Source organism: Shouchella rhizosphaerae (assembly GCF_900142675.1).
Lineage (GTDB): Bacteria > Bacillota > Bacilli > Bacillales > Bacillaceae_D > Shouchella > Shouchella rhizosphaerae.
The window spans coordinates 56,103-141,836 of sequence record NZ_FRBS01000004.1 but is presented as its reverse complement, the minus strand read 5'-3'; the positions used below and the strand labels follow the sequence as shown (position 1 = coordinate 141,836).

Genomic DNA, 85,734 nt, shown 5'->3' with positions numbered 1-85,734 from the left:
CCGGCGTATTTCCCGTTATTTGCGCGCCTATCGACTTTGCCGGCAAACGCGACCGTCTCGCCGGCAATCCTGACACGGCAACTGAAACAGCTGGTGCCGATCCAATACCAATGGTACCAAGCCCAGCTCCGTACCCAAGCGATTCAAACGGACACGTCGCAAGTGGTCACCATACCAGGATATATGTTTACGGATCAAGAAGTCGCAGCTATCAACACGTATCTTGAGAACAACCCTCCGAACGAGGAGAGATTGAATGAAAATCCCATTGTTACTGGAGTGGTCGACTTTTTCTTCGGTGACTTCCTCACGCTGGCCGACCCAGAAGCTTCGCTTGGGGAGAAAGCCTTGGCAACGACGTTTATTTTAGTGAAGCCAGCGAAAGTGGGAGAAGTAGTATATGACTTGTCGAAAGCGAGGAAGGTGAAGACTGGGGGGAAGGGGAATGTTTTAGATAATGGTACAGCGTGGGGAAATATAAAAATTACTCAACCATTTTATGAAGGAACAAAAATACCAAAATCATTTGAATTAGCGGTAGGCGGTGAAAAATTTTGGGTACACCCAAATGGAACAAAACATATGGTTGAGTACATAACAAGAAATGCAACTACTCATGGTATGCCGATAAATAGTCAAACATTATTGTCAAGCTTCCAAAGTTCTGTGAAAAGTGCTGTTCAAAAAGGTATTAAGTATGAAGAGATTATGAATATAGGCAATTGGGAGCTTGTATTTAGTAAGCCACGTGGAGACGGGTTACTACCAGTAATAAAGCATGCTGTATATAAGCCTTAGAAGGAGACATGTTTATGTTAAAAGTTACAGAATACAAAGAATGTCAGTCTGCAAATATTGAATATGATGTTTATACACCGATTAATATAGAATTCGGTACTTGGGATATATCAAAGGAAGCAACAATATATTGGAGAACTGGGGATTTTAAGAAATCTTTAATTGAAATAGGTATAGGGAAACATACAGGGAATATTCGTTCCATTACACTAACTTTAAGTGAGAATGTATACAATACTGAATTGAACGTTGATTTTAGAAATATAACTTTGATTAAAGGAATGCCTGTTTTTCAGGTTGAAAAATATAATAATAAGACATACATTGATGAAAATGGAAAACTAAATGTCTATATAGGAGGTAATAATATATTAATATCATTCTCGGAAAATGCTATTGTGTCAATTGTACAAAATGATAATATAGGATTTGCTCTAGACAATAACAAAACGGTTTGTGGAATTTTAGTAAGTGGTATGTTGGAACATGAAAGGAATATACTAAAGGATGCACTAGGAATAATGTAAGGACCGTCAAAAACCATAAGTAGACGTAGACCAATTTCGTCCGTTTCCTCGTTCAAGCATGCTTACTAATCCAGCTTTTCAGGTTAGTATATAAATCATATAGAAGATAACGACCCTATAGAGCTGTTTTAAAAGCTACTTTAATAGAAAATGATGTAGATGTATTACGGATTTTTAAAACAAATACAGAATTAAAATTTAGAATAAGGCACTTGATTGTCAAACGGACAACAAGTGTTTTTTTATGAGAAATTATGTTTAACAACATAAAAAAGATTTTATGGAAATTTTAACTTCTAAAGGTTATATCAATAACTTTTTGGTGATTGGTTTAATAGAGAAATATCAACGGTTTGCAAATAGACGTTCAGGCCAATGGAAAGACGTATAAGAACAACATCAGGACCTTTCTAGAGATAGCCGACTTTTATTCGGTGACTTCATCACGCTCGCCGCCCCAGAAGCTTCGCTTGGGGAGAAAGCCTTGGCAACGACGTTTATTTTAGTGAAGCCAGCGAAAGTGGGAGAAGTCATCTATGACTTGTCGAAGGTGAGGAAGGTGAAGACTGGGGGGAAGGGGAACGGCAATCGTGTAGGTAATTTTACAGAAAAAATTAATGCCGATAATATTCCTAACATGACCAAAAATGATATATTAGAGGGGCTACCGAGTAACTGGAAACACACTGAATATAACGGTTTTGTTCATATTAGAGATGCTAATGGAAATATCTGGATGAGAATTGATCCTCCTGACAAAGTTACAAAGTATGACCATGTTCATATATTTGATGAAAGTGGTAATCCGCTTGATGTAAACCTAAATGTTGTGGATAGAAAAAGTCCGGATGCCCATATTCCATATAAAAAGTGAGGTAGGTTAACTTGAATGCACAAAAAATACTAAATGAAATTGAAGAACTGCATTATTGGGATGCTAGAGTTTTGCAAATGGAAGCAAGTTTTTTTGGGGACGAGATAAGAATTGTATTTGAAGACACAGAGTTTAATGTAATCTTACTTTTTACTGGATGTTTAAAATTCTCATTTGTAACAAGTGTTAATGATAGATTGAAACCCTTAAAAGAGTTAACCAAAACTCAAATTCCTTATTTTATTCAAGATATTGAGATTACAGATGTGCAGATTGAGGGGAAAAGTATGTTAAAATGTAACATTTTAATGCCTCCTTTAAATGTAGAAGTTGTTTGTAATACTATACTAATTGATAAAGAATAATAATAAAAGAAACCTTGATTAGCTATGAATGAACTGTCTCCTCGAAAAATGGACATTTTAAAAAAATCCATTTTTCGTTTTTTTTGTCTTCTTTTACAACGAACCCGTTATAACCAAATCAACTAAGAACAGGGAATGTAAAAATGAGTAACGAATGTTAACTGCTCTTGAGCAGAAACAGTTAGAATTTAACCAATACCTGTCAGTGCCATCCTAAGCAATGAACAGGCGCTGCAAGCGTGCCGAGCGCCAGCGATGGGAGCAACCCATGCCGTTACCCCGGCATATTTCCCGTTGTTTGCGCGCCTATCGACTTTGCCGGCAAACGCGACCGTCTCGCCAGCGATCCTGACACGGCAACTGAAAAAGCTGGTGCCGATCCAATACCAATGGTACCAAGCCCAGCTCCGTATCCAAGCGATTCAAACGGACACGTCGCAAGTGGTCGCTACAGGAGAGCATGATTTTACGGATGAAGAAGTTGCAGCCATCCAAGCGTACCTCGAAAACAAACCTCCGGGCGACGGTCCCCTCATAGCCGAGGTTGACGACGAGGTATACAACGAGGTATACAACGATGGGCATTACTCCGGGCCAACCATGGATGCACGTGTCGGCGCCGACGGGATCGCGTATAGAAACGACATCGGTCCCATTATTGCTGCAGCAGCCGACTTTTTCTTCGGTGACTTCCTCACGCTCGCCGACCCAGAATCTTCGCTCGGGGAGAAAGCCTTGGCAACGACGTTTATTTTAGTGAAGCCAGCGAAAGTGGGAGAAGTAGTATATGACTTGTCGAAGGCGAGGAAGGTGAAGACGAGGGGGAAGGGGAATGGCGCTCCTTCTATTGGCAAGAAATCAGTACCTAGCGGACCGTATAGAGAAGTTAATGGATTTCCAGTTAAAGTAAAGCCAGGTGCACAAGAGAAGCATATTCCTCATACTCCAAATTACAAACAAGAACTTGCAAATGAAAAACACAAGAATATCTTCTATGGGGATAATAAGCATAAGAATTACTTGATAAGTTTGCCGGGAAAGGAACCACTGTGACCAAAAATAAAGAGAGAGTTGACTTTGGTGAACCGATAGGTAAATACTATGAGACGGTGACTGGAAAATACGTTGAAACTAATAGGGGAATGATACACTATGGAAAAGATGGTGCTCATATAGTACCAGCAAAACCATCAGAGTAGAATAAATAAGAAAGAGGATATCTATGGAAGCAGATTCTTTATTTAAAACATTAGTAGAGTATGAAGGTGTAGAAATCATATTAGAATGGAACAGTGGATTAAAAATTGTAGGCAAAACAGACACATTTTTTGAGACAGACAATGGATTAGATGATGATGATCCCGATTACACAGAGTATTATGCAGTCGCATTTCAAGTAAATCATATTTTATCCCATCCTACTACTAATGAAGGCAGTGTATATAGTTGGTTGAAACAAGAAAAAAGTACATTGATTGAAATTTCTCTCTATGATGATCCCCCAAGTGCAGTATTTTTATCTGATGGAAAGAGGGTTTGGGGAAGAGAACCATCTAAATAATAGTTGCTATTTCAATTTTGACCTTGATTAGCTAAAAGCTTATCAAGGTCTCTTTTTGGTGGTGCTACTTAATGCCTAAACTTCAAACTGATTTAGATGATGGTCCAGGTGTTTATATAATCCTTTTCCCCATTGTTCAGGAGTCAGTTTACCAAAAAAGGGATGTGGGTGAGACGTGCATTTTTCCGGGCCATTGTTCTGGAATGTTCTAATTTTTTGTTTGAGTTTTCCTTTTTCTGTTTCAAATTCTTTTTCTTCTACAATCATAATTGTAGGAATAGTAGACATATTGTGAGCCATTGGCTTGTCATTATAAAAAATCGGTTTCACAAATGTTCCAATTAATATGCCTAACCAACCTCTTGGGGGAAAGGTTTCTCCCATTGCAATGTCATGGAACGAGGAACAATGAGCTAGCATTTGGGCAACATCCATCTTACCCCATTGAGGGCGTGAATTTGGGCTCAATTTGTCTATCCGGTTCAAGATCTCCGTGGTGTCCGCTTGATTAAAAATGTTTTTCATAAGCTTCTCCTTAAATGAATGACTGACAAGTGTAGAATGAGACAGTTACTAAGCTTAGTATACCTTATACTTGCATACTCGATTTCTTCGGGATTGCTATTCCATTGTAGATACTTTAGAGATCGCATTCATTACGCAATTGATAGATATACCATAACCCTTTTGTAACTCCCCGTGAAACCAACAAAGGCATAAGTCTGGATTTAGGCAGAAGGGGCATATGCTTGGATCTATAGCCGGGAAGAGCGCCATAATTTATATCTGTGTTTGTCTCTTCCTCCTCAAACAATCCCAACAAAAGAGCCGCAATGCCTGGCTCGTGTGCGGCTCCGTTTTTGCTCCACCATCAATCTAAAAAGCGCGTTTTTATTTCAGGGGAGGGGATCATGCATTGCTCTCGTTTGCCGAAGAAGCGGTAACGGTTTCGCGCAAACAAGCGGTAAGCGGGGTCGCGAATGAAGGGAGGGACAAGAATAAGTACATAGAGAATTTTCCATAGTCCCGTTAGTCTTTTGCAAATTCGTAGGACTGCGGTTGATTCGGTTACATACTGCTCTCCTTCAATCAACACGATTGAACGTAGGTTTTTGTCGGAAATGCCTAGTGTGGAGAAATAGGATTCCGCTACCGGCGACTGCAAAGAGGCAAACAAAAAATAACCGTTCTTGTCATGGTTGATAATAAACTGGACTGAATGGTTGCATACATTGCACACGCCATCAAATAGAATAACGGCATGTTTCTTCGGATCGTAAACAGTAGGACCCATTTAGACCACGCCTTTTTTATGTGTTGGTTTAACATTTGCAGATGAATTAAAAACTACTATAGATATTTTTTTATTTGCGATAGGTGGTGTTTGCTGTGGTTAACGTTTGTACGTCCATTTTACCACAAAATAGAAAAAAAGGGATCGTTGCTTGCCTCAAGCAGGAAAGTAGCTTTTTGTGACTATACTCGGTACGCTGACGAGAGGGAGGGATTGCTTTGCATTATCATTTACATAGACAAACAGAGATGGAGCCGCGCGTGAATATGCTCTTTTCGATGGTGGAGGAGAATTACGAGCGACTTCGGGGGCTTTTGGAAAAGGTGTCGGAAGAAGAGCTTTTCTATAAAGGGCCTGGCCAAGCATACAATAGTATTGGCCAGCTGTTGAAGCATTTGGCTTTTGTGGATTTGCAGTGGAATTACCGAATCAAGGAAGAACCTCTTCCTGTCGAGCTTGAAAAAGCATATGGGCCAGAACTTGATGCAACAGGGAAGCTGCCTGCCGTTGAGAGCGGCTCGACCATCGTCGATGTGCTTGATGCTTACGACGTCGTGTTCCAATCTTTTAAGGAAACGTGTCAAACGCTTAAGGATGAAGAGCTGGATAAGATCATCCCATACAACGATCATACAGCGACAATCGGTTGGGGCATTTGGCATATGGCTGACCATAGTCGTTACCATCAAGCCCATCTTGTTTTAATGCGAAAATGGTTTCGGCAGCGTCAGTGATTAAAGCGGCTCACACAGCAATGCCTCTTTTTGTTAGCACAACGTAAAGGGGTTTGGCTAATAGCATGTGCCCCCTAAGGCGAACAGTTGGTTTGCTTTAGGGGGCTTTTTATCTATTTACTGATGTCCCATCAAGTCGTCATCGCTTTGACTGCTTGCGCCAACAAATCGATTCCTTTCTCCAACTCTGGAAGTGAAGCGTAAGCAAACGAAAGCCGCAAATGGTGGTGGTTGTCTCGATCATACAAGTAGCCTGGATGAAGAAGGACTCCTTTTTGCAATAGTTTTAAAAAGAGTGCTTTCGTCACCAGCGGTTGATGGAAGCGGAGCCAGATGTAAAACCCTCCCTTAGGCTTTTGCCAAACGGCTATGTTGTGAAAATGTTTAACTAGCAATGCTTCCGTGAAGGTGGCCCGTTGCTGTAGGTTTTCCCGTAGTTGCTGCATGTGTGTTTCATGGTGTGGCGAAGCGAGCCAAGTGGCAGCGAGTAGCTGTGAAAAGCCGCTGGCCCCGTAATCAAACTGCATTTTTATGTCCGCTAGCCTATCGACGACTGGTTCAGGGGCAACCACCCAACCGATTCTTAATCCAGGGCTGACTGTTTTAGAAAGGCTGCCAAGATATAAGACATTTCCTGCTGTGTCAACCGATTTTATCGCCGGGGGGATGGCGGAAAAAGCGAGCTCATTATACACATCGTCTTCCACAATCGGAATTTGCAAATTTGTCCAATGCTGGTAGAGGTCATGTCTTTCTGCCTCCGTCAATATCGTCCCTGACGGATTGTTTAGCGTCGGGATTGTATAAAACAATCCGTGCTTTTGTGACTTGCTGTACGTTATGTTTTCGGCGCCAGAACGAAGGCGAGAAAGGCGCATGCCTGCTGATTGGAACAAATGCAACGACTCGATGTAAGAGGGCGCCTCGTAGTAAATGGTGGAATGCTGTGGCAACAATCCTAGTGAGATGAGCTGGAGTGCTTGGAGCGCGCCGGAGACGATAAGAATGCAGTCTGGCGATGTCTGGATGCCTCTTTTTTGTAAGTGGACCGCTACTGCATGTCTAAGCGCTTTGTGCCCTTTAGGCTCTGAATACCCGATTGTGCGCGGGTCAAGCGAAATTGATTGCAGCACTTCTTCCAATTGTTTCGTCGGGAGGAGGCTAGGCGATAATTCCCCTGTGCCCAGGCGGATGATCTCTTTTGTTTCATATTCATTAATAAGCTGGATCGTCTGCAAGTTAGGCTGGTGAATGCCTGCTCGTATCCGTTCTTTCCAGTGATATTGACGGGGGAAGAGTGTTTGCCAGCTATTGTGGGCTACATACGTGCCTGAGCCTGTTTTGCTTTCGAGCCATCCTTCTGCTTTTAACTCATCGAGGACATCGATAATCGTTGAGCGGTTGACCCCTAATTGCTCGGCTAATTTTCGTTGAGAAGGAAGCTTTGTTCCTGGTGGCCATTCGCCTTGGTACATGCGGTCAAGCATCCGTGTATAAATTTGTTCAAATAGAGTTGTTTGGCTGTGTCGGTCTAGTTGAATCTCCATGGTGTAATCCCTTCGAAATTGGTTGGGTCTTTTCCCAGCCAATTGGTGGTGTTGTTTTTATTAAACCACAGCTAAGGTAAGAGAGGAAGAGCAAAATCAATAAAAGGATGAAGGCAATGGGAATCGCTTTTTTACATGGCATGATTTTATCCATCGGGCTCATATTGCCCCTTGGTCCACAAAATTTGTTCATTTTTAATCAAGGAGCGACACATAAAAAGCTGTTAAACGCAATGCCAGCTGTCATAACGGCATCATTATGCGATACGGCTCTCATTTTGCTGGCTGTCATGGGTGTGTCGGCAGCGGTGCTTGCTATTCCTGGCCTGCAAGTGTTCTTGCTCGTTTGCGGGTTTGTCTTTTTGCTATGGATCGGCCAATCGATTTGGCGGGCAAAACCTGAACATGCCAGTGCCGTAGATGAAACGTTGTCAATGAAAAAGCAAGTTTTATTTGCTCTGTCCGTGTCAGTTTTAAATCCTCACGCGGTATTGGATACAATTGGCGTCATAGGCACGAGTTCGCTTCGCTATGAAAGTTTAAGTGAGAAAGCGATGTTTGCGCTAGCTTGCATTGCTGTTTCTTGGCTCGCTTTCTGTTTGCTTGCTGCTGCTGGGAAGACGGTGCGGGCGATTGATAAGAGAGGTACATGGCTTGTGCGCGTCAACAAAGTCTCGGCCATTTGCATTTGGGCAATGGCGCTGCTTATTGGCGCCCAACTCGTGCAAATCATTTTTTAAGGAAGAACGATATGTTAGGAGGCTAGCAGCTTTATAGTGGCTAGCCTTCCAGCGAGCAATCGACTTGCGAGAAAATAAAATGAGTTACAGTTGACGCGTACGGGCTTGCAGAATCAATAAATGCTTCGGCGTCGGCAAAGCTTGCAAATTGCAGTTTGAGCAAATAACAAGCTTTGCCTGCGACGCGGTAACAAAATTCGACGTTCGGCAACGTTTGGATATAGTGTTTGAACGCATCATAGCGTCCATGTTTAATCGATGCTTCGACAATGCATTGGATCGGCAAGCCTAATTTCTCATAATCGACTTCAATCGTATATTTTTTGATCAATCCAAAGGATTCCATTCGTTTTACCCGTTCTGCCACCGATGGTGAAGACAAATTGACGCGCCGCCCGAGTTCTGCCATCGACAAGCGGCTGTTTTGCTTTAAAAGCTTTAATAGACTTCTGTCGGTTTCGTCCATTTTCATTTTAATGTATTTCCTTTTTATGATTTCGATTTATAAAGTGAAAACAATAAATTCATTACGTTTCCTATGTTTATCCGAATGATCACTTTATATAATTGAATTGTACAAAGGAGGCAGACAAATGGCAAGAATTGAGAAATCACCTATCGGCCAAACGCCATTCCAACAGTTGCTTGGCCATAATCCGAATATTTTAGAAGCATGGGGAAATTTGGCCGCCCAATTAGAGCGGGAAGGAAGTCTTAGCGCGGAGCTAAAAGAGCAAGTTAGAAGGACACTGGCCCAAGGAAACGGCTGTGCTTATTGCAAGGCGAAAGGAAAGCCAGATCAGCACCACGTTGACGAGAAGACGGTGTTGGCAACTGGTTTTGCGGACGTTTTCCTTAAGAACAGAGACGCGATTGATGAAAAGCTGTTCCAACTGTTGAGTGAGCAGTTTTCTACAAAAGAAATAAGTGAGCTTTGTGCGTTTATTGCCTTTACTACTGCCCAGCAATATTATGGAGCGATGATGGGGTTGGAGGCCGAGTCGCCAAATAGCTAGGAAAGCATATCGGAAGAAAGTGAGCCAAAGGCAGTCCAGGCGTGATGCCAGGATCGGGAGTGCCTCGGTTCCTAAAAAGCACGGTTGCGCTACCGGTGGAAACGGTTATCCGTTCCCCCTCGGTAGCGGCTGTATCCTCCAAGAAAGACTATTCCATTTTCATCCCTTCGTTCCCGTTCTTGGCTGTAATCGGAATCGCTACATATACGGAACCCCCTCCTGAAGCGGCATTCTCAATCGAGAGGCTGCCATTATGAAGCTTGGCAACATTGGAAGCGAAAGTGAGGCCAATGCCGTAATGGTTGTTTGTATGTCTGCTTTTCTCTTCCATAAAAAAGAGCTCTGTCGCTCGCTTTAATGCTTCAGCAGAAAACCCCTTGCCTGTGTCCATCACAGTAAAGTGGAAAGTCGTTGGCGTGCAGGCAGCCTCAATGAAAATAGATCCTTGTTCAGGTGTGTAATCGATCGCATTGGTGACAATGTTTAGCAAAGCACGATGGAGCAGATGTTGGTCGATTTCAGCTGCCGTTAACTCGTTTTTTTGGCAGACGATTTTAACGTTTTTGCTTCCTTTATAGGCTGAAGCGTCTGCCAATAACATTTCAACGAATGGAGCTAAGTCGGTTTTACGTAATGTTAGCGGCAAAGATCCGTCTGTATGAGACAAGTGGATCAATTGGGAAATGTATTGCTCGATTTTATGGACCGCGTTTAAAATATAGTGCGTATACGCCGACTGTTCTTCTTGTTGTCCGCTCAAGCTTAATAATTCTGCATTCCCCTTAATGACCGTTACCGGGATTTTAAGGTCATGGGCGAGGGCACCAATTTGTTCACCTTTGGCTTTTTCCATATGCCACTGCGTGTTCAATGAATGCTGGAGGGACTGTTTCATTTCCAGCAGGGAGTCAATGATCTCATCAAATTCCTTGATTTTAGAAGACTCAGGAGTAAAATCGAGATTTTGCTCTTGAATCTGTTTCGTTATCGAATGGAGTTTTTTAAACTGTTTTTTCATCCTGTTGGCAAAGTGTGTCGTTACAGCAAAAGCGGTCGCAATAAGCAGGATGACGAGCAGGGCGATGCTCGTTAGTTCATAGTTCGGCAAATGCTGCCGCAAGAAAGGGGAACGGAATTCCGCTCGCAATGGGTATTCGATGACGCCTATTTCATCGGGCCGCTCAACAACCATATAGCCAGTTTGGCGAATATGGTTTGTATAGGGTTCATTGGTAAGCATGCTTTGCACAGTTTGTAAACTCTTGTCTGATAGCGTTCCTTTTGTTTTGACGTTTAATTCTTTATCAAAAATGGCGTAAGACATCATTTCAGGGATCATGTTATCCGTCACTTGTTCCACTGTTTCTAATGACGGCCTCAGGTTTTCAGCTTCACGTTCATAGTGATTAGCTGGGTAAACAAAACCTGCATTTAATGCAATGATATGAAGCAACAAGTAGAGGGCGGCCACCGTCGTTAGGCTAACGCCTAATGTTAACATATAAAAAATCAGTTCTCGCCGCAGTGTCTTGTTTGATTTGCCTATTCCCATTTGTATCCGATTCCCCAAACTGTTTTAATCGGGTCGACTTCGTGTTCTTTGCATTTTTTGCGGATGGTGCGGATAAATTCAGTAATCGTGCCATGCAAGGCATTTCCGTCTAACCCATAAATTTCATCGTAAATTTGGTCCCTTGAAAATGTGCGCCCTTTGTTTTGCGCCAAAAAGGCGCAAATTTTATATTCGTTTTTTGTCAAGTTTAGCTTTTGGTTGTTGATATGTACTTCTTTATTGTCAAAATCGAAGACAAACCCTGAGATCACCCGTTTAGTATGGTGTTTTTCCCGGTTTTCCCGGCGCAAATGGGCGTTTACTCGAGCGCTGAGTTCTCGTATGCTAAACGGTTTTGAAATATAGTCGTCCCCACCGCTTGTAAACCCTTCTACGACTGCCGCTTCCTCTGCCTTCGCTGTTAAAAACAGAATCGGGCAATCAACAATAGGACGGATTTTTTCGCATAAGTCAAACCCATTAAGATGAGGCATCATCACATCGAGCAAAATCAGGTCGTAACCCGCAAAAGCGTTAAGAGCGACTTTGTCTGGTTGAGCGATCGTATCGACTTTATGTCCATCACGCTGCAAGATATTTTGGATAAGCACAAGAATGTCTTGTTCGTCATCGACTGCAAGAATGTTTGCCATCTGTTAACCATTCCTTATTGAACGTTCTTTTTACTTGCGAAGGAGAAAAAGCGTCAAAACTCTTATTCTAACGCCTTTTTTCCTTCCCAACGATGAAACCAGATACTGCTTATAACGGTTACGAATAGTATAACAGATGCGACGATCATGAACCCAGTACGCAATTCTTGTTGAAGAAAGGACAAAAAAACAGGTTCCATTTGTTCAAACTCGACGATTCCCGCATACCCGGATAACCGTGTCCCCCAAGCCCATGGGTTGTATTTCCACCAAGCATCGCCTAGCCCTGTGCCCATAAGCGCTGTCATCAGCAAGCCAGCGACGCCAAACAAAGCAGACGCACCAATTCCAAACAAACAACTAACAAAAAAATAGAAAAAATAAAGAACAACGCTTGTGGCAACTAGCCATGCCCCGCCAATCAAAAAAGGCAGAAGCGGTAGTTCAGCATGTGATAAGAGGAAACCTAGCGACAATAACCCGATCGCCAAAAAGATGGATACGCCGTTTAACAAAATTAGAAAGATCATTTTGCTAAAATACGGAATGAGTTTCGGTAATGGGGCGCCGACAATGTTTTGGAAGTGCCCCGCTCGTTCTTCTTGAGAAACCGATAAACCGCACACAAGGGCAACGACAAAAGGCAAGGCAATCGCTAATGGCGTCATAAACAACTCATAGATATGAGCGCCATCGAGTTCCCGGACGTGGAAATAGAGCAGGCATACCGCTGAATACAGCAGTGGAGCAAGTAAGTGAACCCACATAAAAGCAGTGCGTTTCGTTTTAAGAACGTCGGCATATAAACATCGTAGCAGGTGCACGCCTTTATGCCACCTCCTGTTTCGACTTCTGTACAACAGCGAAAGCGAATGACTTTCCAGAGATCATAAGCAATACTGCGAACAACAATAAAGAAAGTATGATAGCAATCGGAATGACAGTCATGCTAAGCAATGGGTCGCCCTCTTCAAGGGGCAAGCCATTTGGGTGGATGCCAATCGTAGGGCTCATTGCTCGGATCGGCCAGCTCCACGGCCATGCCCACCAGTAAGCTTTTGTGGCGGCGATAATGCCGAATGCTAGGCAGCCAAAAAGATTGACGATCAAAGAAACCGCAAAGCCGAATTTTTTGGCAAGCAAGAGACAAAACGGAATTTGCCATAATGTCGTGGCCCACAGTAAGAAGCAAGCAGCGATAACAGGGAAAGGACCGACTGGAAATAGTGGGACAACCATTTCGATCAGAAACATGATTACAAGAAAAATGAGTTGTGAAGCAAGGGAATAAAGGGCAATAACGCTTGCTTTCGCTAGCCAAACGAGCCGCAAATCGACAGGCGCTGAATAGATGCCGTTGTAGTTGGAGGCCTGTTTTTCCCGGACGTGGGCCAAAGCGCAAAACAAAGCAATCATCATCGGCATAAACAAAATCGACCACCAATTGAAGGTGAGATACACAAAGTATTCCATGTTCATAATAAAAGAAAAAGCAACTGTTAAGAGTGGGACGATGCCAATCATTTTTCGCGCAAATGTTCTTTTTAGCTTTAAGTTTTCAGCTTTCATGTATGAGATGAACATTGTTTATTTCCTCCTGTTTGTTTTTACAACTTCCATAAACAGCCCTTCTAAGTCATCTTTGCCTTTGATGCTGTCTTGGTAGCCGAGGCGGCCTTCGCTTATGATGCCAATGTGGTCTGCCATTAATTGGACTTCCGACAAAATATGGCTTGATAAAATGACGGTCATGCCTTTTTGCGGAAAAGACGTAATCAGCTCTCTTAATTCTTGGATGCCAAGTGGGTCCAATCCGTTCGTCGGCTCGTCAAGGATGAGCAATTTCGGCTGATTCAAAAGGGCAATGGCAATGCCGAGCCTTTGTTTCATTCCCATCGAAAATTGGCTAGCTTTTTTCTTGCCAGTATGGGTTAAATCGACGGTATGGAGGACTTCCTCAATTCGTTGTGTAGGGAGCCCGCGCAATAAGGCATGTACTTTCACATTTTCAAATGCTGTTAAATTGCCATAAAGGGGCGGGGCTTCAATCAGAGAACCAATGTCTTTTAACATAGACCGGTTCCAGTGGCTCCCGTCAAATAAAATCTCCCCAGAACTGGGGCGTAAAATGCCCGTTAACATTTTTAGCGTTGTTGATTTTCCCGCTCCATTAGGACCAAGCAACCCATAGATGCTGTTTTTTGGTACGCGTAATGACACGCCTGCTACAGCAGCTTGTTTGCCAAAACGTTTGCTCAGTTGTTTCGTCTCTAACATGATTGTGCTCACAAAGACCTCTCCTTTTCCAAGTCATCATTAACTGAGATAAGGATAGCGGATAATTATCAATAATTAATCAAGAAATGGGGAAATGTAGGTTTCGTGATGCCGTCATTTGGCGAAAGGAAATTTGGGAATAGCGAAGGGTGTGTTGAAGTGGATCAGCGTGTAAGCAAACTTATCGAATTTTAGAGAAAGGAGAAAGGCCCGTTTTTGCCTACTCCTTTAAATTTGTTAAATGGATTCGGTAAAACGCTTTGCGGAATGCAGTCGGCGTCATGCCTTCTGTTTTTTTGAAAAGGCGCATAAAATATTTTTCGTCTTGGATGCCGACGTCAGCAGCAACTTCTTTGATCGTGCGTCTCGTCCGCGATAGGATGTCTTTTGCTTTTGTCATTTTGACAAGTGTAATGTATTTTTGCAAAGACATGCCGATATGTTGTTTAAACTGCCTCGTTAAATAATCTGGGTTGTAATTAAACTGGTCGGAGACGCGCTTAACGGTAAGAGGTTGGTTCGCGTATACCCGAATCCATTCCATAATGTGGGATAAATCGCGTTGAAGGCTTGTTTTCGCAAGAGGCGAAGCATAAGAGGCAATCAGTTGTTCTGACAATTCAATTAGCAATGACGTCATAATATAACTGGCGCCTAAATGAGTGCGGCCACCTCCTTGGGCAAGGTCTGTTAGTTGATTAAACAAAATGTTCAGCCTTTCGATTTCTGGTGGCTTGAAAAACGTCGGTATAAAAATGAATGAAGCAAGAATATGGCTGTACGGTTCTTGGCGAAACCGCATAATCTGTTCGTCCATTTGTTTTTTGTCTAGATACGTTGCACGGTGATTGTCTAAATTAAAGTGAAACCAATAGTAGGATAAGCCAGGCTTAGACGGTTTGATCCCCCTATGTTTAATGCCTTTTTTTAAAAGCAACGTGTGGCCAGGACCGACTTCGTATAGCTGGCCCTCTTGCTCAATGAACAAAGAGCCGCGGATGCCGATCAACAATACATAGCTGTCCAGCGTGCGGGTAGGATGGCAAAAGGGCTTCATTGTTTCGACTCGCCCGGCTGATGCATAACGAACAGGTTCTAGCGCATGAATCATTAAATAGTCGCTTTCCATGGATAAGTCCGCCTTCCCGTATTTTTTTCCATCGTACGAAAGAAGGGCGGAAAAGTCCACCTTTTCTTATTTCCTCGCTACCGACAGCAAAAACAAGGCTTGGTATGATCATTTTTGAAAGGGCTTACAACAAAAGGAGGATGACAATGCTTGAACAACGCACTCGCCATATACACGTAACCGATGATTTTTGGGGGCGTTACATTGACATAGTAAAGGAAAAGGTGATTCCTTACCAATGGGCAGCATTGCATGATGGCATAGAAGGGGCGGCGCCGAGCCATGCGATTGAAAACTTAAAAATCGCTGCTGGCGAAGCCGAGGGCGAATTTCACGGCTTTGTTTTCCAAGACAGCGATGTGGCTAAATGGATTGAAGCGGCCGCTTATACACTTGCCGAAAGGCCTGATCCTGAGCTGGAGCAACGCTGTGATGAACTCATCGCACTCATTAGCCGTGCCCAACAACCGGATGGCTACTTAAATACGCATTATACGATCAAAGCGCCGACAAAAAGGTGGACCAATTTGCGTGACAATCATGAACTTTATGTAGCTGGGCACTTGATCGAGGCGGCAGTTGCTTATTATGAAACGACAGGTAAACAGGCACTTTTGGATGTGGTGTGCAAGTTTGCTGATTTAATTGACCAAGTGTTTGGCCCTGAACCTGGGAAACTTAGAGGCTACGACGGCCATCAAGAAATCGAGCTTGCGTTATTAAAATTATATCGCGTTAAAGGAGATCGACGCTATTTGCGGTTGGCGCAATTTTTTATAGAAGAACGGGGAAAGGAGCCCCATTTTTTCGACGACGAAGCAAAAAAACGAGGCGAGGACGGAACGTTTTGGTACAGCGGTCGATACGAGTATTCACAATCACACCTACCTGTACGGCAGCAACAAGAAGCAACGGGCCACGCCGTTCGTGCCGTTTATATGTACACCGCTATGGCGGATTTAGCGAATGAAACAGATGATGAGCAGTTGGCAAAAGTGTGCCGAACGCTTTGGGACAATGTGACCAACCAGCAAATGTATATTACAGGCGGCATCGGCTCGGCAGAGTTTGGCGAAGCATTTACATTTGCTTATGACTTGCCAAATGATTTGGCTTATACAGAAACATGCGCTTCGATTGGGCTAGTTTTTTGGGCCAAAAACATGCTGGAACTTGAAGCAGACAGCCGCTATGGCGATGTCATGGAACGGGCGCTTTATAATGGCACCATCAGCGGCATCCAGCTTGATGGAACGAAGTTTTTCTATGTCAACCCCCTTGAAGTGTGGCCACAAGCTGCCAAGCACCGCCACGATTTAAAGCATGTCAAAACAGAGCGCCAGCCGTGGTTTGGCTGTGCCTGTTGCCCGCCCAATATAGCGAGGCTGCTGGCTTCTATTGGTCAATATATTTACACAACGAAAAATCAAACTGGATTTATCCACCTTTATATCGGAAACGAATCGACGCTCACAATCGGTTCAGGTGAAGTGGGACTAAAAATGAAGTCTTCCTTTCCATGGAAAGGAGAGGTGGGATTGGAAGTAAACCCGGACACGAGCAGGCCATTTACGCTTGCCTTCCGTATTCCGAGCTGGGCAAACGACTATCAACTCACGGTCAATGGCCACTTTGTCGATGTGGAAGTCCGCGACGGCTACGCTTACGTGGAACGGACTTGGCAAAAAGGCGACCATATTTCGATCCAGTTTCCGCTGGAAACGAAAGTGATCTATGCTCATCCCGAGGTGAGAGCCAACGCTGGCAAAATTGCGTTGCAACGGGGCCCGATTGTTTTTTGTGCGGAAGAAGCAGACAACGGCAGCAACTTGCAAAGTGTGGCAATCCGCTGCCAGGAAAACATCGACGCGTCCTTTGACACTGATCGCTTAAATGGCGTGATCGTGCTCGAAGGAAAAGGCGTTCGTACAGTCACAGCCAATGCAAACGGGTCTCTCTATTTAGCTAAAGAGGCGTTGCAAACAGAAGAAGTGACATTGCAGTTCATCCCTTATTATGCCTGGGCCAACCGCGGCGAAGGCGAGATGGCTGTTTGGCTGCGCCATAGATAGCTTTTAAAAAGGAGGAAAGGCCAATGAAAGGTCGGTTAAAGGACGCCTGTCATGTTGTCACGCTTCTAGCCGCCTTTAGTTGTTCCGGCTGCCTGTTTGCTTCTGTCGGCACCAATGACCCAGTAGAGCTGCGTTTTACCTACTGGGGTGGGCCGCTAGAGCGGGAAGCAGTTGAAACATTAATTTCCACATTTAATAACGAGCATCCAGGGATTCAAGTGAGGGCACAGCTTGTCCCGATTAATAGCTATGTGGAGAAAATGAATGTGATGGCTGCATCGAAAACACTTCCCGACGTTGGCTATTTTCCAGAAGGCAGCTTGTACCCGTGGGTGGAAAACGGCATGCTTCGGGATTTGACACCGTTGTTGACAGGAAACGAAGCAAACGAAAAGCTCGATTATACGCTATATCAGTTTCATGATGGGCCGATTGCTGGGGGCAGCGTTGCGAATGAAGTGATAAACATTTATTACAACAAACAATTGTTTGCAGAAGCGGGAGTAGAATTGCCGCCAACAAAGGCAGAAGAGGCATGGAGCTGGGATGAATTTGTTGAGGTTGCCAAAAGGCTCACTGTAGACCGGAACGGACGGAGGGCGAATGAGCCTGGCTTTGATGAGAACCGGATTGAAACATACGGCGTCAGCAATTTTACGGGGTGGATCGACTCGTTCTTATTCAGCAACGGCGGCGGTTTTGTTGATGAAACAGGCAAACAGTTGTTGATCGATCAATCTGAATCAATAGAAGTGCTGCAGCACGTTGCCGACTTAATGTATGTGCATCATGTTATGCCAAAGCCGTCGGATTTATCAACCGTTCCAGCGACAGACACGGCGCTTTTAACAAAGCGTGTCGCTATGGCCGTTGATGGCCAATGGGCGATGCAAGAACTTGGCCGGGCGAGTGTCGAAGACGGTTTGGATTTTGGCATCGGCGTGCTGCCGTATTTTGAACAACCAGCAACGACCAATTACGGCACGCCGATTGTGGCCTTTGAGACAGGGAAGGAAGGCGAGCATAGGCAAGCAGTCGATACGTTTTTAACATACATCATGGATCCGGAAAATGTGTTAATGCTTATTAATGAAGGGCTGTGGATGCCAAACGAAACAGCCTGGTATGAGGATCGTGAAAAAATAGAGCGTTGGATCGACACGCCGATTCATCCACCTGAATACGAAGAGGCAGTGATCGACTGGGCTAAAGACTATGTTGTCCAAAACCCGAATTATTTTTGGGATGATCGGCAAAAAGCAGGCGACATCATTTCACCTGCCCTAGACCAGCTATGGCTAAACAACAAAACAGCAGAGGAAGTCGTCCATGAAGACATTATGCCAAGGATGAAACGCCAGTTTGGCGATAAATATGAGTAGGGAGGGGGCAAATGTGGACATTGAACCGCTGAAACCGTCGATACGGGCAAGGAAAAAGGCGACCCGGTTTGCGAGAAAAGAGTATCTTGCTGGCTACCTGTTTACACTGCCGGCAATTTTGGGCTTGCTTGTGTGGACGATTGGCCCGATCATTGCCAGCTTGGTTTTGAGCTTCACCGATTACCAAGTGATCGCGGAAACCATCAATTGGATCGCTTTCGACAATTATATAACCATTTTCACGGAAGATCTTTATTTTAAACAAGCGCTTATCGTCACGCTGTACTTTGCGTTTGCCAGCACTGCTGCTACACTCGTCGCTGCCTTGTTGATCGCCTTGCTGATGAACATGAAGGTAAAAGGGCAAGGGCTGTGGCGGACGCTCTTTTATTTGCCTGTGCTTGTGCCGGCAGTGGCAGCGAATATTTTATGGATGTGGTTATTTAATCCAGAATTTGGCCTGCTCAATGGCATTCTCCGCTTCTTTGGGCTCCCTGCCTCTATGTGGATCTATGACGAGGCCTCGGTTATCCCATCGCTGATTTTGCTAAGCATATGGGGCTGCGGCGGCGCTGCCCTCATTTTTCTAGCTGGTCTCCAAGAAATCCCGAAAGACCAATTGGAAGCAGTCGAGTTGGATGGCGGAAATGCGTGGCATCAGTTCCGCTTTGTGACACTCCCTGCCATTTCGCCGATCATCTTTTTCAATTTGATTATGGGGCTCATCGGCGCATTTCAAACGTTTAACCAAGCCTACATTATGACAGAGGGAGGGCCCAATAATGCAAGTTTGTTTTATGTGTATCTAATCTATCGAGAAGCGTTTGTCCATAGCAATATGGGGTATGCAAGCGCGTTAGCGTGGATTTTGTTCCTTGTTGTCTCGTTGTTCACGGTGTTGATTTTTAAATGGGGCAAAGGCTGGGTTTTCTACGGAGGTGGCAAATAATGCGAAGTCGGGGCTGGAAAATCGCCGCTTATTGCTTGTTGCTTTTCGGAGCGGCTGTGTCGTTGCTGCCATTTTTCTGGATGGTACGAAGTGCGCTCATGACCTCTTCTGAAATTTTCCAATTTCCGCCGAAAATGTTGCCGGATCATTGGCTATGGAGCAATTTTATTGAAATTTTTGAAGTTGTCGAATTCGGTTTGTACGTGAAAAATACACTGTTTATCCTGATTCCTGTCCTAATCGGGACAGTGTTGACAAGTTGCATGTGCGGTTTTGGTTTTGCACGTCTTAAATTTCCAGGGAAAAATATTTGGTTTACACTTATTATTGCCACGATGATGCTTCCGCCTGCCGTCACATTAATTCCAACTTTTATGCTTTGGACGGAGCTTGGCGCCATTAATACGTATTGGCCTCTTGTGTTCCCAAGCTTTTTCGGCGGTGGCGGCTTCTTCATCTTTTTAATGAGGCAATTTTTTATGAGTATTCCCCGGGAATTAGACGAAGCGGCATTAATCGATGGCGCCAATTATGTGCAAATTTTTGTTTTCGTGCTCCTGCCCCTTGTCAAGCCTGCGCTACTAGTTGTTGCCTTTTTCACTTTCACGAATGTGTGGAATGACTTTTTCGGCCCATTGATTTACTTAAATGACGAATCATTGTTTACATTGGCACTCGGTCTTTTGCAGCTCCAAGGCACGTATACATCAGACTGGAATTTAATTATGGCTGCGGCTACTGCAATGACGTTGCCGGCAATTCTTGTTTTCTTTCTGGGGCAAAAATATTTTGTTGAAGGTGTTACGCTAACGGGCATCAAAGGATAGAAAAGGAAAATGATCAACGAATTAGAGGAGCCTTGGCAACTATGTCGAAGTCCGTAAACGGGCGTTTCACAAAAAAGTCCGCAAAGGGATGAAGCACAATGTTTCGGCATCATGTTTATTTTCTAAGCGCAGCGATTTGTCTGGCTGTTGCTGTTGGCTCACTTTTTCTGTTGGACAATCCGCTCTCATTCGCTGTCATTTTTGGCGGGTTGTGTATACTCAACATCGTTAGAGGCTGTTATCATTATCGAAGCGCAAGAAAACGAAAAAACAAAGAGTGGGCTTAAGCCCACTCTTCCTTTAATAAACTAAACAAATAAAGGTCAATATACCGGCCTTTTGCCTTTTCATACTGGCGCAAAAGCCCTTCATTTTGAAAGCCGATTTTCTCTAACAAGCCAATCGAGGCGCTGTTTTCCGGTTCGACTTTTGCTTCAATCCGATTTAATGCAAATGAAGCAAAGCCGACTTCCAACAATTTCATAAGCGCTTCCTTCATATAACCATGGCCCCAATAAGGTTCCCCTAATTCATAGCCAATTTCGCCTCTGTCATTGTCAGCATCAAGCTGGTTAAAGCCGCAAGTGCCGATCAGATCGCCTGTTTCAGCGAGGAAAATCGAATAGCGGTTTCCTTTCTTTTCTTTGCTTAGCTGTGCAAACATCTGAATGATGTCTTCTGCTTGTGTGACATCCGTTAACGGAATGATATTCATAAATTTTGTGACCGCCGGTGTTGACCAAATGGTGAACAGCTCGGGGGCATCTTTGTCTGCCAATTCCCGAAGGTAGAGGCGGTTTGTTTTCAATGAGTTCATTATGCCTAGCAGCTCCTTTATTAAAAAATAGTATTAGAAAAGGCAACTTAGGCTATCTGGCATCGTTCACCTCGCTTTTTGTCCTTTTAACAGTATAGCGTAGTCAGAAGGAGCGAGCAAACCCAATAGGAAGTTTGGAAAGTAGAAAAATAGCTCATAATAAATCGAAAACGATGTTTTGTGATCACACTGGGGTTGAACATAGCATAATTCGCTATGTAAAACGGCTGTAAACAGGTTTTTAACTGATCGTGGTCATTAATAAACGGCAAGTAGCGTACACGATGATGTTAGATTTGCTATCATAGGGGGTGAGGTGAGCAAACATGCATTCTTTTGGAAGTAAACTGAAACAGCTCCGTGAAGAACAAGGGTTTTCACAAGAACAATTGGCGAAAGAATTGAACGTTTCGAGGCAAGCCGTATGGAAATGGGAGACAGACAAAGGTTTGCCAGACATTCAAAATATTGTCCGCCTAAGTGAATTATTCGACGTTTCGACTGATTATTTATTAAAGGAGAGCGAGCTAATAGCGGAACCCACTCCGAGTAGGAAATGGGACAGCGAACAAGACATTGGTTTTTATTTAGGGATGATTCTAATTTTAATTGGCGCTTTGGCATTTGAAGGGAGCACTTCATGGATTTTGATATCGTTTGGGTTAGCCTTTCTCATATTTTTTGATGATCTGCTCATTTCAATAAAGCGTTTCTTTTCTAATCGTGACAATTAAATGAGAGTGAGTGCTTCTGAGAGGAATTGCTTCCTTTGATATGGTAAAGTTAAAGCAGCGGACTTTCTTGCCTTGTTGAAGGAGGAATACATATGGGCACAGTGCCTGCCAACCCATTTAAAATTATACAATTAGCTTTTAAGGAAACCGTGCCAAAAGCGCATGCCGAGCTGCAAAAATGGCATCAAGAAGCATTAAAAATCGACGATGTTGAGATTCGAGAGCAAGCCGCTTGGACGGTCAATGATAAAACGTTTCATTGTGAAGGTGGCAGCATTTTTGCATTGCTGGCAGGAGAAAATAAGGACAACCATATTCAATTTTTAGTTGCCTACCAAACGATTTGTGATTATCTTGATACACTTTGTGACAAAAATGATGCCCATGATCCAAATGATTTCCGTTCCATCCACCAAGCACTTTTAGACTGTTTGACGCCGGACAAACCCCATGGCGATTATTATCAGTATCGTGATCACTTTGAAGACAACGGGTATTTGCGGAAATTGGTCGATGCTTGCCGGGAAGCGACTGCTTCTTTTCCTGGATTTGCAGACATGCAAACGCATATGCAGGAAGTATCCCAGTTTTATATTGATTTTCAAGTATACAAGCATGTCGAGGAAGAAAAACGTGAGCCGTTATTAAAGGATTTTTATGAACGCAACAAACACTTTGCCCCGACGATGCGCTGGTATGAATTTGCTTGCGGAACAGCCTCGACCCTTGCATTATACTGTATGGCTGCTTATGCCGCTGCCCCTGTACAGACTGCTCAAGGCCAGCAAATAAAAGAGGCCTATTTTCCTTGGGTACAAGGCGTCCATATTCTGCTCGATTATTTTATTGATCAAGAAGAAGACCGCCAAGAAAACGAAATGAATTTTGTCGCTTATTATGGAGACAGCAAAGAGATGTTCGAGCGTTTTAAATACATTGATGAGAAGGCGACAGAAAAGCTGCAAATGCTTCCTGATAAAAAATTCCACTTGCTGTTGAAAACAGGACTGTACGCGCTCTATTTATCAGATAAAAAAGTTATGAGCCATCCTCGTTTGAAAGCAGAAGCAAAACAATTAATCAAACTAGGCGGTTTTCCAGCAAGCCTGTTTTATTACAACCGTTGGATTTTTAAACGTAAAATTTCATAATCAAGGGGCAAAAGTGTCGATATAGTCTACAAAATCCCAGACTGATAGAAAACGCTTGTCGGCCGAAGCGTGATCGTGCAGATTGAACGTGGGTTCATGAGCAGATGAACAGGTGGCAGCGAAGGATGCGAGCGTTTGTCTACAGTCTGGCCAGGGCGCTAACAGCACGTTGATATTGTTGGCGAGGCGAGAAATGATGGACTTCACCAAACCCTTTTATAAAAAGTCTAGTAATCTTATGGGAGATTAAGTATAATAGGGGAAACAACAAAAGAGGTGACATCATGTTTAAGAAAAACGCTTTATGGTTAGCGGTTGCAGCTTCTGCCATGCTTGTCGTGACTGCATGCTCAAACGACCCTGAACAAGCAGAAAATACAAGCGATGAGGCGGAAAACAGCGCAAGCGGGGCCGAGCTAACGATTGATTTGTCGTCTGATCCTGTTTCTCTCGACCCCCATGGGGCAAATGATGGGAATTCATTATATGTAATGGGAACTCTTTATAATAAGTTGGTTGAGTTTGATGAAAACAATGAGATTCAACCAAGCTTGGCGACAAGCCTTGAACAAATAGAAGATGATGTCTGGGAAGCAAAGTTGCGTGAAGACGTGACATTCCACGACGGCAGTGCATTTAATGCTGAAGTCGTTAAAGCCAACTTGGACCGTGTTCGCGACCCGGATCTAGGTTCCCCTGTTGCGTTTTTGTTTGATAAAATCACCGATGTTGAAGTCATCGATGAGTACACGGTTCATATCCATACAGACGGCCCATTTTCGCCGCTTCCGTCCCATTTAGCTCACCCAGCTGGTGGAATGATTAGCAAAGAAGCGATTGACGCTGATTATGAAGCAATCGAAAACGGCGAACCTGCTTTTTCATACGTAGATGCACATCCGATCGGCACTGGTTTTTTTGAATTGGACAGCCGTACATCAGGCGAATCGGTCTCTGTAACCCGGAATGAAGATTACTGGGACAAGGGCAATCTTGCTAAAGCAAGCGGGATTACCTTTAAAACGGTTCCAGAGGAAGCCACGCGAATTGCTGAGTTGCAAGGCGATGTAGCGGATATTATTTACCCAGTTAACCCGAGCAGCATTTCGGAAATTGAGTCTGCCGAAAACACGACTGTGAAACAGTCCCCGAGCTCGAACTTGACTTATCTAGGCTTTAACACTGAAGTTGAACCGTTTACGGATAAGCGAGTACGCCAAGCCATTAATATGGCGATTGACAAAGACAGCATTATTAACGGCTTATTGGACGGCGTTGCTGAACCGGCGATTGGGCCACTTGCTCCTACTGTTACAGGTTACAGCCAAAACATCGATACGTTCGAATACGACCAAGAAGAAGCGCGGCAGCTACTGGCAGAAGCAGGCTACGAAGACGGTTTTGATGCGACATTAACTGTCAACAGCAGCACTGCCTCATTAGTTGATTTGGCTACCTACTTGCAAGCCCAACTTGAAGAAATTGGCATTCATGTTTCCGTTAATCCGGTTGAGAGTGCTACGTATTTGGAAATGACCGGCGATGGCGAGACGGAAATGTTTATCGGCACATGGGGAACCGTAACTGTCGATGCCGATTATGGCTTGTACCCGATGTTCCATTCGTCCAACTTTGGCGCCCCTGGCAACAGAACGTTCTTTGCCAATGAGCAATTAGACGATTTGCTAGAGCAAGCGCGTAAAGAGACGGATGAACAAAAGCGTTTGGCCCTTTATGAAGAAGCGCAAAACGTGTTGGCCGAGGAAGCGCCAGTCGTCAATTTGTACCACTCTGTGTTATTGGCCGGCATGGGCGATGACATTGAAGGGTTCTGGCAATATCCAGCAAGTATTTTCTATTTACGTGATACGGAAAAAGTCGAGTAATTTAATTGGCTAGTAAATGGCTATAAAAGCGGCGCGCTGCGATTGACAGTGGCGCTGCTTTTTTTGTAATGAGCGCGATTTCCCTAGTAGGGATGGCTATATCAACCGGGATTTCGACTAACTCGCCTTGCTCAAGTTCCTTTTTGATCAGCTCTTTAGCAACAAAGCCAATTCCCATGCCAAGCTTGGCGCACTCAATTAGCAGTTCAATGCTCCCGACTTCCAACTCTGGAGAAAACGTTTGCCCCTGTTGTTGGAATAAACGCTCAAGAAAAGAGCGAGTGCTGCTCCCTGCTGAAAAAGAGACAAGCGGGTAGCGGGTAAGCTCCGTTAATGAATGGGTACCGTTATGAAGCGTTTTGTATGTTGGACTAGCACAAAAGAGGCAAGTAGTCGATGTAAAAGGGGTTATTTCCACGTCCTTCTCGTTAATAGGCAAGTGCACAATCCCTATGTCGATTCGCCCTTGCTCTAATTTTTTCATAATGTCTGGCGTCGAGCCATGCTGGAACTTAATATCAAGTTTTGGCCAACGTTTCAAGAAAGAGGGAACCCGTGGCAACAAATAATGTTTGCAAATCGAGTCGCTGCTAGCAATGGTAATTGATCCACTTTCAAGCGCTTTCAATGATTGGAGGTGCCGTTCGCCTGTTTCAATATGGGCAAATGCTTGCTTGATGTACGAGTAAAGCACATTGCCTTCAGTGGTTAAAAAGACCCCTTTTGAGTGCCGAATAAAGAGCGACACGCCTAGTTGAGTTTCCAATTGTTTAATGGCGTGGCTGACACTAGGCTGTGTAATAAATAGAGAGGAAGCGGCTTTGCTAAAGTTTTGTTCTTTGGCCGTTGTATAAAAAATGCGGTAATGCTCTAAATTTGTCATAAATATCACCTATGTCATCGATTAATAATATTGATTTCATTTATATCATTTCTGTCATTAAAATAAAAGGAAGAACGAAAACAAAGGAGATTGGACCATGGTTCAGTTTGATTCACAAGCACGTAGCCCTTGGACGCCTTTAGCAGGCGTCGAACGCCTCCGTTTAACGCCGAGCCAAAAAAGAATAAACGCTACGTTAGAAGTGCCTGGAAGCAAAAGTGCAACAAATCGCGCATTGCTGTTAGCAGCAGTTGCGTCAGGCACTTCTACATTAAGGAATGCGTTAAAAAGCGATGACACGTATTGGTGCATCGAGGCGCTAAAAAAAACGGGGGTAGAAATTGCGGTAGATGGAAGCAATGTGACTGTCTATGGGAGAGGAGGGGTGTTTCATTCTGGCTCCCTTTATATTGGTTCAGCTGGAACAGCAGGACGTTTTTTGCCTGGAATGTTGGCAGCAGCAACGGGAAACTGGCATGTGGAAGCGAGTCACAGCATGAACAAACGCCCGATTGCTCCTTTGGTAAAAACATTACAGGCATTAGGGGCAAACATTCAGTATGGAAGCCGTAGGGGCCATTATCCCCTTTCCATATCTGGTGAAGGGTTGAACGGGGGAAAAGTGAACATGAGCGGCCAGCTGTCCAGCCAATTTATTAGCGGCTGTTTATTGGCGGCCCCATTGGCGAAAAACCCTGTCTCGATCACTGTTAAAGATGGGATTGTCCAACAGGCGTATGTGCGAATCACAATCGACTTGATGGCAGCTTTTGGGGTCGAAGTGAAAGCAGCGCCTGATTGGAGCTTGCTTGAAGTGAACCCTTCCCCTTATGTCGCAAACGACATCGCGATTGAAGCGGATGCCTCAACAGCTTGTTACTTTCTTGCCCTTGCCGCAATCACAGCAGGGAAAATCCGTATACGCCATTTTTCGACGAAAACAAGCCAGCCAGATATTCTGTTTGTCTCTATCCTGAAACGAATGGGATGCAACTTTGAAATCGGACCATCGTTTGTTGAAGGAGAAGGACCTACTCGTTTAAGGGGTGGATTTACCGTTAACATGAATGAGTTATCCGATCAAGCCTTAACGCTTGCCGCAATCTCTCCTTTTGCTGACGGTCCAATTGCCATCGAAGGGGTTGGCCATATCCGACACCATGAATGTGATCGCATTCGCGCAATTTGCACAGAGTTAAGCCGCTTAGGTATCCGTGTCGAGGAAAGGCATGATGGATTAACGGTTTATCCAGGCCAGCCGAAGCCAACTGTTGTAAACACTTACGATGACCACCGTATGGCGATGGCACTTGCTCTGATTGGCGCAAAAGTAGATGGAATCGAACTAGACGACCCAGGCTGCGTTGCCAAAACATGCCCCTCTTATTTTTCCATGCTTGCCCAAACAGGAATAGGGGTAAAAGCCGTTTCTCCTTAAGCAGCCAACTCATGGAAAAACCCGCCGCAACATGCGGCGGGTTTTTCGTCAAGAAGCTCTTTTTTTATTTAGTGGTGATGTGGCCTCTGGTGGCAGTGGCCGTTTTGACCAGTATGTGGCAAGGATAGGTCCAGAAATGTTGTGCCAAGCAGCGGCGAGTACACTTGGTATGGCAGCCAATGGTGTAAAATGGGCAGTGGCCAAGGCGACGCCAAGACCGGAATTTTGCATGCCGACTTCAATCGAAATCGCACGACGCTGGCTGGCCGGCAAACGGAAAGCGAGAGCTGCTATAAAGCCTAGTGCGAGGCCGGCGGCATTATGGAGCATCACGGCAACAAAGCTAATCAAGCCTGCTTGGATCAAGCTGCCAGTGTTGGCGGCAACCACCGCTGATAAGATCGCGAGAATGGCAAGCACAGAGACAAGAGGCATCGCCACAGATGTTTTTGCTGCGACTTTTGGCAAGAAACGGTTAATCAATAATCCGGCGATAACGGGAATGACAATGACTTGAACAATCATCGTAAACATGTCGACGAAATTGACTGGCAGCCATTGGCCAGCTAACAAATAAAGCAAAGCCGGTGTAGCGATTGGCGCCAATAACGTTGACATTGACGTCATTGTAATTGAAAGGGGCAAATCGCCTTTAGCTAAATAAACCATGACATTAGATGCGGTGCCCCCAGGGACGGAGCCAAGCAGCACAAGGCCAGCCGCGAGTTCTGGCGGCAGTTGCAGCAAATAAGCAATCATGAAAGCCGTAAAGGGCATGATCGTGAATTGGGCCACAAGGCCAAGCAAAACAGGGAGTGGGCGTGTGGCAACAAGTTTAAAGTCAACTGGCTTTAACGTCATTCCCATTCCGAGCATGACGACGCCAAGCAAAATCGGTACATACGCGTTAATTGGGATAAATATTTCTGGAACAAGAAAAGCGGTGATAGCCGCTGCAATAACAAGCAATGCAAAATATTTTCCGGCAAAAGAACTAAGCCGTTCAATCCACTTCATACAACATCCTCCGTCTTTGTGTACAACAATTTATTAGGGTTCATTCGGTTTTCAGGGTCAAGGGCATGTTTGATCGATTGCATCACACCAAGCGCAGGCCCATGTTCTTGTACTTGGTACTTCAGTTTGCCTATGCCTACGCCATGCTCGCCTGTGCACGTGCCACCGCGCGCAAGTGCGTCATTGACAATCGCTTCATTTAAGCGGTTAGCCGCTTCGATCTCATCAGCATTAGCTGGGTCAATCATTATCAAAACGTGGTAATTGCCATCGCCAACATGGCCAATGATGCCTCCTTCAAAAGGAGAGCGAGTGACCGCGTTTCGAGCTGTGCGAATCGCGTCTGCCAGTTGTGAAATGGGGACACATACGTCTGTCACCATCAGCTTTCGTCCAGGGGCGCTGTGCACGTAAGCATATGCCAAGTTGTGCCGCGCTTCCCATAGCTTATTGCGGGCTGCTGTATCGGTTTCAAAAGCAAAGGCTTCGCAACCGTAGTCGGCCACCATTTCTTTTGTAAAGGCCACGTCTTGTTTGAGTCCTGCTTCATTGCCATGAAATTCAAGAAAAAGTGTAGGCTTTTGGCTATAAGCAGTATCGCTAAAGGCATTGACTTTAGCAATGGAAGGTTCATCTACTAACTCGACGCGGGCAATCGGAATGCCGGCTTGTAAAATCGCGACAACGGCGGCTACTGCATCGTCTAACGTCCGAAAGGCCGCGCGCCCAGCTACAATATGTTCAGGAATGCCGTGGACACGTAACGTCAATTCTGTAAAGCAGCCAAGAGTGCCCTCTGATCCTACAAACAATCCGTTTAAATGGTAGCCTGAGGATGACTTGGCTGCAAGATTGCCAGTTCGGATAATCGTACCGTCAGCTAAAACGACTTCCAAGTCACGGACTTGATCCCGCATAATGCCGTACCGCACAGAAGTTGTGCCGCTGGCATTGGTGGCAGCCATGCCGCCAAGTGTCGCGTTTGCGCCAGGATCGACTGGAAAAAACAGTCCATATTTCTTTAATTCCTGGTTGAGTTGAGAACGGGTTACCCCTGGCTGAACCGTTACAAGGAAATCTTTTTCTTTGACAGCGATGATGTTATTCATTTCTGAAAAATCGATTGAGACGCCGCCTTCGTACGGTATCGCATGGCCTTCTAAACTTGTGCCGAGGCCAAATGAATAGATAGGCGCGGAAAATGATTGAGCTATTTGTATAATGGCTTGCACATCTTCAGTGCATGTGGGATATGCGACCACTTCAGGTTTGCTTGGCGTATGGTAGGATTCGTCCTTGCTATGAAGCGCAAGGGCCGTTTCATTGATTGTCACTTTTTGAGTCCCTAAATGGGCTTGCAATGCCTCGGCCAACTCAGACATGCATCATCCCCCTTTTCTGTTCGAATGTTGCGACGTTTGAAAGCTAAAACGATTCGTCCAATAATGGCAGATTATATCACGTTACGGTGGCCCTGTATAGATAAAAAAACCTGCTGTTATCGGCAGGCCACTGAGTGATGCTGCTAGACGAAGAGCAGCTTTATGCGGTGTTTCCAATCTATGTTTTCTTCAGAATTGCTTTATTGTACTTTCGGCAAAGCAATGAAAACCGTTGTACCGGTTCCTAGCTCACTCTTATACTGAATCGCGCCATGGTGGGCCTCAACAATTTTATGGCTGATCGTTAGCCCAAGCCCTGTTCCTCGTTCTTTTTGCGAATAAAAAGGTTCGCCGAGTCTTTCAATCCGGTCGGCACTGATGCCGCAGCCATTGTCTTCCACAGCCACGCAGATTTGCGTGCCGCTAGGGAATGCTCTTACAACAATGGCGCTCGCTCCTGACTCTGCCGCATTTTTCACGACATTAATAAACAGCTGTTTTAACTGGTTAGGGTCGCACTCAAGAGATAGCCCTTCTTCTGCTTGAAGAGACAGAGTCGCCCCATTAAGCTGTGAATTTGTCCCCATTAACTGAATGACGTCCCCTAAGACTTGCCGGAGGTTGCATCTTTGAAAGGCGACTTCTTGGGGGCGCGACAAAACGAGCAATTCGCTCGCAATCGTATTAATGCGTTCTAATTCATCGAGCATAATCCGATGAAGGGGGTTATTTTCCTTGCTTTCATCCTGGAAAAGTTGGACAAATCCTCTAAGGGATGTTAGTGGGTTGCGGATTTCGTGTGCTATCCCAGCTGCTAATTCGCCAACGACTGCCAACTTTTCCGTCGTACGAAGCTTTTCTTCTGTTTCTATTATTTTTGTAATATTGGTGGCGTAACCTGTAATGCCAACCAATTCATTATCGATGATGATCGGAACCGATGCACAGTTGACAATGACACGGTCGCCATAGCGGTGGTTAATCCGGACTTGGTTGCATTGGTGTGCTTTCCGTGTCAATTTGACTTGCTCTAATTTCCAGCGCAACCGCTCGTGGTCATCTGGCTGGACGTAAGTGAGAATTGATTTGCCAAGTGCGTCCTCTTGATTGTAACCAGTTACTTGCATAAATTTATCATTTAAATCCACAATGTTCCCGTGCAAATCAATTCTGTACACTAGCTCAGGATTATGGTCGAATAAAGCTTTGTAACGCAGCTCGCTTTCTGCAAGTTGTTTCTCTGCTTTTTTCCGTTCTGTTATATCACGGCCAATGACAACAAGCCCTTTTCGTTTCCCGTTTTCATCATAAATGGGCGTTTTAATTGTATCAAACGTCTTTTTTGTTCCATCTTTCATCGGAAAAACTTCTTCGGTTCTTGTCGTTTCTCCTCTTTCCCACGTTAAGTTGTCCGTGTGCTCGCAATAAAGCAACGGCTCGCGGCTTGCCTTGCTATAAGCCGCAAGTTCTGAATCTTTCTTTCCACGGTAGTCCACATTTTCAAGCTGGTAAAGTTTAAGGCCATAGTCATTGGTTTGAATCCAACGTCCTTCGCCGTCCTTAAAGTTAACAAAGTCAACCATTGAGTTAATCAATGTATCGATTTTTTCCTTTTCCTCTTCCGACTCCTGTAGCTTTTCGGTTTTGCTGATTAAGAGATAAATAAATACACTAGAGACAAGGACAAACACGATGCCTTTCATTCCTTGGAAAAGCGGCATGACTTCTTGGTCGAAAGCAAGAAGCACGAGGTCAGACCCCACTACCCATACTAAGCTACAAAATAAATAGAGCAATAAAATTTTCGTTCTCTGTTTCATAAGAGCCTCCGGCCGTAGTAGTCTTCCCGCATCCCTGAAGGCAACGTAACATCTCAAGGCTGCTTTAAATCGCGATTCTAATCACAAGACAGAGTAGCTAGATTGTTAGATCTGCAAACTGAGCGTTGGCGGCTTCGACCAAATCACTTAACCGAAGTTCCATCTGCAAGCCAACTTTTCCGGCGTTTACGACAATGGCATCTAGCTGTGCTGCTTGGGAATCGATAAAAGTCGGGTATGGCTTCTTCATGCCGATTGGCGAACACCCGCCACGGACATAATTGGTCACATCATGGAGCTGTTTCGCCAAGAGCATGTTAACTTTTTTCTCCGCAGTCACTTTTTGCAGCTTTTTTAAATGAAGCTCTTCGTTCACAGGAATGAGCGCAACGTAAATAGCACCGCTTTTTCCTTGGGCAACAAGAGTTTTATAAACAACGTGTTCCGGTTTATTGATCTTTTGCGCGACCGATTGGCCATCAATCTTGCCATCTGAAACCGGATAGGAAAACAAGGTATAAGGTTTCTTATGTTGTTCTAACAAGCGAATCGCATTCGTTTTAGTTTGTTTCATCTCACACCTCAATAGTAGGGTTCATGCTTCTTTTTACATTTTACAGGAAACAGCTGTCCAGAAAAAGAGGGAACATCCCCAATGGTGGAAAAAAACGCAATCGTCAAAAGAGAAGCAGACTGTTCTTTCGACGTTAACGCCAGTTCAGCAAGGGGGGCATGGAACGAATTCAAGCTGTATACATTCCTAAAGAGCACTGTTGTTTGTCAAGAAAAGAACGAAAAACCTATTGACAGGTCGGAATAGTGAGAATAATATAGAGTCAGTTCTTTTAACGAATCCGTCTATAGCGGTTTCTTCTTTTCGCTCAAAAACCAAGTAATTATCTATTTTTAATGCATTAAATCGGATTAAAGGGGTGTATTCTATGAAAAAGGGATATGGTGTGTCTGTCGCGACTGTAGGAGTGCTGCTTGCGGCTTGTGCTCCTTCAGGTGAAGAAACATCAGGGGAGGGGAATTCAGTTGAGATTTTAAACGTATCTTACGACCCAACTAGAGAATTATATGCAGACGTAAACAAGGCATTTGCTGACCATTGGTTGGAAAAAACCGGTGAGCACGTAGCTATTAACACTTCCCACGGTGGTTCAGGCAGCCAAGCGCGCTCCGTTCTCGACGGCTTGGAGGCAGATGTCGTTACATTAGCCCTTGCTTATGATATTGATATTTTGCAAGAACGGGAGCTGCTTGATCCAAATTGGCAGCAGCAATTTGCCGATCAATCTTCTCCTTATACGTCGACGATTAATTTTCTTGTCCGCAAAGGGAACCCAAAACAAATTGAAGATTGGGATGACCTCATTCGCGATGATGTGGAAGTGGTGACGCCAAATCCGAAAACGTCAGGCGGGGCACGATGGAACTATTTAGCGGCTTGGGGTTACGCAGAAGAAACTTATGGTTCAGAGGAAGCAGCGCAACAATTTGTTGGAGACTTGTACCAAAATGTAACTGCATTAGATTCAGGCGCTAGGGGCGCTACGACTTCTTTTGTGGAACGGGGCATTGGCGATGTTTTGTTGGCATGGGAAAATGAAGCGATTCTTGCCGCAAATGAGCTTGGCGATTCTGAGTTTGATATTGTGACACCGTCGATGTCGATTTTAACGGAACCTCCTGTTGCCATTGTCGATAAAGTCGTCGACCAAAAAGGGACGAGAGAAGTAGCGGAAGCCTATTTGCAATTCCTTTACAGCGATGAAGGGCAGGAGTTGATCGCCGACCATTATTACCGGCCACGGAATGAAGCAGTTTTAGAGGAACATCGCGATGTGTTCCCGGAAGTAGAGCTATTTACAATTGACGATAAATTTGGCGGCTGGCAAGAGGCGCAGGACAAACATTTTGCTGACGGCGGTATATTTGACCAGATATACCAGCCCAATTAAGGTGAGCGTTGCCGCCTTGATGTTCCATAAGCAGCATGGAACAACTAGAAAAACAGACGATAGGAGTTTGCTATGAAACGGATATTGCCGGGATTTGGCTTAAGCTTTGGATTTACAATGCTCTATTTGAGCTTTGTGGTGCTCATTCCATTAGCTGCATTGCTGTTGTTTACTGTCCACAACGGCTGGGAAACGTTTTGGAATGCCGTAAATGACCCCCGCGTGTTCGCCGCATTTCGATTAAGCTTCTCGGCTGCCTTGATGGCGGCATTCATCAATGGCGTGTTTGGGCTATTAGTGGCATGGGTGATGGCACGCTACTCGTTTTTCGGGAAACGATTGATGGATGGCATGATCGATTTGCCGTTTGCTTTACCGACAGCCGTAGCGGGCATCGCCTTAACAAGCCTCTATACGGAAAATGGCTGGATTGGGTCATTGCTTGCGCCTTTAGGCATAGAGGTTGCCTTTACGCCGATTGGCGTCACGATCGCGTTAACTTTTATTGGCTTGCCATTTGTTGTCCGGATGGTTGAACCTGTGCTTAAAAACCTCGACAAGGAAGTAGAAGAAGCGTCCGCTCTTTTAGGAGCAACGCCAGTAAAAACATTTTTAACAGTCATTTTTCCGGTGTTGGCCCCGGCACTATTAGCCGGTATGGCGCTTGCCTTTGCCAGGGCGCTAGGTGAATACGGTTCAGTTGTGTTTATTGCTGGGAATATGCCGATGCAAACAGAAATAGTGCCGCTTTTGATTATGACGAAGCTTGAGCAATTTGACTACGGGGGCGCTACCGCGATTGCGGTCGTTATGCTAGTCGTGTCATTCTTGCTGTTGCTGCTTACCAATGGCTTGCAGTGGCTATTGTCAAAACGATTAGGGCAAAAGGGGGCGTAAAAAATAAACAGCCGCAAAACGTGGAGTCAATTCCTATTAATCATTGTCGCTTTTTTGTTTTTAGGTGCTTTTTTATTGCTCCCGCTTATCGTCATTTTTGCAGGGGCGTTTTCACAAGGGCTAACAGTGTTTTTGGCAGCGATTAATGAGCCTGCTGCACGTTCAGCGATTCAGCTTACGCTGCTTGTGACCGTAATTACCGTGCCGTTGCAACTGTTGTTTGGCTTGTCGGCAGCGTGGCTATTGACAAAATTCCGTTTTCGAGGAAGGCAGTTGCTCATCACCTTAATTGAAGTTCCTTTTGCTGTGTCACCCGTTATTGCGGGTCTAGTGTTTATTTTGTTATATGGTGTTCACGGCTTTTTTGGCGAATGGCTTCAAGCACAAGGTTTCCAAATCATTTTCGCCGTCCCAGGCATTGTGCTGGCCACGATGTTTGTGACATTGCCTTTTATTGCAAGGGAACTCATTCCGTTAATGGAAGCACAAGGTTCTGAAGCGGAAGAAGCTTCGCTCACACTTGGGGCAGGCGGATGGCGGACATTTTGGCATGTCACGCTTCCCGCGATTAAATGGGGGCTTTTATACGGCGTCATTCTATGCAGTGCCAGGGCGATAGGCGAATTTGGTGCTGTATCAGTTGTGTCTGGGCGCATTCGGGGACAAACAAATACAATGCCTTTACATATTGAAATTTTGTACAATGAATACCAATTTACTGCTTCTTTTGCAGTAGCGGCGCTCATGTCGCTATTTGCGCTCGTTACAATTGGCGTTAAACAATGGGTAGAGTGGCGGCAAAAAAGGAGGAGCTATGACGATCTTACTGAACAAAATTGACAAACGCTTTGGGAACACCCATGTTTTAAAGCAAGTAGATTTACGGGTAGAGCAAGGTGAGTTGCTTGCTTTGCTCGGACCCTCGGGATCGGGGAAAACAACGCTTTTGCGAATGATCGCTGGCCTTGAAGCAGTTGACTCTGGAGAAGTTTGGATCAATGGAAAACATGTCACAAACGTTAATCCAAGAAAACGAAAAGTGGGATTCGTGTTCCAACACTATGCATTATTTGCCCATATGACGGTTGAGCAGAACATTGCTTATGGCTTGAATGTTTTAAAACGATCGGAACGGCCAAGCAAAGCAGAGATTAAAAGCATTGTCGAACAGCTGCTGGCGCTTGTCAAGCTAGAAGGACTTGAAAAGCGCCGCCCATCAGAGCTTTCTGGCGGCCAACGCCAACGAGTCGCCCTTGCCCGGGCGCTGGCGATTAAGCCTGAAGTGCTGTTGCTTGATGAGCCATTTGGCGCCCTTGATGCCCAAGTGCGGAAAGAACTAAGGCGCTGGCTAAGGACGTTGCACAAAGAAACAGGGATTACGACTGTGTTTGTTACACACGACCAAGAAGAAGCGCTAGATGTTGCAGATAAAATTGTCGTGATGAATAAAGGCGAGATTGAACAGGCTGGCACGCCAACGGAAGTATATGAGGAGCCAAACAGCCCATTCGTTTACGAATTTCTAGGCAATGCCTATCCGTTTAAAGGCGTTAGCCAATCTGGGAAATTAGCCGTTGCCGGTGCCAAGTGGGAGCTTGCTGCAATCGATGCTACGACAAATGGACCAGTCGTTGGCTATGCTCGCCCCCATGAAATCGCTGTTTCCAAAACGTATGAAGGCGAAGGGGATTTGCAAGTTGATATTGTTTCCGTCCATCCTGTAGGGCCCATTGTATTTATTGAAGCAAAATGGGCTGGAGAAGGCGATACGATTGAGATTCAGCAACCTAAAAAAACTTTTGCGCAATTGGGGCTTTCTATCGGTGATAAAGCGTACATTCGACCAGAAAAACTAGGCGTCTTCCAAGTAAGCGATTATACCATTTAGTTCTCATTCAAAAAAGCAATCTGATGAATAGGATTGCTTTTTTGAATGTTAACGTTTATCAAATATCGATGGATGTAAAAATTGAGAAGAAATGGTACAATAAAGGCAAATGTAAAAATTGGAATAGAGGTGCTGCTAATGCCATATGGAACCGAGGCGTTCGGCAATGTAAATGGCGAAGAAATCTCCCTCCAGTTTATCGGCGCAACGGAAGACAAGCACTGGCTGTTCCCGTTTGTCAAACAACGCCTTTTTGGCAACGAGCCAGTAACAGAAACAGAATGCAAAATTGAAAAGGAAGGCGATTTGCGATTGGAAATTGTTGGCAAGGGCGAGGCCGAAAAAAGAGCGGTGCCAGATGGCGTATGGACTTTGCCATTCCGTATCCACCAAGCGGTTGACACAAGGCGACCGTTTTCTGAACTGGTCCAATCGATGGCCAAACAAGAAAGGAAACGGCGCCGCAAAAATGAAGGCAGGTTTGTGTATGAGGTAGCAGAAAAAGAAAGTGATTTTTTTGCGTTTTATTATAATATGCACAAGCCGACAATCGATAATCGCCATGGGGACAGCGCGATCAGTGAACCGGTGGATACTGCCTTTGAAAAATTATTTAAGAGCGGAAAGCTGTTTCTTGTTAAAGAAAACGGGCTTGCCGTTAGCGGTGGTTTGTGCGCAATAAACAAAGCACATCGCCGTTTAGACGCAAGGTTGATAGGGGTAGCTGGCGGAGAGGCACGGCATCGCCAAAGTGGCGCGCAAGCTGCCGTTTATGACTTTTTGCTGGAATGGGCATGTGGAGAGTCAGACATCGATGAGGTCGACTTCCAAGGCGGTGAACCGTTTTTGTCGAAAGGAACGGTCCAGTATAAAAAGCGCTTTGCTACAACGGTGAAATGGCCGCCTGCTGCTTTCGCGGACAAGCGGGTGTTGTTAAGTGCAAATATCGAATCCCCTGCTATAAAACATTTTTTGCTAAATAATCCAGTATTTCTAGCTAAAGGAGACGCCATTGGCTGTGGTTTTTTTACAGATGAAACAAAGAAGCCAAGGTATGACTTAGCCGTTCGTACTCCCGGGGTTGAGTTTGAAACAGAGTTGAACCTTGGAGTGACTTCTCCTAGCAGGCAACATCAGCCTGCATTCTAAACATGAAGGGCATTCACTTATGTTTGTTAGTGAATGCCCTTGGACTGTAACGTTTCCGATTAATGGAGCCACATAGCCGCCATTATCCAGACATAAAGCGTTGCCTCAACTTAAAACGGCCCGATCATCGGCAAATTGGCCGCCGCGAATTTTTTGGAATTCACTTAGCAGCTTTTCGACGGTCAGTTTCCGCTTTTCGGCTGCTGTTGCCTCAAAAATAACCTGTCCTTTGTCCATCATAATCAACCGATTGCCAAGATCCAATGCTTGCTGCATATTATGGGTGACCATCAGTGTTGTTAATTTGGTTTTGCTAACAATTTCCCGTGTTTTATCTGTAATCAGTTCGGCCCGGGATGGATCGAGTGCAGCTGTATGTTCATCTAGCAATAAAATTGACGGGTTTGTAAAAGTCGCCATCAAAAGCGACAACGCTTGCCGTTCCCCACCTGACAGAAATCCGACTTTAGCCGTTAAACGGTCTTCTAAGCCCATGCCTAGCGAGGCAAGTTGTTCCTTGAAAAGAGCGCGCCTGTTTTTGGTTACCCCGATCCGAAAAAACGATCGCCTTTTGGCGCGGCTGTACGCCATTGCCATGTTTTCCTCAATCGTCATCGAAGGAGCTGTGCCTGCTTGCGGGTCCTGGAACACACGGCCAATTAGTTTAGCCCGTTCGTGTTCAGGGAGATTGGTGACATTGTTTCCGTTAATGTCAATCGTGCCGACATCAGGCGCCAGGTGGCCAGCAATTAAATTCATCAATGTTGATTTGCCGGCGCCGTTGCTGCCGATCACAGTAACAAAGTCGCCTTCTTCCAGTGTGAGATTGATTGACTGGAGCGCCATTTTTTCATCAACAGAGCCTTCGTTAAAGACTTTATAAACATCATTTAGGCGAAGCAAGGCTGCTGGCCTCCTTTCTTTCTTGCTGAATCGCTTTAAGCCGTTTTGCTTTGCGGCTTTTGTTGCGTGACTGCTCGATCAGCATTGGTACAACAAGGGCGCAAATGACGATCACTGCTGTGATTAACCGCAAATCGCCTGCTTCTAAAAACTCAACGCGAAGCGCCAGTGCAATAATGATGCGGTAGACAACAGCGCCAATAATGACGGCAAATGTAATCTTAACGAGCGATCCTTTGCCAAACAGGGCTTCACCAATAATGACAGAAGCAAGCCCGATAATAATCATCCCAATGCCCATGTTGACGTCAGCAAATTTTGTATACTGGGCCGCGGTTGCACCGGCTAGTGCAACGAAGGCATTGGACATGCCGAGGCCGATGATTTTAAGGCGGTCTGTATTAGCTGATAAGCTGCGGATCATTTTCGGGTTGTCGCCAGTTGCACGCAAGGCAAGGCCTGACTCCGTTTTTAAAAAGAAGTCAATGACAAGCTTGACTGCTAAGACGAGGACAATGACGAACACAAGGATTGACCAGCTTGATGGAGTAAATCCGCCTAGCCCAATCGAAGTTAAGGCGCCATTGACCGCGTTGTCAATCGGCAATCCTGCCCACCAGTCTGTAAAAACAGTCAGCAATGAATCCTCACGCATCAGCGAGATGTTTGGGCTGTTGCCCATAATCCGCAAGTTAATCGAATATAAAGCAATCATCATTAAAATTCCGGATAAAAGGGGATTGATTTTTCCTTTTGTATGAAGCGTTCCTGTTAAGCAACCGGCGATAAAGCCGACAACAAGGGCGCAAAACGTAGCAAGCAATGGCGAGTAGCCGCTTGTGATCATAATCGCAGCAACGGCAGCACCTGTTACGTAGCTGCCGTCAACGGTCAAATCAGGAAAATCGAGAATCCGGAATGACAAGTAGACGCCGAGCGCCATGATTCCATAAATTAAGCCGAGCTCTACAGCTCCAAAAACAGCGGTAAACATCCGGTTTTCACTTCCTTCGTGTTACTCATCGATGACCTCATCAGCAAGCTCTTCCCAATTGTCTTGCCATTCAATTCCCATTCGTTCCGCCGCACCGCGGTTAAACACTAAATTGAGTTCTGGCGGCAGCTCAACGGACATCGTGCTTACATCGGCTCCATCATTTAAAATCTCAACGGCCATTTCTCCTGCCTTGTAGCCAATGTCGTAATAAGAAAAGCCAAAACCAGCAAGCCCTCCTGCTTCGACAGAGTCCATTTCACCTACAAATAATGGCAATTGCTCTCTTTCCGCGACGCCGATAACGGCATCCAATCCAGCAACAACATCATTATCTGTAATGATATAAAGGGCGTCGATGTCGCCAATTAAGCTTTCTGTCGCCGTTTGCACGTCAGCAGATGTTTGCACCGTTGCCTCAACAATGGACATTCCCCTAGCTTCAGCAGCTTCTTTGGCAAGGTTCACTTGGTGTTGCGAGTTTTGCTCGCCAGCGTTATAGACCATGCCAATCCGTTCGAGGTCGAACTCTTCATCCATTAATGCGATTGATTTTTCAATCGCTTCTGGATGGAAGTCAACCGTGCCTGATACATTTCCCCCTGGCTCTTCTAATGAATCGACAAGTTGAGCCCCTACTGGGTCCGTAACAGAGGTAAACAGAATAGGGACTTCCGTTATCGATGAGGCCATAATCTGTGCTGCTGGTGTAGCATTGGCAAATACTAGGTCAACTTCATTGCCAATAAGCTTGTCAGCGATCGTTTGCAACGTATTGGCATCTCCGTTCGCGTTGTTTTCGTCAAATGTTACGTTGAGCGCTGAGTCCTCAAGCGCTGCGCGGAACCCTTCTGTTGCTTGGTCCAATGAAGGATGGTCAGCGTACTGGACAATGCCAATTTCAACACGTTCTCTTTCCGCTTCGCCTGATTGCTCTGTGCTTCCGCAAGCAACAAGAAGGCCAGCTATAGATGTAAGTGCAACCGTAAATAAAAGATGTTTTCTCATGGGGTGTCCTCCTACTCTTTAAAATAAGAACGATTATGCCATTATATCGAATGAAAATTTCTATAATAAACACCATACAATAGTTTGGCGATTTAGTCCATTACAGCGCCAAACTTTTTTGTTTTTTTAGGAAAATTTTTTTCGCCCATCTGCCACTATGCTACAATAACCTCAATTGAAGGCGTCAGCGCACAAAAAAACCGGCTGGAGAAGATTCCCAAGCCGGTTCGGTTTAACAAAATGTGTCTTTCGGTTTTGGTACGGAAAGGCCAAAAAGAGGCCGTAAATAGAGAGCCAAAAAGGTACCGCCAAGTGCCATTACCCCCCAAATATAGCCATGGGCACTAAAGGAAGCAATGCCGCTAAAATAAGCGCCGACGTTACAGCCAAAAGCAAGGCGTGCGCCGTAGCCCATAAGCAATCCGCCAATCACGGATGCTGCGGCATTTTTGGCGGTAATGTTTGAGAATTTGAATAAGCCACCTGCGGCAGACGCAATAAAGGCTCCTAAAATGACGCCAAAGTTCAATACGGTTGTCGTATCGGCGAAAATGGACGCATGGAGCGCGTCAATGTTGCCTTGCCAGTAACCCCAACTTTCTACATTAAATCCAAGCGCGTCTGCTGCTTTTGAGCCCCAGAGCGTGAAAGCTGACGTTACACCCCATGGCGAACCGCGCGTAAGAAGAGTAAGCGCATTAAGCACTGCCAAGGCAACTGCAGCGGCCATAAGTGGCCACGAACCGCGGAAAATCCGTTTCCACCCACTTGCTGACGGCAAAGCAGCCATTTTCGGCGGGTTGCGTTTTTTCTCAATCCAGAGCGACAACAGGATGGCGGCCCCAAAAATCAACAACGATACGAGCCAAGCACCGCCGTAGCCAAGGTTCGTCGACGTAGCAAGGGAAAACGGTTCTGCGGCTGGCATATCGTTCATCCAAAAGCTAAAGTGTGCAGCGCCAATTGTTGAACCGATGATAAAGAATAATAGCGTAATAAACATAACAGAACGGCCGCCGCCAACGGCATACAAAGTCCCTGAGGCACAGCCGCCGCCAAGCTGCATGCCGATGCCGAACAAAAAGGCGCCGACAATCAAACTGACGCCAACAGGCGAGACGTTGCCTGTGGCTTCAGCGCCAAAAAATGTTGTGCCTATTGCGAGAATCGGCGCAAATAAAGAACAAGCAACAGCAAGCATGACCATATGGGCACGGATCGCTTGGCCGTTGCCGACAGAGGCTAGGCGTCGAAAAGCCGATGTAAAGCCGAAACGAGCATGGAATAATGTATACCCAAGCCCTAAACCGATGACAAGGAGCAGCGGTTGGACAATATCTTGTGTAAAAGCCAAAAATAGTGTTAACGCTGCCGCGACCACAAGGCCGCCAATGACAAGCCGGTTTTGCGGGCGGTTTAAAGCGGGTGCTTTGTTCTGTTGGATGTCTCGGTGTGGTTGCGATGATGCGATTACAGACAACAAAATCACCTTCTAATCTTATTAATTTAGTCCGAATTATATCGTAAAGGCTATTTGTATTTCTGTCAAGAAAACGAGGAAATAAGGATGAAAGGGAGGAAGACCATGGAGTTAGAAACGAACCGTCTATTCATAAGACCTTTTCAAGAAAGCGATTGGAGCCGATTGTATGACTATGCTAGGCAAACGGCGGTCATGCACTATATACCAGGTGGAGCATTAGACAAACAAGGAGCAAAAGCATTTGTGAGAACGAATAGCGGTAATAATGCAAAGGCTTTTGCTGTGATCGAAAAACACAGCGATTCTTTAATTGGGCATATTGATTTTTTTGATTACTTTGGCGGCCATACGTATGAGATTGGTTGGGTATTCGATCCAAAATGGCAAAGGAGAGGCTTTGCGACAGAAGCTGCACAAGCTTGTATAGAGGAGGGATTCTCTAACATCGGTCTCCATCGCATTGTAGCCACGTGCCAGCCGGAAAACATCGCCTCTTGGAAGTTAATGGAGACCATTGGTATGCGTAAAGAAGGATTTTGCCGGCAATGCATTCCTACTCGGTCAGGCGGTTGGTGGGATGAGTACTTGTATGCGATTTTACGAGAGGAATGGGCAGAAAAAAGACTCAAATAAGGGGGATACAATGGAAGAGCTAACGAAGTTGTTGAAAAGCCAAGAAGAAGCGTTGCTTACTGCAGAAGTGCGGACATCGCTCGACCGCCTTAGTGAGCTTTTGGATGATGATTTTTTTGAATTTGGCAGTTCCGGTACAGTGATCCACAAAGAGGATGTATTTGCAGAAAATCAAAAAACAGTTCCTCATTGGAAATTGTCCCATTTTCAAGTTCGGATGCTTGCGGTGGATACGGCACTTGCCACTTATTTCATCATTAACAAAAATAGCGGCAGGAGGACGCTTCGCAGTTCGATATGGCAAAATAAGCAAGGAAAGTGGAAGATGGTGTTTCATCAAGGGACGGTGACTAAGTGGGATCCAGAGCAATTAAACTCACTACTCACTTAAAGGGGCGGTATGAAACTTTTTAGCGCCAGCATGCGTATAAATGGAGAGAGAGGGGGAGAAAGATATGCTCAGTTGGATTTTGATTATGGCGTTCACATGTGTCAATTTAAATGTATTTACATGGGCCAGTCGCTTAAAAGAGAGACCGAAATCATGGTTGTATGCACAAGGAGCCCGTTATTTATTTGGACTTGTACTTAGCTTTCTATTTATTTATGTATGGTTAATTGACGTTAGTGTCACTGGCCTATTAAATACGTTTGGTTTTGTTGTCGCAATCAATTTAATTGTTTCCGGGCTCGTTCATTTCGTTCCGCAACCAAGCAAAAAATCAGGCAGTAAGGTGAAAAAGTTAAAGAAACCAAGTTTTTCTGTCGGAAAGGAAAGCGGCATTGGCGTTTTGCTTTTGCTTGGTTTGTTAGCGATGAATTATGTGTATCCATTGACCGTAACAAAAGAACTCGCACAGCTTGGTGAATTTGAGGTGAGTGAAGAGCAAATTGAATCGGTGACAGAAGACGGGGTTCGTTCCGTGCCTTATACATACGCGCGTTACAAATCGGAAATCGTCTTTGGCAACATTGACAATTACTCGTTTTATGAATTAGGGGAAACGAGCATCCAGAAAATCAATGACGAACTGTTCTGGGTATCGCCGATTGAATATTCGAGTATTTGGCGGTGGCTGCGAGCTGACCATGCACCAGGCTATGTCATGGTTAGTGCTGAAAATCCGAATGCGGAAGCACAGCTTGTTGATGACTATGAAATGAAATATGTGCCGAGTGCCTTTTTTGGTGAGAATCTTGACCGCCATGTCCGCAAAGCATATGGTGATATCATTTTACTTGGCTATTCGTTTGAACCAGACGATGATGGCAACCCGTATTACGCCTATTCATATGCTTATTACAAACACTACCGCACAGCACCGAAAGCAGACGGTGTGATACTAGTCGATGCAGTGACGGGGGAAATGGAGCAGTATCGATTAGGGGAACAGCCTGAGTTTGTCGACAATGCGATTGATTATAGCATCGCCCTCGATTATGCGAACTGGTTTGGTACTTACAGCAACGGCTTAATCAACGCCTTGTTTGCGAAGGAAGGCGTCCACCAGCCGACAAGTGACGAGGAAATGATCGGCGTATTAGGGGCCGATGGCGATATGTACTGGATGATTGACCATATGCGGCCCAATCAAGATTCAAATGCGATGGTTGGCTTTACAATGGTAAATGCGCAAACAGGGGAAGCAACCTATTATACAGGAAATTCAGGAATGACCAATGCCCGTGGCGCTCTGGATGCGGTCAACCGTTCCTACCAACGTGAACAATGGGAAGGAACACAACCTGTCCTTTACTCGGTTTATGACAATTACACGTGGGTCGTTCCAGTTGTCGACCAAAGTGGCTTAATGCGTGAAATCGCGATGGTACACGCCGATTCTTCCAGTGTGGCAAGAGGCGCATCCCGTGAAGAAGCCTTTCATAATTATCGGCAAATGCTGGCGACTGATTTGGCAGATGATGACTATATCCCGACCGATTTATACGAGCAAGAAACCGTTTCTGGTAAGGTATACCGGGTAAGCGATACATTTAATAGCCGCTTTTTGCAAGTGTTGCTAGAAGGGGAGAGCCGTGTGCTTGAATTTGACGTCACCACTAGCGCTAATGCGGTATTTATTGAGCCAGGCGATGAGATTGAAGCACTTGTGGTCGATACAGAAGAAAATGTATTGCAAGTGATTGAATTTACGAATGCAACTGTTGATGACGAATTTGGCGAAGTGGAAGAATTTGAACTCGATGAAACGCAAACAGGTGGAGAACCAGAAAACCAAAACAGCACTGAACAAGAGACAGACAGTGAAGCAGAAACCGAGTAAGAACAGAATAAAGATGTACAGGAAAAACAACGGGCTCGTTTTTAGCCCGTTGTTTTTTTGAACGAGAAAGGAAGGGAAATTCATAGAAGGAAAATCGAAACATGCAACTAATTAAGACAGGAAGGGTTTGTAAGTGAGAAAACGAACGCGCCTTGTTAGAAAACATAACATAGAGAATTAAAAATGAAGGAAAAATAATAATAAAAGTGTAAAAATTTATTGCTTTATTATAAAAACTTATGTATCTTAAAAGATATATTTCGATACTTTTGAAAAAGGAGGGTGCCGATGGAACAAGTGGTGTTAGAGCTTAAAAATTTGCAGACAACGTTCCAGTCTGGCAAAACAGCCGTTCCTGCAGTAGATGGCGTCAGCCTTCATGTCCGAAAAGGGGAAGTGTTAGGGATTGTCGGTGAATCTGGCTGCGGCAAAAGCGTAACGTCGCTGTCGATTATGCAGTTAATTCCAAGTCCGCCTGGAAAAATTGCCGGTGGCGAAATCCTCTATAAAGGCGAAGACATTGCAAAGGCAAAGGCCAAGCGAATGAAACGGTTAAGAGGAAAAGAAATCTCAATGATTTTCCAAGAGCCGATGACGTCCCTTAACCCTCTGTTTACAATCGGAAACCAACTGATTGAGGCAATTCGCAACCATAACAAAATCAGCAAAAAAGAAGCCCGGGCCAAAGCGATCCAACTAGTACGCGATGTCGGCATACCGCGAGCGGAGGAAATCATTCATGAGTATCCCCACCAGCTTTCAGGCGGGATGCGGCAGCGGATTATGATTGCAATGGCAATGTCTTGCGATCCAGAAGTGCTCATTGCAGATGAACCGACAACAGCGCTCGATGTCACGATACAAGCGCAAATTCTTGATTTAATGAAATCTCTTAATGAACAAAAGGGCATGGCGATTTTGCTCATTACCCATGACTTAGGCGTTGTTGCCGACATTTGCCACCGAGTCGTTGTCATGTATGCGGGACAAGTTGTGGAAGAAGGCACTGTGCGGACGATCTTAAAACAGCCGAAACATCCGTATACACAGGGACTTATCCGTTCGTTGCCAAAGCTTACAGAACGAAAACAGCAATTGTACTCGATTCCAGGCACTGTCCCACAGCCAGGAGCAATTGAACAAGGTTGCCGTTTTGCTGAACGCTGCGAATTTGCTTTTGAGGCCTGTTTTCAGAAAAATCCAGCGCTTCTTGAGCTAGAGGACGGCCATGCTTGCCGTTGTTTGCTATATGAAGGAGGCAACGAAGATGCCGGCTAAGCCGATTTTGGAAGTAAAGCAGTTAAAAACGTATTTTTCCATTAATGGCGGCGTATTTTCCAGAAAAATCGGAGAAGTGAAAGCAGTAGATGGTGTGACATTTTCGGTCAAGGAAGGCGAAATTTTAGGAATTGTTGGCGAATCAGGCTGCGGTAAGTCAACGACGGGAAAGTCGATTTTGCGCTTGATCGAGCCGACGGAAGGGGAAGTCGTTTTTAACGGTCAAAAAGTGACAGCTTTGTCCGCTGAAGAAGTACGAAAATTGCGCCGGGATATGCAAATGATTTTCCAAGATCCATATGCTTCCCTGAATCCACGGCACACAATTGAAAAAATCATTAGCGAGCCTTTAAACGTGCATGGCATTGGCACGAAGGAAGAACGAAAACAGAAAGTCGCAGAGCTATTAGAAACGGTAGGCTTGCGTCCAGAACATGCAAAGCGTTATCCTCATCAGTTTAGCGGCGGCCAGCGCCAACGGATTGGGATTGCTAGGGCACTGGCGGTAAACCCAAAACTTGTGATTTGCGATGAGCCGGTTTCCGCATTAGACGTTTCGGTGCAGTCACAAATTTTAAATTTAATGGAACGATTAAAAGACGAATTTAAGCTTACATATTTGTTTATTGCCCATGATTTAAGCGTGGTCAAGCATATCAGTGACCGTGTCGGTGTGATGTACCTTGGCCGGCTTGTCGAATTGGCGGACAAAGACACGTTATATGAGCGTCCGAAGCATCCGTATACAAAAGCATTATTGTCAGCCGTTCCCGTTCCTGACCCAGATATTACGAATGAACGGATTGTTCTTACTGGCGATGTGCCAAGCCCGTCAAATCCACCGAGTGGCTGTACGTTCCACACGCGCTGCCCCTCGTGTATGGACATATGCAAAATAAAAACGCCTGTTTGGCGTGACGTCGGCAATGGGCAGTTTACAGCGTGCCATTTGTATAATGAAACCACCGAAAAGGAGATGATCAAATGAAAAAAGCAAAAATGCCTCTTTTCTCTGCGGCGTTGTTAGCCGTCTTTGTCCTTGGTGCATGCGGAGGCGATGAAACAAGCACAGATGGAAATGGCGAACAAAACAACAACGGCGGTGAAGAAAGCAGCAGCGGAGGCACGCTTATTTTTGCCCGTGGCGGCGACTCGCAAAGCCTTGATTATGCTTCGGTTACAGACGGGGAATCGTCTCGTGTGACCAAACAAATTTATGAAACGTTGATTGAATTTGCCGATGATTCATTTGAATTGGAGCCAGGGCTTGCTAAAGATTGGGATGTTGATGACGAAGGGCTCCGTTATGTGTTTTATTTACAAGAAGGTGTTACATTTCACGATGGCACGCCATTTAATGCCGATGCAGTGAAAACAAATTTTGAGCGCTGGGCAGACCCGGATCATGAATATGCCTTTACCGATGAAGGGTACAGTTACAGTGTATATGGCACCCAGTTCGGCGGTTTTAAAGGCGATGATGGCCATGTGATTGAGGAAATTAATGTGATTGATGATTATGAAGTCGAGTTTGTCCTGTCCAAACCCCTTGGTTCATTTTTACAAAACATGGGGATGAGTTATTTTGCGATAACATCTCCAGCAGCCCTTGAAGAATATGGCGCTGATATTGATGAAAATCCAGTTGGTACAGGGCCGTTCAAATTTGTCAGTTGGACAAAAGACGCAAGCATTGTCCTCGAAAAAAATGAAGATTACTGGCAGGAGGGCTTGCCAAAACTAGATGGCGTCACTTTCCAAGTGATCCCTGATAACTCAGCGCGCTTAACGGCGCTCCAATCTGGTGAAATTGATTTAATGGATGGCCTTGCCCCTGATGATGCCGCCATGATTGAAGGGCAAGCAGGATTAACAACGTTTGAGCGGACGCCAAACAACGTTGGCTATCTAGGCTTCAACATAGAAAAGGAGCCATTTAATGATGTCCGCGTGCGCCAGGCTATTAACCACGCCATTGATAAAAACGAAATTATTAATAATATTTACGGTGGATTGGCGGAGCCGGCTGCCAATGCTGTACCAAAAGACTACCTTGGGCACAATGATGACGTTGTCGCCTATGAATACGATATGGATAAAGCAAAAGAATTGCTCGAAGAAGCTGGTTATGGCGATGGATTTGAATTTGACTTGTGGACGATGCCGGTGAGCCGCCCTTACATGCCTGATCCTGAACAAGCAGCGGTGGTGATCCAAGATGCCCTGAGTGAATTAAACATTACTGCTAATATCGTCACAAAAGAATGGGCAACGTACTTGGAGGAAATCGAGCTTGGCTATCAAGATATGTTCATGCTTGGCTGGTCTGGCGTCAATGGCGACCCTGATTACTTCCTTGGCAGCTTATTGTCTACAGACGGCATTCCTGGCAGCAACCAAATGTTTTTTAGCAACGAAGAAGTCGATGCCTTGTTAGCAGAAGCAAAGACGACGATTGATCCAGACGAACGGGCGGCATTGTACGAAGAAGCGCAATTGATCATTCATGAGGAAGCGCCAATGGTGCCTCTTGTCCATGCCATTCCTGCGCTCGCTGGCGTCGACACCATTTCCGGCTATGTTCCGCATCCGTCAACAAGCGAGAGCTTGAAACATGTAGAAATTTCAAACTAGCCTACTGCAGGCAGCAGACAATTTCCTGCTGCCTGTCTTTATTCAATAAAATGAGGTGAAGCCGATGTTGGCGTACGCGATTCGCCGGGTTCTTTTGCTTATACCGGTTCTCTTTGGCATGACGCTTGTGACATTTTCGATTATCCAGCTCATTCCTGGGAACCCAGCGCAAACGATTTTAGGGGAACAAGCAACGCCGCAAGCGATTGCAGCACTTGAAGAACAGCTTGGCTTAAATGAGCCGTTTTGGGTGCAGTATGGCGTTTACATATCCGATTTGCTATCAGGCGACTTAGGGGTTTCCCTTAGGACGAATAATGACATTGCTCAAGAAATGTGGCCGTATTTGGCCGGAACATTAGAGTTAACCGTTTTTGCGATGTTGTTTGCGATTTTTGTTGGCGTCAACGCCGGAATTATTAGCGCCTGGAAGCAAAACTCGATTTTTGACTATACAAGCATGGTTATCGCACTGATTGGCGTTTCCATGCCCGTCTTCTGGCTCGCATTAATGGAACAATGGTTTTTTGCCCAGGAGCTTGGCTGGTTTCCAGCTTTTGGCCGCAACAATCCTCGTGAACCAGTTGAAGCGATCACACATCTTTATATTTTAGATGCAGCATTGACTGGGAACTGGCAACAATTAGAGACGACGCTCAAACACTTAGTCTTGCCAATGGTTGCCCTTGGCACCATTCCGATGGCGATCATTGCCAGGATGACCCGTTCAAGCATGCTTGAAGTGCTCCGGTCTGATTATATTCGCACTGTCCAAGCAAAAGGGTCGAACCAGTCTGTTGTCATCTACAAGCATGCCTTGAAAAACGCTTTTATCCCTGTCATCACAGTCGTTGGTTTACAAGCGGGCACTCTTTTAGGTGGTGCGATTTTAACGGAGACGATATTCAGTTGGCCAGGGATTGGACGCTACATTTATGACGCCATTTCATACCGGGATTATCCGGTCATTCAATCAGGGATTCTTGTGATCGCCTTCATTTTTGTTTGTATCAATTTAGTGGTTGATTTGCTTTATGCCGCCATTGACCCGCGGATTAAATATGATTAGGGGGGACCGGATGTGGAAACGGAAACGCAGTTAGCAACAAACCCATCTCCCAAGCGTCCAGATAAAAAGGAGAACAAAGCAAAGTCTCCATGGGCGACTATGATTGTTCAGCTAATCGAAAATAAACTATCTTTAATTGGTTTAATCATTATTATCTGTTTTCTATTACTCGCATTGCTGGCCCCTTATTTAACGCCGTATTCATTTGCTGAAACCAATTCGTCGATTCGGTTATTGCCCCCTTCTGGCGATCATTGGTTTGGTACGGACGATCTCGGCCGCGACGTGTTTACAAGAGTCGCTTATGGAGCGCGGATTTCCCTTTTGATCGGCTTTTTCGCCGTCGTCGGTGCAATGGTTGTCGGTACGCTGCTCGGGCTGATTGCAGGCTTTTACGGAAAGTGGGTTGATATGCTTCTTTCCCGTGTCTTTGATGTGATGCTTGCTTTTCCGAGCATTTTGCTGGCGATTGCCATTGTCGCTATTCTTGGCCCGTCGCTTTCCAACGCGATGCTAGCCATTGCGATTATTAACGTGCCGATTTTTGCACGACTTGTACGGTCTAAAGTCATCAGCCTTAAACAGGAAGAATTCGTAATGGCGGCTCGTGCCCAAGGAATGAAAAACGGCCGTTTGCTGTTCCACCATATTCTCCCGAACAGCATGGCGCCGATCATTGTCCAGGCGACGTTAGGATTTGGCGTCGCGATTATTGAAGCGGCCGCACTTGGCTTTCTCGGCATGGGGGCGAGCCCGCCGACGCCAGAGTGGGGCAAAATGCTTGCTGATTCAAGAGGCTATATTCAAAACGCCTACTGGTCTGTCCTTTTCCCAGGCTTGTCGATTATGCTAGTCGTGCTTGGCTTTAACATGATCGGTGATGGGTTGCGCGATGCATTGGACCCGAAAATGAAGGGGAAATAAGGCAATCGGTTATGAATGCAGCGTTAAGGGGCGAAAGCATCTACGAGTCGTAAACACCATTAGCCCCTTGTCTGTTTACAGCTTCACACTTGAGAATTGTTCAATATCCTTGTAAAAACTTGCAACATCTTCAGCGTAAGGATGATGGCCACAATCAAGTAGCGCGATTTGTTGGTTTGGAAACGAGAAACGCTGATAATGGTGAGGGCCGATTGCATGATCATGCTTGCCTGCAAGAATGAGGACAGGCTTAACAAATTCAGTTGTCCGTTTTCGATAATCGATTGCGAACAAGTCAGAATGCAAGAATGCCTGCTGAAAGCGATGGTCGCTTTGGTTATCGGGGCGATCGTCGGCCTGTTCTAACCGCTTTGCATGTGCGGTGTGTTGAAACTGGATACGTTCCCAGTTTCCCGCTTCACGGAGTTGGATAATGGTATCTTGAAAGTGCTTCACCAATAAACTTGTTTGTGTAGGCGGGTTAACGGTTTTCCCGAGAAGATTGCTCCCGTACTTTAGTTGATAGGTTAACGATTCAGCCATATACAACGTCGTATTGCATAAAATTAACGAATCTACCCGGTTAGGGTACTGTAAGGCATAGAGAAAGGCGAGTAAGCCGCCAAACGAGTGGCCGAACACGCTCCACTTGTGAAAGCCAAAAAAACGGCGGACTTCTTCCATATCTGTAAGCAAGCGGTCATAACGGTAGGTAGACGAAGGCGCATGTTGTGAACGACCGCAACCTCGTTGATCAAGGTAAATCATTGTTCTTGTTTTCTCCAATATGGGGCCAGCGAGCTGTTCAAAAGAGCCGCTCCAATATCCAGGGCCGCCATGTAGGAAGAGTGTTGGTAATCCGGTGACACGCTTATTCGCATAGACGAGACAGCCATCTGACAGTTGGATGTGCATAGGGAAACTCCTTGTCTGTTTTTCATTATTTTCCCATGAGTTTAAGGAAGATGTAAAGGAGGCGTAAACACTGAAATCATCCTTATATATCGTTCGGCATGCCGAGGCAACTGGGCAACAGCCCGATGCTCCCTTAACAAATAAGGGGGAAAGCGATGCTGAACGCTTAGCTGATTTTTTTCATCGAAAAGGCATTAAACATATCGTTTCAAGCCCATTTGCCCGTGCAGTGGCGACCGCTAAACCAACCGCAGAAAAATTAGCGCTTCGTATAAAGCAAGACCAACGTTTACAGGAACGGGTTTTATGCGGGAAACCGGCAGACAATTGGTTGGAATTGTTAGAGAGCAGTTTTCACGACATGGACAAACAATGGCCAGGTGGCGAGTCATCCAATCAAGCAAAAAAGCGGATATTGGCCGTTGTGGAGGAAGCCGCAAAAACTGAAGAACCCACTGTCATTGTTAGCCATGGAAACCTAATTTCGTTGCTGTTGCATACAATCGATCCACAATTTGGTTTTCAGCAATGGAAACAAATGCAGTGCCCCGAAGTTTTTCACGTCGATCTAGTAGGTCAAACAATCACAAAAATCGACCTTTCCTAGAAAAAATGAGCCAGCTTGTGATGCCATGTGCTTCCAAGCTGGCTCGTTCTCTTAAAAAATAAAACTAGTCTTTCCGAGCAGCATTTGCTATAATTTCCTGACGAACGTTCGGAAGGTGGGGTGGAAAATGACAGCTAAAGACATTAAAGCCGCCGCGTTTAAATTTTTTTCACGGCATGGCTATGAAGGCGCATCGTTGTCGCAAATCGCCCATGAAGCGGGCATAAAGAAACAGAGCATTTATACGCATTTTGACGGGAAAGACGATTTGTTTATGCAAGTCGTTCATGATGTGGCTGAGTTGGAATTGGGTATGAAAAAGCAGCTGCTCGAAGACTTCGAAGACGAAGCCTTTGAACAACAACTTTACCGTTATGTGTCTGAACATAAACGACTTGTAGAGGAAGATGAACGGTTTTTCTTTTGGCTGCGAATTTCGTTTTTCCCGCCCGTTCACCTTTATGATGAAGTTGAGGAGATCTTTATGCGCAATGAGGAGCAAATTGAAAGGCTCATCTATCAGTTGTTTGCGAAAGCGATAAAGGCGAAACGAATCGGAAGCCAAAACCCGGAAACGCCGACGCTTGCTTTTATGGCATTGTTGGATGCTTTGGCTATTGAGCTCGTGTATGGGGCAGATAAAGAAAGAATCAAGAAAAAGACGGCTGCTGGCTGGGCCGTTTTTTGGCGAGGAATTATGGCAGGTGAAGATACGTGAGTACACAACATACACAAAATCCTTTAGACACACAACCAATAGGGAAAATATTTCTCCGTTATTTAATCCCATCATTAGTTGGGATGATTTTAATGGCTGTCAACTTGGCGGTTGATGGAATTATGGTCGGAAATAAATTGGGCCCAGTCGCTCTTGCTGGCGTTAATATTGCTGGACCGGTATACACCGTGTTTGTCGCAATGTCCCTTTGGCTTGGCATTGGCGGTGCGACCTTGTACTCTCAGAGCATGGGGCGAAAAGAGCCCGAGCGTGCCCGATTTATTTTTACCCATTCTTTAGTCTTAATTGGGTCAGGCACACTGATCATTGGCTTCATTGCTTGGATGTTCCATGAACCGCTCGTTTATGCGCTGGGCGCCAATGATGAAACGGCTCCGTTTGCCGCTGATTATATGAATGTATTTTTAGTGTTTGGCTTTGTTTTCACATTGGAAAATGCGTTTAGCATTTTTGTACGCAATGACGGCAATCCAAACTTGGCGATGGCAGCGCTTGTAACAACCGCTTTTTCCAATGTAGGGATCAACTATATGATTTTATATGTGTTTGATATGGGGGTTCGTGAAATTGCGTTTGGCACGATTTTGGCGGCAACATTAGGGTTGCTTGTGCTCACTACCCATTTTTTTACGAAGAAAAGCAATCTCAAACTTGTTCCATTTAGATTTGAAAAGCCTTTAACGGTCAAAGCGTTTACATTTGGCTTCCCAAGTTTTCTTGCTGAAGTAGGCATTTCTGTATTTACGATTTCACATAACATTATGTTTGCCCGTTTAGCGGGCACAGTGGGCGTAGCGGCTTTTTCTGTTTTAAATTATGTTCATGGCGTCATGTTGCTTATGTTCTTAGGAATGGGATCGGCGATTCAGCCGATCATCAGCTACTTCCACGGAGCAGATGAAACCGCGAAAAAACGGGCGATTATGCGAATCGCTATAAGGACTGCTTTTATCGCTGGGGCGGCTTGCTTCTTAATTGGCCAAGTGGCAGCTACACCGATTGTCCATTTATTTGGTGATTTTCCCACTGAAGTAAAGGAAATGGCTACCCTTGGGATACGCTTGTTTTTCATTGCTTATTTTGTCATGGGGATTAATTTTGTCTTAATGAGTTATTTTCAATCAATTGGTTCTGTGGCAGTAGCGACGTGGATTACCGCAGGCAGAGAGATTTTTTTTATGCTACTGTTTCTTCTTACCATCCCGTTTGTGTTTGGCGCCAATGCGATCTGGCTATCCATTCCGTTCGCCGAACTAGCAGTATTGGCATTTATCCTCGTTTATTTAAAGCGGAACCGGATTGTTTTTAGGGAGGATAAAGGACTTTAATGGTACCGTCACGTTAAAAAGAGTGCATAAAAACCGCTGATAACAGTGTTTGCTATCAGCGGTTTTTCGTTCATTTATAGGCCGCTTTCTAAAAAGATCCATGTAGTAGTTAATTTCGTTTGTTTTTTGCGTGGTCTGTCACAGCATGAACCGCACGTTCAAGCATCGCGGAAAAGTGGTCATTGCCAAGGGAAACAAGCCCTGCCTCAGTCGCACCGCCAGGCGTCGTCACTTGGTCACGCAGTTCCTGCGGGGGAGCGCCTGTTTCTAACATCTTTACGCTGCCAGCAAGCATCGTTTTTACCAAATGCCGCGCTTGTTTATCGGTGATGCCATAGGATAAAGCCATTTTTTCCAGTTGCAGCGCGAATTCATAGACAAAAGCCGGCGCACTGCCCGTGATCGCGGTTAAATCATGAATTTGCTCTTCCGATAGCTCTTCCCCTGCTCCAATGGCGTGAACAATCTCTTTCACGAGCAGCTTTTGCTTTTCAGCTACGTTTTTCCCGAATGCGTAGAGGCTGATCGATGTGCCAACTTGTGCCGCCGTATTCGGCATAATCCATGCCGCTGCTGTTCCTTCCGGCAATTGTGCTTCCATGTCACTCGGACCAATTCCAGCAGCAACGGTGATGATGAGTTGGCCGCGAATCATAGGGGCCAACTCGGAAAGGACTTCTCCATGGGCAGACGGTGGCATCGCTAACAGAAGGACATCTGCCTTTGCGGCAATCGCTCCATGTGTGTCAACTGGCGTAATGGCATAACGTTGTGCTAGCTCGCCAAGGCGCTCTTTGTTCGTGCGATTGGTGACATAAATTGAATCAAATGGTTGCTTAGGCTGGCGCAACAACCCGGAAAAAATCGCTTCAGCCATGCGGCCAGCGCCAATAAATAAAATCGATGGCAACGTTTATCCTCCTAAAAAGAATCATGCATGCCAGCTAATTTGGCATTGGTCAGACTGGAGAGAAACAAGCATTTTCGCTCAATCTGACAATTACACAACTTTTTTGCGCAATGCGCTGGAAATTAAATCAATGATCAACACAAATACGACTAAGCCAATCAAAATAATGCCGACACGGTCCCAACTTCTGCCTTGAATGGCAAACAAAAGCGGCGTGCCAATCCCTCCAGCAGCGACCACACCAAGTGTCGAAGCCGAGCGCATATTGATTTCAAATCGGTACAATGTCGCAGAAATAAAGCCAGGCAACACTTGGGGAACGACCGCAAACCAGAGGATTTGCAATTTGTTTGCCCCAGCGGCAACGAGCGCTTCTGCAGGGCCGGGATCAATCGATTCAATTTCTTCGGCGTATAATTTGCCAAGCATGCCGATCGCACTAAAGCCAAGGGCGAGCATTCCAGCATACGGGCCAGGGCCAACAATCGCAATAAATAGCAACGCCATGACCATATCAGGGAATGTACGGAAAAAGCTTAAAAAGGACTTCCCTGATCCTGAGACAATTCGCTTTACGCTTAAGTTTCTCGCTGCCCAAAATGCAATTGGAAAGGAAAGAACGACAGAGAGGCTAATGCCAACAAGAGCAATGGCAAACGTTTCAAGCAAATTTGAAATTAAATCGACTTCGCCTGGACGGTATACATAAGACCAATCAGGATTTAAAAATCCGTCCATGATCGCGCCTGTAATCACCCAGGCATTTTTCGTAATTCCGCTATAATCAATGCCGCCAAAGCCCCAAATGTAAAGGAGCAGCAGCCCAAGAATAATCGCGGCTGATTGGATCCGGCGCTTTTTCGGCTTTTCGATTGTGCTTCTTAAATCACTCATATGAGACGCTCCCGAATTTTTAAGCTAATAAAATCGATTAGCAATACAACTAAAAATGTATAAAGGATTAACGCCAATACTTGGTCAAAATTGTAAAAGCCAATTGCCTGTTTGTATAAAAGTCCAATGCCTCCAGCTCCAACTAACCCTAAAATCGCAGCGGCACGGACATTAATTTCGAATGTGTATAGAACATAGGACGTAAATTGAGGCAACACTTGCGGAACGACGCCAAAGACGATCCATTGGATTTTGTTGGCGCCAACCGATGTCATTGATTCCAACGGCCCCTGGTCGATGTTTTCCACCGCTTCAAATGAAAGCTTGGCAATGATTCCGATTGAAAAGATGCTAAGCGCCACTACGCCGGCTAATGTGTTGAAACCAAGAATGGCGGCAAAGATGGCGGCGAGCAACAAATCTGGCACTGTCCGCAGCATATTCAAGACAATCCGGGCAGGTTGGTAAATCCAAGGCGTATTGACAATATTGTGTGCGCAAAGGAATAAAATCGGGATGGAGATGATTCCGCCTATCGTCGTACCAATTAATGCCATTCGGATCGTATCAAGCATTGCCTGTGTCGCATTCACAAAAAAAGTCATATCAGGTGGAAACATTTTAAAGACGAGTTCAAATACATTTTGCCACTTGCTTAAAATAATGAGCGGGTTTGCATCTATGTACCAAGCGCTCGCGCCTATAAGGGCAAATAGCAGCAATAATGTCATATAAAGTTTTGTCCGGGGGGGCTTATTGACTGGCATGTTCGCTTGCTGGTTCATCCAATTCCTCCCCTAAGAGCTCGTCCTCTTGAATCGGGCGCCCGTAAATTTCAGCAAATTTTTCATCTGTTGCTTCTGAGACAGGACCGTCAAATACAACCTCGCCAGCCCGGAGGCCAATAATCCGTGTCGCATACTCTCGTGCCAAATCAATAAAATGCAAGTTGACAATTGTTGTAATCTTGTCTTCTTTATTAATGCGTTTTAAATCGTCCATAACTTGTTTCGTTGTCAATGGGTCGAGAGAAGCGGTTGGTTCGTCTGCTAAAATGACGCTTGGTTCTTGTGCAAGTGCTCTAGCGATCGCTACACGCTGTTGTTGGCCGCCAGACAAATCACTTGCTCGGGAATAGGCTTTTTCAAGGATATTGACACGGTTGAGCGCTTGCAAGGCAAGCTCGACATCTTGCTTAGGAAATAAATTTAAAACGGTCCGCAATGTTCCATGGTAACCGACGCGGCCTGACAGCACGTTGCGCAAGACAGAGGAACGTTTTACAAGATTAAAGCTCTGAAAAATCATCGCCGTTCTTTGCCGTATTTGCCGCAATTCCTTTCCTTTTGCTTTCGTAATGGATAGGCCGTCAATGAGAATTTCGCCGTCAGTAATTTCATTTAATCGGTTAATGGAACGAAGCAATGTTGATTTTCCCGCCCCAGACAGGCCGACGACGACAACAAATTCGCCTCGCTCAATCGTTAAATCAATATTTTTTAAGCCTTTCGTCCCGTTTGGATAGGTTTTCGATACATTTTTTATTTCGATCATCGGTATCCCAACTCTCTTATAAACTGATCATGATAGGGAAATGGCCATACAATACATAAGTGGAGAGCCCGCAAGGCGGACTCTCGCTATGAATAAATGAAAGTAACGTTCTATTGATCCTTATGGTTGTTGGATTCGTTCCGCATAATCACGGACGATGTCAAAATTGCTGTCCTCTGAAAGCTCGTACCCTTCGTGGGAATAAATATCAAAAATGATTTGGCGCCCTTCTGGGTCTTCGCCGATCTCAATAAAGGCATCAGCAATTTTGTCGCGCCACTCTTGAGACAGATCAGAGCGAACGGAAACGGTATCATTTGGAATGTCTTCTGTTAAAGCCACAACTCGGGTTTGCTCCCACACGTCAGGGAATTCTTCTTTAATCGTATTACGTGCATCTTGGAAAGTTACGGCTGCGTCGACTTCGCCATTGAGAAGCGCAATAAGCGCAGCGTCATGCCCTTGAAATTCAACGCCCTTTACGTCATTTTGCGGGTCAATGCCTGCGTCAAGCAAAGAAGCTGCTGGCCATACATATCCTGCTGAGGAAGTGGCGCCTTGGAAAGCGATGGTTTTGCCTTCTAAATCTTCAAGGGACTCGATATCAGAGTCTGCCATCACGACGAATTGAGATTTGTACGAGTTAACTAGTTCGTCCGTTTGGGACCCGTCCTCTTCATTTACACCATAGCGCAACGATTGGAGCAGTACATCTGCATAGCCTTCTTCATTCGCTGTTACATAGGCATTTGGCGGCAAGAAACCGACATCGATCGTTTTTGAACCCATCGCTGTTACAACAGACGGATAGTCTGTCGACACAGACACCTCTACGTCAATATCTAGCCTTTCTGAAAGCAGCTCTTCTAGCGGCGCTGCAATCACATCAAGATTTTCAGCGTTTTGTGATGGAACAAATTGCACTTTTAGAACATCTGTTGGCGAATAGCCGTCCTCACTGTCGCCTCCGTTACCTGAGTTCGTGTCATTTCCGCCGCACGCGGCAAGAACTAGGGCAGTAACAGCTACAAGTGACGAGCCAAAAACTTTCTTTTTCAATGTGATTGTCCCCCTAATTATTCGTTAAAAATGTAGCTTTCTCAATAATTGTAGAATTTGTTTGTGAAACCGTCAAGAATCGTTTTTTCGACAACGAGCGCGATTGTAACAATCAAAAAGCAGAAGTAAGAGTCGTAAAGCCACTTTTTGGTTGTTCAATCGCTGTCCGACACCAATACGGCAAAACTCCTATTATAGCAGCCTCCTAATCGATCAATCTTTTTACAAACAAACCCTATTTTATTATAGAGGAAAAGCAAATACGGATTTTATAGAATCGATGTTTTTATTGTAAACGAGCCTTAAAAAACAATGGAAGATCATCAGACAATATACAAAAAACCTTCACCAAAAGAGCGAATCTTCGGTGAAGGTTTCCATATAATGGCATATTTATTTTTGGCACTTGAACTATATAAAGCTTACCAAAACGAAAAGAAAAAGTCTATTCTTTTTTTTCGTTTTTCGCGACAATAGAGAAGAACTTTTAGGAGGAGTGATACGATGTCCATATTTGAAGCCGAAGAGGCGCAGTTGCAGGCGACGCTTGCCCGACTGGATGAACTAGGCGATAAGCTGGAGCAGGTGCCGCGCTACCGCGGGAGCGATTTTACGGAACAAGTGCTGGAAGATAGGCGTGAGCATTTACGTACAGCGCTTCATTCAGCCAGACAAGAACCGTATTTTGGCAGGCTCGACTTTTGTGAATGGGACCAGGAAACAAAAGCGCTCTATATTGGAAAAGTCGGCGTTCACGATGAAGACAGCGGCGATCCGTTCGTAATTGATTGGCGCGCACCGGTTGCCTCACTGTTTTATTCGTTTACAGGAAGTGAGGAAGATGTTTTTTATCAATCACCGGAAGGCATAGTCGAAGGTGAAATTTTGCTGAAGCGAAACATTGTGATTCGAAATCGCCGTCTGCAGCGGGTCGTGGATAGCTATGCGAAAGGGCAAGAAATGAGCGGCGGCGATGAATTTTTGTTATATAAGTTAAGCGAGCAAAAAGACAACAAATTGAAAGACATTGTCGCGACCATTCAAGCAGAACAAAACGCGATCATTCGCCATGCAATCAAAGAACCGCTTATTATCCAAGGAGCTGCTGGAAGCGGGAAAACGACAGTCGCCTTGCATCGCCTTGCCTATTTGTTGTATGAATTCCGCGAGCAGCTACGAGCTGAGAAAATGGTGATTTTTGCGCCAAACGCGATGTTTCTCGATTATATTTCACACGTCCTGCCGGAGCTCGGAGTAGGAACGATTGCCCAAAGTACATTTGCCAACTGGGGGTTGTCGGTGCTTGGTTCTTCTTATCAGCTTTATGACACGAAAAAACGCTTGGCCAATCAATTTGAATCGAAACTTGAACAGCAGTCAGAAGATGTGCTTGCTTATAAAGGCTCGCTTGCATGCCAAAAGCAAATGCGTCGTTTTATTGATGCTTATGTAGGGGAAAGGGTGCCCAAAAAAGATTTTTGCCCGTGGGACGGCTGCGTGCTGAACAAAGAAACAATGAAACAGTGGATTGAGCAGGATTTTGCCGCTTCGCCGCCAATGAAACGGCGGGAGCGCTTTCATGCCCGCGCGAAACGATGGATTGAGATCGAAGCAAAGCGCTTTGAAGACAAAAAAGAACAACAGGCTTTTAAGTCGGAAGCGCTTAAACGTTTGCGCTCCTTTCTTTCCTACTGGTCCAAGCCTGATCTTGCTAAGTTGTACACCGCTTTTTTAAAAGAACAGCAACTGCCAGTGCCTGCTAGTCTGAAAGAGAAGCGGTTAGGCTACGAAGATATAGCTCCACTTGTGTACATGCACCAACAGCTTTACGGAATTGAGCGCGACGCTCGCTTCGACCATGTTGTTATCGATGAAGCGCAAGATGTATCCCCTTTTATGCTAGCTGTTTTAAAAGAGCGGACGCGCGCAGGAGGATTTACGATATTAGGGGATCTAGCCCAAGGGATTCACGGAGACGAAGGAATTTCGAACTGGGCTGCCTTTGAAGAGGTATTTGCCAACAACGTTTCCTATGTACAAATGGAGCGGAGTTACCGGTCAACGATGGAAATTATTGAATTTTCGAACCGGATCCTTCAGCAAATGGCTTTCGCTCCTGCGCCAGCAAAACCTGTTTTTCGCAGCGGGCAAGACGTGGTTGTGGAACAGAGGCCGACGGAACATGTGGCGCACTGGGTAAAGGCGATGCAGGATAAACAAACACAAACCATCGCCGTTCTTACACGTACAGAAAAAGCTAGCACAGCCATTTGCAGGCAGCTACAAGCAGCGGGCTTTGATGCTCATTTGCTTATAGCAGGAGGAGAAAGGTATGAGGGCGGCATTTCTGTTTTGCCTGTTTATCTTTCAAAAGGATTTGAATTTGATGCTGTCTTACTAACTGATGTAACAAACGACCATTACCCTTGTGATGAACTCCATAAAAAACTATTGTATGTGGGTTGCACACGGGCCCTTCATGAACTGACTGTTTGGTATGACGGTGCGTTGTCCCCGATCTTGGCTCCTTGATTGTCAATGAGCTGACACCTCGTCTTTTTTGCAAAAATATTTCAGTAGGAAAGCAGGTGTCTTGCTCATTTTAAAGATGTTCACATACAATCTTCCTGTTAGTAAGTCCTGGTTAAAAGGAAGGGTCTGTCAGTTTTCGAACGTTTTTTGCTAAATTTGGAGATGATAAAGATAAATTTACATAGTTTCTAAGTGCTAGCCGTTGTATACTTAAGAAAAGTGTCAAATAACGTCGAGCTGTTTGGTTAAGCGGCTAATTTCTTTCGTTCAAGCTAGATTTGCAATAGGGAGTGACTTTAGTGAACGCAAAGTTTGTGAAAATCCTTTCAGCCGTTTTTGTGGTCGGTGTAGTAGGAGCTGTTTTAATTGCAATGTCGGCGGGGGCATAGTTTAGTAGGCAAAATACTCTTATCGTTGTTCGTTGCAGCGTAAACTTTCTGTGGGATCTCCCCAGAAAGTTTTTTTATTTCCAGGGAGATCGGGCTATTCATTTCCTACAAACAATTTAGCGTTTTCTACTCAAAATAACAACAACGGTAGAGGACGTTCTGTCTGCGGGCACCTTGGCATGCAGTTAGAACAAATGAATGGGCGATATTGCTTTCGGCTATAGGATAATATAATAGAACGAAGACAAAAAATAAGCTATGATAGGAAAATAATATAAAATAAGAACTGTGGTGGTTGGTGCAGGAAGAGGGGCGTTACTGTGAAAACTGTTTTTTCCTATTTGCTTCCTTATAAAGCAGCAGCAGTGATTGCTTTTGCTTTTATGTTGCTTGAGTTGGCTGTGGAACTAATTCAACCGCTCTTGCTTGCCCGGATTATTGACGACGGGATTATCGAAAATGATTTAAAGACTGTTTTTGTGTGGGGAGGCGTATTGGTCGGCCTTTCGTTATTAGCGTTTATAGCCGGCGTGCTAAACTCCTTTTATGCAGGCCACGCTGGCCAAAGCACAGGGTTTGATATCCGCAATGCGATGTTTAAAACGATCCAGCGTTCGAGCCTTGAAAAGTTGCAGCCATTTGAAACATCCTCTTTGATGACAAGGTTGTCTAATGACGTAACACAAATCCAAAATACGGTTTTTATGAGCCTACGCATTATGGCTAGAGCACCGTTGCTTATCATTGGCGGGTGCGTGATGGCATTTGCTGTCAATGCTCGTTTAGCATTGTTTTTATTCATTACGATCCCACCGATCATCCTCTTTCTAATGTGGATTTTAAAGAAAGGCGTACATATTTTTAGTGAAGTTCAAGCAAAAGTCGATTCAGTCAACCATGTGGTACGAGAAAATTTGACTGGCATTCGTGTGATCCGCGTTTTTGTGCGCAAAGCCGAGGAGGCGCAGCGTTTTTTTCGGGAAAGCAACAAGCTGATGGATCGGACGGTAAAAGCTTTTCGCCTAATGGAATTGACATTGCCTGTTTTGCTGTTTTTAATGAACGGCTCGATTTTGCTTGTCCTTTGGTTTGGGAGCATTGACATTGGCAATGGTGCGACACAAGTTGGCGATGTTGTGGCGATTGTCAACTATGCAACGCGAATTACTTCTGCGTTAACGGTTTTTTCGATGATTATTATCGTCTTTTCCCGGGCTAGAGCCTCGGCAACGCGAATTGAGGAAGTGCTGCTAGAGCCTGATGACGAACTAAAGGAAAGCGAGGCAAAGCCTGAGCCCCCAGCTATGAAAGGGGAGCTGCGCTTTGAACATGTATCGTTTTCTTATGCAGAGGGGGCTCCCTTTGTGTTGAAAAACATCGATTTCGCTGTAAAGGCGAATGAAACAGTTGCCGTTCTTGGGGAAACAGGTTCTGGAAAATCAACATTATTCCAGCTCATTCCAAAACTTTATGAACCGACAAAAGGAACGGTTCGCATTGATGGAACATCCGTTACAGCGTGGCAAGTTCAAAAGCTGCGCAGGCAAATTGGCTATGTCCCGCAAGCGGTCCGGTTGTTCTCCGGGACGATTCGGGAAAACATTGCCTGGGGCTTTCCAGAAGCATCTGCTGAAGAAATCGAAGCAGTTGCTAAAGTGGCGCAAATTCATGAGGCGATTGTACGCTTGCCAGATGGGTACGACACGATTGTTGGCCAGCAAGGCGTCAATTTGTCAGGAGGCCAAAAACAGCGGATTTCCATTGCCCGTGCCCTGCTAGGCAAGCCGAAAATGTTGCTTCTTGATGACAGTACAAGCGCCCTTGATGCGAAAACAGAAGCCCGTTTTCTCAAGGCGTTAGAGCAACAACCATGCACGACGATGATGGTTACGCAAAAATTGTCAACGGCGACTCAGGCAGACCGGATTTTATTGCTTGAATACGGCGAACTGGTTGGCTTCGGCAGCCACGAAGAGTTGCTGCGGTCATCGCCGTTCTATAAAAAAATTTATAAGTCGCAATATGGCAAGGAGGCGTGAGGATGAGGCTTCGTTCCGCATTAACAGAGCCATTTCGGTATAAAACCATCAATTGGCGCGCGTCCCGCCAGTCTCAGGCAACAAGCAGCCAGCCCCAGCATCCACACGCTGCCAGGGCTGGAGGACGGCCAGAGACAGCCAAGGATGGGAAAGGAGCGGCCAAAAGAATTTTTGCTTATTTGACAAGGCAAAAAGGGGCACTTTTTCTTGTCATGGCGCTTGTTTTTGCCAGCGCTGTATTGACGCTGGCCGGTCCTTTTTTAATCGGCGTTGTCATTGATGACTATATCATTCCTACTGATTTTGGCGGTTTGGAGATCATATTGCTCTTTTTGCTTGGTTCGTACGCCGCTTTAAGCATTTCAACGTTTTTGCAAAACTTTATGATGGTCAAAATCGCACAGGCGACTGTGTTTGCGATCCGTAAAGATTTATTTGCCCAATTGCAAAAGTTGCCAATCGGTTTTTTTGACAAACACAAGCACGGAGATTTGATGAGCCGTATGACAAACGACATTGAAAATATTTCGGCGACGTTGAATTCGTCCATTGTGCAAATCATTTCAAGTGTCGTCACTTTTATTGGCATTCTAGCTGTTATGTTATACTTGTCGCCCTTGCTTACAGGGATCACTTTATTCATTGTGCCATTAATGGTTGTAGGAATGCGGTGGATTACAAAGCGAACAAAAGTGTTTTTCAAAGAACAGCAAAAAAGCTTAGGGCAGCTTAACGGCTATTCGGAAGAAACCATTGCTGGCCAATCAGTCGTAAAAACTTTTTCACGGGAAGACACGATTATTGAAGCGTTTGAGGAATATAATGGGGCGTTGCGTCATGCTGGTTTCTGGGCGCAAGTCTATTCTGGTTTTATCCCAAAACTAATGAATGTGTTGAACAATCTCAGTTTTGCCGTTATTGCTGGGATTGGTGGGTTTCTTGCTGTTCATGGAATGGCTGGGGTAACGGTTGGTGTGATTGTCGTGTTTGTCGAGTATTCCCGTCAGTTTACACGGCCGCTAAACGATCTTGCCAATCAATTTAATGCGGTTTTATCAGCGCTAGCCGGTGCGGAGCGTGTATTTGCGGTAATCGATGAAGAGCCTGAAACGGATCAAGCAGGCGCCAGCGCGGTCAAGCAAATAGACGGAAATGTCGCGTTTCAAAATGTCTGTTTCTCCTATGGCGCTACAGAAACGCTCAAAAATGTCTCCTTTACTGCGAAAGCAGGGGAGACGATTGCCTTTGTCGGCCCTACTGGAGCCGGGAAGACGACAATCCTTAACTTGCTGCTTGGTTTTTACCCAGTGAATGAGGGTGCGATTTTTATCGATGGAAACAATCTTGCTAACTTGAAAAAAGACGATGTACGCTCGCAAATGGGCGTTGTTCTTCAGGATCCATTTTTATTTCAAGGCACCATTCGTGAAAACATCCGCTACGGTCGCCTCGAGGCATCGGATCAAGAAGTGGAAGAAGCGGCTAAGTTGGCAAATGCTCATGGGTTTATTTCCCACTTGCCAAATGGATACGAGACGATGCTTTTCCAAGATGGCAGCGGCATTAGCCAAGGGCAAAAACAGTTATTGTCGATTGCCCGAGCGCTGCTTGCTAATCCGTCGATTTTGATTTTGGATGAAGCGACATCTAGTATTGATACGGTGACGGAAATGAAGATCCAAGAAGCGTTAAAACGGTTGATGCATGGGCGCACAAGCTTTGTCATTGCCCACCGCTTAAATACGATTGAAGCCGCTGACCAAATTCTTGTTTTACAGGGAGGACAGGTCACGGAGGCAGGAAGCCACCATGAACTGATGGCGACAAAAGGGTTTTATTACGAGATGCAACAAACAAAACAAATGGATGCAATCCTGTAAATTTTAGCAAGAAGCAGGATTGCCCCGAAAAGTGTCGAATGAGTTCAGAGAAATGGTGCGAGGGGAACGTGGGATGCATGGTTATTGAAAAGCTTCTTATCAATGTGTTTGTGATTATGGTTCCCTTAATCATTTATAGCTTAAAAGCCGAAGGGGGCTGGAAAATCCAGCGTTCGCTTACGATGTTCCATTTCATGAGTGGCGCTGTTATTTTATGCATGTCCTTTTCCATCCGCCAAGGAGACGTTTTCTGGGATTTACGCTATATTCCCATTTTGCTCGCGTTTTTATATGGTGGCAAACGGGCGGGCTGGGGCGTAACCGCCGTTTCAGCCGTTTTTCGGTTGATCGTCGGCGGCGATCTTACTTGTTTTGCCCTCGTGCATTTTTTGCTAAGTGCCTTATTGTTTTCGATTTTTACGAACAGGTTTTACCAGTTGCCAAGCAAATGGCCAAGGCTCAAGTTTGTCAGCCTCGTGTCATTATGGCCAGTGCTGATCCAAGTAACTTTATCACTGATCATTATGCAATGGCTATTCAGAGATAGCTACTTGCCTGCGATGTGGGGAGTGGCCGTTTACTATGCGATTTTTGGCGTTGGTGCGATGTTTTTAATTACTTATCTATATGAGACATTGCTCGAGAGAGACCGTGTCATTGCCGAATCGCTACGTGCCGAAAAGTACAACAGCTTAAATGAACTTGCGGCAACGATTGCCCACGAAGTCAGAAATCCGCTAACCGTTGTGAAAGGGTTTGTCCAGCTGATGGCCGAAGGCGAAAAGAAAAATCAATACCACGCATTAATTGTCGGTGAATTGAACCGGGCGGAAGCGATCATTAATGAATATTTAAGTGCAGCAAAACCTAAAATGGACCAACAACGTGTTTTTTCAGTAGGAGAAACGGTTCATTCTGTTGTCTCACTGCTAAGGCCCTATGCTGCAAAAGGGCATGTCCAGTTGTCTGTCGAAAGCAGCGAAGAAACGCTTTGGGTATGGGCCGACCAAAATAAGCTTAAACAAGCGCTTCTCAATTTTATTAAGAACGGCATCGAAGCAACGCCTCCAAATGGAGCCGTGTTAATTAAATTGGATAAAACAGCTAAAAAGAAACTGTTGTTAACCATTGAGGATACAGGGGTTGGCATGACAAAAGAGCAATTAAAACAAATTGGCACTGCTTATTTTACGACAAAAGACAGTGGTACGGGCATCGGAACAATGGTCTCCATCCGCATGATTGAAATGATGGGCGGCCACGTTTCTTATGCAAGCAAACCAAAAAAGGGCACATGTGTTCATATTATGCTCCCTCTTTACGACAAGGCTTTGTAGCTTCTTGTAAGCGAGATTCAGAAATGAGGCTAGCCTTGTTTTAAGAAGACAAAAGGCAGGTAAATAAATAAAAGGAACATGCAACCGAAAAAATCAAGGAGGGCCGAAGATAACGGATGGAGAAAACATATATTTTGGCAATTGACCAGGGAACGACGAGCACACGGTCGATTTTATTTAACCTCGAAGGAGAAATCGTCCATACAGTACAAAAGGAATTTAAACAGTATTTTCCCCACCCAGGCTGGGTGGAACACAATGCAAATGAAATTTGGAATTCGACGCTCTCTGTCATTTCCGGCCTGTTTACAGAAACAGATGTGGAACCGCGGCAAATTAAAGCGATAGGCATTACGAATCAGCGGGAAACCACGGTTGTATGGGACAAAGAAACAGGCAAGCCGGTTTACCATGCGCTCGTATGGCAGTCGCGGCAAACAGAAGACATTTGCAAAACATTGCGTGATGCAGGACACAATGAAACGTTTCGCAGCAAAACGGGCTTGCTGATTGACCCTTATTTTTCAGGGACAAAAGTAAAATGGATTTTGGACCATGTGGAAGGCGCCCGGGAGCGGGCTGAAAACGGCGAATTGCTCTTTGGCACAATTGATTCATGGCTGATTTGGAAATTGAGCGGCGGGAAAGCGCACGTAACCGACTATTCAAATGCGGCACGGACGCTTATGTATAACATTCATGATTTGCAGTGGGACGAAGAGCTGCTTCGGATTTTGGATATTCCTAAGGCGATGCTCCCTGAAGTGAAGTCATCGTCAGAAGTATATGCCAATACGGTGGAATACTATTTCTTTGGGGAGCAGATACCGATTGCAGGTGTCGCGGGTGACCAAAGTGCGGCTTTATTTGGACAAGCTTGTTTTGAAAAAGGCATGGTTAAAAACACATATGGAACAGGTTGCTTTATTTTAATGAACACAGGCAATGAAGCCGTTACGTCAGAGAATGGCTTGCTCACAACGATTGCCTGGGGGCTTGATGGCAAAGTAGAGTATGCATTAGAAGGAAGCATTTTTGTTGCTGGCTCTGCGATCCAATGGCTCCGTGACGGCATCAAGCTGCTAGAAAGTGCTAAGGACAGCGAAGCATATGCAAAGCGGATTGAATCATCGGAAGGTGTCTATGTTGTTCCTGCATTTGTTGGATTAGGAACGCCTTATTGGGACAGCGATGCACGTGGTGCCATGTATGGATTGACAAGAGGAACAACGAGAGAACACATTGTTCGCGCTACGTTAGAAGCACTAGCGTACCAAACAAAAGACGTGATGGAGGCAATGGAATCGGATTCTGGCTTAGAGTCGAAAAAACTTCGTGCCGATGGCGGTGTGGTGAAGAACGACTTTTTGATGCAGTTTCAAAGCGATTTGCTTGATGCCCCTGTTGAACGCCCAACCATTAATGAGACAACTGCACTTGGCGCAGCCTATTTGGCTGGCTTGGCTGTCGGGGTTTGGAAAGACAAACAGGAAATTGCCGACAAATGGAAAATCGACCGTTCGTTTGAGCCGGAGATGGAAAAAACAGAGCGGGAAACGCTTTATGGTGGCTGGAAAACAGCGATTGAGGCAACAATGGCTTTTAAGCCGACAAAATAAATAATATGGTTTTCCATTTAGCTAAAACGCACAGGTGTTATTTCCTTCAGGGGGCCTGTGCGTTTGCTTTTTTCTATGGTTTCAAAGACGCGTTAGCAGGGAACACTGAGTGGAAAATAGCTAAATGTTTACGCAGCAGCTTAAGTGCGCTATAATGAATGTAAGTTAATGAACGGATCTGAGGAATTGAGGGATCACAGCATTCAATAGGCGCCAAAAGGCCTGTTTTGTTTGTTGTGGTCCCTTTTTCCGTTCAAATATTGGAGGAATCGAGATGGCGTTTTCAGCAAAGACAAGAGAAAAAGCAATTGCAAGCATGGAAGGCAAACAGTTAGATCTGTTAATTATTGGTGGTGGCATTACTGGCGTAGGGGCCGCTTTGGATGCGGCAACACGAGGAATCGATGTCGGCTTGATTGAAATGCAAGATTTTGCGGCGGGAACGTCAAGCCGGTCGACAAAGTTGATCCATGGTGGCCTTCGTTATTTAAAGCAATTTGAAGTTAAATTAGTTGCTGAAGTTGGCACTGAGCGGGCGATCGTCTATGAAAATGCACCCCATGTTACAGAGCCCGTGCGAATGATGTTGCCGTTTTACAAAGGCGGTACGTTTAATGCGTTAACAACGTCAATCGGGCTTGCTGTCTACGATCGACTTGCAGGCGTCAAGAAAGCAGAGCGGCGCACGATGATGAAGGCGAAAGATGCATTAAAAAAAGAGCCGATTTTGGCAAAAGACGGCCTTCGCGGCGCCGGTATGTATGTCGAATACCGCACGGACGACGCCCGCTTAACGATTGAAATTGCAAAAACAGCAGCTGAAAAAGGCGCGAAATTAGCGAATTATGTAAAAGCGGAAGGATTTATTTATGACAAAGGGAAAATTACGGGTGTCATTGCCCGTGATTTGCTGACGGGTGAAGCTGTCACGATCCAGGCAAAAAAAGTTGTCAATGCAACGGGGCCATGGGTCGACCATTTGCGTGAGCAAGATCGCTCAAAGACCGGAAAAACGATCCATTTAACGAAAGGCGTCCACTTGGTATTATCCAAAAAAAGATTGCCTTTAAACCAAGCGCTTTATTTTGACACGCCTTTTGGCGATGGCCGCATGATGTTTGCGATTCCTCGCGGTGAAAAAGTGTATGTAGGCACAACCGATACAAATTATAAAGGCGATAAGCGGGAACCTGGTGTGACGAAGGAAGATGTCGACTATATTATGAAGGCAACAAATGCCTTATTCCCAGGATATCAGCTCACAACTGCCGATATTGAGTCAAGCTGGTCAGGGTTGCGGCCCCTTATTCACGAAGAAGGCAAAAGCCCTTCCGATATTTCACGTAAAGACGAAATTTTTCACTCAGACAGTGGGCTTATGACGATAGCAGGCGGCAAATTGACTGGTTACCGAAAGATGGCCGACAATATTGTCTCGATCGTCGCCAAAGAGCTTGAACAAGAAACAGGTGCGGTCTATAAACCGTGCCAGACAAAAAAACTGGTTTTATCAGGTGGGGAAGTAGGTGGATCGGACCAGCTCGACATGTTTAATGCTGCCCATATTGAAGCTGGAAAAACCCTTGGCTTAGAAGAGGCTGAAGCAGCTGAACTCGTCACACGTTACGGTTCAAATGTGACGCACGTGTTTGCGTTTCTAAATGATGGGGAAGCAGAGAAATATGGGCTTCCAAAAGCAGTATGGGCGTCGCTCCGTTACGCGATGGCCTATGAAATGGCACTCACGCCTGTCGATTTCTTATTACGCCGCTCTTCCTATATGCTCTTTGATATTGACAAAGCCAACGCTTATAAAGACAAAATCGTGGAGGCTATGGCTTCTGTTTTGAAGTGGAGCGACAAACAGCGGGCCATTTACGAGGCTGAGTTGGCAGAACAATGGCGGATACACACGCTTGAGGATATCGGTTAAGCGATGTTTGGCGGCCAAACGATTTTACCAGCAATCAAGACAATGAAAGATTTCGAGGTCATTATGAACAGCAGCCATGAATATTTCGTTGTCTTGGATTTGCACTTGTCTAAACTAGCATCAGTAAAAAAAAGAGCGCGCGAGGAAAATAAAAAACCGATTCTCCATGCTGATTTAATCCAAGGTTTAAAAAGCGATAAGGCTGCTGCTGAATTTCTTTGCCAAGTGATTCGTCCAGCCGGATTAATATCAACACGGGGCGATATGCTTCGAATTGCAAAAAAGAATGGCATTCTTGCGATTCAACGTGTCTTTTTGCTCGACACGCTTGCGCTTGAAACGAGCTATCACCTGGCTGAAACAGTAAAACCTGATGTGATCGAACTTTTGCCTGGCATTTTGCCCGACTACATTGGCCGTGTCCATAGGAAAACGGGGATACCGGTCATTGCCGGCGGCTTAATTGAGACGATGGAAGATGCAAAGCAAGCCATTAAAGCGGGTGCTCAGGCAGTGACTGCTTCCCATCAAGAATTATGGCTTTGAAGAAAAGGCCCTTTTGGACAATTCGAAAAAAGTCTAAATAGGGCGTTTTCTTTTAAATAGCAAAAAATGTGATATGATGCTTAAGGAAAAAACCATATTTTTGGGAGAAGCAAAGGTGGAGCTATTATGGAAGTTGTTCAACAAATCGTAGATAGCATGAACGGGATTACTTCCTATTTTCTCGTGTTTTCTTTAGTTGCCGTTGGCCTGTACTTAACGTTCCGGTCAAACTTTGTGCAAATCCGGATGTTTCCTGAAATGTTTCGAGCTGTCACCGAGAAAAAGGCGAAGAAGGGAGAAGTCTCTGCTTTTCAAGCGTTTTGTATTAGCGCCGCTTCGCGAGTAGGCGCAGCCAACATCTCAGGGGTGGCGATTGCGATTACAACAGGAGGCCCTGGCGCGATTTTTTGGATGTGGGTGATTGCGACCATCGGCATGGCTACTGGCTTTGTAGAAAGCATGCTTGCCCAAGTGTACAAAGAAAGGCGCGACGGCCAGTTCCGAGGCGGCCCTGCTTATTATATTGAAAAGGCCCTTGGCAAACGCTGGCTTGGCATCGTATTTGCCTTATTGATTGCTGTCACATTTGGGTTTATCTTTAATTCACTACAAGCGAATACGATTGCTGTTGCTATGGATGAAGCATTTGGGCTAAACCGACTAACTGTCGGCATCGTCATTGCTCTAGCAGTAGGGGTTATTATCTTTGGCGGCATTCGGTCGATTTCTGTCTTTTCAGGAATTGTTGTGCCGATTATGGCAGTGGCCTATGTCGGTGTTGTCTTTTTTGTGGTGATCAGCAATTATCAACAAATTCCGCAAGTATTTGCTCTTATTATCGGTTCTGCCTTTGGGTTTAAAGAGGCAACAGTCGGCATTTTTGCCGGGCTCCTTGTCGGGGCGCAACGAGGCTTGTTTTCCAATGAAGCTGGAATGGGAAGTGTCCCGAACGCCGCCGCGACAGCCGATGTATCCCATCCAGTCAAGCAAGGGCTTGTGCAATCTTTAGGTGTGTTTTTTGATACGATTATCATTTGTTCTGCGACTGCTTTTGTTATTTTGCTTACGAATGTTTACCAAACCGCTGGAGAAGGGGTAGACGGCGTCGCCTTAACACAAGCGTCCTTGAGCGAGCTCATCGGCGGTTGGGCTGTCCCGTTTATTGCGATTGCGATTTTCTTTTTTTCGTTCACTTCGCTCGTCGGCAACTACTACTACGGCGAAACCAATTTAGCATTTATTAAAGAGGGGACCATTTGGCTCCAAGTTTACCGTTTGCTCGTCGTCGCTATGGTTGTTTTCGGTTCCCTTGCTGCGATTGAACTCGTTTGGTCTTTAGCTGATGTGTTTATGGCCTTTACGACCGTGGTGAACTTAATGGCGATTCTATTAATCGGCGGGATTTCCTTTGCGGTTATTTCGGATTACCAGAGCCAGCGTCAACAAGGAAAAAATCCTGTTTTTAAAAGCAAAAACATTCCCGGTTTAAAAAATGCCAGCACATGGGATGATTGATAACGAAAAGAGGCCTGCACTCACCTGAGCGCAGGCCTTTTTTATGCTTTCAAAAACATACCCATATTTTAATATCTTGTCTCATAGCCTGTATAGAGAGAAAAAGGAGAGATGAACGGTGAATACGTTTTTTCGAGGGGTTCTCGTGCTGAGCGCCGCGGCGTTTGTAGGGGAATGTTTGGAGTTTATGATCAACGTTGTATTGGCAAGAGAGCTCGGCGATGAAGCGTTCGGTTTGTACATGGCGATTTTGCCAACAATGCTATTTGTTGTCGTCCTGGCAAGCATTGAATTGCCCGTTTCTGTATCTAAGTTAATTGCCGAGAAAGAACCTGTCTACCATTGGCATGTACTCGGCAAAGCGCTGCAACTCGCGTTCGTTTGTGCCCTTGCTGTCATGATTGGTGCCTTGATTGTATTTCCCCATCTAAGTGTGCTCCACTCTTATCATGCAGGCGTTAGATGGATGCTCGTGCTGCTCGTGCCAATCATTACGTTTTCGTCAGTGGCAAGAGGGTATTTGATGGGCGCCCAGGAGACAGGGAAAATTGCTGTGGCCAATTTATTGAAACGGTCGACGCAATTAGCTGGTTTGCTCGTCGTGTTTAAATTGTTTTCCTTTGAAAGCCACATCGCTATTTTTATGGCGTTGCTAGCACTAAAATTAAGCGAACTGTTTGTATTAATTTATTTGGTTATTGTATTTATAGGGAAAATACGAGAGACAAAAAAAGCACATGTCCAGAAAAAAGGGCCCAAAAAAGAGGTTTATCAAAAACTGTTGCAAGTATCATTGCCAACAACGGGTTTGCGTATTTTTCACTCCGCTACATTTGCGATTAAACCTTTTTTGATTACGAAAGCTTTGTCCAATGCAGGGATGATCGAAAGCGTGGCCATGGTCCAGTATGGGAAATTGTCTGGCATTGCCTTTACAATTGGCTTTTTTCCAGCTTTTATTGCCCATGCCTTGTTAGTTGTGCTCATTCCAATTGTTTCGGATGCTTATGCAAAACGCCATTACGATGTGCTCCATCATTACTTGCGGCTGTCCTTGCTTGTCACAGTGGTGTATGGCGCGCCAGTCGTGCTCGCCTTCTTTTTCTTTGCAGAACCGATTACAACCGCTTTTTTTGGACCTTCTCCAGCGGCAGGCTACTTGCAAGTACTGATCCCTTATTTCTTATTCCATTATTTTTCAACGCCGCTGCAAGCCTATTTAATTGGCATTGGCTTAGTCAAAGACGCGTTCTTGCATTCGTTATACGCAACAACCGTTTCGTTTTGCCTCATGATTGCCCTCGGCTCGATGCCAAGCTTGAAAATGGACGGCATCATATTAGGAATGAATATGGGTGCTGTGCTCCTTACCTCGTTGCATTACGTGACCATTTGCAAAAAGCTGAATTTAAACGCGCTCATGCGTCCAGGAGAAAGCTGGATATTTAAATAAGGAACCCCCCCCTTTTTTTAAGCGAGGGGGGGAAGAAACCTCTAATTTTGCTTGGCTTTCTTGCCGTTTTTGCTTTCATTATGAAGGCGGTCCAATGCAGTGATGACGTATGTGTACGTTTGATTTGCCGCTGCTTCGTGATCAATAAACGTTGTTTCCTGTCCATCTTTGCGGACAGTGGCGATTAAGTTTTCATTGCTTTCCAAAGAACCGGTTTTTTGGCCGTCAAATCGGTAAATGGCGTAATAAGCCGCATGCTCATTTTTAGGATCAGCGATGGTGAGCACCGTTCCATTCTTTTGTTTCACTAAATCGACGTTTGTCGGTTTTTTCGGTACAGTCCCAGCCAGCCATGGCATTTCTGGAATTAGCGCCGGACGCTGGTATTCTGTTTTTGTAAGCCGGTCTTTAACGCCGAGACGGTTGGCACGCAAGTCTTTTAAGCTAAAGTGGATGCTGCCTTTTACGTCTGGGCGCTCACGCATGTAAGCAATTTGCCTTGGGTATTCCTCAGGGTCATGCCATGCCGGTACATTATTGACACCTACTTTGTATGCGGCTTGCCCGACGTAAAAATGAGTATGGGAACCAGTTGTTTCTGAAATCCACCAATCTGTAAGAATATCAAACGCCGCCGCCTCAAACCCAATGTTCCAATAAATTTGCGGAGTAATATAATCGACGGAGCGGTTCTGGATCCAGTGGCGGGTGTCGGCGTAAAGGTCATCATAGTTTTCTACGCCGGCTCGTGTATGAGAGCCAGTTGGGTCGGTGCTGCTGTTGCGCCAGACTCCGAATGGGCTAATGCCAAATTTCACATAAGGTTTTTCGTCTTTGATTGCTTGCTGGAGGGAGGCAACAAGCGTATTCACATTGTGGCGCCGCCAATCTCCCCTGTCTGTAAAGTCGCTACCATGTTCCGCAAAGGAGTCATCATCTGGGAAGTCTTGGCCAGCGATCGGGTAAGGATAAAAGTAATCATCCATATGAATCGCATCGATGTCGTAATTCTGGACGATTTCACGGACAGCGTCTACGAGAAATTGTCGTACTTCCGGCAAACCTGGATCAAAATAAAGTTGGTTTCCATAGGCGACGACCCAATCTTGATGTTCTTTGGCAGGGTGGCCTTCGGCTAAACGGTTGATGTCTGTATGGTTCATCGTAATCCGGTACGGGTTCACCCATGCGTGGAATTCTAAGTTGCGTTTATGGGCTTCTTCAACCATGAAGGCGAGGGGATCGTAACCGGGGTCTTGGCCTTGTTGCCCTGTCAAATATTCAGACCACGGCCCGTACTCTGATGGATAAAAACTGTCTGCTGTCGGTTTTACTTGGACAACGACTGCATTCATCCCCATTTCTTTTGTTTCATCCAGCATAGATACAAATTCCGTTTGCTGCTGCTCTGCCGATAAGCCAGCACGCGACGGCCAATCAATGTTGTTAACGCTGGCGATCCAAACTGCACGCATTTCCCGTTTTGGCGAGAGTTCTTCTTGTGCAAATGTGTCCTCTGTCCCGAAGGCAAGCAGCCCGAGTGTGAAGCAGAGCCCCATTCCTACTTGTTTCATATGATCGCCTCCCCATTTATTTGCAGCAACCTGCTTACTTTCAAGTGTAGAGCAATGACGAGCTTCTTTGTATTGGGATAATAGGGAGACAACAAAAAACGAACAAAGTAACGGGGCCCCAGAAATAGAAAAAGCCAGCCGACAACATGTGCGTTTGTCAGCTGGCTAGTCGTTTTGTTAATCCGTTACCAAGGCGCAACCGCCCCGTCTGTTCTTGACTCGCTTCCTCCTACATAGGTGCCTTTTTCTTCATCTTTCCAAATGATTTGGCCCCGTCCGAACGGCATCGTGTCATTGGCAATTGAAATGTTATGGCCTTTACGGGCCAATGCTTCAGCAATATGGCGAGGGAATGTCGGCTCTAAAAGAATGTTCTTGCCTTCGACCCATTGCCAACGTGGTGAATCAAGCGCTGCTTGTGGATGCAGGTGAAAGTCAATTGTATTCATGATGACTTGGACATGTCCTTGCGGCTGCATAAAGCCCCCCATCACGCCAAATGGGCCAATTGGTTTCCCATCTTTTGTGAGGAAGCCAGGGATAATCGTATGATAGGTCCGTTTATTAGGGGCCAAGCAATTGTCGTGGTTTGGATCCATCGAAAAATTATGCCCTCGGTTTTGCATGGCAATCCCTGTACCAGGTATAACTAGCCCTGACCCAAAGCCCATATAATTGGATTGGATAAATGAGACCATGTTTCCATCAGCGTCGGCTGTACTTAAGTAAACCGTTCCGCTTGCTTTAGGCTTTCCGGCAGTTGGCAGCAGTGCTTCATCTGAGATGAGGCGAAGCCGCTCTTTAGCGTATGTATCGCTCAACAAGTCTTCGATTTTTTCACTCATATTGTTTGTATCTGTAATATATTTTTGACCATCGCTAAACGCCAGTTTGATTGCTTCAATTTGCATATGGTACGTGTCTACCGCTTCTTTATCACCAATATCAACTTGGTTGAGCATATTCAGTGCCATAAGAGCTACGAGTCCTTGGCCGTTTGGCGGAATTTCCCACACATCATAACCACGGTAGTTAACATGTATTGGGTCGACCCACTCTGGCTGGAAATTTTCCAAATCGGCTTTCGATAGGAAGCCGCCATGTTTCTCGAAAAAAGCAGCAATCTTTGCAGCCAGGTCCCCTTTATAAAAGGAAGCCCCTTTGGTTTCGCCAATGCTTCTCAATGTCTCGGCATGGTCCGGGGATTTCCAGATCTCTCCTGCCTTTGGCAAGTGGCCGTTTGGAACAAATGTCTCGAACCAAGCTTGAAATTCTTCGGTGTTGTTCTCCGCTTTAAATTTGTCATAGCTTGCTTTCCATTGTCTTGCAACAGTAGGGGAGAGGGCGAATCCTTCTTCGGCATGGCGAATGGCAGGCTGTAACACATCAATCAAAGGCAACTTGCCGAAACGTTCAGACAACGCTGCCCAGCTTGCAGGAGCACCAGGCACAGTTACAGGGATCATGCCATATTTAGGGATTTCCTCAAACCCTTTTTGTTTTACATTGTCGATGCTAATTGAGGCAGGGGCAGGACCGCTCCCATTTAAGCCATGGAGTTTGCCCTCCGTCCATACAATCGCAAACGCGTCTCCGCCGATTCCATTTGAACAAGGCTCGACAACGGTTAAACAGGCAGCAGTTGCAATCGCCGCATCAATCGCATTTCCGCCTTGTTTCAAAATCTCTAGCCCTGCTTGTGCTGCTAAAGGCTGCGATGTCGCTACCATCCCATTTTTTGCGTAAACAGGCATTCGAGTTGATGGGTATGGATGCAAGTGTGGATCATGATTCATTTCAAAGTCCCTCCTTATCATAAAGTCGATTGTACCATGGAATAGGAATCTATGTATATTGAGGCAAAACCGAATAGGATCTGTTTTTTTAACTTCTTAGAAGTAAAATAAAGCACTATTGCTCAAAATAGGGAGAGGAATTAGCTCAAGGTCAAGTTGAACCCATTGACGTATTTGTATATACAGGTTATTATTGAAGCGTTATCATCCATATTTGTATATACAAATTCCGAGGATACATGGAAAATGAGCGTTTTGAAAACGCTGACAGAGGAGGAGCAACAGATGGCAATTAACTACCGTGAAACAGCGGAACAGATTCTTGCCGCTATAGGTGGCGAGGAAAATATTTCTTCGGCAACGCATTGCGTAACACGGCTTCGGCTTGTGCTTAACGATGAAAACGAAGTGGATACAAGCGGTTTAGAGGCAATTGAAGCAGTAAAAGGAACGTTTACTGCGAGCGGCCAATTCCAGATTATTCTTGGCAATGGCGTTGTAGATAAAGTATATAAGGAATTGATGGCTCTCACAGGGCGCGAGGAGCAAAGCAAAGACGAGGTGAAAGCGGAAGCCGCTAAAAAAGGGAGCCCTTTGCAACGGGCAATTAAAGTGCTAGCGGATGTCTTTATCCCGATTTTGCCGGCGATTGTCACAGCCGGTTTGTTAATGGGCATCAACAACATTTTAACGGGAAATGACATTTTTTACACAGGGGCGTCCATTATTGACGTTCACCCACAGTGGGCTGATTTTGCTGACATTATCCACGTTATTGCTAATACAGCGTTCACGTTTTTGCCAGCACTGATTGGGTGGTCTGCAGTCAAACGTTTTGGCGGCAACCCATTGCTTGGAATTGTGATGGGGCTAATCCTAGTCCATCCTGCTTTGTTAAACGCCTGGGATTATGGCGCTGCCCGTGAGGCGGGGGAAATCCCAACTTGGAATTTATTTGGTCTTGAAATCAATAAACTTGGCTATCAAGGGCAAGTGCTTCCTGTATTTGTGGCATCGATCATTTTAGCCAAGTTGGAACTATTCTTGCGCAAACGGATACCAGACGCGTTCCATTTATTGACGGTTGCTCCGTTAGCATTGCTCATCACAAGTTTTATTACATTTATTGCAGTAGGCCCGCTTACATTTGCAATTGGGAATTGGATTGCCGATGGTTTTATTTGGCTGTTTGCGACACTGCCTTGGATTGCAGGTTTCTTATACGGAATTATTTATGGCCCCCTTGTCATTACGGGGATGCACCATACATTCCTTGCTGTCGATTTGCAACTCGTTGGTTCAGGCAACGGCACGTTCTTGTGGCCAATTTTGGCGCTGTCTAATATTGCCCAAGGTTCAGCTGCGTTTGCGATGTATTTTCTCGTCAAAAATGCCAATTTAAAAGGGCTAGCGGGGACATCAGGTTTATCAGCTTGGCTCGGCATTACAGAACCAGCCCTTTTCGGTGTCAACTTGCGCTTCCGCTTCCCGTTTTATGCGGCAATTGTAAGTGCGGGAATCGCCGGTATGTTTATTACCATGCAAAACGTCATCGCCAATTCGATCGGCGTAGGGGGCGTGCCTGGCTTCGTATCGATTCGTCCAACAGACTGGATCCCATTCTTTATTGGCATGGCGATCGTGATTGTACTGCCATTCCTCATTACGTTGTTATACGGCAGGCTCCGTCAGCCAAAAAGTTTGCAGGAAGACCATTAAAGACAACCTCAAGGAACTGCCTAGCAGTTCCTTTTTTGAACTTGTATATACAAGTGTGTTAAACTGGTGGTAAATAGAGACAGAGAAAGGTGGATAAACACAAATGGAATGGTGGAGAACGAGTACGGTTTATCAAATTTACCCTAAAAGCTTTAACGATACGACGGGAAATGGCATTGGCGATTTGCAAGGGATCATTGAAAAGCTAGACTATTTAAAAGAACTAGGCATCGACGTCATTTGGTTAACGCCGATTTATGCTTCCCCGCAAAATGACAATGGCTATGACATTTCCGATTATTATGCGATCCATGAAGACTATGGGACGATGGCCGACTTTGAAGAACTTCTTAATGAAACCCATAAACGGGGAATGAAGCTAATTATGGACTTGGTTGTCAACCATACGTCCACTGAACATCAATGGTTTAAAAATGCGAAGCTAAGCAAACAAGCGAAGTACCGTGATTTTTATATTTGGAAAGAAGGCAAAGACGGAGGTGCACCAACAAATTGGCAATCGAAGTTTGGCAGTTCTGCGTGGGAATACAATGAAGCAACGGATGATTACTACTTGCATTTGTTTGATGTCACGCAAGCAGACTTAAACTGGGAAAACGAACAACTGCGCAAGCATGTCTACGAGATGATGCATTTTTGGTTTAATAAAGGCATTGATGGCTTCCGTCTTGATGTCATTAACTTAATATCGAAAGACCAACGCTTCCCTGACGATGATGGTTCAGTTGCGCCAGGGGACGGCCGCAAATTTTACACAGATGGCCCCCGTGTCCATGAATACTTGCAGGAAATGAACCGAGAAGTATTAGCCAAGTATGATAGCTTAACCGTTGGCGAAATGTCTTCAACGACGATTGAAGACTGTATACGCTATTCCAATCCAAAACAGCGTGAACTGTCAATGACGTTTAATTTCCACCATTTAAAAGTGGATTATCCAAATGGAGAAAAATGGGCTGTCGCTGATTTTGATTTTAAAGCGCTAAAACAGATTTTATCGGAATGGCAAGTCCGTATGCATGAAGGCGGGGGATGGAATGCGTTGTTTTGGTGCAACCACGACCAGCCGCGGGTTGTTAGCCGTTATGGCGATGAGGACGAATACCATAACCAATCAGCGAAGATGTTGGCTGCGACCATCCATTTCATGCAAGGGACGCCCTATGTGTATCAGGGTGAAGAGTTCGGCATGACAAACCCGAATTTCACAAGCATCGACGATTACCGCGACGTAGAGTCATTGAATGTGTACGCTCGCTTAAAAGAAGAGGGTGTGCCTGAAGAACATATTCTCGCGATCCTTAAACAGAAATCCCGGGACAACTCTCGGACGCCGGTCCAATGGGATTCAAGCGAGCAAGCTGGTTTTACAACGGGCACGCCATGGATAAAGGTGAGCAGCAATTACAAGGAGATCAATGCCAAAAAAGCGCTCAGTGACCCGAATTCGATTTTTTATTTCTATCAAAAGCTCATTGCACTGCGGAAAAAGCTGCCAATTGTGACAACAGGTGATTACCGCTTGCTCGTGCCTGAACATGACCATGTATTTGCATACGTGCGCACGGATGGTACGGAAAAACTCCTTGTCGTTTCAAATTTTTACCCTGTAAATTGCGATTTTGAATGCCCAGAAGATCTGGTATCATTAAAAGCGACACAGTTAATAAGCAACTACAACCAAAAACGAAAACTGGAAAAAACATTTTCGCTCAAGCCTTATGAAACGGTAGCATTCCAGTTGAAGGAGTAAGAGAAGCACGTGAAAAACAAGTTTCAATCGATTTATCAAGCGCTCATACAAGCAATCAATAGCGGTGTTTATGCTCCTGGCGAAACGTTGCCTTCTGAAAACGAACTGACAGAGATGTTCCAAGCATCGAGGGAAACGATTCGCAAAGCACTGAAAATGTTATCAGAACACGGGTATATTCAAAAGATACAAGGCAGAGGTTCTGTTGTGCTTGATGTCGCACGCCTCGATTTCCCGGTTTCAGGCGTTGCAAGCTTCCAAGAACTAAATGAAAAGCTTGGTTTGCAAGCTAAGACGGATGTTGTCTGCTTTACAGCTGTTAAAGCAGATAAAACAATCGCAAAAAAGTTGGAAATTGAAACAGGTGAGCAAGTTTGGCAAGTGGAGCGAATCCGCTTAATTGATGGGGAACGAATTATATTGGATAAGGACACGTTTGTTTCCAGTCTTGTCCCTGGTTTAACGAAAGACATTTGTGCGGGCAGCATTTATGCCTACATTGAGAAGCAACTAGGCCTTGCTATCAGCTTTGCCAAAAAGGAAATTGTCGTTGAAGCGGCGACTGAGGAAGACGAGGCCATGCTTGACCTCGATGAAAGTGGCCGTGTAGTCGTTGTCAGAAGCTATACGTATTTTGACAATGCTGTGCCTTTCCAGTACACAGAGTCACGCCATCGTGCGGACCGCTTCCGATTTGTTGATTTTGCCAGACGCAACCCTTAAATCGATGGCAGTTTTCATAGTGGGGACGATTTAGCTGCTGCTCGACCGGTGAAACAAATCGGTTTTAATTGGTGCCAAACCGCAGTATACTTAAAGTAAAAGGAGCGAACCCGTTTGTCTGTGTACGATTTTTCGGTTAAAACGAGTAGCGGCCAAGACGTTTCATTATCAGCTTACAAAGGCAATGTTTTGCTCATTGTCAATACCGCAACTAAATGCGGCTTTGCTTCACAGTTTGCAGGGCTTGAAAAGCTGTACAATGACTATAAGGAAAAAGGCTTTTATGTGCTCGGCTTTCCAAGCAACCAATTTTTAAACCAGGAGCCGGTTGCCGATGAAGACATGGAACAGGTGTGTAAAATCAATTTCGGCGTTACGTTCCCACTGTTTGCAAAAACAGATGTGAAAGGCAAACATGCCAACCCGTTGTTCAACTATTTGAAAGCGGCCAAAAAGGGAATGTTGAGCGAAGAGATTAAATGGAACTTCACGAAATTTCTCGTCAACCGAAAAGGCGAAGTCATTAAGCGTTATGCGCCTGCTACAAAACCGGAAACGATTGAAGCAGATGTCATCGAAGAACTGAAGGCCGATGCATAGAAAAGGCTGTGCAGCATAGGACGCTGCACAGTTTTTTTAGGAGGATGGCAATATGGCAAATCGTTTGGAAGATGAGGCTGTTGAGTTTCTTTCCCTTTTTTACGAGGAGCGTTGCTTAGACGGCAAAGAAGCGCGGATTCGCGACGTTTGCGAAGCGATCCGTACAGACGGCACATACGAGCATACGGCTGAGGAGCTTGCATTTGGGGCGAGGCTCGCTTGGCGTAACAGCAATCGTTGCATTGGCCGCTTATTTTGGGAACGGCTTACCGTTATTGATGAACGGGAAGCACGTACAGAAGAAGCGGTCGCACAAGCGCTTTTTAGGCATATTGAATATGCGACAAACGGTGGAAAAGTCATTCCGACGATTACGGTGTTTAAACAAGGGGCTTCAATCCGCATTTGGAATGCGCAACTTGTCCGTTATGCAGGCTATCGCGGTGATGGCCGCATTATTGGCGATCCTGCTTCCCTTGAATTAACGGACATTTGCAAGCAGCTTGGCTGGGTTGGTGCAGGGGGCGATTTTGATGTGCTACCCCTTGTCATATCGGTGGGTGCACGTCCCCCTCAGCTATTCCCTATCCCCGAGCATCTGATTAAAGAAGTGGCCCTTGTCCATCCTGATAACGAAGCATTTGCAAGGCTGAACCTTAAATGGTACGCAGTGCCGTTTATATCAAATATGCGCCTAGAAATTGGCGGCATTTCTTATTACGCAGCGCCGTTTAACGGTTGGTATATGGGCACGGAAATCGGCGCCCGCAATTTAGCCGATGATTTCCGCTATAACCGCTTGCCAGAAGTGGCTGCCGTGCTCGGAATCAGCATGGAGCGTGAAGCATCCCTATGGCGCGATCAAGCGCTTGTTGAATTAAACCGTGCTGTTCTCTATTCGTATCAGGAACAAGGCGTAAGCATAGTCGATCACCATACTGCCGCAAAACAGTTTCAACGTTTTATTGGCAATGAAATAGAAGCAGGGCGCGACGTGACAGGCGACTGGACGTGGCTAATCCCGCCGATGTCCCCAGCGCAGACGGATATTTTTCACCAGTCGTTTGATAATCGCATCGTTTCGCCGAATTACTTCCAAGAAAAGCCACCCTATTGTAGGAAAGGGATAATAGAAGAACATTAAAGGAAGATGCACATGAGTTTACTTCGAGCAGAAGGGCTAACAAAGTCTTTTGGCGACAAGATTTGTTTTGAATCGATTCACTTTAGTTTAGAAAAAGGCGACAGAATTGGCTTGCTTGGCGTTAATGGCACAGGCAAATCGACGTTGTTAAAAGGGCTCGCCGGAGTCGAAGGGTTTGATGGGGGCGCTTTGTTTCATGCCAATGAGTTTACGCTAGAATACTTGCCGCAACAGCTCGACATGCCAGAAAATGAAACAGCCATTCGCTATATTTACAAGAGCGAATCGACGTTGATGCGAACGGTAGCGAGCTATGAAAAGGCGCTTCAAGACTTAGAGGCACACCCACACGATAACAAGAGCCAAACTGAGCTTCTGAAATGGCAAGAGGAAATGGACCGCGTTGGCGCTTGGGAAGCGGCTACACAGGCGAAAACCATTCTTAGCAAACTTGGGGTTTCGGCCCTTTCGGCGAAGCTTGGCACGTTGTCAGGTGGCCAGAAAAAACGTGTTGCCTTGGCGCGGGCACTCATTCAGCCAGCTGATTTGCTATTACTCGACGAGCCGACGAACCATCTTGACCATGCAACGGTTGAATGGTTGGAAGAACATTTAAAACAATATCCTGGTGCATTGATCGTGATCACTCACGACCGCTACTTTTTAAACCGCGTCGCCAATACCATTTTTGAGTTATCAGAGGGAGCGCTATACCGGTATGTTGGCAACTTTGAGACCTATTTAGAAGAAAAAGCGGAACGCAAAGCGCAAGCAGAGCAAGCGGAGGATAAGCGCAAAAATTTGCTTAGGCGGGAGCTTGCCTGGCTAAAGCGAGGAGCGAAGGCGAGAACGACGAAGCAAAAGGCACGGATTCAACGGGTAGAAGCACTGAATGCCCAAACTGGCCCAAATGCCAATAGGCAGCTGGATATGCCAATTGGCCATAAACGTCTTGGCAAACAAGTGATTGAGCTTCGCCAAGTTAGCAAATCGTACCAAGGAAAGATGCTTTTTTCCGACTTGTCTTTCTTAATGGGGAAAAATGAACGGCTTGGCATTATTGGCGAAAATGGCAGCGGAAAAACAACGTTGCTGAATATGATGGCAGGGAGGACTGCTCCCGACAGCGGGACGGTTGATGTGGGCGAAACAGTGCGGATCGGCTATTACCGCCAAGAAGATGCAGAGCTTGACGGCGATTTGCGCGTGGTTGAATACATTAAGGAAGTTGCTGAAGTGGTTTACACCACAAAAGGGGATGCTATTTATGCCGAGCAAATGCTTGAACGTTTTCTGTTTCCACGGTCGCAACAATGGACCTATATTCGCCGTTTGTCAGGCGGTGAAAAAAGACGTTTGTATTTGCTGCGCGTGCTAATGGGCGAACCGAATGTGTTGTTCCTCGACGAACCAACAAATGACCTAGATGTCGAAACACTTGCTGTACTAGAAGACTATTTAGACACATTCCCTGGCGCGGTTGTTGTGGTTAGCCATGATCGCTATTTCCTTGACCGTGTTGTTGACCGAATGCTGATTTTCGAAGGCAATCGCTTGTTGCGCTATGACGGCGATTACAGTGATTATATGACGGGCAGAAACGACATCACCGATAAACAGCCACAGCACGAACAAGTGCCAACGCCACAGCCGAAAAAAGAACAAAAAAAGTTATCATATAATGAGCAACGCGAATGGGAGCAAATTGATGGCCATATAGCAGCGCTTGAAGAAAAACAGCAGATCCTTGAGCAGGCGATTGCCGACGCAGGCAGTGATTATGGGCGAATTGCTGATTTGCTAAAAGAAAAAGAAATGCTGGACAGTGAGTTGGAGGCCGCTCTTAATCGCTGGGCAGAACTGGCCGAAAAAATAGAAGCATTACAGTCGAAATAGATCATACGAACGAGCAAAAACACAGGATCTTGTCAGGATTGCTGTGTTTTTTGCTTGCCGTTTGCCCGGTGCAACAAAAAGCTTACTTTTGGGTGAAAATGATTGAATTTGAATGTTTTTGGTTGTATACTAAGCAAAGAGAGCTGAGGTGTGCGAAATGCTGACATTGGAAAGGCAAGAAAAAATCCTCGCCCTTCTCGCAAAGAACGAAGTGGTGAAAATTCAAGAATTAATTGTAGAAACTGGTGCTTCTGAGTCTACGATACGACGAGACTTGACGGAGCTTGAGCAGAGAAATAAATTAAAGCGCATTCATGGCGGTGCTACGTTATTGAAAAAAATGCGAGATGAGCCAACAATCGCGCAAAAAACGCTCAAAAACCGTCAGGAAAAAATAAAAATTGCCAAGCAGGCTGCTGAACTCGTACAAGATGGAGATTGCCTGTTTTTAGATGCAGGGACAACTACTTATGAAATGATCCCCTTTTTGAAAGGCAAACAGATTGTAGTTGTGACAAATGGATTAACAAATATTGCCCATTTGCTTGAAGCCGAAATTGACACACATGTGCTTGGCGGGTATGCAAAAAAAGGCACACACGCTTTTGTTGGCCGAAACGCGTTGGAGGCGATTGATGCCTTTCGCTTTGACTTTGTGTTTCTTGGCACAAATGGCATTACCCCTAGTGATGGGTATACAACTCCTGATCTTGAAGAAGCCTATA

76 protein-coding genes and 2 pseudogenes (1 of these 78 cut by a window edge) are annotated in these 85,734 nt (G+C 45.3%); 50 read left to right on the top strand and 28 right to left on the bottom strand.

Features of this window, described 5'->3' with window-relative positions; translation table 11 throughout:
- The 6 genes and pseudogenes from BUC05_RS21740 to BUC05_RS12455 all read left to right on the top strand — a co-directional run.
- Positions 1–798, top strand: a pseudogene (locus tag BUC05_RS21740) (hypothetical protein); the annotation flags it as partial.
- 14 nt (positions 799–812) lie between these two features.
- A complete protein-coding gene (locus BUC05_RS12480; protein WP_063609394.1) occupies positions 813–1,325 on the top strand; it encodes a hypothetical protein in 513 nt (170 codons plus the stop codon).
- Positions 1,326–1,809: 484 nt separating this feature from the next.
- Positions 1,810–2,199, top strand: coding sequence for a hypothetical protein (locus BUC05_RS21735; RefSeq protein WP_244153302.1), 390 nt, complete (start codon positions 1,810–1,812; stop codon positions 2,197–2,199).
- Between the two features lie 11 nt (positions 2,200–2,210).
- Positions 2,211–2,564: a hypothetical protein gene (locus BUC05_RS12470; protein ID WP_073304840.1), complete on the top strand. Its 354-nt coding sequence runs from the start codon at positions 2,211–2,213 to the stop codon at positions 2,562–2,564.
- Between the two features lie 198 nt (positions 2,565–2,762).
- Positions 2,763–3,763, top strand: a pseudogene (locus tag BUC05_RS21730) (polymorphic toxin type 50 domain-containing protein); the annotation flags it as partial.
- 23 nt (positions 3,764–3,786) lie between these two features.
- Complete coding sequence (locus BUC05_RS12455) at positions 3,787–4,125, top strand: hypothetical protein (protein ID WP_063609395.1); 339 nt, start codon at positions 3,787–3,789, stop codon at positions 4,123–4,125.
- A gap of 75 nt (positions 4,126–4,200) precedes the next feature.
- Here BUC05_RS12455 and BUC05_RS12450 read toward each other — a convergent pair whose 3' ends face one another.
- Positions 4,201–4,650 carry a DUF1569 domain-containing protein gene (locus tag BUC05_RS12450; RefSeq protein WP_063609396.1) on the bottom strand — a complete coding sequence of 150 codons (450 nt, stop codon included), beginning with the start codon at positions 4,648–4,650 and terminating at the stop codon, positions 4,201–4,203.
- 346 nt (positions 4,651–4,996) lie between these two features.
- The gene (locus BUC05_RS12445; protein WP_011246051.1) at positions 4,997–5,419 is read right to left on the bottom strand and encodes a thiol-disulfide oxidoreductase DCC family protein; all 423 of its coding nucleotides are present in this window, start codon (positions 5,417–5,419) and stop codon (positions 4,997–4,999) included.
- 218 nt (positions 5,420–5,637) lie between these two features.
- Here BUC05_RS12445 and BUC05_RS12440 point away from each other — a divergent pair, with 218 nt between their 5' ends.
- Complete coding sequence (locus BUC05_RS12440; protein ID WP_084140051.1) at positions 5,638–6,153, top strand: DinB family protein; 516 nt, start codon at positions 5,638–5,640, stop codon at positions 6,151–6,153.
- A gap of 131 nt (positions 6,154–6,284) precedes the next feature.
- On the opposite strand, the gene BUC05_RS12435 is transcribed toward BUC05_RS12440, so the two are convergent.
- A complete protein-coding gene (locus BUC05_RS12435) occupies positions 6,285–7,700 on the bottom strand; it encodes an aminotransferase-like domain-containing protein (RefSeq protein WP_063609397.1) in 1,416 nt (471 codons plus the stop codon).
- A gap of 107 nt (positions 7,701–7,807) precedes the next feature.
- On the opposite strand from BUC05_RS12435, the gene BUC05_RS12430 reads away from it, so the two are divergent.
- A complete protein-coding gene (locus tag BUC05_RS12430) occupies positions 7,808–8,440 on the top strand; it encodes a LysE/ArgO family amino acid transporter (protein ID WP_011246054.1) in 633 nt (210 codons plus the stop codon).
- Positions 8,441–8,480: 40 nt separating this feature from the next.
- Here BUC05_RS12430 and BUC05_RS12425 read toward each other — a convergent pair whose 3' ends face one another.
- Complete coding sequence (locus BUC05_RS12425) at positions 8,481–8,912, bottom strand: Lrp/AsnC family transcriptional regulator (protein ID WP_011246055.1); 432 nt, start codon at positions 8,910–8,912, stop codon at positions 8,481–8,483.
- A 121-nt stretch (positions 8,913–9,033) separates the two neighbouring features.
- On the opposite strand from BUC05_RS12425, the gene BUC05_RS12420 reads away from it, so the two are divergent.
- A complete protein-coding gene (locus BUC05_RS12420; RefSeq protein ID WP_011246056.1) occupies positions 9,034–9,456 on the top strand; it encodes a carboxymuconolactone decarboxylase family protein in 423 nt (140 codons plus the stop codon).
- Positions 9,457–9,604: 148 nt separating this feature from the next.
- On the opposite strand, the gene BUC05_RS12415 is transcribed toward BUC05_RS12420, so the two are convergent.
- From BUC05_RS12415 to BUC05_RS12390, 6 genes are all read right to left on the bottom strand, one after another.
- Positions 9,605–11,008: a sensor histidine kinase gene (locus BUC05_RS12415; protein ID WP_073304838.1), complete on the bottom strand. Its 1,404-nt coding sequence runs from the start codon at positions 11,006–11,008 to the stop codon at positions 9,605–9,607.
- Positions 10,999–11,661, bottom strand: coding sequence for a response regulator transcription factor (locus tag BUC05_RS12410; RefSeq protein WP_011246058.1), 663 nt, complete (start codon positions 11,659–11,661; stop codon positions 10,999–11,001). The genes BUC05_RS12415 and BUC05_RS12410 overlap by 10 nt, the downstream gene beginning before the upstream one ends.
- A gap of 62 nt (positions 11,662–11,723) precedes the next feature.
- Positions 11,724–12,485 (bottom strand): lantibiotic immunity ABC transporter MutG family permease subunit, encoded by a 762-nt coding sequence (locus BUC05_RS12405; RefSeq protein WP_011246059.1) that lies wholly within the window; start codon positions 12,483–12,485, stop codon positions 11,724–11,726.
- A 4-nt stretch (positions 12,486–12,489) separates the two neighbouring features.
- Positions 12,490–13,245: a lantibiotic immunity ABC transporter MutE/EpiE family permease subunit gene (locus tag BUC05_RS12400; protein ID WP_011246060.1), complete on the bottom strand. Its 756-nt coding sequence runs from the start codon at positions 13,243–13,245 to the stop codon at positions 12,490–12,492.
- A gap of 3 nt (positions 13,246–13,248) precedes the next feature.
- On the bottom strand, positions 13,249–13,950 hold the full coding sequence (locus BUC05_RS12395) for a lantibiotic protection ABC transporter ATP-binding protein (protein ID WP_011246061.1): 702 nt from the start codon (positions 13,948–13,950) through the stop codon (positions 13,249–13,251).
- A 208-nt stretch (positions 13,951–14,158) separates the two neighbouring features.
- Positions 14,159–15,067 carry an AraC family transcriptional regulator gene (locus tag BUC05_RS12390; RefSeq protein ID WP_050748952.1) on the bottom strand — a complete coding sequence of 303 codons (909 nt, stop codon included), beginning with the start codon at positions 15,065–15,067 and terminating at the stop codon, positions 14,159–14,161.
- A gap of 146 nt (positions 15,068–15,213) precedes the next feature.
- Between BUC05_RS12390 and BUC05_RS12385 the strand changes: the two genes are divergently transcribed.
- The 5 genes from BUC05_RS12385 (at position 15,214) to BUC05_RS12365 (ending at position 20,584) form a co-directional block, all read left to right on the top strand.
- On the top strand, positions 15,214–17,139 hold the full coding sequence (locus BUC05_RS12385; RefSeq protein ID WP_011246063.1) for a glycoside hydrolase family 127 protein: 1,926 nt from the start codon (positions 15,214–15,216) through the stop codon (positions 17,137–17,139).
- Positions 17,140–17,162: 23 nt separating this feature from the next.
- Positions 17,163–18,521, top strand: coding sequence for an ABC transporter substrate-binding protein (locus BUC05_RS12380; RefSeq protein WP_011246064.1), 1,359 nt, complete (start codon positions 17,163–17,165; stop codon positions 18,519–18,521).
- Positions 18,514–19,470: a carbohydrate ABC transporter permease gene (locus tag BUC05_RS12375; RefSeq protein ID WP_050749031.1), complete on the top strand. Its 957-nt coding sequence runs from the start codon at positions 18,514–18,516 to the stop codon at positions 19,468–19,470. Before BUC05_RS12380 ends, BUC05_RS12375 begins: the two co-directional genes overlap by 8 nt.
- The gene (locus tag BUC05_RS12370) at positions 19,470–20,297 is read left to right on the top strand and encodes a carbohydrate ABC transporter permease (protein WP_073304836.1); all 828 of its coding nucleotides are present in this window, start codon (positions 19,470–19,472) and stop codon (positions 20,295–20,297) included. The genes BUC05_RS12375 and BUC05_RS12370 overlap by 1 nt, the downstream gene beginning before the upstream one ends.
- Before the next feature lie 98 nt (positions 20,298–20,395).
- Positions 20,396–20,584 carry a hypothetical protein gene (locus tag BUC05_RS12365; protein ID WP_041823696.1) on the top strand — a complete coding sequence of 63 codons (189 nt, stop codon included), beginning with the start codon at positions 20,396–20,398 and terminating at the stop codon, positions 20,582–20,584.
- Here the strand turns inward: BUC05_RS12365 and BUC05_RS12360 are convergent.
- Positions 20,581–21,114 carry a GNAT family N-acetyltransferase gene (locus BUC05_RS12360; RefSeq protein ID WP_011246067.1) on the bottom strand — a complete coding sequence of 178 codons (534 nt, stop codon included), beginning with the start codon at positions 21,112–21,114 and terminating at the stop codon, positions 20,581–20,583. The genes BUC05_RS12365 and BUC05_RS12360 overlap by 4 nt on opposite strands.
- Positions 21,115–21,440: 326 nt before the next feature.
- Between BUC05_RS12360 and BUC05_RS12355 the strand changes: the two genes are divergently transcribed.
- The 3 genes from BUC05_RS12355 to BUC05_RS12345 all read left to right on the top strand — a co-directional run bounded on the left by BUC05_RS12355 (position 21,441) and on the right by BUC05_RS12345 (position 24,885).
- Positions 21,441–21,848, top strand: a complete 408-nt coding sequence (locus BUC05_RS12355) for a helix-turn-helix domain-containing protein (protein WP_011246068.1) — start codon at positions 21,441–21,443, stop codon at positions 21,846–21,848.
- 92 nt (positions 21,849–21,940) lie between these two features.
- Positions 21,941–22,999, top strand: coding sequence for a tetraprenyl-beta-curcumene synthase family protein (locus BUC05_RS12350; protein ID WP_073304834.1), 1,059 nt, complete (start codon positions 21,941–21,943; stop codon positions 22,997–22,999).
- 284 nt (positions 23,000–23,283) lie between these two features.
- Positions 23,284–24,885 carry a glutathione ABC transporter substrate-binding protein gene (locus tag BUC05_RS12345; protein WP_011246070.1) on the top strand — a complete coding sequence of 534 codons (1,602 nt, stop codon included), beginning with the start codon at positions 23,284–23,286 and terminating at the stop codon, positions 24,883–24,885.
- Between the two features lies 1 nt (position 24,886).
- Here BUC05_RS12345 and BUC05_RS12340 read toward each other — a convergent pair whose 3' ends face one another.
- The gene (locus BUC05_RS12340) at positions 24,887–25,768 is read right to left on the bottom strand and encodes a LysR family transcriptional regulator (RefSeq protein WP_011246071.1); all 882 of its coding nucleotides are present in this window, start codon (positions 25,766–25,768) and stop codon (positions 24,887–24,889) included.
- A gap of 97 nt (positions 25,769–25,865) precedes the next feature.
- On the opposite strand from BUC05_RS12340, the gene aroA reads away from it, so the two are divergent.
- The gene (gene aroA, locus BUC05_RS12335) at positions 25,866–27,206 is read left to right on the top strand and encodes a 3-phosphoshikimate 1-carboxyvinyltransferase (protein ID WP_011246072.1); all 1,341 of its coding nucleotides are present in this window, start codon (positions 25,866–25,868) and stop codon (positions 27,204–27,206) included.
- Between the two features lie 48 nt (positions 27,207–27,254).
- On the opposite strand, the gene BUC05_RS12330 is transcribed toward aroA, so the two are convergent.
- The 4 genes from BUC05_RS12330 to ybaK form a co-directional block, all read right to left on the bottom strand.
- On the bottom strand, positions 27,255–28,223 hold the full coding sequence (locus BUC05_RS12330) for a bile acid:sodium symporter family protein (protein WP_011246073.1): 969 nt from the start codon (positions 28,221–28,223) through the stop codon (positions 27,255–27,257).
- Positions 28,220–29,605 (bottom strand): FAD-binding oxidoreductase, encoded by a 1,386-nt coding sequence (locus BUC05_RS12325; RefSeq protein ID WP_011246074.1) that lies wholly within the window; start codon positions 29,603–29,605, stop codon positions 28,220–28,222. The genes BUC05_RS12330 and BUC05_RS12325 overlap by 4 nt, the downstream gene beginning before the upstream one ends.
- Before the next feature lie 200 nt (positions 29,606–29,805).
- Entirely contained in the window at positions 29,806–31,425 is a 1,620-nt protein-coding gene (locus BUC05_RS12320; protein WP_011246075.1) for a PAS domain-containing sensor histidine kinase, read from the bottom strand.
- 97 nt (positions 31,426–31,522) lie between these two features.
- Complete coding sequence (gene ybaK / locus BUC05_RS12315) at positions 31,523–31,999, bottom strand: Cys-tRNA(Pro) deacylase (RefSeq protein WP_011246076.1); 477 nt, start codon at positions 31,997–31,999, stop codon at positions 31,523–31,525.
- Between the two features lie 367 nt (positions 32,000–32,366).
- Here ybaK and BUC05_RS12310 point away from each other — a divergent pair, with 367 nt between their 5' ends.
- The 5 genes from BUC05_RS12310 to BUC05_RS12290 all read left to right on the top strand — a co-directional run bounded on the left by BUC05_RS12310 (position 32,367) and on the right by BUC05_RS12290 (position 37,323).
- Positions 32,367–33,389, top strand: coding sequence for a sulfate ABC transporter substrate-binding protein (locus BUC05_RS12310; protein WP_011246077.1), 1,023 nt, complete (start codon positions 32,367–32,369; stop codon positions 33,387–33,389).
- A 72-nt stretch (positions 33,390–33,461) separates the two neighbouring features.
- Positions 33,462–34,286, top strand: coding sequence for a sulfate ABC transporter permease subunit CysT (gene cysT / locus BUC05_RS12305; protein WP_011246078.1), 825 nt, complete (start codon positions 33,462–33,464; stop codon positions 34,284–34,286).
- Positions 34,287–34,289: 3 nt separating this feature from the next.
- Positions 34,290–35,126, top strand: a complete 837-nt coding sequence (gene cysW, locus BUC05_RS12300) for a sulfate ABC transporter permease subunit CysW (protein ID WP_050748953.1) — start codon at positions 34,290–34,292, stop codon at positions 35,124–35,126.
- Complete coding sequence (locus BUC05_RS12295; protein WP_011246080.1) at positions 35,101–36,174, top strand: sulfate/molybdate ABC transporter ATP-binding protein; 1,074 nt, start codon at positions 35,101–35,103, stop codon at positions 36,172–36,174. Before cysW ends, BUC05_RS12295 begins: the two co-directional genes overlap by 26 nt.
- A 138-nt stretch (positions 36,175–36,312) precedes the next feature.
- The gene (locus BUC05_RS12290; protein ID WP_050748954.1) at positions 36,313–37,323 is read left to right on the top strand and encodes a hypothetical protein; all 1,011 of its coding nucleotides are present in this window, start codon (positions 36,313–36,315) and stop codon (positions 37,321–37,323) included.
- A 105-nt stretch (positions 37,324–37,428) separates the two neighbouring features.
- Here BUC05_RS12290 and BUC05_RS12285 read toward each other — a convergent pair whose 3' ends face one another.
- The 4 genes from BUC05_RS12285 to BUC05_RS12270 all read right to left on the bottom strand — a co-directional run bounded on the left by BUC05_RS12285 (position 37,429) and on the right by BUC05_RS12270 (position 41,708).
- The gene (locus BUC05_RS12285; RefSeq protein ID WP_011246082.1) at positions 37,429–38,226 is read right to left on the bottom strand and encodes an ABC transporter ATP-binding protein; all 798 of its coding nucleotides are present in this window, start codon (positions 38,224–38,226) and stop codon (positions 37,429–37,431) included.
- Positions 38,210–39,220 (bottom strand): ABC transporter permease, encoded by a 1,011-nt coding sequence (locus BUC05_RS12280; protein WP_011246083.1) that lies wholly within the window; start codon positions 39,218–39,220, stop codon positions 38,210–38,212. The genes BUC05_RS12285 and BUC05_RS12280 overlap by 17 nt, the downstream gene beginning before the upstream one ends.
- A 21-nt stretch (positions 39,221–39,241) precedes the next feature.
- Positions 39,242–40,228: an ABC transporter substrate-binding protein gene (locus BUC05_RS12275; protein WP_073304832.1), complete on the bottom strand. Its 987-nt coding sequence runs from the start codon at positions 40,226–40,228 to the stop codon at positions 39,242–39,244.
- 232 nt (positions 40,229–40,460) lie between these two features.
- Positions 40,461–41,708: a YeeE/YedE family protein gene (locus BUC05_RS12270; protein ID WP_011246085.1), complete on the bottom strand. Its 1,248-nt coding sequence runs from the start codon at positions 41,706–41,708 to the stop codon at positions 40,461–40,463.
- Between the two features lie 105 nt (positions 41,709–41,813).
- Between BUC05_RS12270 and BUC05_RS12265 the strand changes: the two genes are divergently transcribed.
- The 8 genes from BUC05_RS12265 to BUC05_RS12230 all read left to right on the top strand — a co-directional run bounded on the left by BUC05_RS12265 (position 41,814) and on the right by BUC05_RS12230 (position 50,534).
- On the top strand, positions 41,814–42,344 hold the full coding sequence (locus tag BUC05_RS12265) for a GNAT family N-acetyltransferase (RefSeq protein ID WP_011246086.1): 531 nt from the start codon (positions 41,814–41,816) through the stop codon (positions 42,342–42,344).
- A gap of 10 nt (positions 42,345–42,354) precedes the next feature.
- Positions 42,355–42,735, top strand: a complete 381-nt coding sequence (locus tag BUC05_RS12260; RefSeq protein ID WP_050748955.1) for a nuclear transport factor 2 family protein — start codon at positions 42,355–42,357, stop codon at positions 42,733–42,735.
- Positions 42,736–42,799: 64 nt separating this feature from the next.
- A complete protein-coding gene (locus BUC05_RS12255; protein ID WP_011246088.1) occupies positions 42,800–44,629 on the top strand; it encodes a hypothetical protein in 1,830 nt (609 codons plus the stop codon).
- 288 nt (positions 44,630–44,917) lie between these two features.
- Positions 44,918–45,907, top strand: a complete 990-nt coding sequence (locus BUC05_RS12250) for an ABC transporter ATP-binding protein (protein WP_011246089.1) — start codon at positions 44,918–44,920, stop codon at positions 45,905–45,907.
- Entirely contained in the window at positions 45,897–46,895 is a 999-nt protein-coding gene (locus tag BUC05_RS12245) for an ABC transporter ATP-binding protein (protein WP_011246090.1), read from the top strand. The genes BUC05_RS12250 and BUC05_RS12245 overlap by 11 nt, the downstream gene beginning before the upstream one ends.
- Entirely contained in the window at positions 46,892–48,541 is a 1,650-nt protein-coding gene (locus BUC05_RS12240) for an ABC transporter substrate-binding protein (RefSeq protein WP_011246091.1), read from the top strand. Before BUC05_RS12245 ends, BUC05_RS12240 begins: the two co-directional genes overlap by 4 nt.
- 64 nt (positions 48,542–48,605) lie before the next feature.
- Complete coding sequence (locus tag BUC05_RS12235; RefSeq protein WP_011246092.1) at positions 48,606–49,610, top strand: ABC transporter permease; 1,005 nt, start codon at positions 48,606–48,608, stop codon at positions 49,608–49,610.
- Positions 49,611–49,622: 12 nt separating this feature from the next.
- A complete protein-coding gene (locus BUC05_RS12230) occupies positions 49,623–50,534 on the top strand; it encodes an ABC transporter permease (RefSeq protein ID WP_011246093.1) in 912 nt (303 codons plus the stop codon).
- A gap of 75 nt (positions 50,535–50,609) precedes the next feature.
- Here BUC05_RS12230 and BUC05_RS12225 read toward each other — a convergent pair whose 3' ends face one another.
- Positions 50,610–51,449, bottom strand: a complete 840-nt coding sequence (locus BUC05_RS12225; protein ID WP_011246094.1) for an alpha/beta hydrolase — start codon at positions 51,447–51,449, stop codon at positions 50,610–50,612.
- Positions 51,450–51,519: 70 nt separating this feature from the next.
- On the opposite strand from BUC05_RS12225, the gene BUC05_RS12220 reads away from it, so the two are divergent.
- The 3 genes from BUC05_RS12220 to BUC05_RS12210 all read left to right on the top strand — a co-directional run bounded on the left by BUC05_RS12220 (position 51,520) and on the right by BUC05_RS12210 (position 54,123).
- A complete protein-coding gene (locus BUC05_RS12220) occupies positions 51,520–52,056 on the top strand; it encodes a histidine phosphatase family protein (protein ID WP_035206044.1) in 537 nt (178 codons plus the stop codon).
- 127 nt (positions 52,057–52,183) lie between these two features.
- Positions 52,184–52,774, top strand: coding sequence for a TetR/AcrR family transcriptional regulator (locus BUC05_RS12215; protein ID WP_011246096.1), 591 nt, complete (start codon positions 52,184–52,186; stop codon positions 52,772–52,774).
- Entirely contained in the window at positions 52,771–54,123 is a 1,353-nt protein-coding gene (locus tag BUC05_RS12210; protein WP_011246097.1) for an MATE family efflux transporter, read from the top strand. The genes BUC05_RS12215 and BUC05_RS12210 overlap by 4 nt, the downstream gene beginning before the upstream one ends.
- A gap of 109 nt (positions 54,124–54,232) precedes the next feature.
- Here the strand turns inward: BUC05_RS12210 and proC are convergent, their stop codons facing one another.
- From proC to phnD, 5 genes are all read right to left on the bottom strand, one after another.
- Positions 54,233–55,033, bottom strand: a complete 801-nt coding sequence (gene proC, locus BUC05_RS12205) for a pyrroline-5-carboxylate reductase (RefSeq protein ID WP_011246098.1) — start codon at positions 55,031–55,033, stop codon at positions 54,233–54,235.
- Between the two features lie 90 nt (positions 55,034–55,123).
- Positions 55,124–55,927, bottom strand: a complete 804-nt coding sequence (gene phnE, locus BUC05_RS12200) for a phosphonate ABC transporter, permease protein PhnE (protein ID WP_011246099.1) — start codon at positions 55,925–55,927, stop codon at positions 55,124–55,126.
- Entirely contained in the window at positions 55,924–56,712 is a 789-nt protein-coding gene (gene phnE / locus BUC05_RS12195; RefSeq protein ID WP_011246100.1) for a phosphonate ABC transporter, permease protein PhnE, read from the bottom strand. Before phnE (BUC05_RS12195) ends, phnE (BUC05_RS12200) begins: the two co-directional genes overlap by 4 nt.
- Positions 56,681–57,481 (bottom strand): phosphonate ABC transporter ATP-binding protein, encoded by an 801-nt coding sequence (phnC, locus tag BUC05_RS12190; RefSeq protein ID WP_011246101.1) that lies wholly within the window; start codon positions 57,479–57,481, stop codon positions 56,681–56,683. The genes phnE (BUC05_RS12195) and phnC overlap by 32 nt, the downstream gene beginning before the upstream one ends.
- Positions 57,482–57,601: 120 nt before the next feature.
- Complete coding sequence (phnD, locus tag BUC05_RS12185) at positions 57,602–58,540, bottom strand: phosphate/phosphite/phosphonate ABC transporter substrate-binding protein (protein ID WP_011246102.1); 939 nt, start codon at positions 58,538–58,540, stop codon at positions 57,602–57,604.
- 504 nt (positions 58,541–59,044) lie between these two features.
- Between phnD and BUC05_RS12180 the strand changes: the two genes are divergently transcribed.
- The 9 genes from BUC05_RS12180 to BUC05_RS12140 all read left to right on the top strand — a co-directional run bounded on the left by BUC05_RS12180 (position 59,045) and on the right by BUC05_RS12140 (position 73,783).
- Positions 59,045–61,072, top strand: coding sequence for a HelD family protein (locus BUC05_RS12180; protein ID WP_011246103.1), 2,028 nt, complete (start codon positions 59,045–59,047; stop codon positions 61,070–61,072).
- Positions 61,073–61,781: 709 nt separating this feature from the next.
- Positions 61,782–63,500 (top strand): ABC transporter ATP-binding protein, encoded by a 1,719-nt coding sequence (locus tag BUC05_RS12175; RefSeq protein WP_011246104.1) that lies wholly within the window; start codon positions 61,782–61,784, stop codon positions 63,498–63,500.
- Between the two features lie 2 nt (positions 63,501–63,502).
- Positions 63,503–65,380 carry an ABC transporter ATP-binding protein gene (locus BUC05_RS12170; protein ID WP_011246105.1) on the top strand — a complete coding sequence of 626 codons (1,878 nt, stop codon included), beginning with the start codon at positions 63,503–63,505 and terminating at the stop codon, positions 65,378–65,380.
- A gap of 77 nt (positions 65,381–65,457) precedes the next feature.
- Positions 65,458–66,717: an ATP-binding protein gene (locus tag BUC05_RS12165; RefSeq protein ID WP_011246106.1), complete on the top strand. Its 1,260-nt coding sequence runs from the start codon at positions 65,458–65,460 to the stop codon at positions 66,715–66,717.
- A 116-nt stretch (positions 66,718–66,833) separates the two neighbouring features.
- The gene (gene glpK / locus BUC05_RS12160; protein WP_073304828.1) at positions 66,834–68,336 is read left to right on the top strand and encodes a glycerol kinase GlpK; all 1,503 of its coding nucleotides are present in this window, start codon (positions 66,834–66,836) and stop codon (positions 68,334–68,336) included.
- 274 nt (positions 68,337–68,610) lie between these two features.
- Positions 68,611–70,269 carry a glycerol-3-phosphate dehydrogenase/oxidase gene (locus BUC05_RS12155; protein WP_011246108.1) on the top strand — a complete coding sequence of 553 codons (1,659 nt, stop codon included), beginning with the start codon at positions 68,611–68,613 and terminating at the stop codon, positions 70,267–70,269.
- Positions 70,270–70,272: 3 nt separating this feature from the next.
- On the top strand, positions 70,273–70,815 hold the full coding sequence (locus BUC05_RS12150; RefSeq protein ID WP_011246109.1) for a glycerol-3-phosphate responsive antiterminator: 543 nt from the start codon (positions 70,273–70,275) through the stop codon (positions 70,813–70,815).
- Between the two features lie 126 nt (positions 70,816–70,941).
- Positions 70,942–72,330 carry an alanine/glycine:cation symporter family protein gene (locus tag BUC05_RS12145; RefSeq protein ID WP_082111956.1) on the top strand — a complete coding sequence of 463 codons (1,389 nt, stop codon included), beginning with the start codon at positions 70,942–70,944 and terminating at the stop codon, positions 72,328–72,330.
- A 118-nt stretch (positions 72,331–72,448) separates the two neighbouring features.
- Positions 72,449–73,783: a polysaccharide biosynthesis protein gene (locus BUC05_RS12140; protein ID WP_063609412.1), complete on the top strand. Its 1,335-nt coding sequence runs from the start codon at positions 72,449–72,451 to the stop codon at positions 73,781–73,783.
- Between the two features lie 41 nt (positions 73,784–73,824).
- On the opposite strand, the gene BUC05_RS12135 is transcribed toward BUC05_RS12140, so the two are convergent.
- Complete coding sequence (locus tag BUC05_RS12135; protein ID WP_073304825.1) at positions 73,825–75,357, bottom strand: glycoside hydrolase family 10-like protein; 1,533 nt, start codon at positions 75,355–75,357, stop codon at positions 73,825–73,827.
- Positions 75,358–75,542: 185 nt separating this feature from the next.
- Positions 75,543–77,153 carry a gamma-glutamyltransferase family protein gene (locus BUC05_RS12130; protein WP_011246113.1) on the bottom strand — a complete coding sequence of 537 codons (1,611 nt, stop codon included), beginning with the start codon at positions 77,151–77,153 and terminating at the stop codon, positions 75,543–75,545.
- 285 nt (positions 77,154–77,438) lie between these two features.
- Here BUC05_RS12130 and treP point away from each other — a divergent pair, with 285 nt between their 5' ends.
- The 7 genes from treP to BUC05_RS12095 all read left to right on the top strand — a co-directional run.
- The gene (gene treP / locus BUC05_RS12125; protein WP_011246114.1) at positions 77,439–78,872 is read left to right on the top strand and encodes a PTS system trehalose-specific EIIBC component; all 1,434 of its coding nucleotides are present in this window, start codon (positions 77,439–77,441) and stop codon (positions 78,870–78,872) included.
- Between the two features lie 103 nt (positions 78,873–78,975).
- Positions 78,976–80,646 (top strand): alpha,alpha-phosphotrehalase, encoded by a 1,671-nt coding sequence (gene treC, locus BUC05_RS12120; RefSeq protein ID WP_073304823.1) that lies wholly within the window; start codon positions 78,976–78,978, stop codon positions 80,644–80,646.
- Positions 80,647–80,655: 9 nt separating this feature from the next.
- Complete coding sequence (treR, locus tag BUC05_RS12115) at positions 80,656–81,369, top strand: trehalose operon repressor (RefSeq protein WP_035206028.1); 714 nt, start codon at positions 80,656–80,658, stop codon at positions 81,367–81,369.
- A 114-nt stretch (positions 81,370–81,483) separates the two neighbouring features.
- Positions 81,484–81,969: a glutathione peroxidase gene (locus tag BUC05_RS12110; RefSeq protein WP_073304821.1), complete on the top strand. Its 486-nt coding sequence runs from the start codon at positions 81,484–81,486 to the stop codon at positions 81,967–81,969.
- Between the two features lie 52 nt (positions 81,970–82,021).
- A complete protein-coding gene (locus BUC05_RS12105) occupies positions 82,022–83,113 on the top strand; it encodes a nitric oxide synthase oxygenase (protein ID WP_073304819.1) in 1,092 nt (363 codons plus the stop codon).
- A 12-nt stretch (positions 83,114–83,125) separates the two neighbouring features.
- Complete coding sequence (locus BUC05_RS12100) at positions 83,126–85,009, top strand: ABC-F family ATP-binding cassette domain-containing protein (protein ID WP_073304817.1); 1,884 nt, start codon at positions 83,126–83,128, stop codon at positions 85,007–85,009.
- Between the two features lie 157 nt (positions 85,010–85,166).
- Positions 85,167–85,734: the 5' portion of a DeoR/GlpR family DNA-binding transcription regulator gene (locus BUC05_RS12095; protein WP_011246120.1), read on the top strand. 197 nt of this gene lie beyond the right edge of the window; 568 of the gene's 765 nt are visible here — the first part of the coding sequence; the start codon lies at positions 85,167–85,169; the stop codon falls past the right edge of the window.

Coding starts and splice junctions, on each gene's coding strand:
- BUC05_RS12480 (WP_063609394.1), top strand. CDS start 813: ATGTTAAAAGTTACAGAATACAAAGAATGTCAGTCTGCAAATATTGAA.
- BUC05_RS12455 (WP_063609395.1), top strand. CDS start 3,787: ATGGAAGCAGATTCTTTATTTAAAACATTAGTAGAGTATGAAGGTGTA.
- BUC05_RS12450 (WP_063609396.1), bottom strand. CDS start 4,650: ATGAAAAACATTTTTAATCAAGCGGACACCACGGAGATCTTGAACCGG.
- BUC05_RS12445 (WP_011246051.1), bottom strand. CDS start 5,419: ATGGGTCCTACTGTTTACGATCCGAAGAAACATGCCGTTATTCTATTT.
- BUC05_RS12435 (WP_063609397.1), bottom strand. CDS start 7,700: ATGGAGATTCAACTAGACCGACACAGCCAAACAACTCTATTTGAACAA.
- BUC05_RS12430 (WP_011246054.1), top strand. CDS start 7,808: ATGAAGGCAATGGGAATCGCTTTTTTACATGGCATGATTTTATCCATC.
- BUC05_RS12425 (WP_011246055.1), bottom strand. CDS start 8,912: ATGAAAATGGACGAAACCGACAGAAGTCTATTAAAGCTTTTAAAGCAA.
- BUC05_RS12420 (WP_011246056.1), top strand. CDS start 9,034: ATGGCAAGAATTGAGAAATCACCTATCGGCCAAACGCCATTCCAACAG.
- BUC05_RS12415 (WP_073304838.1), bottom strand. CDS start 11,008: ATGGGAATAGGCAAATCAAACAAGACACTGCGGCGAGAACTGATTTTT.
- BUC05_RS12410 (WP_011246058.1), bottom strand. CDS start 11,661: ATGGCAAACATTCTTGCAGTCGATGACGAACAAGACATTCTTGTGCTT.
- BUC05_RS12400 (WP_011246060.1), bottom strand. CDS start 13,245: ATGTTCATCTCATACATGAAAGCTGAAAACTTAAAGCTAAAAAGAACA.
- BUC05_RS12390 (WP_050748952.1), bottom strand. CDS start 15,067: ATGGAAAGCGACTATTTAATGATTCATGCGCTAGAACCTGTTCGTTAT.
- BUC05_RS12385 (WP_011246063.1), top strand. CDS start 15,214: ATGCTTGAACAACGCACTCGCCATATACACGTAACCGATGATTTTTGG.
- BUC05_RS12380 (WP_011246064.1), top strand. CDS start 17,163: ATGAAAGGTCGGTTAAAGGACGCCTGTCATGTTGTCACGCTTCTAGCC.
- BUC05_RS12375 (WP_050749031.1), top strand. CDS start 18,514: ATGAGTAGGGAGGGGGCAAATGTGGACATTGAACCGCTGAAACCGTCG.
- BUC05_RS12370 (WP_073304836.1), top strand. CDS start 19,470: ATGCGAAGTCGGGGCTGGAAAATCGCCGCTTATTGCTTGTTGCTTTTC.
- BUC05_RS12365 (WP_041823696.1), top strand. CDS start 20,396: ATGTTTCGGCATCATGTTTATTTTCTAAGCGCAGCGATTTGTCTGGCT.
- BUC05_RS12360 (WP_011246067.1), bottom strand. CDS start 21,114: ATGAACTCATTGAAAACAAACCGCCTCTACCTTCGGGAATTGGCAGAC.
- BUC05_RS12355 (WP_011246068.1), top strand. CDS start 21,441: ATGCATTCTTTTGGAAGTAAACTGAAACAGCTCCGTGAAGAACAAGGG.
- BUC05_RS12350 (WP_073304834.1), top strand. CDS start 21,941: ATGGGCACAGTGCCTGCCAACCCATTTAAAATTATACAATTAGCTTTT.
- BUC05_RS12345 (WP_011246070.1), top strand. CDS start 23,284: ATGTTTAAGAAAAACGCTTTATGGTTAGCGGTTGCAGCTTCTGCCATG.
- BUC05_RS12340 (WP_011246071.1), bottom strand. CDS start 25,768: ATGACAAATTTAGAGCATTACCGCATTTTTTATACAACGGCCAAAGAA.
- aroA (WP_011246072.1), top strand. CDS start 25,866: ATGGTTCAGTTTGATTCACAAGCACGTAGCCCTTGGACGCCTTTAGCA.
- BUC05_RS12330 (WP_011246073.1), bottom strand. CDS start 28,223: ATGAAGTGGATTGAACGGCTTAGTTCTTTTGCCGGAAAATATTTTGCA.
- BUC05_RS12325 (WP_011246074.1), bottom strand. CDS start 29,605: ATGTCTGAGTTGGCCGAGGCATTGCAAGCCCATTTAGGGACTCAAAAA.
- BUC05_RS12320 (WP_011246075.1), bottom strand. CDS start 31,425: ATGAAACAGAGAACGAAAATTTTATTGCTCTATTTATTTTGTAGCTTA.
- ybaK (WP_011246076.1), bottom strand. CDS start 31,999: ATGAAACAAACTAAAACGAATGCGATTCGCTTGTTAGAACAACATAAG.
- BUC05_RS12310 (WP_011246077.1), top strand. CDS start 32,367: ATGAAAAAGGGATATGGTGTGTCTGTCGCGACTGTAGGAGTGCTGCTT.
- cysT (WP_011246078.1), top strand. CDS start 33,462: ATGAAACGGATATTGCCGGGATTTGGCTTAAGCTTTGGATTTACAATG.
- BUC05_RS12295 (WP_011246080.1), top strand. CDS start 35,101: ATGACGATCTTACTGAACAAAATTGACAAACGCTTTGGGAACACCCAT.
- BUC05_RS12290 (WP_050748954.1), top strand. CDS start 36,313: ATGCCATATGGAACCGAGGCGTTCGGCAATGTAAATGGCGAAGAAATC.
- BUC05_RS12280 (WP_011246083.1), bottom strand. CDS start 39,220: ATGTTTACCGCTGTTTTTGGAGCTGTAGAGCTCGGCTTAATTTATGGA.
- BUC05_RS12275 (WP_073304832.1), bottom strand. CDS start 40,228: ATGAGAAAACATCTTTTATTTACGGTTGCACTTACATCTATAGCTGGC.
- BUC05_RS12265 (WP_011246086.1), top strand. CDS start 41,814: ATGGAGTTAGAAACGAACCGTCTATTCATAAGACCTTTTCAAGAAAGC.
- BUC05_RS12260 (WP_050748955.1), top strand. CDS start 42,355: ATGGAAGAGCTAACGAAGTTGTTGAAAAGCCAAGAAGAAGCGTTGCTT.
- BUC05_RS12255 (WP_011246088.1), top strand. CDS start 42,800: ATGCTCAGTTGGATTTTGATTATGGCGTTCACATGTGTCAATTTAAAT.
- BUC05_RS12250 (WP_011246089.1), top strand. CDS start 44,918: ATGGAACAAGTGGTGTTAGAGCTTAAAAATTTGCAGACAACGTTCCAG.
- BUC05_RS12245 (WP_011246090.1), top strand. CDS start 45,897: ATGCCGGCTAAGCCGATTTTGGAAGTAAAGCAGTTAAAAACGTATTTT.
- BUC05_RS12240 (WP_011246091.1), top strand. CDS start 46,892: ATGAAAAAAGCAAAAATGCCTCTTTTCTCTGCGGCGTTGTTAGCCGTC.
- BUC05_RS12235 (WP_011246092.1), top strand. CDS start 48,606: ATGTTGGCGTACGCGATTCGCCGGGTTCTTTTGCTTATACCGGTTCTC.
- BUC05_RS12225 (WP_011246094.1), bottom strand. CDS start 51,449: ATGCACATCCAACTGTCAGATGGCTGTCTCGTCTATGCGAATAAGCGT.
- BUC05_RS12215 (WP_011246096.1), top strand. CDS start 52,184: ATGACAGCTAAAGACATTAAAGCCGCCGCGTTTAAATTTTTTTCACGG.
- phnE (WP_011246099.1), bottom strand. CDS start 55,927: ATGAGTGATTTAAGAAGCACAATCGAAAAGCCGAAAAAGCGCCGGATC.
- phnE (WP_011246100.1), bottom strand. CDS start 56,712: ATGAACCAGCAAGCGAACATGCCAGTCAATAAGCCCCCCCGGACAAAA.
- phnC (WP_011246101.1), bottom strand. CDS start 57,481: ATGATCGAAATAAAAAATGTATCGAAAACCTATCCAAACGGGACGAAA.
- BUC05_RS12180 (WP_011246103.1), top strand. CDS start 59,045: ATGTCCATATTTGAAGCCGAAGAGGCGCAGTTGCAGGCGACGCTTGCC.
- BUC05_RS12170 (WP_011246105.1), top strand. CDS start 63,503: ATGAGGCTTCGTTCCGCATTAACAGAGCCATTTCGGTATAAAACCATC.
- BUC05_RS12165 (WP_011246106.1), top strand. CDS start 65,458: ATGGTTATTGAAAAGCTTCTTATCAATGTGTTTGTGATTATGGTTCCC.
- glpK (WP_073304828.1), top strand. CDS start 66,834: ATGGAGAAAACATATATTTTGGCAATTGACCAGGGAACGACGAGCACA.
- BUC05_RS12155 (WP_011246108.1), top strand. CDS start 68,611: ATGGCGTTTTCAGCAAAGACAAGAGAAAAAGCAATTGCAAGCATGGAA.
- BUC05_RS12150 (WP_011246109.1), top strand. CDS start 70,273: ATGTTTGGCGGCCAAACGATTTTACCAGCAATCAAGACAATGAAAGAT.
- BUC05_RS12145 (WP_082111956.1), top strand. CDS start 70,942: ATGGAAGTTGTTCAACAAATCGTAGATAGCATGAACGGGATTACTTCC.
- BUC05_RS12135 (WP_073304825.1), bottom strand. CDS start 75,357: ATGAAACAAGTAGGAATGGGGCTCTGCTTCACACTCGGGCTGCTTGCC.
- BUC05_RS12130 (WP_011246113.1), bottom strand. CDS start 77,153: ATGAATCATGATCCACACTTGCATCCATACCCATCAACTCGAATGCCT.
- treP (WP_011246114.1), top strand. CDS start 77,439: ATGGCAATTAACTACCGTGAAACAGCGGAACAGATTCTTGCCGCTATA.
- treC (WP_073304823.1), top strand. CDS start 78,976: ATGGAATGGTGGAGAACGAGTACGGTTTATCAAATTTACCCTAAAAGC.
- BUC05_RS12105 (WP_073304819.1), top strand. CDS start 82,022: ATGGCAAATCGTTTGGAAGATGAGGCTGTTGAGTTTCTTTCCCTTTTT.
- BUC05_RS12100 (WP_073304817.1), top strand. CDS start 83,126: ATGAGTTTACTTCGAGCAGAAGGGCTAACAAAGTCTTTTGGCGACAAG.